This is a genomic window from Pedobacter paludis, from assembly GCF_003173575.1.
In the GTDB taxonomy this organism is placed as follows: Bacteria; Bacteroidota; Bacteroidia; order Sphingobacteriales; family Sphingobacteriaceae; genus Pedobacter; species Pedobacter paludis.
The window spans coordinates 922,365-1,037,707 of record NZ_QGNY01000001.1; the positions used below are offsets into that span (position 1 = coordinate 922,365).

The 115,343-nt window shown below is 36.8% G+C and carries 102 protein-coding genes and 1 tRNA gene (1 of these 103 only partly in view); 51 read left to right on the forward strand and 52 right to left on the reverse strand.

The genetic code is table 11. The features are described 5' to 3' along the window. Positions 1 to 89: 89 nt before the first annotated feature. Positions 90 to 176 (reverse strand) — tRNA-Ser (locus DF947_RS03960). A 77-nt stretch (positions 177 to 253) separates the two neighbouring features. Further along, positions 254 to 2,332 (reverse strand): HD family phosphohydrolase, encoded by a 2,079-nt coding sequence (locus tag DF947_RS03965; RefSeq protein ID WP_394341478.1) that lies wholly within the window; start codon positions 2,330 to 2,332, stop codon positions 254 to 256. A 118-nt stretch (positions 2,333 to 2,450) separates the two neighbouring features. On the opposite strand from DF947_RS03965, the gene DF947_RS03970 reads away from it, so the two are divergent. From DF947_RS03970 to DF947_RS04005, 8 genes are all read left to right on the forward strand, one after another. Further along, a complete protein-coding gene (locus DF947_RS03970) occupies positions 2,451 to 3,308 on the forward strand; it encodes an SPFH domain-containing protein (RefSeq protein ID WP_109928353.1) in 858 nt (285 codons plus the stop codon). A gap of 3 nt (positions 3,309 to 3,311) precedes the next feature. Continuing rightward, positions 3,312 to 3,833, forward strand: coding sequence for a hypothetical protein (locus DF947_RS03975; RefSeq protein ID WP_109928354.1), 522 nt, complete (start codon positions 3,312 to 3,314; stop codon positions 3,831 to 3,833). A 6-nt stretch (positions 3,834 to 3,839) separates the two neighbouring features. Then, on the forward strand, positions 3,840 to 4,007 hold the full coding sequence (locus tag DF947_RS03980) for an Arc family DNA binding domain-containing protein (protein ID WP_109928355.1): 168 nt from the start codon (positions 3,840 to 3,842) through the stop codon (positions 4,005 to 4,007). A gap of 119 nt (positions 4,008 to 4,126) precedes the next feature. Beyond that, positions 4,127 to 5,302 carry an acetyl-CoA C-acyltransferase gene (locus DF947_RS03985; protein WP_109928356.1) on the forward strand — a complete coding sequence of 392 codons (1,176 nt, stop codon included), beginning with the start codon at positions 4,127 to 4,129 and terminating at the stop codon, positions 5,300 to 5,302. 69 nt (positions 5,303 to 5,371) lie between these two features. Further along, on the forward strand, positions 5,372 to 6,271 hold the full coding sequence (locus DF947_RS03990; RefSeq protein WP_109928357.1) for a hypothetical protein: 900 nt from the start codon (positions 5,372 to 5,374) through the stop codon (positions 6,269 to 6,271). Between the two features lie 142 nt (positions 6,272 to 6,413). Continuing rightward, positions 6,414 to 8,183 carry a peptide MFS transporter gene (locus tag DF947_RS03995; RefSeq protein WP_109928358.1) on the forward strand — a complete coding sequence of 590 codons (1,770 nt, stop codon included), beginning with the start codon at positions 6,414 to 6,416 and terminating at the stop codon, positions 8,181 to 8,183. A 1-nt stretch (position 8,184) separates the two neighbouring features. Continuing rightward, positions 8,185 to 9,678: a peptide MFS transporter gene (locus DF947_RS04000; RefSeq protein ID WP_109928359.1), complete on the forward strand. Its 1,494-nt coding sequence runs from the start codon at positions 8,185 to 8,187 to the stop codon at positions 9,676 to 9,678. 188 nt (positions 9,679 to 9,866) lie between these two features. Continuing rightward, positions 9,867 to 10,601 (forward strand): polyprenol monophosphomannose synthase, encoded by a 735-nt coding sequence (locus DF947_RS04005; RefSeq protein WP_109928360.1) that lies wholly within the window; start codon positions 9,867 to 9,869, stop codon positions 10,599 to 10,601. A gap of 80 nt (positions 10,602 to 10,681) precedes the next feature. Here DF947_RS04005 and DF947_RS04010 read toward each other — a convergent pair whose 3' ends face one another. The 4 genes from DF947_RS04010 to dinB form a co-directional block, all read right to left on the reverse strand. Continuing rightward, positions 10,682 to 11,194 carry a YdeI/OmpD-associated family protein gene (locus DF947_RS04010; RefSeq protein WP_109928361.1) on the reverse strand — a complete coding sequence of 171 codons (513 nt, stop codon included), beginning with the start codon at positions 11,192 to 11,194 and terminating at the stop codon, positions 10,682 to 10,684. A gap of 95 nt (positions 11,195 to 11,289) precedes the next feature. Beyond that, the gene (locus DF947_RS04015; protein ID WP_109928362.1) at positions 11,290 to 11,868 is read right to left on the reverse strand and encodes a 2'-5' RNA ligase family protein; all 579 of its coding nucleotides are present in this window, start codon (positions 11,866 to 11,868) and stop codon (positions 11,290 to 11,292) included. Between the two features lie 24 nt (positions 11,869 to 11,892). Then, positions 11,893 to 14,910, reverse strand: a complete 3,018-nt coding sequence (gene dnaE / locus DF947_RS04020) for a DNA polymerase III subunit alpha (RefSeq protein ID WP_109928363.1) — start codon at positions 14,908 to 14,910, stop codon at positions 11,893 to 11,895. Between the two features lie 74 nt (positions 14,911 to 14,984). Next, positions 14,985 to 16,292 carry a DNA polymerase IV gene (gene dinB, locus DF947_RS04025; RefSeq protein ID WP_109928364.1) on the reverse strand — a complete coding sequence of 436 codons (1,308 nt, stop codon included), beginning with the start codon at positions 16,290 to 16,292 and terminating at the stop codon, positions 14,985 to 14,987. Positions 16,293 to 16,532: 240 nt separating this feature from the next. Here dinB and DF947_RS04030 point away from each other — a divergent pair, with 240 nt between their 5' ends. After that, positions 16,533 to 16,730: a hypothetical protein gene (locus DF947_RS04030; protein ID WP_109928365.1), complete on the forward strand. Its 198-nt coding sequence runs from the start codon at positions 16,533 to 16,535 to the stop codon at positions 16,728 to 16,730. A 55-nt stretch (positions 16,731 to 16,785) separates the two neighbouring features. On the opposite strand, the gene DF947_RS04035 is transcribed toward DF947_RS04030, so the two are convergent. From DF947_RS04035 to proS, 5 genes are all read right to left on the reverse strand, one after another. Further along, positions 16,786 to 17,433, reverse strand: coding sequence for a response regulator (locus tag DF947_RS04035; RefSeq protein WP_109928366.1), 648 nt, complete (start codon positions 17,431 to 17,433; stop codon positions 16,786 to 16,788). Between the two features lie 775 nt (positions 17,434 to 18,208). Beyond that, positions 18,209 to 18,823, reverse strand: a complete 615-nt coding sequence (locus DF947_RS04040; RefSeq protein WP_109928367.1) for a Crp/Fnr family transcriptional regulator — start codon at positions 18,821 to 18,823, stop codon at positions 18,209 to 18,211. A 118-nt stretch (positions 18,824 to 18,941) separates the two neighbouring features. After that, positions 18,942 to 19,793: a TIGR02757 family protein gene (locus DF947_RS04045; RefSeq protein ID WP_109928368.1), complete on the reverse strand. Its 852-nt coding sequence runs from the start codon at positions 19,791 to 19,793 to the stop codon at positions 18,942 to 18,944. 86 nt (positions 19,794 to 19,879) lie between these two features. Further along, positions 19,880 to 21,019: a cystathionine gamma-synthase gene (locus DF947_RS04050; RefSeq protein ID WP_109928369.1), complete on the reverse strand. Its 1,140-nt coding sequence runs from the start codon at positions 21,017 to 21,019 to the stop codon at positions 19,880 to 19,882. A 102-nt stretch (positions 21,020 to 21,121) separates the two neighbouring features. Then, positions 21,122 to 22,594, reverse strand: coding sequence for a proline--tRNA ligase (proS, locus tag DF947_RS04055; protein WP_109928370.1), 1,473 nt, complete (start codon positions 22,592 to 22,594; stop codon positions 21,122 to 21,124). 199 nt (positions 22,595 to 22,793) lie between these two features. On the opposite strand from proS, the gene DF947_RS04060 reads away from it, so the two are divergent. Beyond that, positions 22,794 to 23,711 carry a hypothetical protein gene (locus DF947_RS04060; protein WP_109928371.1) on the forward strand — a complete coding sequence of 306 codons (918 nt, stop codon included), beginning with the start codon at positions 22,794 to 22,796 and terminating at the stop codon, positions 23,709 to 23,711. A gap of 27 nt (positions 23,712 to 23,738) precedes the next feature. Continuing rightward, positions 23,739 to 25,244, forward strand: a complete 1,506-nt coding sequence (locus DF947_RS04065; protein ID WP_109928372.1) for an OmpP1/FadL family transporter — start codon at positions 23,739 to 23,741, stop codon at positions 25,242 to 25,244. A 66-nt stretch (positions 25,245 to 25,310) separates the two neighbouring features. Here the strand turns inward: DF947_RS04065 and DF947_RS04070 are convergent, their stop codons facing one another. Together DF947_RS04070 and DF947_RS04075 are read right to left on the reverse strand one after the other, a co-directional pair. After that, positions 25,311 to 27,146: a UbiD family decarboxylase gene (locus DF947_RS04070; protein WP_109928373.1), complete on the reverse strand. Its 1,836-nt coding sequence runs from the start codon at positions 27,144 to 27,146 to the stop codon at positions 25,311 to 25,313. A gap of 102 nt (positions 27,147 to 27,248) precedes the next feature. Continuing rightward, positions 27,249 to 27,728 (reverse strand): Dps family protein, encoded by a 480-nt coding sequence (locus tag DF947_RS04075; RefSeq protein ID WP_109928374.1) that lies wholly within the window; start codon positions 27,726 to 27,728, stop codon positions 27,249 to 27,251. A 282-nt stretch (positions 27,729 to 28,010) separates the two neighbouring features. On the opposite strand from DF947_RS04075, the gene DF947_RS04080 reads away from it, so the two are divergent. Next, positions 28,011 to 29,525, forward strand: coding sequence for a LysM peptidoglycan-binding domain-containing protein (locus tag DF947_RS04080; protein ID WP_109928375.1), 1,515 nt, complete (start codon positions 28,011 to 28,013; stop codon positions 29,523 to 29,525). 2 nt (positions 29,526 to 29,527) lie between these two features. Further along, positions 29,528 to 30,172: a uridine kinase family protein gene (locus DF947_RS04085; protein ID WP_109928524.1), complete on the forward strand. Its 645-nt coding sequence runs from the start codon at positions 29,528 to 29,530 to the stop codon at positions 30,170 to 30,172. Between the two features lie 393 nt (positions 30,173 to 30,565). On the opposite strand, the gene DF947_RS04090 is transcribed toward DF947_RS04085, so the two are convergent. The 6 genes from DF947_RS04090 to DF947_RS04120 form a co-directional block, all read right to left on the reverse strand. Beyond that, complete coding sequence (locus DF947_RS04090) at positions 30,566 to 31,228, reverse strand: CoA transferase subunit B (protein WP_109928376.1); 663 nt, start codon at positions 31,226 to 31,228, stop codon at positions 30,566 to 30,568. 78 nt (positions 31,229 to 31,306) lie between these two features. Then, positions 31,307 to 31,669 carry a four helix bundle protein gene (locus DF947_RS04095; protein WP_109928377.1) on the reverse strand — a complete coding sequence of 121 codons (363 nt, stop codon included), beginning with the start codon at positions 31,667 to 31,669 and terminating at the stop codon, positions 31,307 to 31,309. 45 nt (positions 31,670 to 31,714) lie between these two features. Further along, on the reverse strand, positions 31,715 to 32,419 hold the full coding sequence (locus DF947_RS04100; protein ID WP_109928378.1) for a CoA transferase subunit A: 705 nt from the start codon (positions 32,417 to 32,419) through the stop codon (positions 31,715 to 31,717). Between the two features lie 300 nt (positions 32,420 to 32,719). Then, on the reverse strand, positions 32,720 to 33,811 hold the full coding sequence (locus tag DF947_RS04110; RefSeq protein WP_109928380.1) for a PQQ-dependent sugar dehydrogenase: 1,092 nt from the start codon (positions 33,809 to 33,811) through the stop codon (positions 32,720 to 32,722). Between the two features lie 91 nt (positions 33,812 to 33,902). Continuing rightward, positions 33,903 to 36,281 (reverse strand): endonuclease MutS2, encoded by a 2,379-nt coding sequence (locus DF947_RS04115; protein WP_109928381.1) that lies wholly within the window; start codon positions 36,279 to 36,281, stop codon positions 33,903 to 33,905. Position 36,282: 1 nt separating this feature from the next. After that, positions 36,283 to 36,933 (reverse strand): DUF4296 domain-containing protein, encoded by a 651-nt coding sequence (locus DF947_RS04120; protein WP_109928382.1) that lies wholly within the window; start codon positions 36,931 to 36,933, stop codon positions 36,283 to 36,285. Between the two features lie 70 nt (positions 36,934 to 37,003). Here DF947_RS04120 and DF947_RS04125 point away from each other — a divergent pair, with 70 nt between their 5' ends. The 4 genes from DF947_RS04125 (at position 37,004) to DF947_RS04140 (ending at position 40,748) form a co-directional block, all read left to right on the forward strand. Continuing rightward, entirely contained in the window at positions 37,004 to 37,705 is a 702-nt protein-coding gene (locus DF947_RS04125; protein ID WP_109928383.1) for a YggS family pyridoxal phosphate-dependent enzyme, read from the forward strand. Between the two features lie 8 nt (positions 37,706 to 37,713). After that, positions 37,714 to 38,181, forward strand: coding sequence for a GNAT family N-acetyltransferase (locus DF947_RS04130; RefSeq protein WP_109928384.1), 468 nt, complete (start codon positions 37,714 to 37,716; stop codon positions 38,179 to 38,181). A gap of 2 nt (positions 38,182 to 38,183) precedes the next feature. Continuing rightward, positions 38,184 to 39,452, forward strand: coding sequence for an aspartate kinase (locus tag DF947_RS04135; RefSeq protein ID WP_109928385.1), 1,269 nt, complete (start codon positions 38,184 to 38,186; stop codon positions 39,450 to 39,452). Positions 39,453 to 39,563: 111 nt separating this feature from the next. Next, positions 39,564 to 40,748 (forward strand): class I SAM-dependent methyltransferase, encoded by a 1,185-nt coding sequence (locus DF947_RS04140; protein ID WP_109928386.1) that lies wholly within the window; start codon positions 39,564 to 39,566, stop codon positions 40,746 to 40,748. 66 nt (positions 40,749 to 40,814) lie between these two features. Here the strand turns inward: DF947_RS04140 and DF947_RS04145 are convergent, their stop codons facing one another. From DF947_RS04145 to DF947_RS04160, 4 genes are all read right to left on the reverse strand, one after another. Continuing rightward, positions 40,815 to 41,012, reverse strand: coding sequence for a cold-shock protein (locus DF947_RS04145; RefSeq protein ID WP_109928387.1), 198 nt, complete (start codon positions 41,010 to 41,012; stop codon positions 40,815 to 40,817). A gap of 208 nt (positions 41,013 to 41,220) precedes the next feature. Beyond that, positions 41,221 to 41,856 (reverse strand): peroxiredoxin, encoded by a 636-nt coding sequence (locus DF947_RS04150; RefSeq protein WP_109928388.1) that lies wholly within the window; start codon positions 41,854 to 41,856, stop codon positions 41,221 to 41,223. 157 nt (positions 41,857 to 42,013) lie between these two features. Next, positions 42,014 to 43,111: a S1 family peptidase gene (locus DF947_RS04155; RefSeq protein ID WP_109928525.1), complete on the reverse strand. Its 1,098-nt coding sequence runs from the start codon at positions 43,109 to 43,111 to the stop codon at positions 42,014 to 42,016. An 8-nt stretch (positions 43,112 to 43,119) separates the two neighbouring features. Next, positions 43,120 to 43,686 carry an RNA polymerase sigma factor gene (locus tag DF947_RS04160; RefSeq protein WP_109928389.1) on the reverse strand — a complete coding sequence of 189 codons (567 nt, stop codon included), beginning with the start codon at positions 43,684 to 43,686 and terminating at the stop codon, positions 43,120 to 43,122. Positions 43,687 to 43,893: 207 nt separating this feature from the next. On the opposite strand from DF947_RS04160, the gene DF947_RS04165 reads away from it, so the two are divergent. The 6 genes from DF947_RS04165 to DF947_RS04190 all read left to right on the forward strand — a co-directional run bounded on the left by DF947_RS04165 (position 43,894) and on the right by DF947_RS04190 (position 47,267). After that, positions 43,894 to 44,112 carry a hypothetical protein gene (locus DF947_RS04165; protein WP_109928390.1) on the forward strand — a complete coding sequence of 73 codons (219 nt, stop codon included), beginning with the start codon at positions 43,894 to 43,896 and terminating at the stop codon, positions 44,110 to 44,112. A gap of 134 nt (positions 44,113 to 44,246) precedes the next feature. Beyond that, positions 44,247 to 44,465, forward strand: a complete 219-nt coding sequence (locus DF947_RS04170; RefSeq protein ID WP_109928391.1) for a hypothetical protein — start codon at positions 44,247 to 44,249, stop codon at positions 44,463 to 44,465. A 120-nt stretch (positions 44,466 to 44,585) separates the two neighbouring features. Next, complete coding sequence (locus DF947_RS04175) at positions 44,586 to 44,807, forward strand: hypothetical protein (protein WP_109928392.1); 222 nt, start codon at positions 44,586 to 44,588, stop codon at positions 44,805 to 44,807. Between the two features lie 141 nt (positions 44,808 to 44,948). Next, a complete protein-coding gene (locus tag DF947_RS04180) occupies positions 44,949 to 45,149 on the forward strand; it encodes a hypothetical protein (protein WP_109928393.1) in 201 nt (66 codons plus the stop codon). A 133-nt stretch (positions 45,150 to 45,282) separates the two neighbouring features. Continuing rightward, positions 45,283 to 46,629 carry an adenylosuccinate lyase gene (purB, locus tag DF947_RS04185; protein ID WP_109928394.1) on the forward strand — a complete coding sequence of 449 codons (1,347 nt, stop codon included), beginning with the start codon at positions 45,283 to 45,285 and terminating at the stop codon, positions 46,627 to 46,629. 86 nt (positions 46,630 to 46,715) lie between these two features. After that, on the forward strand, positions 46,716 to 47,267 hold the full coding sequence (locus DF947_RS04190; RefSeq protein WP_109928395.1) for a NifU family protein: 552 nt from the start codon (positions 46,716 to 46,718) through the stop codon (positions 47,265 to 47,267). A gap of 73 nt (positions 47,268 to 47,340) precedes the next feature. Here the strand turns inward: DF947_RS04190 and DF947_RS04195 are convergent, their stop codons facing one another. From DF947_RS04195 to DF947_RS04210, 4 genes are all read right to left on the reverse strand, one after another. Then, complete coding sequence (locus tag DF947_RS04195; protein WP_109928396.1) at positions 47,341 to 48,132, reverse strand: inositol monophosphatase family protein; 792 nt, start codon at positions 48,130 to 48,132, stop codon at positions 47,341 to 47,343. Positions 48,133 to 48,191: 59 nt separating this feature from the next. Further along, positions 48,192 to 49,340 (reverse strand): prolipoprotein diacylglyceryl transferase, encoded by a 1,149-nt coding sequence (locus DF947_RS04200; RefSeq protein ID WP_109928397.1) that lies wholly within the window; start codon positions 49,338 to 49,340, stop codon positions 48,192 to 48,194. A 160-nt stretch (positions 49,341 to 49,500) separates the two neighbouring features. Next, a complete protein-coding gene (gene mtaB, locus DF947_RS04205; protein ID WP_109928398.1) occupies positions 49,501 to 50,823 on the reverse strand; it encodes a tRNA (N(6)-L-threonylcarbamoyladenosine(37)-C(2))-methylthiotransferase MtaB in 1,323 nt (440 codons plus the stop codon). Between the two features lie 131 nt (positions 50,824 to 50,954). Next, positions 50,955 to 51,527, reverse strand: a complete 573-nt coding sequence (locus DF947_RS04210; RefSeq protein WP_109928399.1) for a UbiX family flavin prenyltransferase — start codon at positions 51,525 to 51,527, stop codon at positions 50,955 to 50,957. 120 nt (positions 51,528 to 51,647) lie between these two features. Between DF947_RS04210 and DF947_RS04215 the strand changes: the two genes are divergently transcribed. Continuing rightward, positions 51,648 to 52,748 carry a hypothetical protein gene (locus tag DF947_RS04215; RefSeq protein WP_109928400.1) on the forward strand — a complete coding sequence of 367 codons (1,101 nt, stop codon included), beginning with the start codon at positions 51,648 to 51,650 and terminating at the stop codon, positions 52,746 to 52,748. 395 nt (positions 52,749 to 53,143) lie between these two features. Here the strand turns inward: DF947_RS04215 and DF947_RS04220 are convergent, their stop codons facing one another. Beyond that, complete coding sequence (locus DF947_RS04220; RefSeq protein ID WP_109928401.1) at positions 53,144 to 53,764, reverse strand: Crp/Fnr family transcriptional regulator; 621 nt, start codon at positions 53,762 to 53,764, stop codon at positions 53,144 to 53,146. Positions 53,765 to 53,908: 144 nt separating this feature from the next. Here DF947_RS04220 and DF947_RS04225 point away from each other — a divergent pair, with 144 nt between their 5' ends. Continuing rightward, complete coding sequence (locus tag DF947_RS04225) at positions 53,909 to 54,640, forward strand: DUF421 domain-containing protein (protein WP_158526227.1); 732 nt, start codon at positions 53,909 to 53,911, stop codon at positions 54,638 to 54,640. A gap of 99 nt (positions 54,641 to 54,739) precedes the next feature. Beyond that, positions 54,740 to 57,277 (forward strand): ATP-binding protein, encoded by a 2,538-nt coding sequence (locus tag DF947_RS04230; protein ID WP_109928403.1) that lies wholly within the window; start codon positions 54,740 to 54,742, stop codon positions 57,275 to 57,277. Positions 57,278 to 57,324: 47 nt separating this feature from the next. Here the strand turns inward: DF947_RS04230 and DF947_RS04235 are convergent, their stop codons facing one another. Continuing rightward, on the reverse strand, positions 57,325 to 57,522 hold the full coding sequence (locus DF947_RS04235) for a hypothetical protein (protein WP_109928404.1): 198 nt from the start codon (positions 57,520 to 57,522) through the stop codon (positions 57,325 to 57,327). Between the two features lie 215 nt (positions 57,523 to 57,737). Here DF947_RS04235 and DF947_RS04240 point away from each other — a divergent pair, with 215 nt between their 5' ends. Then, positions 57,738 to 58,103 (forward strand): response regulator, encoded by a 366-nt coding sequence (locus DF947_RS04240; RefSeq protein WP_109928405.1) that lies wholly within the window; start codon positions 57,738 to 57,740, stop codon positions 58,101 to 58,103. Positions 58,104 to 58,204: 101 nt separating this feature from the next. Then, a complete protein-coding gene (locus DF947_RS04245; RefSeq protein WP_109928406.1) occupies positions 58,205 to 59,476 on the forward strand; it encodes an Hsp70 family protein in 1,272 nt (423 codons plus the stop codon). A 50-nt stretch (positions 59,477 to 59,526) separates the two neighbouring features. On the opposite strand, the gene DF947_RS04250 is transcribed toward DF947_RS04245, so the two are convergent. Next, a complete protein-coding gene (locus tag DF947_RS04250) occupies positions 59,527 to 62,061 on the reverse strand; it encodes a beta-L-arabinofuranosidase domain-containing protein (RefSeq protein WP_109928407.1) in 2,535 nt (844 codons plus the stop codon). A gap of 236 nt (positions 62,062 to 62,297) precedes the next feature. On the opposite strand from DF947_RS04250, the gene DF947_RS04255 reads away from it, so the two are divergent. Together DF947_RS04255 and DF947_RS04260 are read left to right on the forward strand one after the other, a co-directional pair. Next, positions 62,298 to 63,146, forward strand: coding sequence for an alpha/beta fold hydrolase (locus DF947_RS04255; RefSeq protein ID WP_109928408.1), 849 nt, complete (start codon positions 62,298 to 62,300; stop codon positions 63,144 to 63,146). Positions 63,147 to 63,213: 67 nt separating this feature from the next. Beyond that, positions 63,214 to 63,801 (forward strand): M48 family metalloprotease, encoded by a 588-nt coding sequence (locus tag DF947_RS04260; RefSeq protein ID WP_109928409.1) that lies wholly within the window; start codon positions 63,214 to 63,216, stop codon positions 63,799 to 63,801. Positions 63,802 to 63,853: 52 nt separating this feature from the next. Here the strand turns inward: DF947_RS04260 and DF947_RS04265 are convergent, their stop codons facing one another. Then, on the reverse strand, positions 63,854 to 64,450 hold the full coding sequence (locus tag DF947_RS04265) for an FMN-dependent NADH-azoreductase (RefSeq protein WP_109928410.1): 597 nt from the start codon (positions 64,448 to 64,450) through the stop codon (positions 63,854 to 63,856). A gap of 116 nt (positions 64,451 to 64,566) precedes the next feature. Next, positions 64,567 to 64,875, reverse strand: coding sequence for a hypothetical protein (locus tag DF947_RS04270; protein WP_109928411.1), 309 nt, complete (start codon positions 64,873 to 64,875; stop codon positions 64,567 to 64,569). A gap of 176 nt (positions 64,876 to 65,051) precedes the next feature. On the opposite strand from DF947_RS04270, the gene DF947_RS04275 reads away from it, so the two are divergent. Further along, positions 65,052 to 65,669, forward strand: a complete 618-nt coding sequence (locus DF947_RS04275; RefSeq protein ID WP_109928412.1) for a Crp/Fnr family transcriptional regulator — start codon at positions 65,052 to 65,054, stop codon at positions 65,667 to 65,669. 78 nt (positions 65,670 to 65,747) lie between these two features. Beyond that, positions 65,748 to 66,062: a ferritin family protein gene (locus DF947_RS04280; RefSeq protein WP_109928413.1), complete on the forward strand. Its 315-nt coding sequence runs from the start codon at positions 65,748 to 65,750 to the stop codon at positions 66,060 to 66,062. Between the two features lie 124 nt (positions 66,063 to 66,186). Here DF947_RS04280 and DF947_RS04285 read toward each other — a convergent pair whose 3' ends face one another. The 7 genes from DF947_RS04285 to xth all read right to left on the reverse strand — a co-directional run bounded on the left by DF947_RS04285 (position 66,187) and on the right by xth (position 79,192). Continuing rightward, positions 66,187 to 68,067 (reverse strand): RagB/SusD family nutrient uptake outer membrane protein, encoded by a 1,881-nt coding sequence (locus DF947_RS04285; protein ID WP_109928414.1) that lies wholly within the window; start codon positions 68,065 to 68,067, stop codon positions 66,187 to 66,189. Positions 68,068 to 68,079: 12 nt separating this feature from the next. Then, the gene (locus DF947_RS04290) at positions 68,080 to 71,166 is read right to left on the reverse strand and encodes a SusC/RagA family TonB-linked outer membrane protein (protein ID WP_109928415.1); all 3,087 of its coding nucleotides are present in this window, start codon (positions 71,164 to 71,166) and stop codon (positions 68,080 to 68,082) included. A 245-nt stretch (positions 71,167 to 71,411) separates the two neighbouring features. After that, on the reverse strand, positions 71,412 to 73,352 hold the full coding sequence (locus DF947_RS04295; protein WP_205940730.1) for a 7TMR-DISM family protein: 1,941 nt from the start codon (positions 73,350 to 73,352) through the stop codon (positions 71,412 to 71,414). Positions 73,353 to 73,664: 312 nt separating this feature from the next. Beyond that, positions 73,665 to 76,139: a PAS domain S-box protein gene (locus DF947_RS04300; protein ID WP_109928417.1), complete on the reverse strand. Its 2,475-nt coding sequence runs from the start codon at positions 76,137 to 76,139 to the stop codon at positions 73,665 to 73,667. Positions 76,140 to 76,643: 504 nt separating this feature from the next. Further along, positions 76,644 to 77,249: a hypothetical protein gene (locus tag DF947_RS04305; RefSeq protein ID WP_109928418.1), complete on the reverse strand. Its 606-nt coding sequence runs from the start codon at positions 77,247 to 77,249 to the stop codon at positions 76,644 to 76,646. Positions 77,250 to 77,273: 24 nt separating this feature from the next. After that, on the reverse strand, positions 77,274 to 77,960 hold the full coding sequence (locus DF947_RS04310; RefSeq protein WP_109928419.1) for a DUF4142 domain-containing protein: 687 nt from the start codon (positions 77,958 to 77,960) through the stop codon (positions 77,274 to 77,276). Between the two features lie 464 nt (positions 77,961 to 78,424). After that, positions 78,425 to 79,192: an exodeoxyribonuclease III gene (xth, locus tag DF947_RS04315; RefSeq protein ID WP_109928420.1), complete on the reverse strand. Its 768-nt coding sequence runs from the start codon at positions 79,190 to 79,192 to the stop codon at positions 78,425 to 78,427. Positions 79,193 to 79,668: 476 nt separating this feature from the next. On the opposite strand from xth, the gene DF947_RS04325 reads away from it, so the two are divergent. The 8 genes from DF947_RS04325 (at position 79,669) to DF947_RS04360 (ending at position 87,130) form a co-directional block, all read left to right on the forward strand. Continuing rightward, positions 79,669 to 80,556 carry a helix-turn-helix transcriptional regulator gene (locus tag DF947_RS04325; RefSeq protein WP_109928422.1) on the forward strand — a complete coding sequence of 296 codons (888 nt, stop codon included), beginning with the start codon at positions 79,669 to 79,671 and terminating at the stop codon, positions 80,554 to 80,556. Between the two features lie 68 nt (positions 80,557 to 80,624). Then, the gene (locus DF947_RS04330) at positions 80,625 to 81,362 is read left to right on the forward strand and encodes an SDR family oxidoreductase (RefSeq protein ID WP_109928423.1); all 738 of its coding nucleotides are present in this window, start codon (positions 80,625 to 80,627) and stop codon (positions 81,360 to 81,362) included. Positions 81,363 to 81,481: 119 nt separating this feature from the next. Then, positions 81,482 to 83,011: a DEAD/DEAH box helicase gene (locus DF947_RS04335; protein WP_109928424.1), complete on the forward strand. Its 1,530-nt coding sequence runs from the start codon at positions 81,482 to 81,484 to the stop codon at positions 83,009 to 83,011. A 29-nt stretch (positions 83,012 to 83,040) separates the two neighbouring features. Next, a complete protein-coding gene (locus DF947_RS04340; RefSeq protein WP_109928425.1) occupies positions 83,041 to 83,754 on the forward strand; it encodes a DUF3891 family protein in 714 nt (237 codons plus the stop codon). Positions 83,755 to 84,041: 287 nt separating this feature from the next. After that, positions 84,042 to 84,332, forward strand: coding sequence for a hypothetical protein (locus DF947_RS04345; RefSeq protein ID WP_109928426.1), 291 nt, complete (start codon positions 84,042 to 84,044; stop codon positions 84,330 to 84,332). A gap of 135 nt (positions 84,333 to 84,467) precedes the next feature. Next, a complete protein-coding gene (locus DF947_RS04350) occupies positions 84,468 to 84,830 on the forward strand; it encodes a response regulator transcription factor (protein ID WP_109928427.1) in 363 nt (120 codons plus the stop codon). Between the two features lie 780 nt (positions 84,831 to 85,610). Beyond that, positions 85,611 to 86,414 (forward strand): S1/P1 nuclease, encoded by an 804-nt coding sequence (locus tag DF947_RS04355; protein ID WP_109928428.1) that lies wholly within the window; start codon positions 85,611 to 85,613, stop codon positions 86,412 to 86,414. 497 nt (positions 86,415 to 86,911) lie between these two features. Continuing rightward, entirely contained in the window at positions 86,912 to 87,130 is a 219-nt protein-coding gene (locus DF947_RS04360; RefSeq protein ID WP_109928429.1) for a DUF6965 family protein, read from the forward strand. Positions 87,131 to 87,149: 19 nt separating this feature from the next. Here DF947_RS04360 and DF947_RS04365 read toward each other — a convergent pair whose 3' ends face one another. Beyond that, a complete protein-coding gene (locus DF947_RS04365; protein WP_109928430.1) occupies positions 87,150 to 89,030 on the reverse strand; it encodes a gamma-glutamyltransferase family protein in 1,881 nt (626 codons plus the stop codon). Between the two features lie 139 nt (positions 89,031 to 89,169). Between DF947_RS04365 and DF947_RS04370 the strand changes: the two genes are divergently transcribed. Further along, positions 89,170 to 90,423 (forward strand): Na+/H+ antiporter, encoded by a 1,254-nt coding sequence (locus tag DF947_RS04370; protein ID WP_109928431.1) that lies wholly within the window; start codon positions 89,170 to 89,172, stop codon positions 90,421 to 90,423. A gap of 141 nt (positions 90,424 to 90,564) precedes the next feature. On the opposite strand, the gene DF947_RS04375 is transcribed toward DF947_RS04370, so the two are convergent. Further along, on the reverse strand, positions 90,565 to 92,136 hold the full coding sequence (locus DF947_RS04375; RefSeq protein ID WP_109928432.1) for a glycoside hydrolase: 1,572 nt from the start codon (positions 92,134 to 92,136) through the stop codon (positions 90,565 to 90,567). Positions 92,137 to 92,539: 403 nt separating this feature from the next. Here DF947_RS04375 and DF947_RS04380 point away from each other — a divergent pair, with 403 nt between their 5' ends. Both DF947_RS04380 and DF947_RS04385 read left to right on the forward strand, forming a co-directional pair. Beyond that, a complete protein-coding gene (locus DF947_RS04380) occupies positions 92,540 to 92,950 on the forward strand; it encodes a LytR/AlgR family response regulator transcription factor (protein WP_109928433.1) in 411 nt (136 codons plus the stop codon). 71 nt (positions 92,951 to 93,021) lie between these two features. Beyond that, complete coding sequence (locus tag DF947_RS04385) at positions 93,022 to 93,273, forward strand: hypothetical protein (protein ID WP_109928434.1); 252 nt, start codon at positions 93,022 to 93,024, stop codon at positions 93,271 to 93,273. On the opposite strand, the gene DF947_RS04390 is transcribed toward DF947_RS04385, so the two are convergent. Further along, positions 93,268 to 93,504, reverse strand: coding sequence for a hypothetical protein (locus tag DF947_RS04390; RefSeq protein ID WP_109928435.1), 237 nt, complete (start codon positions 93,502 to 93,504; stop codon positions 93,268 to 93,270). The genes DF947_RS04385 and DF947_RS04390 overlap by 6 nt on opposite strands. Positions 93,505 to 93,816: 312 nt before the next feature. Here DF947_RS04390 and DF947_RS04395 point away from each other — a divergent pair, with 312 nt between their 5' ends. After that, positions 93,817 to 94,008: a cold-shock protein gene (locus DF947_RS04395; RefSeq protein WP_109928436.1), complete on the forward strand. Its 192-nt coding sequence runs from the start codon at positions 93,817 to 93,819 to the stop codon at positions 94,006 to 94,008. 328 nt (positions 94,009 to 94,336) lie between these two features. Continuing rightward, positions 94,337 to 94,537 (forward strand): hypothetical protein, encoded by a 201-nt coding sequence (locus tag DF947_RS04400; protein WP_109928437.1) that lies wholly within the window; start codon positions 94,337 to 94,339, stop codon positions 94,535 to 94,537. 3 nt (positions 94,538 to 94,540) lie between these two features. Here DF947_RS04400 and DF947_RS04405 read toward each other — a convergent pair whose 3' ends face one another. Next, entirely contained in the window at positions 94,541 to 95,299 is a 759-nt protein-coding gene (locus DF947_RS04405; RefSeq protein ID WP_109928438.1) for a hypothetical protein, read from the reverse strand. Positions 95,300 to 96,180: 881 nt separating this feature from the next. On the opposite strand from DF947_RS04405, the gene DF947_RS04410 reads away from it, so the two are divergent. Next, positions 96,181 to 96,618, forward strand: coding sequence for an SRPBCC domain-containing protein (locus DF947_RS04410; RefSeq protein WP_109928439.1), 438 nt, complete (start codon positions 96,181 to 96,183; stop codon positions 96,616 to 96,618). A gap of 122 nt (positions 96,619 to 96,740) precedes the next feature. Here DF947_RS04410 and DF947_RS04415 read toward each other — a convergent pair whose 3' ends face one another. From DF947_RS04415 to DF947_RS04440, 6 genes are all read right to left on the reverse strand, one after another. Next, positions 96,741 to 97,475: a hypothetical protein gene (locus DF947_RS04415; protein ID WP_109928440.1), complete on the reverse strand. Its 735-nt coding sequence runs from the start codon at positions 97,473 to 97,475 to the stop codon at positions 96,741 to 96,743. Further along, the gene (locus DF947_RS04420; protein WP_109928441.1) at positions 97,465 to 101,712 is read right to left on the reverse strand and encodes a fibronectin type III domain-containing protein; all 4,248 of its coding nucleotides are present in this window, start codon (positions 101,710 to 101,712) and stop codon (positions 97,465 to 97,467) included. Before DF947_RS04420 ends, DF947_RS04415 begins: the two co-directional genes overlap by 11 nt. 329 nt (positions 101,713 to 102,041) lie before the next feature. Then, the gene (locus DF947_RS04425; protein WP_109928442.1) at positions 102,042 to 102,962 is read right to left on the reverse strand and encodes a helix-turn-helix domain-containing protein; all 921 of its coding nucleotides are present in this window, start codon (positions 102,960 to 102,962) and stop codon (positions 102,042 to 102,044) included. 67 nt (positions 102,963 to 103,029) lie between these two features. Then, the gene (locus tag DF947_RS04430) at positions 103,030 to 103,941 is read right to left on the reverse strand and encodes an NmrA family NAD(P)-binding protein (RefSeq protein ID WP_109928443.1); all 912 of its coding nucleotides are present in this window, start codon (positions 103,939 to 103,941) and stop codon (positions 103,030 to 103,032) included. Positions 103,942 to 104,312: 371 nt separating this feature from the next. Next, positions 104,313 to 104,507 (reverse strand): cold-shock protein, encoded by a 195-nt coding sequence (locus DF947_RS04435; RefSeq protein ID WP_109928444.1) that lies wholly within the window; start codon positions 104,505 to 104,507, stop codon positions 104,313 to 104,315. A gap of 207 nt (positions 104,508 to 104,714) precedes the next feature. Further along, complete coding sequence (locus DF947_RS04440; protein WP_109928526.1) at positions 104,715 to 105,902, reverse strand: winged helix-turn-helix domain-containing protein; 1,188 nt, start codon at positions 105,900 to 105,902, stop codon at positions 104,715 to 104,717. Positions 105,903 to 106,178: 276 nt separating this feature from the next. On the opposite strand from DF947_RS04440, the gene DF947_RS04445 reads away from it, so the two are divergent. Continuing rightward, a complete protein-coding gene (locus DF947_RS04445; RefSeq protein ID WP_109928445.1) occupies positions 106,179 to 107,165 on the forward strand; it encodes a hypothetical protein in 987 nt (328 codons plus the stop codon). An 85-nt stretch (positions 107,166 to 107,250) separates the two neighbouring features. On the opposite strand, the gene DF947_RS04450 is transcribed toward DF947_RS04445, so the two are convergent. Both DF947_RS04450 and DF947_RS04455 read right to left on the reverse strand, forming a co-directional pair. Next, positions 107,251 to 108,213, reverse strand: a complete 963-nt coding sequence (locus DF947_RS04450) for a hypothetical protein (protein ID WP_109928446.1) — start codon at positions 108,211 to 108,213, stop codon at positions 107,251 to 107,253. A gap of 540 nt (positions 108,214 to 108,753) precedes the next feature. After that, positions 108,754 to 109,041 carry an immunity protein Imm33 domain-containing protein gene (locus DF947_RS04455; RefSeq protein ID WP_109928447.1) on the reverse strand — a complete coding sequence of 96 codons (288 nt, stop codon included), beginning with the start codon at positions 109,039 to 109,041 and terminating at the stop codon, positions 108,754 to 108,756. A 241-nt stretch (positions 109,042 to 109,282) separates the two neighbouring features. Between DF947_RS04455 and DF947_RS04460 the strand changes: the two genes are divergently transcribed. The 4 genes from DF947_RS04460 to DF947_RS04475 all read left to right on the forward strand — a co-directional run bounded on the left by DF947_RS04460 (position 109,283) and on the right by DF947_RS04475 (position 114,638). After that, positions 109,283 to 109,633, forward strand: a complete 351-nt coding sequence (locus DF947_RS04460; RefSeq protein WP_109928448.1) for a hypothetical protein — start codon at positions 109,283 to 109,285, stop codon at positions 109,631 to 109,633. Positions 109,634 to 109,790: 157 nt separating this feature from the next. Beyond that, a complete protein-coding gene (locus tag DF947_RS04465; protein ID WP_109928449.1) occupies positions 109,791 to 110,024 on the forward strand; it encodes a hypothetical protein in 234 nt (77 codons plus the stop codon). Positions 110,025 to 110,490: 466 nt separating this feature from the next. Next, the gene (locus DF947_RS04470) at positions 110,491 to 112,353 is read left to right on the forward strand and encodes a PAS domain-containing protein (RefSeq protein ID WP_109928450.1); all 1,863 of its coding nucleotides are present in this window, start codon (positions 110,491 to 110,493) and stop codon (positions 112,351 to 112,353) included. A gap of 140 nt (positions 112,354 to 112,493) precedes the next feature. Further along, a complete protein-coding gene (locus DF947_RS04475; RefSeq protein WP_109928451.1) occupies positions 112,494 to 114,638 on the forward strand; it encodes a prolyl oligopeptidase family serine peptidase in 2,145 nt (714 codons plus the stop codon). Positions 114,639 to 114,843: 205 nt separating this feature from the next. Here DF947_RS04475 and DF947_RS04480 read toward each other — a convergent pair whose 3' ends face one another. After that, positions 114,844 to 115,343, reverse strand: the 3' portion of a protein-coding gene (locus DF947_RS04480; protein WP_109928452.1) for a hypothetical protein. 484 nt of this gene lie beyond the right edge of the window; only the last 500 of its 984 coding nucleotides appear in the window; its start codon lies beyond the right edge, outside the window; its stop codon occupies positions 114,844 to 114,846.

The window sequence follows — 115,343 nt, forward strand, 5'->3', positions numbered from 1 at the left end:
AACTTGGTATCTGTTTTCCCTCTTTCGAAGGGTTTGCAAAGTAACGGTTTTAAAATGATAAATCCGATTATTTTTGTTAATTTATTTTGCGGAGAGGGCGGGATTCGAACCCGCGGTACCGTTACCAGTACGACAGTTTAGCAAACTGTTCCTTTCGGCCACTCAGGCACCTCTCCTTTTTCTTCAAAACCTGTCATCCGACTTGTTTTTCGGTGTGCAAATATAGCAAAACAACCTATTCTGCAAAAAAAAATTAAGAAAGTTGTTGATAATCTATTCGCACATGATAGATGCTCATCAGCATCGTCTTGAAAATCAATTTGATAGTCTCAATATCTTTTAGTGTTAAATCGCAGTCATCCAACTGATTTTGTTCCAATTTATAGTTAATTATCCTTTCAACGATGTCATTTATGTTCTGAGCATCGGGATTTTTCAGACTTCTTGAGGCTGCTTCTACAGAATCTGCCAGCATTAAAACTCCTGTTTCCTTGCTAAAAGGGATTGGCCCAGGATAGCGGAAAATATTTTCATCGACAAATTTTTCTGGCGAGTTTTTTAAAAATGACTGGTAAAAATAATCAACCCTTGTATTGCCATGATGCGTTCTGATAAAATCTATAATTGCTTCGGGAATTTGATTTTTTCTTAAAATCTCTATTCCTTTATGTACATGCTGGATAATAATCTGCGCACTTTGTTCATAAGGCAGTTTATCATGCGGACTAACAGCCGTGTTTTGATTTTCGATAAAGTATTGAGGGTTGTCGACTTTCCCTATATCATGATATAGTGCTCCGGCCCTAACCAAAACAGAATTCCCGCCTATTTTAAAAATTGCTGCTTCAGCAAGATTGGCTACTTGTAAAGAGTGCTGAAAGGTTCCAGGCGCTTTAAAGGCCAGCTCTCTCAAAAGTTTGTTATTTGTATTGGTCAGTTCTATCAAAGCTACATCGGAAGTGATACCAAAAACCCTTTCGAACAAATAAATTAATGGATAAGCTAAAAGGGAAAGCAACACACTGAATACGAATGGCACAAAATTAATCCATTCAATTTCTCTAAAAGATCCTTCTCGAAGTAATGCAATCCCTACAAAAGAAACAAAATACGCCAGTAGAATAAACATTGCAGAAACCAAAAACCGTTCTCTTTTTACAAAATTCTTAATGCTAAAAATAGCAACCATACCAGCTGTGACCTGATAGAACACAAATTCGAAACTATTGGCAACAAAAAAGCCTGCAATTAAAATCACCAGCATGTGCAGGTAAAGGGCCAGTCGAGTATCAAAAAGAATTCTTATAATAATAGGTACGACACAGAAAGGAATGTAATACAGACTAGAAAGATTCATTTTTAGCGCCCACGTTAGCGAGAGCAACATTCCAGTGGTTACTATTAGGATTAAAGAGAGCTGACGATTATCGGCAAAAATATCCTTTCGGAACAGAAAAAGGAACGACATTAATATGGTGAGGATAAATCCTACCAAAACAACCTGCCCTAAATATACAAGGCTCTGGCTTCCGATTGTTTTTGTCTGGGCATCGTATGTAGCCTTATAGGATTCTAGCTTTTGATAGATTTCATCATCTATCCTATCATTTTTAGCTACGATAAGTTCTCCCTTTTGCACCATTCCTTTTGTGGTAGAAACACTATTAACCGTATTATCCTGAACGGTTTGTGTTAACCTTTCATCAAATACAATATTTGGAGTAATGTGATCTTCGGCTAAATTACCGATAAGGTCTGCCATAACCTGGTTGGGCGCTTTGAAATTATCTTTAAAAAACTGAAGCGCGGTTTCTGCGGTAAAAATGTCTTGAGTGTTTTTTTGCTTTGAAACATTATTTTCAACCAGTGAAAAATCATAATTCTTTCCACCAACCTGATGTTTCACATTGAGTCCGATTATTCCTTTGGAATAAATATCCTGCAATAACTTATAAGCTTCGGTTTTATAGGCAATTTTGTCTTTCTCATCTAGTTGTGTAGATCGCCATTTAATATCAAACTCGTTTGAAAATTCTTCGAGCGCATTGGCTACGATGCTTTTATCAAACTGATAAATTGGCAATATATCCTTTAAGGCATTCTTTTTATCATTGCTAACCTGCGGGTTAGTTTTAAGGATGGCAAAACTAAATGGCGAAATCAGATCCTTATTCATCCATACAGTACCTTTTTCAAACTCATACCTGAAACGTGGCTGTTTAGGCAGAAAAAGGGTTATTATGAACACCGTAAAAATCATCATTACATATTTCAGATTTGATGAATACTTACGATACAGGATTTTATGCGAATTTCTCTTGATTTTGGCCAAAACAATACATTTAAGATGCTGTCAAAAATAACATTTTTATCTAATATACATTTTACTGTTTTTGTTTGCAATTACCAGATTTTATATTTTACTTTATGATATCAAATTAATATCAAATATGTATCAGGAAAAAATTATCAGCCCACCATCTGGGTATTTAACATTTGCATTATTTATAGTGCTTTTAGCGGGAGCAATCTTTTGTTTTGTTACGGAAAACTTTATTTGGGGTGGCTGTATCCTGGCCTTCAATTTTTTCCTAGTGCTCCCAGGATTGATCATTAATAACCCCAACGAATCAAAAGTGCTAACCCTATTTGGTAAATATGTTGGCACAGTAAAAACCGATGGATTTTTTTGGGTTAACCCCTTAACCAACAAAAGAAAGGTTTCGCTTCGTGCAAACAACTTAAATGGGCAACAGCTTAAAGTAAACGACAAGCTGGGAAATCCGATAGAAATTGCCGCTGTAGTGGTTTGGAAAGTGAACGAAACGGCAAAAGCCATTTTCTCTGTAGAAAACTATCTTCAATATGTAAACATACAGAGTGAAGCGGCAGTAAGGCATTTGGCTAATATCTTCCCTTACGATCATGCAGAAGGCGAAGAAACCAGCATTACATTAAAAGATGGTGCAGAAAAAGTAAGCGAACTTTTAGAAAGCGAATTAAATGAACGTTTGTCGAGAGCCGGAATTGAAGTTTTAGAAGCCCGGATTTCTCACTTGGCCTATGCACCAGAAATTGCAAGCGCAATGCTTCAACGCCAACAGGCTACAGCGGTAATAGCAGCTCGCAAACTAATTGTAGAAGGCGCCGTTGGAATGGTAGAAATGGCATTAGAAAAGTTATCGCAAAAAGGAATTGTAGAATTAGATGAGGAACGAAAAGCCGCTATGGTAAGCAATTTATTGGTTGTTCTTTGTGGTGATAGACATGTACAACCGGTGGTAAATACTGGTACGCTATATAACTAACTAATGGAATTCGAAGAAAGACAAAATTTAAACCTTTGGTGGCTCTATATTTTATTGGGCATTGATGCTGTTATGGTTTTAAGCATTGTTCTTTTTGATAAGGGTGGAACGAGCTTACAGGATTTAAAAAGCAACTATTTCGCTCCATTTTGGGCTGTCCTCCTTCCCTTTTTGATTATTTTCATAATTCAGAGAAACAAGCTAACCTTAAAAATAAATGCCGAGGGTATCGCTTTTAAATATTTCCCGTTTAATGTAAAACCGCGAATTTTCCATTGGACAGATATTGAAAAAGCTTATATCAGAAAATATGATGCATTCTCTGAGTACGGTGGTTATGGCGTAAAAAACCGACTTTGGTTTAAACTTAATGACAAGGCATACATTTTAAATGACGGCAACAAAGGTCTTCAGCTCGAATTTAAAAATGGCAAAAAGTTGCTGTTCAGTACAAACAAAGTTGATGAGGTAGAGTTATTCCTCATCAACTTAAAAACAAAATACAATATTAAAGCAATAGAATAAGTAAGGATGGCCGAGAAAGATAAAAAAGCTTTTGTATTAAGAATAAGTCCTGCTTTATTAAAAGAAGTAGAAGTTTGGGCGGCTGATGAATTTAGAAGCACAAATGGACAGATAGAGTTTCTACTCAATCAGGCATTAAAATCAAGAAAAAAGGACAAGACTAAGGAATCTTAAATCTAATCTTCTTGTTATGTATATACCTGCCATGCTAAAATGCAGTCTTCAGCGTTTATGCAATATCAAAAAATGCATACCTTAGTGGGCTAACCAAAAATTCATAAAATTTATTTTAAATGAGAGAAGTTGTAATCGTATCGGCTGTAAGAACACCTATTGGCAGTTTTGGAGGTTCATTGGCCCAATTTTCGGCCAGTCAATTAGGCGGTTTCGCCATTAAATCTGCAGTGGAAAAGGCCGGACTAAAACCAGATCAGATTCAGGAAGTTTACATGGGAAATGTACTTTCAGCTAATTTAGGTCAAGCACCTGCAACACAAGCTGCAAAATTTGCAGGCCTTCCAGATTTGCCCGCAACAGGTATTAATAAAGTTTGCGCATCGGGTACAAAAGCAATTATGCTGGCAGCACAAAGCATTGCTATTGGAGATAGCGATATTATAATAGCCGGCGGAATGGAGAGTATGAGTAACGTTCCATATTATTTAGACAAAGCCAGAAACGGCTACAGATTAGGACATGGACAAATTACCGATGGCCTGGTAAAAGATGGCCTTTGGGATGTGTACAATGATTATCATATGGGATCGGCAGCAGAACTTTGTGCAAGCGAGTGCAACATAAGCCGTGAACAACAAGATAATTTCGCAATTGAATCCTATAAAAGGGCACAATCTGCCCAAACTGCAGGAAAATTTAAAAATGAAATTGTTGCAATAGAAGTTAAAGATAGGAAAGGAGAAATTTCTGTAATCGATACAGATGATGAGCCAACTGCTGTTAAATTTGATAAAATTCCGGGACTAAAACCTGTATTTAAAAAAGATGGAACAGTTACGGCGGCCAATGCATCTACCCTAAACGATGGCGCAGCCGCACTCGTTTTAATGAATGCCGAAAAAGCAAAAGCACTCGGAATAAAACCTTTGGCAAGAATTTTAAGTTTTGCTGATGCTCAACAGGCTCCAGAATGGTTTACTACTGCCCCGTCAAAGGCAATTCCCTTGGCGTTATCAAAAGCCAACGTTGATATCAAATCTGTTGACTTCTTTGAGATTAATGAAGCATTTTCGGTAGTTTCCATAGCAAACAATCAAATATTGGATTTAAATGAGAACCAGGTAAACGTTAATGGTGGTGCAGTTTCACTTGGTCATCCGCTTGGTGCATCAGGAGCAAGAATTGTTGTTACCTTACTATCTGTTTTAGAACAAAACAATGGCAAAATTGGCGTTGCCGGTATTTGTAATGGAGGCGGTGGGGCAAGTGCGCTTGTAGTAGAGAAATTGTAAAGAATTAATAAATAAAGTTGCTGGTATTTTACCTGCAACTTTATAATTATATTTATTGTAAATTATAAGATGAGAAACATCAAATTCTATTTATTTGTATTGATTGGCTTGGTAAGTTCTGTTGTAAAAGCACAGCAGGCCACCAGCAAACTCGATGTTTTTCAAGATAGCTTAATAAAAACAACAGCTTCAATTAAAGCAGAAGACAGCGATGAACAGCGCTTGTCCAAAAATGGAAAATTTGTTAAAATGCTTGTTGAAGCGCTAAAAACGCCTAATTCCTTTTCCTATTCTTTTGATTCATTAAAAAATGTATCCATTGTAAAATCTTCCGATCAGGCTTTTAGAATTTTAAGTTGGTATGTACAACTGGAAAATGGCACCTATCGTTATTATGGTGCAATACAAATGAATACGGGCAGCACCCCGCTTAAACTTTATCCACTTATTGATCAAACCGAAAACATTACCGATCCAAACGCGATTGGCAATAACCAAAAATGGTTTGGCGCCAGATATTACGAAATTATTCCAGTTACTTCTGGCGGAAGATTACCTTACTACGTACTTTTAGGATGGAAGGGAAATACCCAAACCACAACCAAAAAAGTTATTGAAATTTTATCCTTCGATAAAGAAAACGCAATATTTGGAGCTCCGGTTTTTGATGGAAAAGATCTTAAAGGGAAAAACAGAATCATTTTTGAGTATACAAAAGCTAATGCAATGATACTTAAAACCGAGCCAAAAGCTGGCTTGATTGTTTTTGATCACCTTGCTCCTTTCGACCCTGAAATGGTTGGAAAATATGAGTTTTATGGATCGGATGGCAATATTGATGGCTTTAAGGTTATAGGTGGTAAACTTAAACTTCAAGAAAATCTGGAGCTTAAAAATAATCCCAATGCCAGCGATGATCTGTATGCAGATCCTAAGAAAAATGTAAAACCTATCAGAAAGTTTGAATAGGCTACTATTTAACATCTTCATTACGTTCTTCGTGAGTTAAAAATTTGTGAGTTTGCCAATCGCTGACTATATTGCGCCCTGCTAAACTAACTTAAACAACACACAAATTCTGAATTCATAAACTAAAACCAACAAATGTTTTATGCAAACAACTATTGAAACCAAGGACGATTTCTTTAAAGAAAAAGTATTAGGTCATCCGGCTGGTCTATTTGTACTTTTCTTTACCGAAATGTGGGAAAGATTTTCGTATTATGGCATGCGGGCCTTATTAGTATTGTTTTTAACCTCATCTATTTTAGGTGAAAACAAAGGTTGGGGTTGGCCAAGGGAACACGCACTGGCCATTTATGGTTCTTATACTTCGCTTGCTTACTTAACACCAATTTTGGGTGGATACATTGCAGATAGATTAATTGGATACCGTTGGGCCGTAATTGTTGGAGCCTTTTTAATGACACTTGGCCATCTTTCGATGGCTTTTGAGGTTAATCCTATTTTCATGTATCTAGGTTTATGCCTTCTAGTAGTTGGAAATGGATTTTTCAAGCCTAATATGACTTCGATTTTATCTCATATGTATAAAAAACATCCAGAGAAGAAGGATGGGGCATATACCATATTTTACATGGGTGTTAATTCGGGTGCATTTTTAGGGATGTTGCTTTGTGGTTACATTGGAGAAAGTGCAAATTGGGGCTGGAGCTACGGTTTCGGACTTGCAGGTATCTTCATGTTTGTAGGAATGCTACAATTCTATTTTACCAAGAACATTTTTGGCTCAATCGGTTTAAAACCCGTAAATAATGTAGAAGTTGTTGATGAGGATGAAGACCCAGCAGAAGCAAAAAAGAATCCATTTTCTATATTCGATATCGTTTTAATTGTTTTAATTTCTGTAATTGGATTGGTTTGGATCATTAACGATCCTTATTCAAAAATCTCGGGGCATACCGTATTTAATTTCACCGTTGGAAAATTAACTGGCGATAACTTTGCAATAATTGTTGCTCTGGCCCTGTTCATTTTTATTCTGATTAAAAGAATTGCGCAGTACACACCTAAGCTTAGAGATAAGATGATTGTTGTAATCGTACTCGCATTTATTACCATATTCTTTTGGGCTGCCTTTGAACAGGCCGGCGGTTCAATGACGATTTTCGCAAAAGATTATACTGCGAGATTATTGCAGGGAAATGCCAAAATAGTCTTCAACGTTGCCAATACATTAATTACGGTTGTTCCATTGGTGATTATTACTTATGTGCTTTTCAGCCTGTTTAGAAAAACGTTTGGCAAGTTTGCCTTAGGAAATATTATTCTAGCCATTGGCTTTGCATTAATTTGGATTATTGTAATCTATATGCTTAAAAACCAATACAGCGATGTTAAAGCTGAAGTTCCGGCAACTTGGTTTGGTGTACTTAATTCATTATTTATTATTTCGTTTGCACCATTAGTATCTAAAATTTGGGAAAGCAAATACAACCCAACCGCAACGGTTAAAAATGGTTTGGGTATGATTTTACTTGGTATAGGATTTGCTGCTTTGGCTTACGGCTCAAGTTCAATTCCATCCGGGGCAAAAATAGCTTCGGTTAGCATGATCTGGCTTATTTTAGCTTACTTTTTCCATACCATGGGCGAACTATTTATTTCTCCAGTTGGCTTATCGTATGTTTCTAAACTTGTTCCCGGTCGTATGATTGGAATTATGTTCGGGATTTGGTATTTGGCTATTGCTATTGGAAATAAAATTGCGGGAACCATGGGCGGCATGATCGATAAAATTACAGCTCAATATTCAATGTCTACCTTTTTCTTGATTTTCACTTTAATTCCTGTAGGTCTCGGGGTTTTTATCATGCTCCTTACCCCTATCATTAAAAAATTAATGCACGGCGTAAAATAGTATGGAAATTACAGCTGAAAAAACGATTTCTCTAGAAGAAATTCAGAACTTTGAAGGTAAATATCCAAAGCAACTTTGGTATTTATCTTTGGTAGAAATGTGGGAACGTTTCTGTTTCTATGGCATGCGGGGTGTATTGGCCTTTTTTATGGTTGATCAATTGCATTTAACGGATCAAAAATCAAATCTTCAGTACGGAGCCATTCAGGCCTTTGTTTATGCCTTTACCTTTATAGGAGGTATATTTGCCGATAAGATTCTGGGCTTTAGGAAATCCTTATTTTGGGGCGGATCTTTAATGATTATTGGTAACTTAATCTTAGCCTTTTCTCCGCACGATCTGTTTTATGTGGGTATAACTTTATCCATTATAGGAACAGGATTTTTCAAACCGAACATCTCATCAATGGTTGGAGAATTGTATCACGAGAAAGATAATCGCAGAGATGCCGGTTATGGACTTTTCTATGCCGGAATTAACGTTGGCGGATTATTGGGCGGTGCATTATGTATCTATCTTGGAAAATATTACAACTGGCATTACTGCTTTCTTTCCGCAGCTTTGGTTATGGCATTTGGCTTAGGAACGTTTATTTTCACAAAAAAGCACTTGGGGCCAATTGGTATTTCTCCATTATTACATCTTGCAAAAACAAAGCAGAAAACTTATGAAATTGCGGTTTATGTAGGTTCACTTTTATGTATTCCTCTAATTTTTATAATGGTGAGAAACACCTCTTTCACCGACTATTTTATGTACACGCTTGGCGTAATTGCAATGGTTTATTTTATTTACGAAACCATTAAAATAAAGGATAGGAAAGCTCAATATAAATTATTGGCGGCGTTTGTTTTTATATTTTGCTATTTCATTTTTATGGCAATATCAGAGCAAAGCGGTGGTTCGTTATCTTTGTTTGCAAAGGATAATTTAGATCATAAAATCCTTTTCTTGAATATAGACCCTAACGTTGTAAACAATAGTGTTAACTCATTTTTCGTAATTGTTTTTAGTCCGATTATTGGAATTTTATGGCTAGGACTTTATAAACGCAAAATAGAACCTAATACAGTAGTAAAATTTGGTTTAGGTTTTATTCTTTTGGCGGCAAGCTTTTATGCCTTTTATGCCACACGTTTTTTTGCAAACGTACAAGGCATTAGCTCGCTTAATGTTTTTACATTCGCCTATTTGTTGCTAACACTTGGCGAGTTATGCATTGGTCCAATCGGGATGTCTATTATCACTAAATTATCGCCAAAAAGAATGTTTGGTATGATGATGGGACTTTGGTTTCTATTTAGTGCATTTGGACAACTTGCAGCAGGAAAGCTTGGGGCAGAGATGTCTAGCATAGATAATGCAACATTGCCAACTAAACTTATTGCTTATACAGAAGGTTACAAAGCGTTGGCATTATACTCGTTAATTGCTGGTTTGGCATTAATTGTATTTTCGCAGTTAATTAAAAAATTGATGCAAGAAGTTAGATAAATCAGCTTAAAAAATTTAACCCGTATCAGTTTTTATTGATGCGGGTTTTTTATTTATTTATCAACTATAGCGAAGCAGCCATGATTTGGTTAACGAGTTTGTAAATCATGAAAAAAACATGATGTTTCGTTTTTAATATTTACTTTCGCCATCAGAAAGCGAAAAGGATTTAATTTACATAAAATACAGTGTCAGATAGTTTAGTTATCATCCCAACCTACAATGAAAAGGAAAATATCGAAAAGATAATCCGAAAGGTATTTTCTTTGACTCAACCTTTTCATGTTTTAATTATTGATGATGGCTCACCAGATGGTACAGCGGATATTGTTAAATCTTTACAAGTCGAGTATCCAGGGCATTTATTTATTGAAGAACGTGCCGGGAAACAGGGTTTGGGAACTGCGTATATTTATGGTTTTAACTGGGCCTTACAAAGAGATTATCTATACGTTTTTGAGATGGATGCCGATTTTTCTCATAACCCTGATGATTTGTCGCGTTTGCGTGAAGCCTGTGTTAATGGAGCTGATGTTGCAATAGGATCTAGATATGTAAAAGGCGTAAATGTGGTAAACTGGCCAATGGGAAGGGTTTTAATGTCGTACTTTGCTTCTATGTACGTTCGCTTTATCACCCGAATAAATATCCAAGATGCTACTGCTGGTTTTAAATGTTACCGCAGAATAGTGCTCGAAACCATTCCACTAGATAAAATAAGATTTGTGGGTTATGCTTTTCAAATCGAAATGAAATTTACGGCCATTAAATTCGGATTTAATGTGGTAGAAGTTCCGATCATTTTTACCGACAGAACCGAAGGAACATCAAAAATGAGTACGCGTATTTTTAGGGAAGCATTTTTAGGCGTAATTCAAATGAAAGTAAATAGCTGGTTTAGGAATTATAAAAGGGTTCAATAGTTTATTGGTCATTAGCTATTCGTTCATTGGTCATTAGTTCATTGGTTTATCGGTAATTGAGCCAAATAAACACGATAAACTTACAACTTTTTTGATTTGCTTTCTCTCATCATTGTACCAAAATCCTGTTTCTTGTGCATCGCAGTCACCGTCATTGCCAATCTTTTAGTTCTCGTTGTCTCCGTTTTAGCCTGATTAATCCAGTTGATGTAATAGTTTTGATGTGACTTTGGCTGTTTCAAAAAATTAGACATTAAATGTTCCTCGTCTGAAAGGCACATTTCCAAATCTTCGGGCATTTCTATTTTAAAATCCTTATCTTCTTCAAGGCTGAGCTCTACCGATGCACCCGCTTCTTTCTTTAATTTTTTTCTAAGTTCACTTTTTAACGCGAGAATAAAATCGCCCTCTCCCATCGGCATTACCGCCATTCCCAAAACTTCAACCAGATCGATTTTTCCTTTAACTCGAAAGCTTACCTTACAATCAGGCTTAATCTGGTTGGCCAAATTTGCGGGGATAAAGACATAACTCCATCCGGTTTTTTCGCCCATGCTATCAAAACGTTCTATCTCAGCTTTAAAATGAATCATGAAATAAATATAGAAATTTGGGGTAATAAAAATTTATTCGGCTCATAAAACAGCTAATTTTTGAGCCGATTAGCGTTTATATTCGGCTCACTTTATTATTCAAATAAATCAAGTTGCCCTTCAATAGGTGGGTAACCTAAAAAATTAAATTGGTAAATTACTTCAAATTGTCCTTTCATCGAATTCAATTTTCTAATGGCAATGGTATCACACTCAAAATTCAAATCTATTTCATCAAAAATATTATCAACAGAATTCAATTGTTTATCATTCATATTTCTGGCAATAGATATATGAGCATTAGTGCCAAACTTCACATTGATTCCCTTAAAATTTTTTCTAAACATCTTTAGTACCTTGTTTAAGTTAGGTTTTGAACTTTCATCTGGTAGTGCAAACACACATGTATTTATATGTGAATTTACTATTTTATCAAATGAAACATGAAACTGTTTCTGAGCATAACAAAATAATTTCGTATATCTGATAGCCATCGCAAGTTCTGATTCAAATGCATCGAATTCTAAAATAGTTATATGAGCTTCAGAATTTCTACTGGAATACCAACCTACTCTTTTTGCTAAAATATTTTTTAAGCCCTTAATATAATACCTTATCAATGGTGATGGATAAACGATTATCGAATATCGATCTCTTTTTAAATTTGTGTTCATGGTTTTTAATTTTTATTTATTACTTTAATTAACTGCTACAGGATTCATATGAATATCCAGCTTGGCGAATTTCAAAACCTCAATACTTGGAAAGCTGAAATCTTCTACTACTTTACCTAAAATTAAATAACAGCCCTTTCCTCCAAAAGGATACACAGGTGTAGTATTAGGAAAATGCGTAGTATCAAAAAAATCGCCATTGGCATCTAAAAATGTTCCAAACCACATTTTGGTATTTTTAATGGTATGCACTGTTTTTTCGCAGACATAATTTCCGACCATTTTTACGGTCTTGCCAATGTGGTTATGTAAATCATTCGCCATAATATCGCCACGATAACCCGTTTTCAAAAAATCAAACATCTTAAAATTTAAGGGATAGCCCAAAAGTTCGAGCTCGAGATAAGCATCTTCGATATCAGAATTTTCTAAAACTGGTAAACTATATTCCTTATGTTCTAAATTAAACAATTCGATAGAATTCGGTCTTTTTTGCTTGTGGCCCAGATAATTATAAATATCCCATAGCAAAGTCTTTTTATCTTTCCCGGTAAATCTTAAAGCACCTAAACGAATCAATAAGATTGCTTGCTCCAATGTAATTTGAGTTCGTTTAATAAACTGTTCCAAATCCTTGAAAGGTCCATTTAAGTTCCGTTCGCACGGAATTCCGGTTATAAATTTATTTTCAAGCCCCTGAATACCGATAAAACCCAGATAAGCATCATCTCCATTAATATTAACCACTTCATCACTATGGTTTACACAAGGTAAATGAACCTTTGCACCCATTTTTTGTAGTTCGTGCACATACACCCATCTACTATAAAAACCTCCATAATTATTTAAAACGGCCACCATAAATTCTTGTGGATAATATGTTTTTAGATATAGACTCTGATAACTTTCTACTGCAAAAGATGCGGAATGGGCCTTTGAAAAACTGTAACCAGCGAAAGAAGAAATCTGCCTCCATACTTCGGTAATCAATTCTTCCGAGTGGCCCTGCTCACGTGCGGATACGAAAAATTTATTAACCAATTCCTCAAAAGCAAGTTTAGAGCGATACTTACCGCTCATTGCTTTGCGTAAGACATCGGCTTCTGCCAAATCCAATCCTGCAAAATAATGGCAAACCTTAATTACATCTTCTTGATAAACCATAACACCGTAAGTATCTTTAAGTTGCTCTTTCATTTCATCGCATAAATAAACAACTTTATCAGGCGCATGATAACGTTCGATAAACGATTTCATCATCCCTGAACTGGCTACACCAGGGCGAATAATAGAACTTGCGGCCACCAAGGTTAAATAATCTTCGCACTTTAATTTTTTAAGAAGCTGGCGCATGGCCGGAGATTCAATGTAAAAACAACCTATTGGTTGACCTTCTCTTAAAATTCCGTTTAATTTTTTGTCATCCTTAAAATTTTTAAAATCATGAATATCAATGTCCTTACCTTTATTCTGCTTAATTAGCTGAACGGCTTCCCGGATATGGCCAATACCCCTTTGGCTTAAAATATCGAATTTTTCATAGCCAATTGCCTCCGCCTCGTACATATCCCATTGCACGGTTGCAAAACCTTTTGGTGGCAAATCTAAGGCTGTATAATAAGTTATGGGTTCTTCGGAAATCAGAATCCCTCCCGCATGAATGGAACGTTGATTGGGCATGCTCTTCATATGCTGATGAACGGCTAGCAATTTTTTATACGTTGGATTTAACGAATTTTCGCGTTCTCTTGTTGGATCGGTAAAACCATCTATCTCTGCCTTGGGTAAACCCAGTACCTTTCCAATTTCGCGAATAATGGCCCGATCTTTAAATGTACTCATGGTACCCAAAAACGCAACATGCCATTTGGGGTATTTCTTGAATATATAATTCTGAATGGTTTCCCGTTCATCCCAGGCAAAATCAATATCGAAATCTGGAGGGCTTGTTCGTTTCTCGTGCAAAAACCGTTCGAAATATAAATCCAGATCAATTGGGTCTACATCAGTAATGCGTAAACAATAAGCAACAATACTATTTGCTCCAGAGCCACGCCCTACATGATAAAACTTGCACCTGCCCATTGCATAACGTACAATATCAAAAGTGATTAAAAAGTAAGCGCAATAATTTTTTAATTCAATAATGCGCAGTTCCTTTTCCATTCGCTTAATGGCAACCAAATTGTTTTCTCCGTAGCGATATCCCAAACCTTTAAAAGCAATTCTTCTAAGCAGAACTTTATCCGCCTCTACTCCTTCTTTGCAATAAGCAAGTCTATTTTTTGAGATCGGTTGCGAGCCAGGTTCAAAATATATACTCAAATCACAGGCATCAATCAATCTTTGCGTATTTTCAATGATGAAAGGGAATTGCTCAAATTTGCTGGTCAGTTCGGCTTCAGAAATCAGATATTCATCTTTATTGCATTTCAGTTCTTCGGGCACCATAGTTAAAAGTGTATTTAACTCAATAGCCCTTAAGTATTCGTGTAATCGATGGGTGATTTTATCACGTACGGTTACCGGATGCCAAATCAAAAGTTTTTCCTGTTGTTGTAGTATTGGGTGTTTGTAAAGATAATTTAACTGAGAACTTTTAATCCCCACATATTCATCTTTCCGTAAATCTCGGCTGAAGGTTTTAACAAAGGGATAAACGATAAAAACATGCTTAAAAATTGGTGCATCATCTGGAAGTGGGATGTTTTCGATATTATGCCGACTTAAAAACTCATTAAGTTCTCGCATCCCTTCCTTATTTTTGGCTATTCCAAAATAAAGCAATTGATTGTCCCGTCTAAATTCAATTCCGGCAATGGGTTTTATCTGATAAGGAATATTTCCTTTCTGAACTTCATCTGCCTCTTTAAATATAGCCTGTTTACCACATTCGCGAATAAATTCGACCGCACCTGTAGAGTTATTGATATCAGTCAATACCAATTGATGAATACCTAAAGCACGTGCCTGTGCAATAATGCTAGGAATATCCATTGTGCCGTATTTTAGACTATACGAAGAATGTGTGTTAAGAAACATTTCATTTAGCAGTTTTCAGTTCGCAGTTTTCAAATTCAGATTTAGCCTTTGTTAGCAGTTAACCAATTTTACAATTAACCATCAAGCTTAGTTGTAGAGCCAATATCCGAATTGATGAAGGTTCTAATTCTCGATTTTTTTCGTGCCCCATCTTCTTCATTTTCTCCTTCCGCTTTTACCTTTTTCTTTCGTGGGTTATACTTAATTACCTTATTATTTTCATCTTTTTGTGGAGGTTTTACAATGCAGGCTTTCACTACCGATTCTACACCGTAATGATTTCGAACCTTATCCATAGCTTGATACAAACTGTATTCTTCTTCTGATGTATGATACAAACCAATTTGTTCGAAACCACTAACGAGGTGTGAAAGTTTAACCCCGATTAAGCGCAACAACATCCGTTTGGTGTATAATTTATTAAATAGATCGTGCGCCTTATCAATCAAAAAAGAATCTAAAGCAGTGTATGGAATTCGAGTCTGTTGGGTAACCGTTTCGAAATTGGAATACCTTATGGTAACTGTGATACAAGCCGTTAATTTCTGTTGGCTTCGCAAATCAAAAGTTAAATTGGTAACCATTCCAGTTAATATTGCACGCATCTTATTGATATCCATACTATCGTTTTCGAATGTAGTCTGTGTGCCGATGGATTTCCGCTCCCGGTAAGGAACCACGGGCGATAAATCGATTCCATTTGCTTTCTGCAAAAGACTTAAGCCATGCTGACCTAAAATTTTGAACATTAATTCTTGAGGAATTTCGGCAAGCGTTTTAATTTTCCGAACGCCCATCTCACTCAGCTTTCGATAAGTAGAATCGCCAATGCCCGGTATTTTTTGTACCGACAAAGGGTTTAAAAATGGACGAACTTCAGGGTAGGGAATTTCTCGTTCGCCATTGGGCTTGCATTCATTTGTTACAATTTTTGAAACAGTTTTATTTATCGATAAGCCAAAAGAAATCGGCAAATGCATTTCTTTTAAAATGGTTTGTCTTAATTCTGAAGCAAACTTCATACAGCCGAAAAAACGATCCATTCCGGTCATATCAATAAAATGCTCGTCTATACTCGCCTTTTCGAACAGTGGAACACGCTGAGAAATAATTTCGGTAATTTCATGCGAAGCTTTTGAATAATCATCCATGTTGCCCCTTACAAAAATTGCTTGTGGACAAAGCTGTTTCGCCATTCTGCCTGGCATAGCCGCATGAACACCAAATTTCCGAGCTTCATAGCTACAAGATGTTACAACTCCTCGATCAGAACTCCCACCAACAATAATAGGTTTTCCAATTAGATTAGGGTTTTTTCTCAATTCCACAGACACAAAAAATGCATCTTGGTCCATATGGATAATTTGTCGCTCCTTGTCCATTATCTACCATTAATTATTGTTTACTAGGAAATCATTAGATCAAAATTACTAATATTTTTAGCTTTATAAATTTCTAAGCCGATTGATTTATCAACAAAATACTAACAATTTTAGTTTTTTAAATTGTTGGTAAAGTTTTTCAGGAAAGGTTGCTGGTAAAAATTTGAGAAAAATTCAGTTTCAATAAATCAAAACTTTTTAAAGTTTATACCTGTTTAATTTTTATTAAACGTTAAGATTATGAAAACTCAAAATAGTAAGGATACAGAAAAGAAAGAAGAAGCAAACACCAAAACATCGGGAACTTCTAAAGAGAAAGCCACGTTTGATCAAAACGGGAAAGGTGCTTCGGATAAGTATGGTAAAGCTGGCACCACGCCCAACGAATCTGGCGATGAGCATGGTGTAGGTACAACAAGCAAAAACAGTAATAAATAACTCTAGGGATAGATTTTTTTAGGCTGATTTGTAAAAATGCTTGTCAGCTTTGTTTTTATTTTTCGTAAATGCTCATTTTTTCTGCCAACTCGATAATGCTTTTTATCTTAAGTTTTTGGAAAAGTCTAAGCTTATAAGTACTTACAGTACCCATTTGTAAATTAAGTTGATTAGAGATTTCTAATACACCTATGCCTTTGGTTAAAAGTTCTGCAACTTCTAATTCTCTGCCAGATAGTTTAGTGAAAGGATTATCGGCATCGTTACCAAGAATGCTGTTAAACATGTTTTCTTTAACGTTTCTGCTCGAATAGCGGCTACCAGCTAAAATAGTTGTTATTGCGGTAACGATTTCGGATTCTTCGGCATTTTTGGTTAAGTAACCAGATGCGCCAGATTTAAGGTAAGGCACTGCGTAAATATTTTCGTTTAAAGATGAAAACACAAGAATTTTTGCATTTGATTGAACCAATTTAATTTGATCGATTACCTTTAAATTATTTCCGCCCGGTAGATTCACATCTATAATAATTAAGTTGGGAGATTTTTCAACCTCAACCAAAGCCTGCTCCAACGTTGATGCGTGTATGATTTCTACACCCACCCAAAAATCAGATATCAAACTTTTTAGTCCACGGCGGATGATTTCATGATCATCAGCAATAAGTACGGTAAATGTACTTCCGGCATTCTTTGCTTTCATTTTACTTGATATATTGTGCAATTTACTAAAAATATATTAATGTTATACGAAAATTCTATTTTTTATATTATTAATAATACAACCCAACACCTTGATTTATGCGTAATATATTACATAAGTAAATCTATATTTCAGGATTCAACATCTACAAACATTGATCTTCAATTTACTTGAATCCATTTAAAAAACTTTAAGAGTTGCCATTCTTATATTCGGTGTTGTAAATGAAAATGCTACAGAATTTCGATGGCCTACTAAAGATTTTTAGACAACGAAGAACATAAATTTATGTAATTACTTCAAACGGAATTATTTGTTGGTAAAGGACATTTTTTATACTTCAGGTACGGCCTGAAATGGATTGAAAACTAAAAAAAAAATAGTTATTTGGCTGACTTTAAAATACCTTTAATTGTTTGCCTAATACCCATCTATTTTCAAATATGGCAAACATATATTAATTTTTCTGGTTGCGCAACCTGCTCTATATATTGATTCTTGGGTTCTGAGGATTAGAAAATTACTCTAAAACCATCTTATCAATACTACAAACGAAACAATCAAAGAAAATAACTTTTTGTATGTGTAGTTATCAATTGCATTTGAAAATTTTCTTTTTTTGATAATAATCAACAACTTTCGAAAATTGAGTATTATAAATACTACATAATTGGGTTCGAATGATAAATTCTTTGAAAAATAAATCGGCGAACTTTTTTTAGAAGCTCGCCGATTTGTTTTTTAATTTAAATGCTTTTCTAAAGCGTAAAAGTCTTTAAATTTTAGCTCTTATCCTACTAAGGGTTTCTAATCGAACGGCAAGAAACGAAGCAATATATTTAAGTGAAACTCTATTGATTAAATCAGGGAAAGAGACTAAAAAACGTTTATATCTTTTTTCAGCAGATGAAATCCTGCAAAGAAATGCTCTTTCCTCTGCAGACCGGTAATAGAGCTCCATCATTTTCCTGCCTACAATATTTGCTTCTGGAAAGTTCTCGTATAAATAATCCGATAATACATGAGGAATTGCAATCAATTCTACATCTTCTAATGCTTGTAGATATTCTTCAGAATCTCCTTCTATCCACAAGTTGCGTATTGTACCTACAACTTCGTTTTCTTTGGCTATCCATGTTGTTATTTCTGTTTTACCATCTTTTATAAAACCTCTAACAACTCCTTTCACTATTAAAAAAAGGTATTTATTGCGATCGACAGGAGAAACAAGAAATTTATTTTTTTTATAACTTACAGGAAAGGTATGTTGATTTATTCTTAACTCTATTTCATCATTTAAGGGATGAAATTTCTTGAAAATTGAGATAAGTGGTGAAAAATTATTAAATCTCTTCCATCTATCTTCATCAGAGAGGTTAGCTGCAATCATTTTTAATACGATTATAAGGATGGACTTGTTTTATCTTTAAATAAAACTATACTGTAATAATAAGAAGATAGATTGAGATAACGAAGTTTTTTTTGACATTTCTCAATAAAATGTCGATTTATAATATTTTTTCTACCCCTAAGCCAAAAAGTGCAAAGTCGTATTTAACAGGATCTTGCGGATCAAACTGCCTTAAATTTCCAGTGAGTTCAACTGCTGTTTGCCAATCGGTTTGTTTTCTATTAATCAGCCCTAACAATCGCCCTACCCGATCAACATGTACATCGCATGGGCAGATCAAATCCTTTGGTTTGATTGTATTCCAAATTCCAAAATCGACACCCATTAAATCATCTCTAACCATCCAACGCAAAAACATATTTAAACGCTTGCAGGTAGATTTTTGCGCAGGTGATGAAATGTGCTTCTGTGTTCGATGCGGAAAATCTTCAAGGGCGAAAAAATATCTTCTAAAATGATTTAAAGCATCTTCAATGGTAAAGTTTAAATCGCCTGCCAGACAAATAGTAGAATCCAGCTGAATTGAAGAAGCGGAAGTGTTAATTTCAAGATATTCCGATTCATAGATGCCATGAAGCGGTATAAATGCGTCTTCTAAACTATTAAACTTCAGATAATGGGCTTTGAAAAAAGCAACAAAATATAGTAAATCGGTATCGTTAAAGGTTCTGTGTTTAAATCCCAAAAGTCCTTTTAAATCTTGATCGCTATGGTTAAGTACAAAATCGTAGGGCGCATTATCCATTCGCTCAAGCAATTCCTTACATTTATTAATAATTGTTTTTCTTTGCCCCCAAGCTAAAATCGCCGCAAAAAACCCCGAAATTTCTATATCCTGTTTTTTTTCGAACAAATGCGGAATACAAATTGGATCATTTGCAATAAAGTTGGGTTGGTTATATTGTTCAACCTTTTGATCGAGAAAATTTTGCAGTTCTAAAAAATCCATTTGTATTTAAACTAAAAAGTCATCCGTAGAATATCGGCTAATGCCTTTATCTATCGAATGACTTGATTTCAATTATTTGAAATAGCTTATTTCAAAGCGTTTTCTAAGTCTTCTAATAAATCATCAATATCCTCTACTCCAACACTTAAACGCAATAAATTATCGGTCACCCCAACTTTTTCACGCTCTTCTTTGGGTATTGAACCGTGCGTCATCGTTGCAGGATGGTTGATTAAGGATTCTACACCTCCTAAAGATTCGGCAAGCGTAAATACTTTAAAATTAGATGAAATTCTAAAGGTTTCCTGAAGATCAGCACCTTTTAAAGTAATGGAAATCATTCCACCAAAACCACGCATCTGTCTTTTTGCAACATCATGATTTGGATGATCTTCAAAACCTGGCCAATAAATTTTATCAACCTTTGGATGTGTTTTTAAGTAATGAGCAATACGCTCACCGTTTTCGCAATGTGCCTTCATTCTTAAATGCAAGGTTTTAATCCCTCTTAAAACCAAAAAAGAATCTTGAGGCCCGGGAGTTGCGCCACATGCATTATAAATAAACCAAAGATCCTTATAAAGCTGCTCATCGTTTGTAACCAAAGCGCCCATTACAACATCAGAGTGACCACCAATATATTTAGTAACAGAGTGCATTACAATATCAGCACCCAAATCAATTGGATTTTGCAAATAAGGAGATGCAAAAGTATTATCAACCGTTAAAATCAGATTTTTCTCTTTTGTAATTTTAGCTACCCCCTCTATATCGATAATTTGCATGGTTGGGTTGGTTGGTGTTTCAATCCAAACCAATTTGGTTTTATCATTAATATATGGCAACATATTTTCTGGTTTTGAAAGATCCAGAAAATGAAATTTGATTCCATATTTAGTGAATATTTTAGTGAAGATCCGATAAGAACCACCATACAAATCGTTCCCTGTAATCACTTCATCACCAGGTTGAAGCAATTTCAAAACGGCATCGGTAGCACCCATTCCACTCGAAAAGGCTAAGCCGTATTTAGCATTTTCTAAAGCGGCAAGACAATCTTCTAAGGCTTTGCGTGTTGGATTTGTACCTCTCGAATATTCATAGCCTTTATTATCACCAGGCGATTTTTGCCAATATGTCGAGGTTTGATAAATTGGTGTCATTACGGCACCGGTTGTTGGGTCAGGCTCCTGACCTGCATGTATAGCTTTTGTTGCGAATTTCATTTTTTTAGTATCAAATATTGAGTATCAAGTTACGAAATGGGAGATTTGAGCGGTTATGCATTATCCCAATCTAAAATCGCCAATTTAAATTCTAAAATTTATCTAATATGCTCTTGCAAATAATACTCTTTGTGTTGAAGGCTTTCCTGAATAAATACAAATGCCATCTTCTAGTTTATTATCTAAAGGTATACAACGAATTGTTGCTTTAGTTTCGTCTTTAATTTTTTGCTCGGTTTCTGAAGTTCCATCCCAATGAGCAGATATAAAACCTGCTTTATCATCGAGCAATGTTTTAAATTCTTCGTAACTATTGGCTTCGGTAATGTGTTCGTCTCGATATGCCAAGGCTTTATTAAACATTGCCGATTGAATATCTTCAAGCAATTTAACAATGTAAATATCCAATCCTTCTTGAGGGACTGTCTGTTTTAGTTTGGTATCTCTACGGGCAACTTCAACAGTTTTATTTTCTAGATCACGACCACCGATTGCTATACGGATCGGCACACCTTTTAATTCATAATCTGCAAATTTAAAACCAGGGCGTTGTGTATCGCGATCATCATATTTAACGGAAACATTAAGGCCTTTTAATCTCATGGTTAGTTCGTTAACATATGAGGTAATTTTGGCTAAGTCTTCATCACTTTTGTAAATCGGTACAATTACAACTTGAATTGGCGCCAATTTAGGTGGAATAATTAAACCAGAATCATCACTATGTGCCATAATTAAAGCACCCATTAGGCGGGTAGAAACTCCCCAAGAAGATGCCCAAACATAATCTAACTTACCATCTTTTCCAGTAAATTTAACATCAAAGGCTTTAGCAAAGTTTTGCCCTAAAAAGTGTGATGTTCCGGCCTGAAGCGCTTTTCCATCCTGCATTAAAGCTTCAATGCAATACGTGTCTAAAGCACCTGCAAATCTTTCGTTTGGAGATTTCCGACCTCTAATTACTGGAACTGCTAACCAATTTTCAGCAAAGTCTGCATAAATATGAAGCATACGCTCAGTTTCCTCGATGGCTTCTTGAGCTGTAGCATGAGCAGTATGCCCTTCTTGCCATAAAAATTCAGCAGTTCTTAGAAATAAACGCGTACGCATTTCCCAGCGCACAACATTAGCCCATTGGTTAATTAATATAGGTAAATCCCGATAAGATTGAATCCAGCCTTTATAAGTATTCCAAATGATGGTTTCTGAGGTTGGGCGAACGATTAATTCTTCTTCTAATTTAGCGGTTTCATCAACAACTATATTGCCATTTCCATCATTTTTCAGACGGTAATGTGTAACAACGGCACATTCTGTAGCAAAGCCTTCTACGTGAGATGCTTCTTTAGAAAAAAATGACTTAGGAATGAATAATGGAAAATATGCATTTTGATGTCCAGTATCCTTAAACATTTTATCCAAAACAGCCTGCATTTTTTCCCAGATAGCATAGCCATTTGGCTTGATAACCATACATCCACGTACAGCAGAATGTTCTGCTAAATCTGCTTTTAAAACGATATCGTTATACCACTGGGAATAATCTGCTTGTCTACTTGTAATTTCTTTGCTCATATTATGTATTTGGAACGTAATTTGTATGTTAAATAATGTGAAATTAAGCCACAAATTTATAAATTTATGCCTACAAAACGATTAAGAATTGACCGCATTGTTTTTTAAACAATAATGTGACTAAGTTTTTCGTTATTGGCGAATAAAATTTGAAAGCTTTTTATTAACTTGTTGACACACACAACTAAATATAAACACAATGAAACCAATTAAATTTTTACCCATTGTTATGATCGCAGCCGCTGGGTTGGTTGCATCATGCTCTACACCAAAATTGGCTCAAAAAACCGTAAACGATGATGTTTACAACAGCGTAGCAAAAGCCAAAGAGGTAGAATACATGGCCCCTGTTCAAACACAGCAGGCGCAAAGCCAAAATCAAGCCGAATACGACGAATATTACGGTACAAGTAATCCTTATTACGATATGGATTATTCTTCCCGAATTAATCGCTTTTATAATGGTTACTCTTGGAGAGGTTATTACGACCCTTATTTTGATAATTCCTATTACTATAACAATAACTATTTAGGATATGGCTTAGGCTGGAATAATGGTTATGGCTTAAGTTGGGGAGGTGGCTATTATGGCAGTATCTGGAACAATCCATTCTATTATGGAAACTACGGTTATGGATGGAACAGTCCTTTTTATGGCTGGAATTCTTGGGGGCCATACTCTTATTATGATCGCTACGGTTGGGGTGGTGGATATTATGGAGGCGGTGGCTATTATGGTGGTGGAAACTACTATGGCGGCGGCGTAGCTACAAATAGAACTTTTAGACCAAGACCTGGCAGCAACGATACCGGTGTACCTAGAGGAACAAATACAGTGAGTCCTAATTATGGTAGACCGGGAAGATCATCAACTATTGGTGGCAATAATGGGGCTATTAGTTCTACTAATCCAAACAATGGTCGTCCATCTAGAAATGTGCAACCTAGTAATCAACCAAATCAACCTCAGCCACAAATGAGCAGACCATCTCGTGAAGAGAGACCTGCCCCAAGTTACTCTCCACCTCCATCAAATAGTGGTTCGAGTGGTGGCGGAAGCAGTTCTGGTGGTGGTGGCGGCGGTGGCGCTAGACCAGGTAGAGCAGGAAGAGGTTAAGATTAGCAACACACAATTAAACATAAGATGAAAAGAATAATTTTAACCCTCATAGCGGTTACAGTAACTGCTACAGGGACATTATATGCGCAAAGTTATGCGCCAGATGCCTATCGTTTCTCGCAAAGTAGTTATGGAAGTACCGCTAGATTTAAAGCAATGGGCGGTGCACAAATTGGTGTTGGTGGAGATATGGGATCAATTGGGGCCAATCCTGCGGGTTTGGGTTTATTTACCAAATCAGAATTCAGCATTACTCCAGAATATAATGGGGTATCTACACAGAATGCTTTTTTAGGAAATACAACTAAAGATTCTAAGGGACAACTTAATTTAAACAATTTGGGCGTAGTTTTTTATAGCCCAACTTACAAAGCTAAAGGTTCTAATACAGAACAAGGTGTTGTGAGTGCTGTACTTGGAGTTGGTTATAACAGAAATAATGATTTTTTCAATCAATTTCAATATAGTGGAACAAATGCAAACAGTTCTTTCCGCGATGCTCTGGCTGAACAGGCAAATGCCTATGGTATTGATGGAACTTTAGCAGGAGATGCTTACGATAGTTATTTAATTAATCGAAATACGCCAAACTATCCAAATTCGTTTTCTGCTGAACCGTATACCGGTACAAGTTTTAAGCAAAACTGGAATGAATCTCGTTTGGGTTCTACTTCTGAATTTAATGTTGCCGGCGCTTTAAACTTTTCAAACAAGTTTTATCTGGGTGCGGCTGTAAGTTTTGTTAACGTTCGGTACATTAGCGATGCAAGTTATACAGAATCTGGAATTTTGAATTCTTATAACGAGACTACTCAGTTGTATGAAGGAAATGAAAACTACGTTTTAAATTACACTAGAAATCAAGAAACGAAAGGTTCTGGAGTAAATCTAAAAATCGGTATGATTTTTAAACCTGTAAATGAATTCCGTATTGGCGTAAATTTCCAATCTCCAACTTGGATGAATGTTCAGGATAATTCTAACGAAAGTGTAAATAGCCAATTAACAGGGTATAATTCTAATAACCCAAATCAGAATTACACTTTTACATATAATTTACGCACACCTTTAAAGGCATCTGCCGGCGCTAGTTATATCATAGGCAGTAGAGCTTTAATTTCAGCCGATATTGACTATGTAGATTATTCTACAATGAGATTCTCTGCAGATGAAGGCTCGGATTTAACAACCATCAATAGCAACAATGCTTTTATTAAAAACTCTTATAAAGAAGCAATCAATTATCGTTTTGGTGCGGAGATTAAAGTGAGTAACGAGTTGAGTTTAAGAGGAGGTTATGGAGTAAACGGCAGTGGCATAAAAGATGGTGTAAATAAATTTTACGAACAAAAATATTATTCTGGTGGTATTGGTTACCGTATAGATAACTATTATGTTGATGTTACTTACCAAAACTTACAAACCAATTTCAATTCTAGTCCTTACGAATTAAATGACTATACCGAACCATTGGCTGATATTAAAACAACAAGAAATAACGTATTTTTAACTTTTGGAGTAAGATTCTAAATTTTAAATAGATTAAAAAAAAGTCCTGAAATTAAATTTCAGGACTTTTTTTATGTGTGAGATTTTTTAAATTATTCCCTCAAGAACTCCACCCTTCTCTCCCATCTGATCAACACGCTTTTCAATATTCCCATCCTTAATCAATTCTGGTGCGTGGTGAGGTTTTTTTCTTGCATCTATTATCAATGATCCTTTACACCCCCAATGCTTGTTGATGATAAAATCATTAATTCCATATATATCCGCAGCAGGATTACTTCTGGTAAAAGTTACCCATACTAGGTTATCGATGTTTTTTGCGGTAAATTCAGAATCATCTGCTAATACAATTAGTGGAAATCCATTGAGATCTTTTCCAATTAATTCGATATTTAACAATGCTATTTCTGCAGCGGTTTTTTCGGCATTCTGATATTGATCCACTTTTAAAACCAAAATACCAGGCATTGCGATTTTTGGATGCGTAAATTCCTTTGGCAAATTTAATTCTTCCGGAACCCGATTCCATAATTCCCGCTTTTTATTTCCGGCAGCAGCAAGTACAACCTTCGATCCGCTATTCAATCCATCGCCACTATAATCTAAAGTATCAATCGTGGTATTGGTATAAAAATGTAAATCCTTTGTTAAATCGATTCGTTCTAAAACATGAGTCAAAAAAGATTCGATATTATGGGTACTTAAATTTTCGTTATCCTCCCTGGCAGCGATAAAAACATATTTTGCTAAACTAAGTTGATTCTTGCCTAAGATATGATTGGCAATAGTCAAAATCTCCTGAGGTTTTCTTTCCTTTAAATAAGGTGTATAACGCTCACTCCCAATTGCAAAAAGCAATGGATGGACGCCTGCTGCATCTACAGCATGAACTTCTTTTAATCCATGAATTTCTTGAGGTATTGCACTTCCGGTAATCTCGTGTATCAGTGCGCCGAAACTGGTATCTTCTTGTGGTGGGCGACCAACAACTGTAAATGACCAAATTGCATCCTTTTTATGATAAACATTATGGACTTTCATTAATGGAAACGGGTGCGTTAAACTATAATAGCCCAAATGATCGCCAAATGGTCCTTCAGGTTTATTTTCATTCGGATGAACTGTTCCGGTAATTACAAAGTCTGCATCAGCAGAAATGCAAAAACCTTCATCATCATAAAAATATCTAAATCTTCGATTTCCCAAAGCTCCCGCAAAAGTCATTTCCGATAAGCCTTCTGGCAATGGCATTACAGCGGCTAAAGGATGTGAAGGTGGGCCACCAACAAAAATGCTTACCTTGAGCGGTAAACCCATGGCATTTGCCTTAGATTGATGAACGCCAATTCCTCTATGAATTTGGTAATGAAGTCCGATTTCTTGATCTTGAATATAATCATTTCCACCCAGCTGAATTCGGTACATGCCTAAGTTTGCATTTAAAACTCCAGGCTTTTGTACATCTTCTGTATAAACCTGTGGCATGGTTACAAACGGACCACCATCCATAGGCCAGTTAACGATTTGTGGCAAAGCCCCAATCGTTGTTTTTAGAAATTTACTTTTAGCAGAAGGTGTTTTTAAGGGTAAGGCAGATAATGCCGACATTGCAGAACCGGCGTATTTAAAAGGTTTTTTTAATGCTTTAATCGGGTCGTTTCTTAACGAAACCAACTGTTGTACTTTAGGTAAAGTATCTCGAAATATAAACTTAGAGCGTTCCAATGTTCCAAAAAGATTGGATACAGCTGGAAATGGACTTCCTTTAATTTTCTCAAATAGAATGGCTGGACCATTATTTTCATAAATCCTTAAATGGATGGCAGCCATTTCTAGATACGGATCTACTTCTTTTTTAATTCTGATTAAATGACCATGTTTTTCGAGGTCGGTTACGCATTCAGCTAAACTTTTATATGCCATGAACCAAAGATAAATAATTAGGGTCTTTCTAAAACAAAAAAGCCACAGATCGAGAGATTATTATATTAATCTGTCAATCTGTGGCCAAATATTTATTGCTAACTATTTCTTGCCTGCGAATGAACGCAACATCCAGGTATTTTTTTCTTTAAACTGCATAAAACGGTTCACCATATCATTAGACCCATCATCGCCTGCCTGGGCAGTTGCATCTAAAATTTCTCTTTCAATTTCAATCAAAATAGACATATCATCCAAAACGGCATCAACCATATCCAAGTCAGCCATACCAATGGTGTTTATTTCTTTAATCCTGGATTCTTGGATATAATCGGCAAAACGGCTGTGTGGTGGTTTGCCCAAAGTTAAAACGCGTTCGGCAATTTCATCAATTGTTAATTGTGCATTCGTATATAACTCTTCAAATTTTACATGTAGCGTGAAAAAATTCTGTCCTTTAATATTCCAATGACAGCCTCTTAATTTTTGATAATGAATATGATAGTTAGCCAAATATTCGTTTAATAGGTCTACTACCGGTTTAACTTCTTTCTCGTTTAAGCTTATTTCTTTAGCGTCCATTTTTATTTTATTAATTGTTTTTAATGCCTACCTAACAAACTTATTAAATAAAAGTTTGAGCGTAAAATTGTATCTTAAACAATACCTTATTTATATGTTCGTTTATTAAGCATGATTATACGACGATACAATATTGCAAGTATTTGTTTATGAACCAAATATAGATTTTAGGCTGAAAATGTCATTTGATTTTTACTTAAAGGCCTACCTTAAACCGCTACTTGTTTAATATTATTATTCGTATAATTGCTCCCTTTGACTAGAAAATTTACATAAAAATAAATGCATAAAATATACATAACTGCTGTACTTCTGCTTGCTTTAAATGTAGCCAAGGCCAAGTCAACTGCAGTAATAGACTCCATCGGTGTCGAAAATAATAATGGCAAGAAACTAATCGTTCATCAGGCAGTAGCGAAAGACACTTATTATTCCATTGCTAGAAGATACAATGTTTCGCCTAAAGATATTATGGCTTATAACGATAACAAATATCTTAAAGTAGGTGTTATTATAAAGGTGCCAACAAATATTCCTTTTACCTCTACCGGAAGCAGTAATACACCTTCAAATGTTCAGTCAACGGATATTATTGAGCACACAGTTAAGCCTAAAGAAAATTTAAATATGCTTGCTGAAAAATATGGCACTACCATAAATGAAATAAAGGCCTTGAATAATTTAACCAGTAGCAGTTTAAGCATAGGTCAGGTATTAAAAATTCCAGCAAAGAATTCAGCTTCGGTTCAAACACCTGAACGTGTTGAAACACCAGCTAACAAAACACCAGAAACCGTTTCAGCCCCTGCAACAAATGGCGATCAAACTATGATTGAGCATGTTGTTCAGCCAAAAGAGTTTTTGGGAAAAATTGCCGAAAAATACGGAACAACGGTTGAAGAAATTAAAAAAGCAAATAACCTTTCTGGCAATAACCTGCGTATTGGTCAAAAATTAAAAATTCCCGCAACAAAAAATATTGAAGATGGTAAAGTTGTAAGTACAACAGAAGAACAACCCACTCAAACCAATAAACCTAAGGATGCGGTTGGTTCTCATACCGTTTTAAAGGACGAAAGTATTTTTACCATTGCCAAACAGTACGGAATTACAGCCTATCAAATCAGAAAACTGAACAATTTGGATAACAACACATTATCGACCGGGCAAGTTTTAAAAATTCCTTCTGATATTGTGGTTGAGGTCCCTAAGCAGACAGAGAAACCAGTTGAAACTGTTAAAGAAGCTCCAGTTGCGAAAGAAGAAAGTTTTATTTATACCGTTGTAGATGGCGACAACATTTTCAGTATTGCAAAAAAATATAGCTTAACTGCTTATCAAATTAGAACGGCAAATAAGTTAAAGGATAACATTCTTACAAATGGCCAAAAGCTGGTAATACCAAAACCTCCACAACCAAAATCGGTTAACGATGCTTCAAAGGAAGATCAGGAAGGTAATCCCGACAGTACAATGGTTAAAGACCCTAAACTTCGTCGCGATCCTAGCGTATATGGTTTAAGTCAAATTGAGGAAAAGGGTACTGCAGTTTGGATTCAGGATCAGGATTTAGATGCATCGAAAATGTTGGTTCTACACAGAACAGCACCAATTGGAAGAGTAATTAAGATTACAAACCCGATGACTAACCGCACAACATTTGCAAAAGTTGTTGGTAAATTTACAGAGAATGAATCTACAAAAGATGTTATAATTGTAATGACTAAAGCTGTTGCCGATTCATTAGGCGCCTTAGATAAAAGATTTTTTTGCAATTTAACGTATAGTGCCCAATGAGTTTGAATAAAAAGCCATTTATAATTGGTATTGCCGGAGGAAGCGGATCGGGTAAAACATTCTTTCTAAACTGCTTTCTTCATCATTTTAAACAAGATGAAGTAACATTGGTTTCTCAGGATGACTATTACATTCCTGCTGGAGAAATGACACAGGAAGAAAACAAGCTCTATAATTTCGATTTACCATCTACCATTGATAGTGATCAGTTTCTGCGAGACATTAAACAACTATTAAATGGCGAAGTGGTTTACAAAAAAGAATACAACTTCAACAATCCGTTGGCTGTTGTTAAAATTCTAGAGATTAAATCGGCCCCTATTATTATTGTTGAGGGTTTATTTATTCTACATTTCAAAGAAATTGCAGCTTTACTTGATCATCAAATTTTTGTAGATGCAGATGAACAGGTTGCGCTTGATAGGCGTATTAAACGCGATGGTTTGGAACGTGGTTATCCTGAAGATGATGTGCTTTACAAATGGCATAATCATGTTTTACCCGCATACAAAGAATATCTTTTGCCATACAAAGAAAATTGCGATAAAGTGGTAATGAACAATACCAACGAACCTGATGAGATTATCGCAATAACGGAAGAAATATCGGTTGATTTGAGGAATAGTATTCTTACCGGATTGGAATAGTTCATTTACAATATTAACCACAGATAAAAAGTATGCACACAGATATCAAAATCTGTGTGCATTTTTAGTTTTAATACAACCTGTGGTCGGTGTTGCCACACTGCCTGATAAAGAGGTTTATAAAGATTTTAGAGGCTTAACCTCACCCCATTAAAGATGATGGTTGTTTGGGCATTTCAACCCTCTCCATAAAGCGAGGGGAACAAAGAAATGTACTTTACTCCAATAGTTCTCCACCCTTGCTGCCAAATAAACTTCTCTCTTCAAGGCGAGGAGGAGCACAACATAAGCTAAGGCATAAAACTTTGATAGGGTAAAGTGAAAATTGGCATTAACTTGTTCTACCACTTAAAATCTGTGTTTAACTGTGTACATCTGTGGTTGAAATCTCGATCAATCCAATTTCATTTCTGGAATTTCCCCTTCTATAATCAGTTTCCCGGCCGTAGATTGTTGAATAAATTCTACACTTACACCTGGAGCACGTTCTAAAAGTTTAAATCCTCCTTCGGGCAAAACATCTAAAACAGCAAGTTCAGTTACAATTTTCTTAATACATTTTACGCCTGTTAACGGCAAAGTACATTTAGGCAAAAGCTTACTTTCACCTGCTTTATTGATGTGTTGCATGGCTACAATAATGTTCTTAGCTGATGCAACTAGATCCATTGCGCCACCCATTCCTTTAACCATTTTTCCGGGAATTTTCCAATTGGCGATGTCCCCATTTTCTGAAACTTCCATCGCTCCAAGTATCGTCAAATCTACCTTTTGTGCTCTAATCATCCCGAAACTCATGGCAGAATCGAAAATAGATGAGCCAGGCAAAGTTGTAATGGTTTGTTTTCCGGCATTAATTAAATCTGCATCTTCTTCCCCTTCGAAAGGAAATGGCCCCATGCCCAGCAAGCCATTTTCTGATTGGAGTACAACATCTATTCCCTTTGGAATGTAATTTGCAACCAACGTTGGAATTCCGATCCCCAGGTTAACGTAGTAACCATCTTTTATTTCTTTAGCGATTCGCTGTGCTATTTCTTCCTTTGTAAAGGCCATTATAATTAGTTAATTTGATAATTAGTTGATGAGCTAATACCTCTGTAAACGTTAAAAAATAAGTAAGTGAATAAATAATTAGCTAACTACCCTTTTAGAGGTAGCAATGATTTTGTTTAGCACCTTTTGTAAAATTTCTATTTTCTCAAGTAAATTATCATTATTAGGGTATTGACTCGAGTGTTTGCATAATAGAAGCCAATATTTAGTTTCCTCACATTCTTTAGCAGAAATTTTCATTTTATGAATAAAATTGGCTTTGCTTTCTGCATTTTGAGCTTCCCATATATTTGCTCCTATACTTGTACCCGATTTTAATAACTGATTTGCAATGACAAATTTCCTTTTTTGTTCCAAAATTTCAGCATATTCTATTATCATAAGAGAAAAATCAAAGCTTAGTTTCACAATTAAATTTTCATTGATTTTATTATTATCCATATTTTTAGGGCTTAGCGTAAATTAGCTAATGATCACATTTTCAAATTAATCATTCTTTTTCCTTAAGGTTCTTTGTTCAATTCGTTTTTCGTAATCTTTGCCCTGAAAAATTCTGTGTACATAAATTCCGGGTGTATGAATATAATCGGGATCGAGTTCGCCAGCTTCAACCAACTCTTCAACTTCGGCAATTGTTATTTTTCCGGCCATTGCCATAACAGGGTTAAAATTCCGGCTTGTGGAACGGAAAATTAAATTACCTGCTGTATCGCCTCTCCAAGCTTTAACAATGGCAAAATCTGCATCAAAGGCATATTCCATTAAATAATCTTTTCCATTAAAATTCCTGATTTCCTTGCCTTCGGCTACCTCGGTCCCAACACCAGCGGGTGTAAAAATTGCTGGCATTCCATAACCGGCGGCTAAACAACGCGTAGCTAATGTTCCCTGTGGAATTAAATCTACTTCTAGTTCGCCACTTAACAATTGTCTTTCAAATTCGGCATTTTCACCAACATAAGATGAAATCATTTTTTTCACCTGACGTTTTTTCAACATTAAGCCTATTCCAAAATCATCTACTCCGGCGTTATTAGAAATACAGGTTAAATCTTTTACATTTTTTTCAACCAAGGCGTTAATGCAATTTTCGGGAATCCCACAAAGCCCGAAACCGCCGAGCATGATTGTAGTACCGTCTGATATATCTTGGATGGCCTCTTCGGCTCCTGATACAACTTTATTTATCATTTTATGAAATTTTGGTTAGTTCGCTAAATTACAAAAGAGTGCTTATAAAATTGTGGCTTTGCAAAACTATTTAAACAGATGCGGAATATTATTTGATTGGAATTAATCTAAATAACACTTACCTTTGTGTAGCAATGATTTACGAGAGAGAAGATAACACATTTGTATTGCCCACCGATCCGGAGTTTCAAAAGGGAATGGGCTTTATTTTTAGCTGTACTGCAGAGCACAAAAAATGCTGTGAGAAATTTAAAAAAGGTAAGCGTTGTAAAAAGTGTCCTGGGAATAAGAAAAAATAACTTACTTAGAAAGTTCTACAATTTTATCATCACTTCCATTACTGGTACAAAAGTAAATTTTTCCTTCCGGCGATTGACAAATTGCCCTTAACCTGCCATAAGTATTTACATAAAAATCTTTGGTGCCTGTAATTTTGGTTTGGGCATCATCTAATTTAAGTTGCATCAATTTCGTTCCCTTTAATACAGCCAATAATAGCGAATTTTTAAATTGGGGAATATAATCTGAATTATAATAAGCTAAACCGCTAGGTGCAATTGTTGGCGTCCAATTTATAAGTGGTGGTACTACATTATTGGCTGAACAGAACGATTGTTCACCAGCCTCATCGCAGAACCCCTTAATATTTGGCCAACCGTAATTTCTGCCTTTTTCTATAATGTTAATTTCATCGTCTGAATCTGGGCCATGTTCTGATGAAAAAATCTTAGTACCAACTTGAACTAAGCCCTGCGCATTTCTATTCCCTAAAGACCAGAGTGGGTTGTTGGCAATTGGATTATCTGTAGGAATAGATCCATCTAAATTGATTCGTAAAATTTTACCAGAAACTGATGCTGTATTTTGAGGCTGATTTGTATCAGAAGCATCACCCGTGCTTATGAAAAGTTTTCCGCCACTAATTAATAGCCTCGACCCATTATGAATGGATGAAGCCGGGATTTGATCGATCAGAACTAATGGGCTGCTCAAACCTCCACTTGCATACGTGTAACGAACTACTTTTGCCTTGTACGGATTTCCATAATCGTAAACAACGTAAACGTAAGGATTTGTGCTAAACTCGGGATGAAGCGCCATACCAAGTAATCCGCCTTCACCATTTACCCTAACTTCTGCAATGGTTAACAGTGGGCTAACCTGTCCAGTTGCGGGATTCAAACGGTTGATTTTCCCTGATTTTTCGGTAAACCAAATAAAGTTATCTGGTCCATAAACCATTTCCCAAGGAAGATTCAAACCAGAGGTAACAACCCTAGATTTTAACTCAACATCAGGAAGTGGTTCAGTTTCTTCATTACTATCATCACTATTCTTTTTGCAACTTGTAGCGAAAACCACTACAAATAGGCAGAGTAAGATTGCTTTCATAACCGTAACGTTTTAAAAATAACACCGTTACGGTTATTTAGTTTTATTAGTTTGTAAGAAATTTATCCAACATAAACACCTAAAAGAACTATCAATTCAAATAAACGTAAGTAATTCCGTCTCCGCCTCTATCAGCATGTTCATCTTCCATCCTATTTACCTGGCTGTATTTCCTAAGGTATTCTCTGATCATTTTTCTTAAAATTCCGTCTCCCTTTCCATGCACCAATTTTATTGATGGAAAACCCAGCATAATCGCCTTATCTAAATATTTTTCAACTTCAAATAAAGCATCTTCAGTTCTCATTCCACGCAAATCCAGCTCTGCCCTGAAATTAGAAACGGCATCATTCATCCGTCCGGCAAAAGAGTTGGCGCTGCTTTGTATTACTTTTTTAGCCTCTTTGTTGCTTATTTTTTGAACACGATTCTTTTTAACATTCGATCTTAAATCGCCAATGGCCAATACAAGTTCATTCCGATTAATTTCCAATACCTGCCCGGTAGTTTCACTATCTGTAAATTTAACCCAATCGCCAATTTCTACTTCTCCACCAACTATAACCTGCACAGGTTTTGGTTTATCTTTAGGGACCGTGTTTTTTACCAATTCTCTTTGCAAATTCTGCCGAAGTTCTTTGGTTACAATTTTATCTGCCTGTTTCTCCTTTATCTCCGCAATGGTATTTTCAACAAGTTTATTGGCACTTTTAATAATATTTTGCGCCTCTTGTTTAGCTTCTTTTATCAGAATTTTCTTATTTTCCTCTAAAAATGTTTTAAGCTTTTCATTTTCGGCAACTAAGTTTTTAGCCTTATTTTGCTGATTGGCCAAACTTACCTTAGCATCGTAAACATTTTTCTTTTCTCGCTCCAAATCTACAAGCATGGTATCTACCCGATTTTGGTTAGATCCTGTTTTTTGTCTTGCCAATTGGATAACCTCCTTTGGTAAACCAATATTCTGGGCTATTTCAAAAGCATAAGAACTTCCGGGTTTACCCATTTCTAAAATATAAAGCGGTTTCATTTTTGCATTATCAAAAAGCATAGATGCATTTTCCAGCCCTTCTGTATTGCCTGCAAAAAGCTTTAAATTAGAATAGTGCGTTGTAATTACCCCACGAACTTTTTTATTGTTCATTACCTCCAAAACGGCTTCTGCCATCGGTCCACCAAATTGAGGATCAGTACCTGTTCCAAACTCATCAATTAAAACCATTGTTTTTGGCGAAGCATGCTCAACAAAATAGCGCATCTTTTTTAAGTGGGCGCTGTAGGTACTTAAATCGCTTTCTATAGACTGATCATCGCCAATATCTGCAAAAATATTTTCAAAAATCCCGACTTCACTATTGGCATCTACAGGAATTAACAAACCGGTTTGCAACATAATTTGCAGTAAACCAACGGTTTTCATACAGACCGATTTACCACCGGCATTTGGCCCAGAGACCAGAACAACCCGAGTTTGTGCATCAATATGAATATTTAATGGCGTAACCGATTTTTTCTCCAAAGCAAAAGAGAGCGTTAGCAACGGGTGCCTAGCATTAATTAATTTGGTTTTGGGTTCTTTTAGTAAGCCTGGCATTTCTGCCTCGATATCTAGAGCAAACAGCGCTTTCGCACGAACAAAATCAAGTTTGGTCAGGAAACCGTGATAAGATAACAGTAATGGCGAATAAGGGCGCAAATCATCTGTTAAGGCAATTAAAATCTTTATAATTTCCCTTCGCTTGTCAAATTCTAAATCTCTTAATTTGTTATTTAAGGTAAATACCTCTTCTGGCTCGATATAAACCGTTTGGCCAGTGGCAGATTCATCGTGAACAAATCCCTTTAGCTTTCTTTTATTTTCGGCCAAAACCGGAATACACATTCTCCCATCACGAATGGTCAAACTTCCATCAGCCACCCAATTGTTGGCGATAGCTTGCTTGTAAATCGAATCCATCCGTTTCCGAACATCTTGCTCTGCCTTAGAAATTGCGGAAGTAATTTCCTGCAATTCTTTCGAAGCATTAGGTTTAATCTTCCCTTTCGGATCGATAACGGTTTCAATTTTCCTGAGAATATTTTTTTCTATTGGCAAATGCTCAAATAGAGCCTCTAATGTTGGATAAACCTCTGCCCTTTCTTCAAAAAAGCGCAATACAGAAAAAACCGTTTGTAAGGAAGTGTAAACCTGAAACCACTCTTCTTCTAAAAGATATGTGCCTTCAACCCTAATTTTTTCAACAAGAGACTTAATATCAAAAAAGGTATTTATTTGTAAGGGTTCCTGATTTTGCAGGATACTTTTGAACTCGTTGGTTTGTTTTAAGAATTTATCAATTTGATCAAAACGATTCATCACCTGCATCTTTTGCACCATTGCCTGCCCCATCGGGCTCATACAATGTTTGCTAATCAACTGCCTTATCTCAACAAAACCTAAGCGTTCTAAACAATTTTCGGGATATAACATATTATTGTGCCACTACTGGAGCGGTTTGCATTTTTAATTTGTGTAAAGTTTGTTCTTTTAATAATCTTGCCTTTCTTCTCTCAATCCTGCGCAAAGAATCTGCCTTTTTAGCCTTTAGTTTAGATTTAGATAAAACCTTAGCTGGCTTAAGCTTTTCTACAATAGCTCTGGATGCTTCAGGTTTGGCAAGCTCAACTTTTTTAACTTCTAATTTTTTTAACGAATCTGCCTTTTTTAAAGAATCAGCTTTCATTTTTTTAGGGTCTTTAGCCAATTTAAGCGAATCTGCCTTTCTAATTTTAGCCATGGCCAAAGAATCTGCCTTCTCTAGCTTTGTTTTTTCCTTACCAATTTTCGAAGAAATATTTTTATAAATTTTTTCCAACGCTTCCGGATCTTTGTAGTAGTAGGCTAAGCTTCGAGTATACTGTGCAGAATCTGTATTAAATTTTTTATAAATACCGTTGTAATATTCAGAGCCTAATTTTCTGGAAGAATCTGGAATATAAACCGTAGAAAGATATCCATCAACAATATGGATATCGTATAAAATTTTTTCCATTTCTTCTGGCTCTAAAACATCTTTTGGTCGGCCTGGTCTACATCCAAAAACCAAAATTACTGGTATTAAAGCCCACAATAATCTTCTCATGCTGAATTAAAATATTATTTTTTGCCCAAATTGCGACAAGGTTATTAATTTTACCCAAAAATAGTTATAAATGAGCATAGCTGATAATCTTAAAAAATATAAAAGCGAAGTAGAGTCTGATGGCGTAAAGTTAATTGCCGTTTCCAAAACCCAAACAGTCGATGCAATTTTAGAAGCATATAATGCTGGGCAAAGAGTTTTTGGCGAGAACCACGTTCAAGAAATGGTTGATAAACAGGCCGAGCTTCCTACTGATATTGAGTGGCATTTAATTGGCCATTTACAAACCAACAAGGTAAAATACATCGCTCCATTTGTAAAGCTCATTCATGGTGTCGACAGCATAAAACTATTGCAGGAAATTAATAAGCAGGCCTTAAAAAATAAAAGAATAATCGATTGTTTATTACAGGTTTACATTGCTGACGAAGATACAAAGTTCGGACTTGGATTTGATGAAGTGATAGAGCTTTTACGTTCAGAGGAGTATGCAGAACTAAAAAATATTCGTATTGTAGGTTTAATGGGAATTGCAACCAACACCAAAAACGAAAAACAGATTACTGTAGAATTTAATGAGCTAAAAGTATTTTTTGATGGTGTTAAAGTAAGTTTTTTCAGAAAGGAAGATTCATTTAAAGAGATTTCTACAGGGATGAGTGCAGATTATAAAATCGCGATAGAAGAAGGCAGCACAATGGTTCGCATTGGAAGCGCAATTTTCGGAAAAAGAATTATTAAACATTTTAAAGCTGATATATCGGCAAATTAAAACAGCATATGAACTTAAGTATTAGAACGGCAGTTGCTGAAGATTGTCCTAGAATATTAGAATTGATAAATGAATTGGCCATTTACGAACGTGCACCGGAAGAAGTTACCGTAAACCTTGATCATTTTGTTGATGCCGGTTTTGGAGCAACTCCGGTTTGGAAGGCATATGTTGCAGAAAATGAAGGAATAATTATTGGTTTTGCGCTATTTTATACACGTTATTCTACCTGGAAAGGTTGCAGACTCTATCTTGAAGATTTTATCGTTACTGAAGATTTTAGAGGCAAAGGTGTAGGAAAATTGCTTTTTGAAAAGGTGATAGAAGAATCTAAGAATGGAAATTATAATGGCATGGTTTGGCAAGTTCTGGACTGGAACGAACCTGCGATTAATTTTTATAACAAATACAATGCGCATTTAGAAGCAGGATGGTTAAATGCATCATTTTCTGAAGCACAGGTTAAGGCATTTTAAACATGGATATTTTTAAGTTTGGTGGCGCTTCGGTTAAAGATGCTGATGGTGTAAAAAATTTGGCCAACATAGTTCGCGATTACAAAAAGGGAAAACTACTTATTGTAATCTCTGCAATGGGTAAAATTACCAATAAATTAGAGGAGCTTACGCAGGCCTTTTTAGCACAGAGTGATCAAACGCATTCAATTTTCGAAGAGATAAAACATTTTCATTTTAGCATTATCGAAGCGCTTTTTGAAGGCAATCCTAATCCTGTTTATGACGATGTTGCGAATACTTTTGTAGAGATAGAATGGTTAATTGAAGATGAAGCAGATAGTAACCCTGATTACATCTATGATCAAATTGTATCCATTGGAGAAGTTGTTTCAACTAAAATTGTGGCCGCCTGGTTAAATGAAAGCGGAAGTAAGGCACTTTGGGCCGATGCAAGAAATTTCATTCAAACGGATAATACCTACAGAGAAGGCAAGGTAGATTGGGATAAAACCAACCAGATTATTCAAAAAGATTTGATTCCGCTTTTAAACGAAAATATAATTGTAACACAAGGGTTTATTGGCGGAACTAGCGAAAATTACACAACAACACTAGGCAGAGAAGGATCAGATTATTCTGCGGCAATTTTTGCTTCTTGCGTTAATGCTGATGCTTTAACAATTTGGAAAGATGTGCCAGGGGTTTTAAATGCTGATCCTAAATGGTTCGATGAAACAGAAAAAATCCCACAACTTTCTTATCATGATGCCATTGAACTAACCTATTACGGAGCCACGGTAATTCATCCAAAAACAATAAAACCCCTTCAAAATAAAGGCATTCCATTATTTGTTCGCTCATTTATTCAGCCTGAAGGCGCCGGAACTGCTATAACAAAAGAAAATAATCCCTTACCTGTTCCATCCTTTATTTTTAAAGTCAATCAAGCATTGATTTCAATTTTCCCGAAAGATTATTCATTTATCATTGAAGAAAATCTGAGCAATATTTTCGAGCTTTTCCATAAGCATAAAATTAAAATCAATACCATGTTGAATTCTGCCATTAGTTTTTCGGTTAGTGTTGACGACAATACAGATAAAATAGAAAAACTGATTCAAGCCTTAGCTTCGGAGTTTACGGTTAAATACAATAAAGGATTGGAACTCGTAACGATAAGATATTACAATCAACAAACCATAGATCGGGTAACCATTGATAAAGAGATTTTATTGGAAGTTAAAAGCCGACATACCTGTCAAATGGTGATGAAAAATAAAAACAGCTAAAATTATTTGCTTCGCGGGGACAACCGAGGCATAAAACTTGTAAAATAAATAATTGCCCACTCCTTCCCACTCTCATGACCTGATACTTAATACCTATTACCTAACAAAATAATGAACATAAACATTTTAGAGAAGGTTGTACAAGACTACATCGATGCAAATTTAAATGCCGATGTAAATCAAATTGCCTTAGCTAAGAGTCCGTTCGAAAATGTTTCATCAGCAGAGCTTGCCGGACAAATCGCAGCTAAAAAAAAGTCTGAGAAGAAACTTCCTACCTGGTTTAAGCATAAAGAAATTTACTACCCAACAGCATTATCTATTGAACAAACCTCATCCGAAATTACAGCAGAATATAAATCCAAATTAGCTATTGGCAATCGACTAATCGATTTAACGGGCGGTTTTGGAGTAGATTCTTTTTATTTTTCCAAAAATGTTAATGCAGTAACGCATTGCGAAATCAATTCAGATCTCTCCAAAATTGCCAATCATAATGCGACAATTTTAACTGTAAAAAACATTGAATTCAAATCTGTTGATGGAATAGAATTTTTAAAACACACAGATTCAATTTTTGATACCATTTATGTCGATCCGGCAAGAAGGGCAGAAAAAGGAAAAGTTTTTATGTTAAAAGATTGTACACCTGATGTGGTAAGCAATCTGGATCTTTTACTATCCAAAGGAAGAAGAATCATTATAAAAACTGCCCCACTTCTGGATATAACTGCAGGTTTGAACGAATTACAAAACGTGAGCGAAATTCATATTGTAAGTGTAAAAAATGAATGCAAGGAAATTCTTTGGGTTATAGAACCCGATTCAAAATCGGATGTTAAAATTGTTGCTCTAACTTTAAATGATAAGCAAAAGCATTTTTCATTTTTAAAATCAGAAACCGAAGTTTATTCAGAATTCACCAATTCTATTGATGAAGATCATTATTTATACGAACCAGATGCCTCACTCCTAAAATCCGGAGCCTTTGATTTAATTGGTCTGCGATATAATTTAAAAAAGCTTCATCCACAAACCCAGCTATTTGTGTCATCACAATTAAACGAGGAGTTTCCTGGCCGCATTTTCAAAATTAGCAAGGTATATTCTACTGGCGATTTAAAGAAACTTAAGGATTTAGCAGGGAATGTTATTGTAAGAAATTATCCGGCAAAACCAGAAGAACTGGTTAAGAAGTATAAAATAAAGCCAAGCAAAGAAAATTTTCTCTTATTTAGCAAGATAGGAAACCATGAAAATATTGTAATTAAAGCCGAAATTATACAATACTACTAAAAACAAAAGAGCCATTCCGTAGAAAGGCTCTTGTTAGGGATGATGTTAATTAAGTATAGATATCGCTTAAACTTTTTTAACGTTTACTGCCTGTAAACCTTTTCTGCCTTCAGCTACTTCAAATTCAACTGCATCGTTTTCTTTTAAGCTATCGATTCCGCCTAAAACATCTTTAAAATGTACAAAAATATCTTTGTTGTCTTCTTGTACAATAAATCCAAAACCTTTCTGAGTGTTAAACCATTTAACTTTTCCGGTTGCCATAAAAAATAAAAAATGTATAAAATAAATAAACCCTTTTACGCTTTGATCAGCATTTTTTTAAACCAATTGGAATTTAATTTAATTAAACAATTAGAATAAGCGTTAATATTGAAACAAAACTATCAAATATAATAATTTGAACATAAATTACAATCGTATCATCACGATTTGTACGTTAAAGTTGAATCTTTAAGAGATTTATCAACAATTATTTGTTTGGTTGCGGGGTTGTACGTAAATAAGGCTTAATAACTTTGTGTCCTTTAGGAAATTTAGCCGGAATATCTTCTGTTTTAATGCTATTTACTACAATTACGTCTTCTCCGTCCTTCCAATCTGCCGGTGTTGCAACACTATAGTTCGCAGTAAGCTGTAAAGAATCTATTACTCTTAAAACTTCATTAAAATTTCTACCAGTAGATGCCGGGTAAGTAATGGTTAATTTCACCTTTTTATCCGGGCTAATTACAAACAAGGACCTAACGGTTAAGGTTTCTGATGCATTGGGATGAATCATATCGTAAAGATTAGCCACCGTTTTATCAGGATCCGCAATAATAGGAAACTCTACAGAGGTGTTTTGGGTTTCGTTAATATCACTGATCCAGCCTTTATGCGATTCTGCTGAATCAACACTCAAGGCTAAAACCTTAACATTGCGTTTTTCAAATTCATCTTTTAAAGCTGCAGTTCTTCCTAGTTCTGTTGTGCAAACTGGCGTGTAATCTGCTGGATGTGAAAATAAAACGCCCCAACTGTCTCCTAGGTAGTCATAAAAATCTATTTTTCCAATTGATGTGTTGGCCTGGAAATTCGGTGCGGTATCGCCTAGTCTTATACTCATAATATTAATAATTAAAGATTGATTAAAACAAATCTAGTCAATACTATACTAAATACATAGACTTAATATTAATTTAAGACATAGAGATTATATTTCATAAAAAAACCCTGCAGGTATAATCCAACAGGGTTCAAGCATATTAATTTGTTTGGGTTATTTAATAAACTTTAATCATAAATACGTAATCCTGAAGTTTCTCTATTTGCTTGGTACGTTTTAAGCCAGATAATAAACTCTTTTTGTTCGAAACTAATTTTTTACCTAATGAATCCTGAGGAATTGCCCTCATGGCTTCTAATATATATTTTGATTTAATCGCAAATGCTGCGCCTTCTGTTTGATCTGGTTTACCGCTGATTACACCAACAAGATTACCATTATTATCTAAAAGCGGACCACCACTATTCCCTGGATTAACAGAAATTGCAACCTGATATTGAGTGGTATCACCCACAAAGCCATTCTTCGAACTTACATAACCTTCACCTAAAACGGCGTCATCCTTCGGATAACCCAAAGTATAAACGTTTTCGCCAATGCTGCTGCTGTTTCTTTTGATAGTATATGGAAGTGAAGAAAGATTAGAGAAATTCTTATCGCTGATCTTCAAAATGGCCATATCGTATTGGCTATCAGTATAAACAGCCTTAACCTTGAAAGATTCTCCTTTATTGTTCTGTACATATAAAGAATCGGCCCCATTAATAACATGAAGATTGGTAAGGATATAACCATTTGTAGAAATGGCAAAACCTGTACCGCCATAACGAGCTTGATTAGCTACCTTGTTTGGAACAGAGGTATGTGCAGAGTTACGAATATCTAAAATTAAATTATTCTGGGTTTTAATTGCGTTATTAAACTGATGACTTAACTGAATCACCTTTTCATTTTGCTGGCTATTATTCTGTATAGAATAAATAGAAACCAAAGAAAGTACCACAAAAGAAGCCGCAACGGCAATTGCCGATTTATGCTTACGCCACAATTGCACCACTTTTGATGGATGAGGTTTTAATGTTGCAGCCATTGCATCCACATCTAATTCTGCATGGATTTTATCCATTTGCTCTATTAAATGTAATTGCTCAGCATACTGCTCCATTTTATGTAAAAATACCTTGTGCGAAACTACTTTATGATCAACACTTGCATCATTACTGCGTAATTGCTCAAAAGCCTCAGTTTCCTGTGGAGTAAGTTTACCTAAAAGATAATCTTCAATAATTGCATCTAAATCTAAATCGTTCCTCATTTCAATTATTATGGTTGAAAAAATATTTTCTTTAAACGTTGCAGGCATTTATATTTCTGCGTTTTTGCGTTATCCGTATTGGTGTAACCAAATTTTTCGCAAATATCCTGCATGGATAAATTGTGGATATAAAAATCCTGAATAATGGTTTTACAAGGTTCGCCAAGATGCTCGAGCGCATGCTGCATTTTAACAAACTGAAGATCTCTTTCTTCATGATGCTCTACATCTTCCTCAACCGCAAGAACATCTTCATAATCGGTAATGCTGCCAGCTTTTTTGCTATTCTGAGCTAATTTTTTAAGCCAGATGCGGCGACACACCGAATATATATATGTTTTTAACTTACTGCTGAGCTCAAAATTTCCTGCCTTAATCTTATTATATAAAATAATTATAGCTTCCTGATATACATCTTTTGCATCATCTTCATCGCCATTATTATTAAGGATAAATTGCAAAACCATTGCAAAATAAGCCTTATATAACTTGTTAAGGGTATCCTCTGAGTTATTTAGAATACCTAAAATAACCTCTCTATCTGTTGGAACTGAACTCTTTAAACTGTTATTCACTAGTTAATACGTTTTTCGATAAATAGTAACCCAATATTAGACAAAAATATTTACAGCTGCTATAACTGCTTAATACCATAGCGCCCAAAACGGTAACCCAAAAAGAAATTAAAATATTTTTTATTTTTTTTCTGATTATATGGGTTACCTTTTTACCTTTGCGGCATTAATGACAGAAATTAATTACTAAATAAAAAAATCAAAAAAATGAAAAATGCATTCAAATTAGGCTTTTTAGCTTTAGCTTTATCTTTATCAGTTGTTGCTTGTAACTCAGAAAAAAAAGCTGAAGGTGCTGATACATCTGTAACTGACTCTTCAACTATCGTTACTGATACAACTAAAAAAGACACTACAGTTTCTGATTCTACAGTTAAAGATACTGCTGTTAAAACTACTACAACTACAACTGAAGTTAAACACTAGTTTAAATTCATTTATAAGAAAAGGCCTTGAAGATATCTTCAAGGCCTTTTTATTTTTTTTTATTTTTTCTGGGTTACCTTTTTATATTTTCCGTATTAACATTGAAATTAATTAATTACTAAAAAAATTCAAACATGAAAAATGCATTCAAATTAGGCTTTTTAGCTTTAGCTCTATCTTTATCAGTTGTTGCTTGTAACTCAGAAAAAAAAGCTGATGGCGCTGATACTACTTTAACTGATTCTTCAGCTATCGTTACTGATACTAACAAAGTTGATACAGTTGTTAAAGATTCTACAGTAAAAGATACTTCTGTTAAAGTAACTACAGAAAAAACTGAAGTTAAACACTAGTTTAAACTTTAAATTATATAGAAAAGGCTTTGGGTTCGCTCGAAGCCTTTTTTTATTTCAAAAGGTTACCTTTTCAAATTTGGTGTATTAATGGTAATTGTAACCTAAAACAAAATCAATATGAAAAATGCATTCAAATTAGGCTTTTTGGCCTTAGCTTTATCATTAACTGTTGCAGCTTGTGGCGAATCAACCAAAAAAGGCGAGGGCGCTGATACAACTTTAACGGATTCATCAACAATTGTAACCGATACAACCGCTGTTGATACCACAGTTAAAGATTCTACAGTAAAAGACACTACAATTAAAGCTACAACAACTAAAGAAGAAACAAAACACTAATTTATTTTGGCTTTTTAGTAAAAAAGAGTTCTAAAATCTATTAGAACTCTTTTTTATTTTAAAAATATGGGTTACCTTTTTATATTTATGGTATAAATCAGTAATTAATTAATTTCAAAACCACAACAAAACAAAAACAAAATGAAAAATGCATTCAAATTAGGCTTTTTAGCTTTGGCTTTATCTTTATCGGTAGCTGCTTGTAAATCTGAGAAAAAAGATGGTGCAACAGATTCTACTACTGTTGATTCTACAGTTGTTGATACTACTGTTAAAGACACTACAGTTAAAGATACTATGGTTAAAGACACAATGATGAAAGACACAACTAAAAAAATGTAGTCTGATTTTTACGAATAGAAAAAGGCTTTGGATAAATTCAAAGCCTTTTTTGTTGTAATAAGAATTCTTTACATCTCAAAGTCCCGAAAATCCATCAATTGTAGTAAATTTGCGAAAAAATATATTTCGCATAATGAATTTAACCTCACTCCAAGCTATTTCTCCAGTTGATGGTCGATACAGAAAAACTACTGAGAATTTAGCTGCATACTTTTCTGAAGAAGCATTAATTAAATATCGTGTTTTTGTCGAAATTGAATATTTTATTGCACTTTGTGAAATTAACCTACCTGGATTAGAAAAGTTTGATAAGAGCACTTATGCTGAACTGCGAAAAATACACCAATCTTTTTCTGAAATAGATGCACTGGAAATTAAGGAAACAGAAAAAGTAACAAATCATGATGTTAAAGCAGTAGAATATTTTATCAAAAGTAAATTTGATGCCCTAAACCTTCAAGAATACAAGGAGTTTATCCATTTTGGATTAACTTCTCAGGATATAAACAATACAGCAATTCCTTATACGATTAAATTAGCTTTAAGCGAAAGTTACTACCCGGCGCTTACCGCTTTAATAGATAAGATAAATGCATTGGCCACAGAATGGAAAGAAATTCCGATGCTGGCTTTTACCCATGGGCAACCAGCCTCTCCTACCAAATTAGGTAAAGAATTTTTGGTTTTTGCCGAGCGGTTAAATATTCAACTTCAAAATTTAAAAGCCATTCCCAATAGTGCAAAATTTGGTGGTGCTACTGGAAATTTTAATGCTCACCACATTGCTTACCCACAAGTAAATTGGGTCGATTTCTCGAATAATTTTGTAAACACCATTTTGGGATTGAACAGGGCACAACATACAACACAGATAGAGCATTACGATCAGTTTGCGGCACAATGCGATGCCCTGAAGAGAATTAACAATATTATCATTGATTTGGATAGAGATATTTGGACATACATTTCCAAAAATTATTTTAAACAAAAAATCAAGGCTGGAGAAATTGGCTCATCGGCTATGCCACACAAGGTTAATCCTATTGATTTTGAAAATGCAGAAGGAAATGCCGGAATAGCAAACGCCCTATTTGAATTTTTCGCTGCCAAACTTCCCATTTCTAGATTACAGAGAGATTTAACAGATTCGACAGTATTAAGAAACGTAGGTGTTCCGCTGGCACATACCTTAATTGCCATAAATTCTACATTACGTGGCCTAAACAAAATTATACTAAACGAACAGGCATTACATGCAGATCTGGATGATAACTGGGCTGTAGTTGCTGAAGCTATTCAAACTGTTTTAAGAAGAGAAAACTTCCCCAATCCTTACGAGGCATTAAAGGAACTAACCAGAACAAACTCGAAAATTAATGCAACTAGCATTGCAGAATTTATTGAAGGTTTAGCGGTTTCCGAAGAAATAAAAGTTCAGTTAAGAGCCATTACGCCTTTTAATTACACTGGGGTTTTTTAGCAAATTAAATTGACGCTAAACAGACAGCTTAGAAAAGCTTTATTAATGAGTAATTGTTAATTTTGTTTATTCAAATTGATTAAGACATGACGATTAACGTATATACAGAACAAACTCCTAATCCAGCAACCATGAAATTCATGGTTAACAAGCTGTTAATTAATGGTAGTGAAGATTTTGCAACTAAAGAAAGTGCAGAACATTCGCCTTTTGCCAAAGAGTTATTCAAGTTTAACTTTGTTGCTGGTGTGTTTTTTGCCAGTAATTTTGTTACGGTTACTAAAACCGAAGATGCAGAATGGGCTGATATTGAGGCCATTTTAAAAGAGTTTGTTAAGGGTGCTGTAGAATCAGAGCTAAAAATCAAAGAGGCAACTTCAGAAGAAGCACCTAGTTTTGAAGGTACTGAAACCGAAATTAAAATTCAGCAAATTCTACACGATTACGTTCGCCCTGCGGTAGAACAAGATGGTGGCGCAATCAGTTATAAATCATTCGATGAAGGTGTTGTAACTGTAGAATTACGTGGCTCGTGCAGCGGTTGCCCTTCTTCTACCATGACTTTAAAATCTGGAATTCAGAATTTATTGCAAAGAATGGTTCCAGAAGTTACCGACGTTGTTTCGGAAGCACTATAATTAAAAAAAAATAAACGACAAAAAGGGCTTACTAAATTTTAGTAAGCCCTTTTTGTTGTTTTCAAGTTTGATGTTAACTGAAATATTTCTTTATTGCGTCGAGCATTTCATTAGTCAGTTTGCCATTGGTGGCCAGAATTTCCCTTTTAGTAAAGAAATCATTTCCGCCTGAGAAATCAAAAACTTCTCCACCAGCTTGCTGTACAATAAAACAACCCGCCGCAAAATCCCATTGCTGTAAGTTATACTCAAAGAAAGCATCGAAACGACCACAGGCTGTATAAACCAAATCAATTGCAGCTGCACCGATTCTTCTTACACCGTGGCTTTTCTGCATCATTTCTTCCAAAAGCTTTAAATACTGTGGCTGTTTTTCAAACTGATAGTAAGGAAATCCAGTGGCTAGTAAACTCGATTTTAAATCTGGGTTTACAGAAACCTGAATTTCTTTCTTATTCATAAAAGCACTTCCACCTTTATAGGAATAAAACATCTCTCCCCTATTTAATTCGTAAACTACGCCAATAACAGCCAGACCATCTTCGTAAAGCGCTACACTGATTCCGTATGCAGGGATGCCGTGGATAAAATTTGTCGTACCATCCAATGGATCGATTATCCATTTATAGGTTTTCCCTTCTCTGCTTATTGTTTTTTCTTCGGTTATAAAGCCAGCATCTGGAATGAGTTTTTCGAGATTTTGAACCAGTTTTTGTTCAGCTGTTTTATCAACGTAAGAAACCATGTCGTTCAAACCTTTATATTCTATTTTGTTTGAATCAAATTGCATGGCTTCTTTACGGATAAAATTTCCGGTAAGCTTTACAATCGAGATTACCTTGTTGCACAATAATTCGTAATTCATAATAGTTTAACAAAAACCCCAATAGGTTGTTGGATTTTAAATGAATTTAATAGGCATTTTTAAGCCAGTTTATTTTTATTGCGAAGTGCATAGGCAGAAAGAACAATTCCACCAACAACTAAAAGTGTAGAAATCATTTCTGCTTGGGTAAAAGATAAACCGAAAACATGATATTTGGAATTTACCCGAATCAGCTCGATACAGAAACGCTCAATACCATTCAGAATCATGTAAATACCGAACATTAATCCTGGAGCCTTAATTTTATCTCTGATTTTCCAAAGGAAGGCAAAAAGAATCAAGCAAATGATTACTTCATATATTGGGGTGGGATAAACGCCTTGTGCGAGTTCAGCACAAAACTTACCGCTACAACCTGGAATTGGAATACCTTCGCCTACAACATTGTTAGGATATTTGTAAGACCACAGCCAATCTGGAAGCCAAGAAAAAGGCTTTGGATTATTATTTACAATTCCCCAGTCTCCATCTCCTGCCAAATGGCACCCAATTCGGCCAACTGCATATGCGAGCATCATCCCTGGTCCGCCAACATCGAGCATGTGTAATGGCTTAATTCCGTTTCTCTTTGCAATGATTAATACGGCTGCACCACCACAAATTAGACCACCATAAAAGGTTAAGCCACTAAAAGATAAAAGTCTTTCTATCGGATGCTGAATAAAATCATCCCAGTATTCTAAATTATCAAAAAACTTAGCTCCTAAAAATCCCCAAACCGCAGCCCAAACAATAAGGTTGCTCATCAATTGGTATGGATGAACGGTTACTTCAACATTTTTTAGTTTAGAGAGCTTATTTTTTTCTTTTTCCTTATAATCCCAATAGGAGAATAAACCCGCAAAGAATAAACCACCAATAATGTTTCCCTTTAACGACATGAGGATAGATTGGGCATCGCTAACGAAAAGACTATAATTTACCATTGCGTAAACCAATTTATAGCCGATGATGAAACCGAAGAGACCGTTTAAGATAAGATCTGAAGTTGTTGCTGGCTGACCAACAATAACTGTTTTTTTAAATGGATGTAAAACGCCAAGCGCTTCCTTACGTTTAAGTTCTTTGGTAAAAGCCCAATAACCGGCTATAAACGCCAACGCGACAAAGACCCCGAAAGTATTAAATGGTAACGGAAGATTAATCCCAAATAAGTATTGTAAAAAATGCGAAACGGTAGGAAACATACAAAAAGTTTGATGCGAAGATAGTAAAGAAAGCGCTAGGAACAAAGATGAAAGAACAAGGAGCAAGGATGTGATTTTGATGCTTGTAAATTGTTAATAGACCATAGTTAATGGCTAACCTGCCTACCCTTTTTTAATTAACCATCAGCCAAAAATCAAACTAATGATGTGCGTATGCTGTTTCCAATTCGGCAACTTCTACTTCTCCATCTGCGGTAATTTCTAAAAGCTTAACTGCCTTAAGTTCATTAACCATAATGGGATCGTATTTTGCCCGAACTTTAACATAGTTTTTAGTAAAACCATGCATATAGCCAGATTTCTGATCAGCTTCGAAAAGCACTTCGGCGGAATGACCAATTTGAGATTGATAGAAAGCCCTACGTTTTTTATCAGAAAGAATATGCAGCATTTTGCTTCTTTCGTTGCGCTCACTTCCTGCCACTACCCCATTCATTTCTGCTGCTGCAGTTTGCTCACGTTCAGAATAAGTAAACACATGCAGGTAAGAGATATCGAGTTGATTTAAAAATTGATATGTATCTAAAAAATCTTCTTTTGTTTCGCCAGGAAAACCAACTATAACATCCACTCCAATACAGCAATCTGGCATTACTTCTTTAATTTTCGCTACGCGTTCTACATACAAATCCCTACGATAACGGCGTTTCATTAAGCCTAAAATTTTATCAGATCCAGATTGTAAGGGAATATGAAAGTGCGGAACAAATCTTTTTGAAGTAGACACGAATTCAATAATTTCATTGCTTAAAAGATTAGGTTCTATAGAAGAAATGCGGATTCTTTCTATTCCATCTACTTCATCCAAAGCTTTTACCAAATCAAAAAACCGATCTTCTCTTGATCCATTTCGGATTCCAAAATCGCCAAGATTTACACCTGTTAATACGATTTCCTTTACTCCACCTTCGGCAATTATTTTAGCACGGTTTACTACGTTTTCAATTGTATCGCTCCTACTTGCACCACGGGCCAATGGAATGGTACAATAAGTACATGGGTAGTCGCAACCATCTTGCACTTTTAGAAAAGTACGTGTTCTATCGCCAATTGAATAAGAAGCAATAAAATTATGATTTACTTTTTCTATATTTTGTTGGTGAACAACTGCCTTTTGGTTTTTAGTTAGATCTGAAATGTATTCAACTATTCTAAACTTTTCCGCAGCGCCTAAAACCATATCAACACCTTCAATTTCGGAAATTTCCTGTGGTTTAAGCTGTGCATAGCATCCAACAATGGTTACATAAGCATTTGGAGAATACTTTAAGGCTTCCTTAACTACTTTACGGCATTTTTTATCGGCATGCTCGGTAACTGAACAGGTATTAATCACATATACATCAGCCTGATCCTGAAATTCGACAACAGCATAACCTGCATCGGTAAATAAGCGACCGATGGTAGAGGTTTCTGAGAAATTTAACTTGCAACCTAATGTATAAAATGCGACCTTTTTCATTGAGCCTGCAAAGATAAGAAATTTGTTTGGAGTTAGGCTTTTGAAAGAATCGAGCTGTATAATTTACAGTGAGATAACAGAACAACCTCTAGCTTTATAATTTTGGCTGCGATTTTGAAATAAATCAAAAACTACAGACTATTTTCTTGCCAACGATAGCTTTCCTGCTCAAAGCCTGCTAAATCTAAAACTCTATTAACCACTGTTGCCGCCACTTCTTCTATCGTTTTTGGCAGACTGTAATATGAAGGATTAGCAGGACAGATTATTCCGCCCGCCTCGGTTACCACTTTCATATTATTGATGTGAATTAAGCTAAATGGTGTATCTCTTACCACAGCAATAAGTTTTCTACGCTCTTTTAATACGACATCGGCTGCCCTTGAAATTAGATCGTTAGATATGCCCTGAGCTATCCGTCCTAAAGTGCCCATAGAGCATGGGATAATAATCATGGTATCGTATTTCGCAGAACCTGATGCGAATGGTGCATTGAAATCATTTTTATTATAAAATTTAAAATTATAATCATTGAAGTTTTGATTGCCCAGTTCAAACTGCCAAACTTCTTTGGCATTATCGCTCATAACTATGCCAACGGATTCTATTTGATCTTTTAACTTTAAAAGTTGATCAAACAAAACTTTGGCATAAACAGATCCGCTTGCACCAGTAACCGCAACAATTACTTTCTTTTTAATCATAATATACAAAAATATGGTTTATTGTAGATATAAATATGGTTTGATATAAAAAGGTTGAAACAAAACCGGCCTAAATCACGAAAAATGATATTTAATGAATATTTTTACAAAATTTCCAACATGAACAGAAAAGTTATTAAACGCCTTACTAGTATAACATTTGCTGGATTAATTATACTTTCTCAGTTTAAGTGTACAAGTGCAAATGTTAAACAAGTAAGTAATAACCTAGAGGTAAAGTTTAAACATGATGGCATAGATACAATTAAATCGGTTATACGAGATTTAGCCCGAGATATTTATTTATCCTCAGATGCTGTTGTAGAAAATGGCCTTGTAGAATTTATACCAAACCAAAAAGGCAAAGAATCACTTCTTAGACAAGGTTCTGTGCCTCGTTTACATAGCGCTAAATACATTTTACCATTAAAAGCCGTTTTTTTAGATAACGAACCCGATGTTTATTTTGCTACAAACACGCTAGGAAAAAATTATTCTTTTCCATGTGAGTTTCATTATGTCGTTATGACCCCTTCATTTTTCGATTACGAAGCCCCTATAAATATTTACGGATTGTACCTTGGATTAATGGGCGGAAAAATTAGGCTTACCAATAGCGATGATGTTTTTCCTGAAACAAATCCCATCCCTCTTTACAAAAATACGGTAATCCGAGTTCGATATAATGCTGATCGATCAGGCGAGGTTTGGATAAATAACATTAAGTTAACTGGTATAAAAAAAACATTCTTTTTTGGTTCAAATACAACTCCTGATCATATAGGATTTGGCACCAATACTAACAATTCTTATATGAGCTATTTAGCGATGTTTGGATTTGATCAGGCATTAACAGATGAAGAAGCAGATGCTGTGTACAAAGCTGAAGTAGAAAAATTCGATATAGATAAAGATATTAACTATCCATTTTTGAAAGATTGTACAGCCGTACTAAAAGATGGCGTTGCATCTATTGTTGGTAAGTATACTGGAAAATATCCAGAAGCATCAAGATTAATTAAGTGGGTTATTGCTGGAAATGGCGCAAATCCTGATGTTACGGGTTCAAAATACGATACGAGGCTAGATGGATTAAGCAGCTTTGAAATGGAAGATTTTAATCTTGAGGGCTATTGGGTACGGCCAAGCGTATGTGTAACGGATATAAAAGGTCAATCTGCTGGCGTGTATACTTCAAAGGGATTTGTCAAACTATATTAACACTGTACATCAATATTACGACTATTTCAAAGCTCCACCATTCTGGATTGTTCCATAAAAAAGGGCCAGAACAAAGTTCTGACCCTACATCTACCTATGAAAAACATACCCTCGAAAGGGTAAGAACAAATATATATATTTTTTTAAAAAAAGTTAATTGTTAACTGTTAAATCGTATAATAATCAAATTATTTTCATTGACAAAAATCAATGAGCTGATTAACAGTGCATTAATTTTAAAAAAATCAAAACAAATTTAACGTTTGGTTAACATACAGGCCTTAATTTAAGCAATTTTATACCTTTTGAAACTTTTTTTAAGGAGCAAAACATTCTAAAAAGCTCTGTTTTGTCTAATTAATTCAGGTATAAATACCCAATTCAGTTTGATTTCACTAGCTAATTTTAGTTCGGATTCTACTTAAAGTTTCTAAGCGCATGCATAAAAAGGAAGCTATATGTTTTAGTGGAATTCGATTTACAAGGTGTGGGTAAGATTTCATAAATCGTTCGTATCGTTTCTCTGCAGATTTTAGGCGAGAAATGTAGGCTCGCTCACAAGCTTGAAGATAATGCAGTTGCGTCATTATTCTACCCACATAATTTGCAACGTCAAAATTATTGTACAACAATCTCGACATGGAGTGCGGTATGGCTATGGCGATAACATCTTCAATTGCCTGCACATATTCTTCTGTCGGAATATTTTCATCCCAAAGGTTTCTAATGTTTCCCACCAATTCATTTTCAACTGCAATCCAAGTTGTAATTTCTTTATCACCATCTTTCATAAAACCTCTTGCAGTTCCTTTTATTAATAAAAAAATGTATTTATTGCGGTGAATTGGCGACGAAATGTATTTGTTTTTACGAAAGGATACAGGGGATGTTTGTGTATTGATGATATTTTCTATGTCTGTATTTAATGGATGAAAGCTTTTAAAAGCCGTGATCAAAGGAGATAAACCATTAAAGGCGGCCCATTTGTCGTCAGTATGTATCTTCTCGGGATTCATGATCAAATCTATTAAGTCGTAAAAATAATTACAAATCTTAAAAGCAAAGGAAAATATTAGCAGAACTGATTAACTAACAAAGGAAGACTTTAAATGTTTGTTGAGTTTCTGATTCGAATCAGGCTAAACAAAAACAATCCCGCAATGTTATCTCCCTTAATGGAAGATATTAGAATATTTGATTTTCACCGCATTTTTATTGGCACAGAGCCAATTGGTTTTCTGCTTGAAATTGTTTTTAGAACGATAATTATGTATGCTTATACCATTGTATTGCTTCGGTTTTTGGGCAAAAGAAGCATGGGGCAATTATCAACACTGGAACTTGCCATCATTATCTGTTTTGGTTCGGCTGTTGGCGATCCGATGATGGGTGCCGAAGTACCAATTTTACATGGCATAGTCGTGATTACCACTGTAGCGCTTTTACAAACGGCGATGGAGTGGATCATCAATAGAAATAAAAAGGTAGAAAATTTTATGGAGGGAAAAGCAGATTGCTTAATTGATGATGGAATAATTATGTTTGATGCATTAAAGAAAAACAACCTATCGCATGCCGATTTATTTAGATCTCTAAGAAATAAGGATGTGGAACATTTAGGTCAGGTAAATAAGGCCTTTTTTGAAACTTCTGGATTGGTTTCGGTATTATTTCATCCCCCAAAGAAGTTAAAACCGGGATTAGGCATATTACCAGATGAGTTTATTAATGATTCTGCATATTTAAATGCGGGCGAAAAAACAACGCTTAATGCAGATTACAGTTGCACAAATTGTGGCTTTACCAAACACATTAAACCTCAGGAAATTATAGCAGCCTGTGCGGTTTGTAAGCAGAAGTTGTTTATCAAATCAGATTGTAATTTTGAATAATATTATCTAAATTATTATTCGTAGATTGGATTAATTATAATTGTTAACATCCTACAATTTAAACAGTTATTTTAATAGACCAAGCGCCTCTTCTAATCAATGGATTTATTATCTAATGCTTTCTTAAAAACTTTGCTTGATCATTCGGCAAATCCAACATTTATCTTAAGTGTTGATAAGGAGATGGAACTGATTGATCAAAATAAGGCCTACATAAATTTATTAGAACGATTATCATTAATAATTAAGGCAAATAAAATTCTTAAGCCTGCCGATTTTTTTAACGAGCAAAGTAAACAGTTATTCATCGAAGGTATTGCTCAGTGCAGTAAATTTAAGGAGCAAATTACTTTGCAGGTTATACCCAGTTATTCTACTTCAGAAGAAAATATCTGGCAGTTGGAGCTTATTCCGGTACTAAATAATGAATTCCCCATTTTACACATTATTGGGATTATTTATGAAAACAGCATTCAGTCTGATACCGAAAAAACCGAACGCTTAAGTAGGGAACAAAATTTAAACGAAGAGCTTGCAACCATGTTAGAAGAAATGGAGGCTACCAATGAAGAATTGAGCCAGGCACAGCAAGCGCTTCTCTCCATTAATCAGGAATTAGAAGAACGGGTAAAAGAAAGAACCAAAGAGCTTCAGACAAGTGAGGCACGGTTAAAATATATGATTACCGAAGCCCCTGTGGGCATTTCGGTTTTACATGGCAAAAATCATGTTTTGGAGCTGGCAAATAATAAAATGCTAGAACTTCTGCAGAAAACATCTAAAATTATTGGAATGCCCATTATCGAAGCAATACCAGAAATGGCCGAGCAGGTTTATCCAAAAATACTTGATGAGGTTTTTCAAACGGGAGAACCTTATTATGGCGAAGCTTCGAAAGTAATGCTCAATCACGGTGGGCTATTAAAAGAAGGTTATTACAGCTTTGTAAATTATCCTTTAAAAGATGCAAATGGCAATACAGAAAGTATTATGGTAGTTGCATCTGAGGTTACCGAACAGGTATTAAGTAGGGAAAAGGTAGAAAAGCTCAACGAATCCTTATCGAGTATAAATGAAAAGTTAGAAATAACAAACGCAGATCTCTTAGAAAGCAATAAAAGCCTAGCTACAACCCAAAGCAACTTAAAAAGCATTTTAGATGAGCTATACAAAAGTGAAAGCAGGTTTAGAGGTTTTTTTGAGAAGGCACCGTTGGGAATGTGCGTTTTAAAAGGAACGCAACTCATCACCGAATTTGCCAACGATAACATATTGGCACTTTGGGGTAAAACTAGAAACGAGGTAATCGGTTTGCCACAAGAAGTTGCAAGACCAGAAGTTAGCAAACAAAAAGAATTGCTTACACAGGTAAAAAGCATCTTCCAGACCGGAAAACCGCTTTACATCAGCGCTTTAAAGGTATCTACCTTGGTTAAAGAAGGCTATTTTAACACGATGTACCAACCGTTAAAAAACGATAATGATGAGGTTGTAAGCATTTTGGTAATTATTAGCGATGTTACGGATCAGGCCAATTATAGAAAGGAACTAGAAAAAGCCAAAGATATTTTGAAACTGGCCATGGATGCATCAAGTATGGGCTCCTGGAATATCGATCTTGTTTCTAAAAAACTTATACTCTCTGAACGGGCTCAAAGAATTTATGGACTGGAAACCAGTCGATTAGATCTCGATCTGGCAAAGTCCATGGTGTCAGACGAACATTTGGAATATTTAACAGGAAGCTTAAAAAAAGCACTGCACAATAAAACCGCATTTAATATTGAGTATAAAATTAAGCCAATTGAAAGCTCGAATTTTAAATGGCTACGATCTACAGGAAAGGCTTATTATGATAACGAAGGTAAAGCATTGTACATTGCTGGTGCAGTTTTAGACATTACCGAACAAAAAGAAGATGAACTTCGCAAAAACGACTTTATCGGAATGGTAAGCCACGAACTGAGAACACCACTTACATCGCTTAGTGCATACATCCAATTATTGCAATATAAGGTTAAGGATAATAAGGATTCTTTTACAGATGAAACACTAAATAAGGTGAGTATCCAGCTAAAAAGAATGTCTGGAATGATTGATGGATTCCTAAATGTATCTGTTTTGGAATCGGGTAGCATAACGCTTAACAAGAGCAATTTTGATTTGGTAGAATTAATTAAATCTGTTGCTGAAGAAAATCGAGTATTAATGCCTGGCCACTTTATTCAGGTTATTGATGAAGAAAAAATCAATGTTTTTGCCGATCAGCAAAAAATAGGAAATGTGGTTAACAACTTAATTAGCAATGCGGCAAAATACTCTAAAAAGGATTCGCTAATCGCTATTAGATGTGAAATTATTGGAAACTTTGTACAAGTTAGCATTGAAGACGAAGGAATAGGAATTCACAAAGAAGATCAGGCCAAGCTTTTTAATCGCTTCTTTAGGGTAGACAGTCCAAACACCAAAACGATTGCAGGTTTTGGGGTTGGTTTATACATCTGTGAAGAAATTATAAAAAAACATCAAGGTAAAATATGGATGGAAAGTGAGATGGGAAAAGGATCTACCTTTTATTTTATAATTCCTTTAATTGGAGCGCCGACTTCAAAAGAAAACCACACAGGCTTAGATTAACAAATCTTATGAGCTCTTTTTGAATGAGATTTTTGTGGAAGAAAAGCTTAATTGAGCTCTATTTCTACTGCACGCAGTCCTTTTTGGCCAAGTTCTATCTGAAAATTTACTTCTGCATTGATTCCAACTTCCGCCAATTTCTCGTTAAGCTCAAATGGAATATCCTGTCCATTTTCGTCAATTATTACGCCTAGGCCATTACTTAAATCTAAATCAACAATTTGGCCTTTTCTAACCTTATTCATTATTACACTTTTATAATAGGACAATAATAATAATTATTGTATAATTAATTAGTATAATTAAAATTACTTTTTATAACTTTTTTGCTTCATTTCATAAAACATTCATTTAATTAAGTTACAAACTAATAATTTTTAATCTGTACTCTAAAAAGGTGTAAAAAAGTTTTTGGCAGATATTTTGTTTAACTAGGAATTACATCCTAGAAAAACAGCATATGCAAGATACCATACTGATCATTGAAGATGATGAATCTATACTTGAGGCAATCCAAATGATACTAGAAGCAGAAGGCTATCATGTTATGAGTTCAAATAGTGGGGAAATATTGCAACAATTCGTAGATGAATTCCCCAATCTGCTGATTATTGATGAATATCTGCCATTTGAAAGGGGAAGTGAAATCTGCAAAAGGATTAAATTACAGGAAGAAACGGCCAATACTCCTGTCCTATTGTTATCTGGTCATGCCAAAATTGCAGAAATAGCACAAAAATGCGGAGCGGATGGTTATATAGAAAAACCTTTTAATCTGCTTAGTTTTATTGAGATAATAGATCAGCATTTAAAAGTATCACAATAATTTCTTTAGTAATTTTAATCAGCTTAAAGCACTTCCATTTCCGCTGTTTTTTTAATACTTTCGTCGCCCCAATTATTTAGACCCACTTAAACCCTTTTGCGATGAAAAACTTTTTGTATGGAATTGATTTTGGCACAACCAATTCTGCTTTGGCCATTTATGATGAGAATAAAAAAGAAATCGTTTCAACCATTATTATTCCTTCGCTGATTTATTTTCCTGAAAATGTGGATGTTCCAAACCAAAGAAAATATGTAATCGGCGAAATGGCAATTTCTGCATATTTAAATGACGGCATGAAGGGACGTTTTATAAAATCCATTAAACAGATTTTATCTAGAAGCAGTTTTACCGAAACCCGTATTCAAAATAAAAGGTACAACGCATCCGATTTAGTTTCACTTATTTTAATTGAGCTAAAGGAAAGGGCAGATCAAATTATAGGTCAGGATTGTAAAAAAGCTGTAATTGGGAGGCCGGTATTTTTTGATGATGATGATACCCAAAAAGATACCTTGGCACAAACGCGTTTAAATAAGGCCGCTCAAATGGCTGGTTTTACCGAAGTAAGATTTCAATTTGAACCTATTGGTGCAGCATTTGCTTATGAAAAAACGTTAACCAAAAAAGAAAACGTTCTTGTTGCCGATCTTGGTGGCGGTACTACAGATTTCACTTACCTAGTTTTGGATCCATCCAAAGTGGGGAGTCAGGATAGAAAAAACGACATGATGGCCACTGGTGGTATTTATATTGGTGGCGATAGTTTTGATTCTGCATTTATGTGGGAACGGGGAACGCCACATTTTGGCAAAAACACACTTTATGAAGCCACGCCTGGAAAAGTGCTTAATGTTCCTAAATCCTTATTCGCCAATATTTGCTCTTGGGATAAAATGAACTTTTTTAACGGCTTACGAATAAAAAAAGATATGGAAGATTATTATTATTATTCGAACAATGATAAAAAGTTTAAAAACTTAATCACACTGGTAGATAATAATTTAGGCTATTCCTTATTCCAATCTATAGAGAAAACCAAAATCAGTTTATCAAGCAAAGACATCGCTACTTTTCAATATTCCAATATGGATATAGAAATTGATGAAAATGTAAGCGCTTCAGAATATCAATACATAATTGATAAAGACATTAAAAGGATAGCAGATTATCTCGAAGATTTTATGCTGAGGAATAATATTGATAGCAACCGTATTGATAGCCTTTTCTTAACTGGTGGCACATCGATGGTAGCAGCTGTCCAAAATCTTTTTAAAACCAAATTCCCTCATTTAACCTTAAATGCTGGAGATAACTTTAAAAGTGTGGCTAAAGGTTTGGCCTACAGCGGTTATCTATTCGAGAATAACTAAATAAAAAGGGATGCGGTTATGCCCGCATCCCTCTGTATAAATCGAAAAAATTATAAACTTTTAACTTTAACAGAATCAAATGTGGCTTGAGCATTATAAGCTCTCAGCCCAATATTTCCCGAAGTATATTCGTTATCCGTGGCAGCAAGAATTGCTTTTTCAGCTCCATCGAGAAACACCTCAAACCGATTGCCTTTTGCAACAAGCTTTAGTTTATATGTGCTATTCATTTTTACGGGGTATTTAACAGCGCTAATCAAAATCCACTTTTGATTACTTGCCTTACCCAGTTCGATATTTCCCGTTGTTGGATTTAGGCCCACATAATATCCCTTGTAAGCATCAGCACCTATAGCTGGATCGCTCACCCTAAACATTAAGCCAGCATCACCGGCTGTATTTACTTTAACATCTGCCTGATAGGTAAAATCACTAAAATCTGTGCCGGTCGCAACTATTTTAGAACCATGAATTCCATATCCGCCAGAACTTCCATTAGATGAAGCATGTACAGCACCATCTTTCCAATACCAACCACCACCATAAAACACCCAGTTGGTGGGCATCGCTTTATTAAAGCCTTCATCTAAACTTTTAACAGTTTTTACAGGCTTACCAACAACTGGAAAACAACTTAAGCGTATGCTTTCTGCTCCATAGGGTATAAGCGTTATCTCCTCTTCTTTTTCCGTTGATACAACCGGGCTAAAGGGAACATCAAAAGCCGAAACCTTATTATATGCCATCCCCCATTCTGGAATCCGTTTCGCTATTAATTTTAATTTAACTGGGGTATTTAAACCATCAAACGGATTTTCTGGCATTACGGTCTTTTCTACCTTCGCAGCGTTTCCAATTTTTCCATGATCCAAAACCAATCCATAATTCCATGCAGATGTCGGTCTAATTTCATAATCAGAAAACCCGGATACAGAATGTTCCCTTAAAGTTTTCTTTGTGGCTTGCATTTGAAGTGCGTAAACCATTGGACCGCGTTCTATGCTTACGGAATTGTTAACCTCTTGCTGACTCTTGATCTCCATCGGAAAATTTAATTCAATTTGATCGCCATTACTCCAGCTTCGCTCAATTTTATAGATTTCGCCTGCTTTTACACCGTTTAAAATTACACCGTTCAGTTTCACCTGGGCCTTTGTGCTCCAAGATGGAATCCGTAAAGACAAAGGAAAATTAGTTCCATCTTCTACAGCAATTCCCAGCTTAATTTGTTCCTCAAATGGATAGTTTGTGTTTTCGGTTATTTTAATTTTTTTGTGATTTCCAACAACAGCTTCAACATCCATTGGGCCGTAGCTAACCACTGTCAAACCGCCATTTGGGGTTGCTACCCAACTGTTTTTAACGTAATAAGGCCAGCCCATGTGCATATTATATCGGCAACAGCCATACCCAGAGTATGGACTGGAAATAATGCCTGTACCATAATCTTGATTAAAACCTTGATCTCCGTTAACACTTTGTACCTGATTAGGTAAAGTATAATAAGAATGGTTTTTAAAATCGCGGCTAAACTGGGCAGGCAATGCATTAAACGCAATTTTCTCTAATTGATCGCCAATACTTGCATCAGAGATTATTCGTGCAGCCGTTTCCAAACTCTGCATCCACTCCACTACCGTACAGGTTTCTACCCCTTGCGTTGAGCTTCTTCCAGCTAAAAATTCGGTACCAGAGCCCAAGCCTTCTGGCTGACCATGATCATGCATAATATGCGCTATGCCCTTTGCCATTGCGGTGCGGTAAATTGGCAGAGCATTGGCCTGAGCATAAATTACAGGAAGTTTAAGTGCCTGCGCTACGTTAACCATGTGTTTTGGTTGATAATCGTCTCCATAAAAGAAGAATTGGTTCTCACTGTAAATATCTGTCCAGGGATAAGCTTGGTTTTTCAACTTTTCTACTAAAGATAAAAGATCCTTATCTCCAGTTTTGTTATAAAGCCAAATGGCAATTTCCATATTGTCGCCCGCCCTTGATTTTCCCCATTCTCTTAGTGGATCAGCATCAAGATTTGCCAGTTCATACTTAAAGTATTTGGTTAAAAAAGGAATTACCCTTTTATCGTTTGTGGCTTCGTAGTAGCTTTGTAACGCATACATCATTGGCATGCGTGGCCACCAATCTTTCATTTTTGGTGGACCGAATAAACCATTGGCCTGTTGGTTATCCAAAGTCCAGTCTATATATTTCTGAGCCTTGTTTTTTAATCCTTTATCATCCAAAGTATAAGCTAGTGCAATTAACCCTTTAACATAATAAGGAACCCGCTCCCAGCCAGAACCGTTTCCGCCAAGCCAATCAGAATTTTTTCCCAAATTATCATCTTCCGGATAAAGCTCCTCTGCCATGCCTGTTGCACCATCTTTCTGTAATTCCAATTGCTTGAGCAACCATCCTTTGGCCTTTATACTGCCTAAAGGCAATTGAACAGAAACATTTTGATCTAACGGAGCTCGGTTAAACACATAGTTTTCGCTTTGCGCACTTGCAGTTGTATAACCGATTATGCCGAGAAAGGATAATCCTAAAATTCGTTCAGTTAAACGATTATTAAAATTCTTCATAAAAATATTTGGTTTCGATTTGTGTATCAAGCATTAAAAATAATATTTAAAATTCAAATTAAATCGATTTACTTAACTCAAAAACAAACAATATTTAATCTGTTTGATTTTAAGCGTTATTATCGAGTATTGCTGTTCGCAAAAATTTTGTTACATAGAACATCTATTTTTTGAACAAAGTGAATAATATACTTATTAATTTGTTCCATAAATTAGTATAACCAAACGCTAACATCTTGAAGTCTATAATAAAAAGAAATCATGTAAACATTATTGGTGAAGGAACCAAGGTAATTATGTTTGCAAATGGTTTTGGTTGCGACCAAAGCAGTTGGAAATTTATAACAGATGCCTTTGTTAAAGATTATAAGTTGGTTTTGTTTGATTATGTCGGTTCCGGAAAATCTGACATTAGCCAATACGATTTTCACAAATATTCGACTTTAGAAGGCTACGCTTGCGATGTTGTGGATATTATCGAAGCCTTAAATTTAAAAGATATCATTTTTATCGGCCATTCGGTAAGCAGTATGATCGGCATGATAGCGGCCCTACAAATACCTCAGGTATTTGATAAGCTTATTTTTATTGGCCCATCGCCAAAATATTTAAACGATCAGGATTATTTCGGCGGTTTTGAAACCGAACAACTCGAATCTTTGCTCGATTTCATGGCGACGGATTTCATCAGCTGGACAGAATTTATTGCGCCATTGGCCATGGGAAATTTAGCAAGACCTGCCCTATCAGAGTTTCTTCAAGAATGTTTCGAAGCTATGGATCCGCAAATTGCATTAACTTTTGCCAATGCCACCTTTAGATCGGATTATAGAAACGAACTTAAAAATGTTACAGTGCCAAGCTTAACCGTTCAAAGCTCTGAAGATGCAATGGCGCCAATTTCTGCTGGAGAATACATTAAGAACAACATGCCTCAAAACACCTTGCATGTTTTAAATGCAACAGGCCATTATCCTCAAATTAGCGAACCGGCAGAAACGATTGAAGCCATTAAAGCTTATATAAATAATAAATCAAATGCCAAACAATCTAAAGAATCGGATTTGGAGATTAATAATGCTTAGCCTCGATAGAATCTTTGTTTTTTTATTGCACTGACATTTATTAATATTTGATTTATAATTACCTAAAATGAAATCATTCACCCTGTTAATTTTTATCATCTTGAGTTCAGTTATTGTTAAGGCTCAGGAAGAAATTATACCAGATTCGATTGCGGATAAAATTATCGATCATACAGAAATCTCGTTTCCAAAGTTTTACCAAACATTTCAGTTTATAAAAACAAACGATGCATTAATTAAACGTTTTATTTTTATTGATGTAAAGGGAATTGGCCCGGCATTCGCTTCGCCAAATGGAACAATAAAGATCAATCTCGACTATCTTAAAAACAAGAAGCCAAACTTTGATCAAGATCGATTAATTGTGGTGCTGTATCACGAAATCGGCCATCTTCACTATTATTCAACAACGGATCGGAATCAATGGAATCCAGAAAACAGTGAAAAAGCAGCTTTCGAATATTCCCTACTCAAAACAAAGGAAATGGCCGAAAAAGGCGATTGCTTACCGCTTAAGGCTGGCGTTAAGTTTATGAAAGTAAGAAGTTTGAGCAGTGATTTAAAAGACGCACATGTGCGGGCATTAAAAAGAATGGTTAATGAATCTCTATATGCGGACTATATAAGATATATAAATCTACACTGTAAAGAGTAATGGATTTAAAAACCCCTTGCAAATGAGAATTTGTTTTGCAAGGGGTAAAATCTTAAACAGCTATACTTTCGATGGCTTTATCAAGCGCTATTTCTTTAAGCTCAGGCATATTCAGGCCTTCGGCTCTAACAACGCTCACATCGGTCATCCCGATAAAACCTAAAACAGCTCTTAAATAGGGCTCGATAAAATCATAAGCCTTCATTGGTCCTTCAGAGTAAACACCACCTGTTGTAATGGCCAAATAAACTTTTTTACCTTTAATTAATCCTTCGGGGCCATTGGCAGAATAAGAAAATGTTTTACCTGCACGGGCAATATGGTCAATCCAGGCCTTTAATGTAGATGGGATACTAAAGTTGTACATCCCTACTCCGATTACAATTACATCAGCTTCTAAAATTTCGGCAATAGCCTGATCTGAATGTTTAATCGCCTCGGCCATTTCAGGACTGTGCTGTTCTTCAGGAGTATAAAAAGAATTTAAATGTGCTTCTTCCAGATGCGGAAACGGCGTATTGGTAAGATCATGTATTTTTAACGTTGATGATGGATTTGCTTCTTGCAATTTTTCGACTACAGCATTACCAAGTTTAATACTGAAAGAGTTGCCACCACGTGGGCTAGAGATGATGTGTAATATGTTCATATAAATAATTTTATTTTGAGCTGTAAAATTATCTATAGTAAAGATCAAAAAGATACTACTATACCAAAGGATAGCGCTATCGTTTAGGATAGTTAAAGGAACAATCAGAAATTAGATTAAGCTTTTTTGTTTAAACAATAGGCCACTAAAAAAATCCTATCTTTTGATGGGTTAGACTTTGTTAAGTCGCTTTCAGGTTGTTTATTTACCAACGATGAAACCATACTGGAAAAACCAGGAAGATCTTCAAAACCACACTGCACGGAGAGCACGGGATAAAATTCTTTTTCTATGGTTACTTTCTTTGCCTGGGTACATTCGGTAAGCGACCATTCATCATCGTTCGCAAAACTGTATTCGTGTCTGGCATTATTTAGTTCCGACAAAAATGATTTTGCCCGGGCATTAAGTTCTTTACTTAACATTTTAGAAACCTGTTACAAAAATGAAAGATTCCATTTTTTGAAGGTATTTATAAACCTACACAATTTTTATGGATATCTGCTTAAAATCACTTCCAAACATGTTCCCACAATATTTTTATCAAATTTAAAATCCATTCCCATAAGTTTTGTCGTATGTATACTCAAACCATACGATCATGCCATTTTCTCAAGCTTCAATCTCTCAAATCGAATTGATTCGCTATTTTAATTCGATACAGCCCATAACTCAAGGTTTTATCAACCAAATAATCGATAATACTTTTACCGTTAATGTTAAAAAGAATAAATTTTTATTGTCTCCATTAGAGCCGAATAGTTATCTTTTTTTTGTTAACAGCGGTTTGGTGCGTGGTTTTATCAAAGAGGATGGTAAGGACATTAGCACTTGGTTTAGCTTTGGCAAAGAAATTATTGGCGCCTTCCGCGATCCTGCCAATACTGTGAAACCATCAATAGAATATTTGCAGGCACTGGAAGATTGTGAATTACTGGCCATTCCTTACGATTTGATTGATAAGCTTTATCTGGAGTTTCCCGAAACGAATGTTATTGGTAGAAAGATTTTGGCCATGCAATATCATCAGGCATCAGAAAGCTCCATTCTTGCCAGGATTCCTTCGGCACAAAAACGATACGAAAGATTTATGGAAATTAGTCCGCTTGGCGTAACACAGATTCCTTTAAAATGCATTGCAAGTTATTTGGGTATGCGAATGGAAACCCTTAGTAGAATAAGAAATAAAATGGTCAAGCCTAAAAAGGACGCGGCATAATGATCTCTAAATTTTGGCTTAAAACATTTTTTGATCCATACTGTTTTTGTTGCAATACAAAACCTATAATCTAAAATTATGGCTACAGATCAATATCATGAACCGCCCCAAGAACTATCTGAAGAAACCAGAACGTTTGCTAGAATGATTACCTCCCTTACCGAAGAGGCAGAAGCCATCGGCTGGTACGAACAACGAATTGCTCTTGAGAAAGACCCAGAAGCTAAAGCCATTATGGAAAATGCCCAACAAGAAGAAATGAAGCATTTTGGAATGGATTTAGAATTTCTTCTTCGTAAAAAAGACAAATGGAAAATTACGCTTGAAGCGATATTGTTTAAAAAGGGCAATATTGTGGAACTGGGCAGCAAAGGCGAAGAGGCTGCAGAGTAATATAAATTCTTAAATGCTACTTGTGTTGTAGTAGAATGAAAAAGGAATTAAAAAGGCAGCTCGAAATCTCGAACTGCCTTTGGCCATAGGCCACAATTAAACCAAATTTTTTAAACACAAGGGGTTAAGGAATTTTATCCAGTGCAGGCACGTTGGTTTCATAACCTGTATAGCCTTTATTCTGATTAATGTGTCCCTCAGTATTGAATCTTTGTGCCGTTCCCGGAACTGGCCACAATACATGATATGGAGAGATTTTAAAGTTTACACCAGATACCGTTGGCACTTTGTTTCTGTAAAAATCGTTTTTCTCGATAATCCTATCGTAGAAAAAGTTGTTATCAGAGAAGTTGGTTAACGAGTATGTTTTTCCATTATAAGCAGCTTTTCCGGTTTGGGCAAAAATATAAGCTATTCGGGTAAGTTCCGTTTTACGCGGTTCTTCATAATAAAGTTCGCGTGCACGCTCATCCAAGATGGTACCAATGGTAATTGCAGATGCATCGGTAAGCAATGCTGCGTTTGCTCTTGATCTTACTTGGTTTAAATCGGCCATTGCCAACCCTAAATTTCCTTTCCAATAGTAAGCTTCTGCTCTTAACAAATAGGTTTCTGCCAGTCTGAAAATGTACCAATCTGTATCTGTTCCTCTTGGTGGCGACCAATATTTATCAATAGCCAAAGCATTGGTAGAGTTGATAAAGGTTTTATAGTGCGGCCATCCAAAAAAGTGACGGATTGTATCCAAGCCTTTGTTTAAGAACATGTTATTCACATTGGCGGGCGTCACATCTACAAGGGGCTTGCCGTATAAAGCTTTTTCTGTCGCATTTGATGAATTTTTCAACGCAGGGTTGTTGTATACCAAATCCGTCATATTCATCCACATTCCTGGCGCATGGCGATAATCGGTATTATCTGTCCAAATGTTTTTGGTGCTGTAAGCCGTGCCACGATAGCGGCCAATTCCCCGTCCGTACATTAGGGTTAACGGAATTTCTGCGGTTGTAGCATCAACAATTGCAGGGTTTAAGCCTGATGGTGTTCTTAAATTTGCAAAGTGCCAAGCGGGTACGCAATTACGCATGACCTGCGATCCAAAATCTGTAAAACCAGCCAGTGTTTCCCGATCAATGGTTAAGAAAAGTGCTTCTTTATTGGCAGGAATAGCTTTGTTATCCATTCTATGTAAATCCCAAACCACATTTTTGGTTGCATCGCCAGCTGTGCTTCCAAAGCGGGTTCTCATTAAGGAATATTTCCCACTATTAATTACATTGTTTGCCGAGGTAATCGCGGCGTCAAAATCGCCCAAAGCTAAATTTACCTTTGTTAATAAATGGCTACAGGCGCCTTTTGTTACTTCGCCTCTATCTACATTATCCTGAACCCACTGTTCTGCAAAAAGTAAATCTTCTTGCATTTTTTTCAAAATCACTTCACGCTTAGTAGAAAAATAATCCAGTTTTGGGGCGGTAATGTCTTTTAAAATCAAGGGCACATCTCCAAACTGATTGACCAAACGATAATAATAATACGCTCTGTAAAAGTAAGCTGAGCCTAAAATCGCATTTTTTTCTGCGGCATCTTTAAAGGTTACATTATCAATATAGGTGATAATGGTATTGGCATAACGGATGCCCTTATAGCCTTCTGTCCAATAGAACCCAATTCGGTTAAAATCCGGATTATCAAGGTTGGCATCTGGTGTTACGCGGGTATCCATATCCTGTGCCTGGGTACTTTTATCTGTTGTACCATCAACGGCAACTTCCGAAAATATAGATTCTGTTACAATCGGTGCCATATCGCCAGTAAATTCTCTACGGATGTTCGAACCTATTGCCGCAAGCGCAGCTTTCATAGAAGCCACATTGGTGAGCGTTGTTGCGGGCTCTAAAGACGATAACAGCTCCGCATCAAGATCTGATTTTTTACATCCATTGGCAGATAGCAAAACAGCCAGTGCAACAAATGGAATTATTTTTTTATATAAAACTTTCATAGTCATCAATTTTTAAAAAGAAACATTTAATCCAAAGGTGTAAACTCGAGGCGTTGGAACGGGGTTACCATTACCATCTGCCGTCTGTGGATCCCATTGATTCCAGTTTGGTGCGTAAACACCGGCGTTAGAAACGTTGCCATAAATTTTTGCACTCTGAATTCTCAGCTTCGCCATTAATTCTTTAGGGAAACTGTAAGAAAGTGCCACGGTATTTAACCTGATGTAAGAACTTTTGCGATACACATTAAAGCTAGTTCCACTTAAGCCAGAACTTAAACGGGCATAATCGTTAATGGGATTATCAGGAGTCCAGTAAGGAACGATGTAAGAACTCGAACGCCCAAAGCCTACACTGCCTGGCTGGTTTTTAGCATAATTATCTGTACGTTGCTGACCCCAGCTGGATACCAGTTGGAAAGAGAAATCGATGTTTTTTAAAATGTTGAAATCATTGCGTACCGACCAGTTAAACCGTGGACTGCGATAGCCGATAAATTGTTTATCCAGATCATTATAAACATAGTTTCCGTCAACATCTTCCAATTTAAAATCGCCTGGCTTGATACCTTTATTGTACTTGTTGGCTTCAGCAACTTCATTTTGTTGCCAAACGCCTAGAATTTTGTACTCCCAAATTATATCGATATCTTTTCCGATAAACCAACCATTTCCCAGATCATCATTTGGTGTAGCCAGAGCCACAATTTTGTTTCTGTTTAAAGAGAAGTTAACCGATGTATTCCAGGTTACAGGTCCGCTGGTTATATTTTTACTGTTGATACCCAGTTCAATGCCTCGGTTATTTACGCGGCCTAGATTAGCGATTACGTTTGCATAACCTGAAACATTGGGAAGCGTTTGGCCAATTAATAAATCGCTGGTTTTCTTATCGTAAACATCTATTGAACCTGATAATCGGTTATTTAACACCCCAAAATCCAATCCAAGGTTTAAGGATTTTGTTTTCTCCCACTCTAAATTTGGATTTCCTAATCGTGAGCTGTTTACAATTGTGTTTACTTCGCCAGGAGTACCGCCACTATTTACGCTTTGGTATTTTCCTCCGCTTAAGGTTTGGATGGCAACATAAGGATCAATCACGTTGTTGGCATCTCTAATTTCCCGGTTACCGTTAATACCGTACGATAAACGCAGTTTAGCAAAATCTAGCCATTTGATGTCTTTCATAAAGCTTTCTTCGCTAAATGTCCACGCAACCGCAGCTGCTGGAAAATTCGCTCTTTTTTTCTCGGCGCCAAAGGCAGAATAACCATCTCTACGAATAGAACCTGTTAAGGCGTATCTACCTTTGTAGGAATAATTAATACGGGCTAGTAAGGCATCTCCGGTGTAAACTTTATCATCACTGCTTACCGTTGGCTTATTTCCACTGGCCAGGTTATGATAACCCAAAACATCAGTTGGGGCAAAACCCTCGTTCGTTGCATTGGTATACCAGGTAGAATATTTCTCTGCATTGGCCAATAAAGTAACATCGATATTATGATCCTTGGCAAAAGTTTTGTTCCATTTTAATAGGTTATCGAGTTGCCAATTGTAACGGGTTTCTTGTGCACGTTGAGCTGAACCACCTGGTATGGTTACATTTGGATTCTTCGAAGACTGATGATTAAACGTACGGTATTGATCTAAACCCGGACTAAAGTTTAATTGATAAGTAATTCCGAATGGTAGAGTTACCTTGCCATACAAACTGCCAAACAGGGTACTCTGCTTTTGCAATCTGGAGTTATAAGTCGGGTTCAGAAATGGATTTCTTGCATTTAAACCGTTATCATCTGTCGGGATTCTTCTTAAAGATCCATTTGGCTCGTAAAAATCGCCATAAGGTGATAGATCTGGCAATTGATTGTAATCTGCCTCAATTGCACCTTCATCTCGATCGGCAAACTGCATGTTTATGCCAACGGTTAAAAATTTGGCAGCCTTTCCTTCTAAGTTAATCCGAGTACGAAATGTACTAAAACCGCCACCGGAAATGATACTTTCATTTTTGAGATAACCTAAGGACATGTAATAAGTAAGTTCCTCTTTTTTTCCGCTCATACTCAAGGTATGATCTTGGCGTTGCCCAGTAACGAACAGCATATCATACCAATCAACTGTTTTGCCGGCATAATAATTGTTTTTCTCATTGGTTAATAGTCCTAAACGTGTTAACCACAAATCAGTTGGATTGCTAGTGGTTTGCCCGTTAAGCCATTGAGTTAAGGTAACGCCCTCTGGTAAATTATTAGGATCGTTATAAATGTACGGAGGATTTACACCGCCACTTCTTTGCACATCTGCTCTCCAGTTTAAAAATCCTGGCCCATCGTATACAGGCTGATCCTTCGCCAAAGTAGACATTCCAAAGTTTGTATTTAAGGTAATGGTTGGCGAACCGCTTCTTCCTCTTTTGGTAGTAATGGCCACAACACCGGTAGCCGCTTTTGCACCATAAACAGCAAGCGAACTTGCATCTTTTAGCACATCAACCGATTCTATGTCGTTCGGGTTGATATCAGAAAGCTGTCCGATGTAAATTACGCCATCCAATACAATAAGTGGTGAGGTTGTTCCGGTTAAAGTGGTTTTTCCACGAACCAATAAATCGCCGCCGCCTTTTGCACTGTTGTTAAAACCAACATTTAATCCAGGTATATTTCCTCTCAAAATATCGGTAACACTATTGGGGTTTTCGTTTTCCAACTGTGTGGCTTTAATGCTAGATACTGCTCCGGTAACATCTTTTTTTTGAGCCGTACCATAACCAATTACCACAACATCGGTTAAATTATTGGCTTCTTCCAAGAGCTGAAGATTAATGCTGGTTCGGTTGTTAACCGCAAGCTCCTGTGTGGTAAATCCTATAGCAGAAAATACTAGGGTTGAATTTGCCGGAACGGTAATGGAATAATTTCCATCGGCATTTGTAGAGGCGCCAATCTTGGTGTTCTTTACAGTTACAGAAACACCTGGCATTGGATTGCCGTTTTTGTCTTTAATGGTTCCTTTTACGCTGATATCCTGTGCGAAACAGAACGAGCAGATAAAAACAACCAGACCAATTAGTAGGGTAATTTTTTTTCTCATTTTTTATTTGGTTAGATTGATTAGATGCTGTAAAGCTATTTCAATTAAATCGAAAATACAAGCCAAAATAATCGTAATTACCTATAAATAAGATAGTTGCAAAATAACTCGATACGTTTAAAGTGCAATCTATTAATCGCAAAAATGGGATAGGAATGCGTACAAAGCGATTTATAATTTTGCCCTGATACGCTTGATACGCAAGAAATATTTTAAAAAAAAATGCAAAATAAAAATGATCTACCTTATGCATTTTCCAGTACCGTCGGATTTTCGAGAACAAGCTTGGTCCAGCCCTCTTCGCCAGCACTTTTCAGCTCTTCTTTTCGCTCCTGAAGCAACTTCTGCATTTTCGAATTATAGGTCCAGCAGGTGCTTTGGCGGATCGTTAAAATTTGCGAAAGCTTATGCGAAGAAATGGTACCTTTGGTAGAATACACCAAAAACAGCATATATAAGGCTTTATTAATCGGGATCTTACTGTTCTGAAATAAGGTATTCGCAATAACAGATTCATCGTAACCACATTTGGTACATCGCCTACTGTGAAGCGTTTGCCCCGCCAGCCAATGGTCGTTATCGCATTTTCTACAATGGTAACCTTTAGCCCATTTTAATTCGGCAATGTATTTAAAACCACTTTCCTTATCGGGATAGACCTTGCTAAACTCTTCAAAATCGACCAGTTTACTCATAACCCTTGCTCGCGTAACCTTTTCAATATTTAAGTGCAATTCGATATTGTCTTTTTTGAGCATGGCATTCATGATAGAAATTTCTTCGTTCTGCTTTTCTATAATTTCTGCCTTTGCCTGTAGCTCTTTGGTTCGTTCATCAACCAAAACCGTTAATTCTGCATTTAAGGTTTGGTTTAGTTCCTGATTTATCCGCAACTGTTTAATAGTACGTTTTTGTGCACGGTCTTTTTTCTTTCTCAAGGTTCTGATACTGCTCCCAATGGCGAAAGAGACTAAAATCATTTCTACAATGAAACAAAAACTTAAACTGTAATAACTAAACGGACCGTAAGGGATCCACTTCAGCAACAATAATATCTTTACGATAAATCCACCGACTAAAAAACCATAGCCTGCAACTAAAAAAATGGCCGGCTGATAATTTTGCCTCATTACATAAACTCCAGCCGAAAAAACGGCTAATAACGGGATAAATTCTACAACCTTTAAATTAAACAAAGTGGTATAAAAAAGGCATACGATAAAAAACAGACTTCTAAGCGTGATAATTACGATTAAAAACCGATAAAATTTGGGTGCCTTATATTTTAGGTACAAAAAGTTGATGGTAAAAAGCAAACCAAACAAACTACTTGCATAGAGCGCAATCCCAAATCCATAGGTATTCATTATTGGGTAATTTGGCCATAAATATTGAAAGGCAATACCGTCACTGCACATTTCGTAAAGGCCGATACTTAAATTGTAAAGTACATAAAACAGATACTTTTTTTCCTTAATGGCAAAATACATCAACAGATTGTATAAGCTAAAAACGATGATCATTCCATAAAACAGGCCAAAAAGAAAATATTCATTCAATGCGTAACCTACAAACCACTTCAAATCTCGTAGTACAATAATGGCGCTGATGGAATGTGGAGATTTAAGCCGGATATAATAAGTAAGTACGTGATCGGTTTTATTAGATAAATCGTAAGTAAAGTTTTTATGCTGGTATTCCCGCTCGGCAAAAGCATAATTGGTTCCGAAATAATGGGCATGGTAACTTCCATAATCATCAGGTATAAAAAGACTAAGATCATTAATGGATTGATCAAAAAATTCGAGCATCCACTTTTTCCCCGATTCTTTATCGTGTTCGATTCTAATCCGATACCAATAAGCAGAAGCGGTATGGTAATTTTTCGGCACGTAATTTTTGTTCGATTTAAATTGATCTTGATAATCGGCACTCGCCACTTGGGCAACATTCAAATTGCCTAGTGGATCCTCTAAAATATCTACTTCTGCAAAAGAAAAAATATGATGTGGTTGTTGATCGTCTACTTTTACCGGAATCTGAGCATAAGCCGAAACCATATAAAAAACTAGAATTTGTATGGTTGATATTATGAGTTTAGAGGAGAAGGATAATCGGAAAGGAACATGGTCTAAAACATTCCGCACGAATAATAACCTCAAGATTTGTGTATAAGTCTTGCTCATGATGTTAAGATTTGGCTAGGTTAACCCAAAGCGCAGAAAGGACTGCATTTTAGAATTTCTGATTTAAACTAACTTACACAAAACCAAGGCAAAAAATAAGCTGGATTGAAAAAAATCGTTAAAATATGATGCAGAATGGGGTTTCTATCGTTTGAAATTTTAATCAAACCAAACCATCCATTTGTAATAGGTGAATGTAGAGCGATCTGATCTACACTTCTTTTCGATGCGAGGAAATTGAATTCGAAGCTTTTTAAGTCCATCAGAAGCCATAGCCGATCAGACTTCGGAATTTGATATACGATTAAGAACCTAGTTTAACGGTAAGGTAAAATAAAAAGTGGATCCCTTATCTGGCTCACTCTCTACCCAGATTTTGCCATTATGCCGGTTGATAATTTCAGCACTTAAATACAAGCCAATGCCAAAGCCCGAAATGGTGTGATTGCCCTGAACTCGATAATATCTTTCAAAAAGCATATTCGCATCTTCACTGTTAATGCCCATGCCTTCATCTTTTATCGCAACACAAACTTCATTATCCTTAATAGAACAACTCACATCGATATGGCTTCCATTTGGAGAGTATTTATGTGCGTTGCTTAAAAGATTGGATATTACATTTCCTATTTTATCCCGATCGGCGTAAACTTCAACTTCGCACCCATTTGCTAAGCTTACAATGTGGGTAGATTGCGATATGTAAGTTTCGTCAATGGCTTCTTGCAAAAGCTCATCTAATTTAAATGTACTTTTTTCGATTAACAGTTTGCCAGATTCCAGTCTAGATACATTTAAAAAACCATTGATCATGGTTGTCATTTTTCTAACCTGATTGTTGGCTTTATCAAGCGCATTTACGGCATAAGCATCATCTGCCAACTTCGCCTTACGTTGCAATACCTGTACAAATCCGTTTATGGCAGTTAAAGGTGTTTTCAGCTCGTGACTCACCATTCCGATGAAATCATTTTTCCTCAATTCATCTAATTTACGTTCGGTAATATCCATGAACAATCCTGAATATTCGGTTGCATTGCCATCCTTATCTAAAAAAACCCTTCCAGTAGCCCTAACCCACTTTTCTTCTCCAGTAATTAAGTTATTTATAGGATATTCATTATCGCTTGGGGCATGGTTTTCAAGTGCATTTTTCAAGGCTTTGCTAAGCATTTCATGATATTTCGGATTAACCGCTTCCATTATTTTCTCCATTTCGGCTGGTCCTTCTAAAGGCAAGCCCAACAGTTCCCTAACAAAGGTAGACACCGTAATTTCGACACTAATCGGATCAATACTCCAGGTACCCATTCTACCAGTATCAATGGCTTGTCTTAATTTTTCATCGCTTTCTGATAGTTTATTGATGTACTGGATTAAATCATCGTGGGTTTGTGCAAGTTCCTCATTTGTAGTGGCAAGCTCCTCGTTGGAAAGTGCTAAATCTTCGTTTATTCCCTGCAGTTCTTCCTGATATAACTTTCGTTCTGTAATATCTGGACTTACTGTCGCCAGCGCAATTACCTCATTACTTTGTGTATCTTTAATAAAAAACCCATTCCACTCAATCCAAAAAGGGATTTCGGTTTGCTCGTTCCAAAAACGTATCTCGTAACGGATGTTTCCATTACTTACAAGTTCCAAGAAAATCTTTTCTGCTTCCAGCTTATCCTCAGGATAAACGCAATCTATTAGCGTACGTTTATCAAAACCACTCCAACCTAGTTTTGATAAGGCTGCGGGATTTAAATATTCAATGTTGCCAGCCAAATCTGCCAGTCCTATAAATTCGGAGCTTGCTTCGATTAGCGTATTTAAATTTTGGCGTTCTAGCTCGTAATGTTTTCGATCTGTAATGTCTATACAAGAACAGATGTAGCCCAAAAATGTGCCGTCTGATCTAAAACGCGGAGATCCTTTAGCCAATAACCAATGATATTTTCCATTTTTTGCCAAAAGCCTAAACTCGCCACTGTAATCTTCTTTATGTTCTAATGCCGACAAATAAATGTTTAAATAGGTTCTTCGATCGTTTTCATGAATAAGGTCTGACCATCCGAAAGCCAGTAAATCATCCATAGATCTACCCGTAAGTTCCATCCATGTCGAATTAAAGTAAATGCCATCTCCGGTTTCATCGCCAACGGCTATAAAAATATCAGTAGCCTCGGCCATGTTTTTAAAGCGTTCTTCACTTTCAATCAATTCTTTTACACGTCTATCTACACGTGCTTCCAGTTCGCCATTTAAAACAGAAAGTGCTTCCTGGGTTTCCTGAAGTTCTTCATTTGTGGCAATAAGTTCTTCATTGGTTGCAGCAAGTTCTTCATTAAGTGCCTGCTCACGTTGCAATGCAAGTTCTTTTTCTTCGGCACGCTCTATGGCTTCTCGCTTTAAAAAACGTTCGGTAACATCAATGGCGGTGTGCAATACACAAATAACTTTGCCATCATCATTCTTTATGGCTCGATATTCGAAATCGAAGTAAAAGGTTTGCATTTTGCCTCCAACTTCTAAGTCCGCAGCAGTATCTTTCCCCGAAATTACGAGCCCTTCATTCCATACCCTTTTAAACATTTCTATAAAAGGCTGTCCCTTTAATTCGGGTAGGGCATCTTCTAGCGATTTGCCGATAACACTTTTATCTTTCCCCCATATGGCCAACATCGCATCATTAGCCGTTTGGATAATAGCAGTTTCGCCAACATGTATAGCAGTAGCTGTAGGTGTTAAGTTAAAAACTTCGATTAGTTGTTCGTTACTTAGCAGATAAGATGAGTTACTCATTGAAACAAAATGGGATTTTAAACGATAAAGTTAAAAAAATACTAATCCCACAACAAAAAAATCAACATTAGGTTTGGATTTTAACGGCTTGATTTAATAAATTAGAAAAGAATGATGATTAAGCTATAAGCATACCCCTATTTGCTCTGAGGGCACCTTTTTACAGAAGAAAAAGAAAGCTGGTCGAGATTTATAATCTCGTCCCAAAGAACTGTGGATTTGTAATCCACACAAAATAGTAACTCATAATTCCTTTCACCGGCAAATACGACACTGGTCGAGATTTGTAATCTCGTCCTAAAGAGCTGTGGATTTGTAATCCACACAAAATAGTAACTTATAATTCAGCAAATACAAAGTTGGTCGAGATTTGTAATCTCGTCCTAAAGAACTGTGGATTTGTAATCCACACAAAATAGTAACTTATAATTCAGCAAATACAAAGTTGGTCGAGATTTGTAATCTCGTCCTAAAGAACTGTGGATTTGTAATCCACACAAAATATCAACTCATTATTCCTTTCACAAGCAAATTCCATTGAACAAAAGAAAATCCCAAAAAACTCCCAGTTGCAACTGCTAAATTTCTAGCTTTATCAATTAAATGGGATGATTCGGTATTGGCTAGTTCATTTCGGCCATGAACTTCTCCTGATACCTGCAAGTTTTTTTTTCGAATTACGAAATTAGAAGTGGCCTCCGATTTAAAAAAATGCGTCGTTTCATCCTCAGCGGTTGATGGTGCCTTACATGGTCGGGCCCGCATAATAAAAATAGCCTCTTGTTGGTCTTCTTCTATATATTCTTCCAGATGCTCTATCCTAACCCAATCAAAACCCTGCCCCGCTTGATTTCCCAGACCCGGTACGTCAATTCTAATAAAATCATCGACCATTGGTAACCGATCAACGGGATTATTTTGTTGATCAATTAAACAAAATGCACTGGCTTCTATCTTGCTTATGCTATGCCAATTTGAAATATCTAATAACCTGCTTTTTGCAAGTTCATAGAAATCTTGGGCCTGCTGTTCAGTCTCAAAATCATGAGATTCTTCAATATCTGTTTGTTTCCCATTTATTTGCTTTGGGATTAAATCATCTAATTGCATGTCGTTTTGCTTTGTTAATTCACTCTACTTAATGTGAGTAAGCAGAGTCAGTTGTTGCCTTAAACTGGGTAGTGCTTTTTTTGCAAAAGCACGTACAGCTTTATCTTTCGTTTTAGAACCCGATTCGTAGAGATCAATCAAACGTTTATAATCTTCTATGGTCATATTTACATAAGCGAGATCAAATTCTTTTCCCGATAAGGCTTTAAGTTGCGCTACTGATTGTGTTAAATCATGGTCCTTAATGGTCTCATTTCCGATTGTATTATTTCTATTAACCGCTCCGGAATTACCAGCCTCACCTTGATTCTGATTTCTAGAAGTGTCTCTTAAATTATCGGGTGCAGAATCTACTCTGCCGTCTGGCCTTTGCCCCCCCTGTGGCTTGGTCATAGGCAAGGCAATGTTTCTTGTCTTGGCCAATTCCATTAATTCCTGATTGGCTTTACTATGTTGATCAATCATTTGCTGACCGATGGTTTTGAGTTTAGGATTATAAGCTTTCTCTGTGGCTAGCCCTCCCGTTTGAATCGCTTTCATACCATAAAGCATGGCCTGATTAAGGAAAGCATCCGTTGGAATGCTATCTTGATTGTTAAGGTTTTCTAATGGCTTAGAGATTATGGAGTTTTTAATTTCTTTAGCAGTTACACCTATCGAATTACAAAAAATAACGGCTAGAAATAAATTAAATGCGAAGTAATTTTTCATCGGATATTTCTCTTTGATTACTTATGGATAACCATATTGGATAAATAAAAGTTTCAAAAACTTACAAGGATCCTTGGAACATCTTTTGCAACGGGGATAACTTACCTTTATAAGAAAGGATTGCATGGAATAGAAAAATATTTGAAGTAAAAAGACATCACCATTGTGAAAGAACGCAAAAAGCAATCTCCCCTTTTCGGAGCGAGAATCATACATTCATGCTGAAATATCCAAAGTCCAACATCAGGGATGGTCGAGATTTGCAATCTCGTCCTGAGGAGCTGTGGATTTGTAATCCACCCTAAAAATTACCGTATTTACCTTTTCATCCCTTCTCTTTGGAAGGATGGCGAGGCGCAAGATTTTAACGGAGACATTAAAATACTCGTTTCTAAGAGGCACGACGAAACAACCCAACTTTTCAAGTTTGTGGTTTAAAAAGATTTCTTAAATTAAGGGTTGCCCTAAATCTCGATCCAGACCGGTGCATGGTCACTTGTTTTTTCCCAGCCACGCACATTCAAATCCACACCCGCAGCCTTTAAGCGCTGGTCCAAATGTGGACTTAATAGAAAATGATCTATTCTTAAACCCGCGTTTCTGCCATAGGCATTTCGGAAATAATCAAAAAATGTATAAATCACTTCTGTTGGATAAAGCTTGCGAATGGCATCTGTCCAGCCTTGGTCTACTAAAGTTTTAAAGGCCTGTCTAACCTCTGGTCTAAACAAGGCATCATCTACCCAACGCTCTGGTTTATAAACATCCAACTCTGTTGGCATTACATTATAGTCACCACAAATTACCGTTGGCAAATCATAGTTTAAAAGTTTCTCTGCGTGTTTTTGCAAACGCTCAAACCAGCGCAATTTATATTCTAGCTTTGGCCCTGGCGCCGGGTTTCCATTCGGAAGATATAAGCAACCTACAACAATACCCTCAATCATCGCTTCAATGTATCGACTGTGTTCATCATCAGGATCGCCAGGCAATCCCCGCCTAAGTTCTTTGATTTCCAGACCTCTGGTTAAAATTGCAACGCCGTTCCAGCTTTTTTGCCCATGCCATATTGCATTGTAGCCAGCATCTTTTATCGCCTGCTCTGGAAATTTCTCCTGCGGTGCTTTCAACTCCTGCAAACAAACTACATCGGGTTGGGTTTCTTCAAGCCAGCGCAAAAGTACAGGCAATCGTCCGTTTACACCATTTACATTATAAGTCGCTATTCTCATACTATTTTCTCTTACTCAAATATGGAAATAAAAATTTGGCTGTAGTAGGCCTGTTTAAAATTAGAGGTCACAATTTTGCTCAATAAGATATGCAATGCGCCAAACCGCTCTACTATCCCGTCATTGCGCCCAATAAAGTTTTGTTATTTTTAAACCTAAACTCTAAATAAGTTAACATGACAATTACTTTTTTAATTATTCTTGTACTACTATTGATGCTGTTAAATGTGTTTTTCCTGCAACACAAAACCTTAGTAGCCAAGATATAATATCCACAGTGGCTGTTATAGGTTTGATTATCGTTTGTTTGCTTGTGATAATTGTACTTTGGAATTCGGGGAATTCTCCAAGGGAAGAAGAACAACAATATAACAATCATCCAAAAGAAAGCCAAAATCATCGTTAATTAATAACCACCATACTCTGTTTGAATTAGCAATATCAATTTCACCATCAAAAACGCTTAGTTTTGGCAAATGCAGAATCCCAACTCCGTTAAACAATTTCCCATCTATCATTTAGAACCAGATGAAACCGGAAATAAATATTTTAGGGTATATAATTTTGAGGGTACCCTACCGCATCAATCGGAATTGCTGATTCCTCATCGCAAAGATCATTTTTTAATTGTATTGGTTCGGAAGGCAGGCACCAGACAATGGATCGATCTGCAACCTTACATCCTTAAAAACAACACAGTTTACTTTTCAGGACCGGAGAACATAATTGTTAAAGAAGAATTTCAGCAACTTTGGAGTACGGGTTTGGCCTTTACCAGTCAGTTTTTATCCCTACAGGGTGGCGAATTTTTGCTTACCCTACCCTTTCTTCAAAACGTACAGAACGCTCACGAACTATTGCTTACTGAACCTGATATTGCTTTTGTTGAAGATCTTCTGATGAAAATTAACACAGAATATCAACATCCCAATGAATGGCAACAGCGCATGCTAATGGCTTACCTTACCTTGTTGCTTACCTATCTAAGCCGTTTGTATACCGAACAGTATAAGGCTAATGATCCAGCAGGAGACAAAATTCTTCTTAAAAAATTTCAGTCAAAGATTGATGATTCATTTCAGCATTGCCATGAGGTTGGAGATTATGCTTCTATGCTTAACATTTCTGCAGGCCATTTAAGCGAATTGATTAAAACCCAAAGTGGGAAGCCGGCCATTAAACACATTCATGATCGATTGATACTAGAAGCCAGGCGTTTACTCTTTCACAGCTCAAAATCATCAAAAGAGATTGCCTTCGATCTCGGTTTTGCTGATGCTTCATATTTCAACCGATTTTTTAAACGGGAAACAGGCATTACCCCTGCGCAGTATCGCAATCAAATCCGTGAAATGTACCATTAAAACAGTCCGATGTGTTACGCCCAGAAAACATGGACACTGTAGATTTGTATTATTATAAATAAAAAAATATGAAAACAGTATTAATAACAGGCGCAAACAAAAGTATTGGTTACGAAACAGCCAGACAATTATTACAAAAAGGCTACTTTGTTTACTTAGGCTGCCGCGATATAAATAAAGGAAATGAAGCCATCTCCCAGCTCTACTCAGAAGGTTTAACCCAAGTTGAAGCCCTAGAAATCGACGTAGATCAAATCGAATCAATTGAAAAAGCTCGGGTAATGTTGGGCGAAAAAACAATAATTTTAGATGTGCTCATCAACAACGCTGGTATTGGTGGCGCTATGCCACAAACCGCCTTAGAAACAGATCTTTCTGTTGTTACAGCGGTATTCCAGACCAATTTTTTTGGTGTAATAGCGGTTACGCAGGCCTTTATAGATTTGCTCAAAGCATCTCCTGAACCTAGAATTGTAAATGTAACTTCGGGTTTGGGATCACTTACCCTACACAACGACCCTTCGTGGAAATATTTTGCAGTAAAGCCAACAGCTTACGTAGCTTCGAAGGCGGCCCTGAATGCCTACACCATTGTATTGGCAAACGATTTAAGGGATACGCCTTTTAAAGTGAATGCAGTAGATCCCGGTTATACCGATACGGATTTCAACAATCATTCGGGGCCAGGCACAGTTCCTGATGCAGCAGCAAGAGTAGTTAAGGCCGCAATCTTAACTGCTGACGGGCCAACAGGCCAGTTCTTTAGCGATGATAACGCACCAGATACGGGAATCAGTCCTTGGTAAATTCACAAAATAAATCCCAGAGAATTCATTTTTCTGGGATTTTTGATTGATGGGTTAGGTACATCATATAAAATGTTGCTCTAGCCAAACTTTCCTTACCTAGGTAGGGTTGTAATCTTATGGAAATTTTCAAGGAGCAAACAGACCGGAGACCGGCAAAGAAACTTTATCACTATCAACAACAGGATATCGATACCCTTTTTGATAGACTGGAAGCATCTAACATAAAAAATCGAATCCTCTATCAACTTGCAACCGGCGGTGGCAAAACCGTTATTTTTTCAGAAATCGCAAGCCGCTTTATCCAAAAGTACAATAAAAAAGTTGTTGTGCTTACACATCGAACCGAGCTTTGCAAACAGACATCTGCTGCATTAAAAACTGCTGGAGTAGAAAACCGCGTGGTGAACAGCACCCTTAAGAGAATTCCAAAATTCGACCGATTTAATTGCGATGTAGCCATGGTAGAAACATTGAAAAATCGGATTAAAGATGGTTTTATCAACACTAAAAATGTAGGATTGGTTATTGTAGATGAGGCACACCACAATTCTTTTCAAAAATTATTGGGCAAGTTCGAAAATGCATCCATTATTGGGGTAACTGCAACACCTTTTTCTTCAGATGTAAACTTGCCAATGCGTAAGTTTTATAAAGAATTGGTTGTTGGCGAACCCATAAGCCAATTGATAGAGCAGGGTTTTCTTGCTGAACCAAAAACCTTTGGTTATGATGTAGAGTTAAATACATTGAAAACTGGAATGCATGGCGACTTTACCGTAAGCACTTCTGATGCCCTGTATGCTTCACCAGTGATGCTCGATTTACTGGTGCATGCATATGAACAACATGCAAGAAACAAGAAAACACTAATTTTTAATAACGGAATTTTTACTTCAAGAAAAGTGCTCGAGGTATTTTCCAATCGGGGTTATCCCATTCGTCACCTCGATAACAAAACCGGTACCGAAGAGCGTGCAGAAATATTAAAATGGTTTAAGATAACCAAAGGCGCAATACTCACTTCGGTATCCATTTTAACAACCGGTTTTGATGAACCCACAATTCAGGCGGTAATTTTAAACCGGGCTACGACTTCTCTAACCCTTTATCATCAAATGATTGGTCGCGGAGCCAGACGCCTACCATCAAAAAAAGCCTTTACCATTGTAGATTTAGGCAATAATTCCGAAAGGTTTGGGGAGTGGAATGCGCCTATTGATTGGAACCATGTTTTTGAAAACCCAGAAGTTTATCACGAAAGCCTAAGTCGCTCTACTGCAGAAATCCATCAAATGCCTACAGAAATGCGAAGCAAGTTCCCAAACAGTTTTGAAATTGCCTTCGATGTGGTTCTTGCTCATCAACAGGCACAAGAGAAAGGATTAAAAGTTAAAACTGTAATCCGCGATTCTATAAGACAACATGCATTAATGTGTGTAGACAATAGCGAGTCCCTGTCACATGCAATCGAACTTTCTGAAGAACTGGGAAAGGAAATCGACTGGAGAATTAAGCAGTATGCCAAATGCCTGGGCAACGTAACCAAAAATTATATCCAATGGCTTAAGGAAGACTATCGTTCCAAGCTTAAACAGCTAATTACCAAAATAATGGGAAGGCGCAATTTGATGCTAAACGCCGGATAGTAGATGAAATCTTTTCAATTAAAACCATTATGATTGTTGCTTATTGTGAAGAAGGCTGGGAAATTATAACCCAGCGGGCTCATGGCTTACTTGCATGGCAGATTTGCGCCCGATGGAAAATTTCAGATCAGCCGGGCAGGTGGGTAGAAACCTTAATGGCAACAACCGAGCATGACGATGTTTTTAACGAATTTGATCAAGAGGAACTGATTACCCAGCAAGGTGGACCGATTAATTTCAAAATGACAAGCTTTGATGAGGCAGCTTCTGAAAAACTTTTAGATTTGGCGCTCACAAAAAGCCGTTTTATAGCACTTTTATTGTCCAGACATATTCAGTTTACGCATGGTAAAGATCCAAAGGCTAAAAAATTTATGAAACAGCTTAAACAAAAGGAAAGCACTTGGATTGAAGAAGCCAAAAGTTCTAAAAAGGAAGTTGATAGGGCTTATGAGCTGGTTGAATTTTGTGATGCCTTTTCCTTACTCATCTGTCAAAAACAAATTCCGCCTGAAGAAAGAAAGATGGAAATCAGCAAGGGCCCAAATGGGAAGTCCTATTCGTTTTTTGAGCAACATGGCCAGCTTATCGTAACGCCATGGCCATTTGAAACGGATCAATTTGAAATTACCTACGAAATTAGAACTGTTAAACAGCTAAAGTTTAGCAGTAATGAAACATTTCGGAGTTTGCTCCGCCAGGCTCCAGTTTCCTTAAAACAGCTTAAAATTGTCAGAGCGTAAGCCGTCTATATCAGATTAAGTCTTTTCAAAGCGCAACTTGAAGAGCGGAATGGTATTTGAATAATAAGGTGAGATAAAGATCTCGTAACAGTTTCTCAAATAAAGAATACCATTGCGATGATCTAAATCTTAAGGACTTATTTACAGATACTTAACAAAGGTGGTCTTCGCTTACGCTAGATCAACTAAATTAAATTTTGGCACAAAATTAATCTTGTAACAAAATTTAATGGTGTTTATTTAGTACAAATGCAAGAAGACTGACCAATAGAATACCAATAAACCAAATGAATTCATCAGAACCACACGATTTCTCCGCATTTATTACCATTGGCGAAAGATTGGAAGGTGCTTTATCTCAGGTAAACGTAATCGTAAAACTTGCCAAACCCAATTTTATTGCCTTTTATCTTCCGCCAGAAATGGACATCAATACACCAGAAGCCTTTTATGATTTCGCTGAAACCATGTTAATCATGTCTGGCATTACGGCACACACCGAGCTCGAATTTCATTACTTCCGCAACGATCAATTTTTAGGTGGCATAAAATTTCCGGCGAATATGATTGTAGATTAGTTTATTCTACCAGATTGTTTTCTGCTAAATCTTCATTTGATGGCTTAAGTTAATAACTCCACCTTTGTGAACAACTCATCTAAACTTCTGGCTGTCAATTAGGTTATACCATCAGAAACATCAAAGTAGAAGCTTATGAAAAAGTGCATCTATGTAGTGGAAGATAACCCGAACATTCGGGAAATTATTGAGTTCTTGCTTACAGAAGAACTTTACGACGTAAAAACCTGCATTGGGACCAAAGATTTTTGGCAACAAATGCAAGTACATAAACCCGACATGGTTATTTTAGACATCATGTTGGGCGATGGGAATGGCTTGGACATCTGTAATCAGCTTAAGCACAGTGCAAAAACCTATAACATCCCGGTAATGATGATGTCGGCAAATAACCATCTAAATGAGGTAAAATCTAAATGCGATGCTGAGGATTTTATCAATAAACCTTTCGATTTAAATGATTTTGCTAGCAGGGTAGAAAAATACACCTCGAACTAAAATTTTTTGGTATCGTAAATTTTGGCATGGCGAAATCTTTTTCAGGTATCATCTTGGCAGAAGTTTGAATTCACCATCTAAGATCTAGAAAATTAATTTTTCTTATTTGTTTTTACCACCTAAGCTTATCCAAGTATTGGTCTACGTTTAACTTACATGTTCTTATATTTCTTATATGGTAAACATTTTTCATCTTAAGTTCAATTTTAAGTATTTGACTTATATGTTCTTACATTTCTTATATGGTTAACGCCTTTTATATGTTAAAAGATTTCTTCACTTCTCCAAGGTAAGATTCACCACCTAAGAAACCTAAGTTCGATTTTAAGTATGTGACTTATATGTTCTTAAATTTCTTATATGGTGAACGTCTTTTATATGTTAAAAATTTCTTCACTTCTCCAAGGTAAGATTCATCACCTAAGAAACCTAAGGGCACCTAAGTTCGATTTTAAGTATGTGACTTATATGTTCTTAAATTTCTTATATGGTTAACGTTTTTTATATGTTAAAAATTTCTTCACTTCTCCATGGTAAGATTCACAACCTAAGAAACCTAAGTTCGATTTTAAGTATGTGACTTATATGTTCTTAAATTTCTTATATGGGTTAACGTCTTTTATATGTTAAAAGATTTCTTCACTTCTCCATGGTAAGATTCACCACCTAAGAAACCTAAGTTTAGTTTTTTGAATATGACTAAGTATTTTAAAACCCTTTTCACTTGTAACATTCTCACAACTTAACTTTAAAAAAACACCAGATGATTATCTTCGCAACATGAAGAAATACCTCACCATTTTTGCATTATTTTTAACATCAATTACTTTAATTTCCTGGGGATTTAAAGGCCATAAAACGGTTGCAAGCATAGCTGATCGACACCTTAAACCAGAAGCTAAAGCGGCAGTTAAAGATTTATTAGGCAACGAATCCATTCAGGATGTGAGTACCTGGGCAGATGAAGTTCGCAGTCAGGCAGAATATAAAAACACAGGAAATTGGCATTTTATAAATTTGCCTCTTGGGTTAAGCAGAGGTCAGCTGAAGGATTCGGTAGAAAATCTTAAAGAAGAAAACCTGTTTCAGGCATATAATGATATGATTGCTCAAATAAAAGACCCTAATCTATCAAAGGCGAAGAAAGCAGTGGCTTTAAAATTCATCATCCATTTAATTGGAGATGCACATCAACCCATGCACATCAGCAGAGCCGAAGATAAAGGCGGAAATACCATCCAGGTACAATTTATGGGAAAAGGTACTAATCTACATACACTCTGGGACAGCAAGTTAATCGACTATCAAAACTTAACGATTGAACAGATGGCAGAAAACGATTCGGTTTCGAAACGTCAGATTAGAAAATGGCAACGGGCTAAGCCACTACAATGGATTTACGAAAGTTATCAAATCAGTAGTCAGATTTATGCTAATACCCCATCAGGAAGTATTTTAGGAGAAGATTATTATAAAACCAATATTGGCATCGCAAATCAGCGCATGGAAATGGCAGGCATTCGCTTGGCTGGGGTTTTAAATAAACTATTTAAGCATGGCGTAAGTTATGCTAAAGAAAACTGATCGATAAATATTAATGCGATATTCTACAATTCAATCGAAAAGACGATTACCTTTCAAAAAAAATTTACCACCTGAGAAACCTAAGCTCACCTAAACATATTTTAATACTATTGCTATAGCCACCTCGCTATCCTTTCCCATTCAGGGGAAAGGTGTCCGCAGGACGGAGAGAGGTTTATGCATTTGTAGATCCAAAAATCCCTTTAATTTGGCCGAAATGGTGGATGCCTTTCAAATAAAATTTACCACCTGAGAAACCTTAGATCACCCAAGTTTATTTCTTTGTTCGCTCGGTAAGATTTATCGGATATAGGCGGTTGATTACCTACTTAAATTTATATGAATCTTAAACTTCTTATATTGTTATTTTTTATACTATTGCTATAGCCACCTCGCTATCCTTTCCCCTTCAGGGGAGAGGTGTCCGCAGGACGGAGAGAGGTGTATGCACTTGTAGATCCAAAAATTCCTCTAGTTTAAATTCTTATCTTTGCCACATGAGCATCCCCGACATCCAAAAGTTAGAAGAATTCTTTGCTACAGCAGAAAAACCAGAAATTCCCTTAATGTTAAATCCGGCTACACAGATTAACGATTACGAACATTTTTTGGAAAGTCACTTTACAGCTTTAAAGCAAAACCCAACCAGCAAGGTAAACCAGCCTTTGTTGTGGCGATTACAGGCTTTAAAACTACTGATCGAATCTAATGCTTAAAAGATAAACTTGGAGCAGATTACCAACCAATTCCGTAATCTTCACCATGATTACTGGATCCGCCCCATAAACTACCATGTTTCCAGTCAAAGTAAATCGCGTTAATGGGTCCGCTCGTTCTTTCAGAAAAGCTTAAAATATAGCCCATTTTCTGCAGCTCGGCTTTAACGGCTTCTTTCGTATTGGTATTTAATAATATTTGTCCGGGTTTTGGTTCACGATCGCTCGTTTTGGTACCACCCAAAGAAAGCCACAATTGGTTGGTATTAAAGTTGGCAGCTTCGGTCGCTTTCTGAACAGTCATGTTAAATTCGGCCATATTTAAAAAGAACTGCAATAGGTTTTGATCTTGCGTATCGCCACCTTGAACCGCAGCCGATACAAATGGTTTTCCATCTTTTAAGAACATGGATGGAGATAAAGTTACCCTCGGCCTTTTACCGGGTGCAACCACATTAAAGGGATTAAGTGTAGAATCAAGCACAAAGCTCTGCATCCTTTGGCTCATCCCCACACCGGTATTTCCAGCAATACAAGCTGGCAACCATCCCCCGCTTGGTGTTACAGAAACAACCCAACCTTCTTTATCAGCTGCTTCTATTGATGTGGTGCCTCGCCATAAACGGTCTTCATAAACTTCTTTTGGCGTATAATTTCCAAGATCGTGTTTAGGTGCAAAGTTCCGTTTGGTGGTATCAATTTCAAAACCTCTACTTTTCAGCAAATTAAGATAGGGATTTTTCTTGCCCTCAAAAGGATATGGATCACCCGGACCAATATGTACATCATTCTTTTCGCTCTGAATCAGAGACGCCCGTTGTTTTGCATAATCCTTGCTCAGCAACCCCTTTATTGGCTCATATGGTGTTTGATTGGGATCACCATAATAAAAATCGCGATCAGCAAAAGACAAATTCATGGCTTGATAAACGGTGTGAATATACTTTGAACTGTTATAGCCCATTCCTTTAAGATCAAAATTTTCTAAAATATTTAAAGCCTGCAACAGAACAGGTCCTTGCGTCCATTGTTGTAATTTATAAACATCAATACCTTTATAATTGATACTTAATGGTGCTTCTTCTATGGGTTTCCATTTTGCTAAATCCTCCATGGTAATTAAGCCACCCTGCTCTTTACTTCCCCTTACAAACTCCTGTGCAATATCGCCTTTATAAAAACGGTCGTATGCAGCCATTAAAGCATCCTCCCTACTTTTGCCCTTTTTCAAAGCTGCCTTTTCGGCCTCAACCATTTTGTTAAGTGTCGCCAATAAATCTTTTTGAACAAAAATTTCGCCTGCCTCTGGTGCTTCGCGTTTTTCGCCCAAGTGGGTCATAAAAACTTTTTTACTATATGGCCAGGTTTTGATCAGCTCTTTATCGCGTTCCATGCTATTTGCAGCCTGGGCTTCAATGGCATATCCACTGGCCATATGCATGGCCGGGGCAAGTACTTGCTCTAAACTCATCGTGCCGTATTTACTTAACATAAAAATTAATCCACCAGGTGTGCCTGGCGTAGTGGCAGCAAGTGGCCCATATTCTGGCGGAAAATTATAACCCTTACTTTTAAAAAATGCTACGGTAGCGCCACTTGGTGCAACACCCATGGCATTAATAGCAATTACTTTTTTGGTTTTCGGATTATAAATGAGTGCCTGTGTTTCGCCACCCCAACTCAGCGTATCCCACATGGTACAAGTTGCAGCCAACATGGCACAAGCCGCGTCTACCGCATTTCCACCTTGCTGAAAAATCATTGATCCAGCTGTTGCTGCCATAGGCTTACCCGTTATGGCCATCCAACTGTTGCCATACAGCATCGGTTTTTGTGTTTGTTGCGCCATTAACGGACGAAACAGAATAGAGAATACAAGAAACAGGGCTAACTTCTTCATAAAACTAAGTTAAGGAAAATAAGGATCAGAAAATGGACAGAACCATTTCCTCAATTCATTTAAACAAGCTTGTTACAGTTTTAAACGATTATTCTCCTTCATCCAACTCATTTATTTAAAAATCTATACTTTTACGAGCATGGAAAACTATAGTGTAATCATTTTCATTTTAGCCGTAATGATTGGGCTTTCTGCCATTGCCGATAAAATTAAAATTCCATATCCAATTTTACTCATCATTGTTGGTGTGGCAGTTGGTTTCATCCCGTCTTTACCAGCCATTGATATTAATCCAGAAATTATCTTTTTGATTTTTTTGCCACCACTTTTATATGATGCTGCTTTTAACATCTCTTTTAAGGAATTTAAAACCAATATCAGTACCATATCTACATTGGCCATTACATTGGTTTTTCTTACCGCCATTGGCATTGCTGTGGTTTCACATTACATGATTCCGGACATGACCTGGCCTTTGTCTTTTGTGCTTGGCGCAATTCTTTCGGCTACCGATGCTGTTGCCGCTATGAGCATCACCAAAGATTTAGGGCTTTCGCATAAAACCAATACCATTTTAGAGGGTGAAAGCTTAATTAACGACGCCTCTGCTTTGGTTGCTTATCGTTTCTCGGTGGCAGCCGTTACCGGAACAGCATTTGTGTTTTGGAAGGCCTCACTTGAGTTTGCCTTGTTAATGGCTGGCGGATTTGCAGTGGGCTTGGTAATAGGCCAAATTTTGTTCTTTATTATTAAAAGAATTCATTCCAACACACTGGCTACCATTAGTTTAATGTTATTAATGCCATTTGTAACTTACCTTGTTGCAGAAAACATCCATGTTTCTGGCGTTATTGCAGTGGTTACACTTGGCTTGGTCATTTCGCGTTTCAGCAATATGGTATTTCCGGCGAAATTAAAAAACCAATCTAAAAACATTTGGGATATTATTATCTTTCTGCTTAACGGATTAATTTTTATCCTAATCGGATTACAGTTTCCATCCGTTTATAAAAGTATAGCGCCAAATGATATTTTGCCTTACATTGCTTATTCGTTAATAATTACCATAGTTGCGCTGTTGCTTAGAACAATTAGGGTTTTTCTTCAAAAGAATAATTTACAAAGGGCTTTTTCACAGGGAAAACATAAAATTACAGAAGATGCATTACTCGATTTTAAAAACAGCCTCATCATCAGCTGGAGTGGAATGAGGGGAATTGTTTCTCTTGCCATTGCCATTGGTTTGCCCGTTACGCTCTCAAACGGAAATGCCTTTCCTCAACGCAGTGCCATTATTTTTATATCAATTGCCGTTGTTTTGTTTACCCTTGTAGGGCAAGGACTTACCCTGCCTTGGTTGGTTAAAAAATTAACCGCAAACGATCAACAATAAAAAGGGGAAGCAACCTTTGGCGCTTCCCCCTATCTAAACCACCGCTCTCAACAATGATTTTATATAAGGCGCTCACTCCTTATGGCTACAATAATAGTGGTTGATTATTAAGATTTGATGAAGAAATCTTCAACATACAAATTAATTCAAAACGAAAGTAGAAATAGACCTGGCGGGAAGTAAAATCTGATCTTTTAAATTTCCGATTTTCTCCGGAACCATATTCATCTGCTCAGCTGATGTGGTAAGATAACGTATGGCTTTTTTATACGAACGTGTTGCATTGATGTGGTCAATTTTAATCCATTTATCCTTAGTTCCATAATTAATGGCAACCAAAACCATTTCCCCCAATCGGTCCACGTAGGCAGAAGTTAAAAGCGCTTGATCGGATTGAACCTGGCCAAAAACTGTGTTGGCTGTGAATAGCCTTGTCATTCCTGGCCTAACAAATCTGCTAAAATGACCCAAGGCCCAAAGGTTTTTGGTTGGGCTAAAACTGCCATTCTTAAAATCGGCATCCGCCTCTAAGGCGATTAGATAATATCGAGTATTTATGAAGGCACTTCCAGGTTCGTAAGCATTCCAAAACTGCCATGCCCTAGCATTTCCGATAGTTAAGTCGGCATGAATTACTTTAGATAAAAATAGCGCACAGTCCATAGCGCTTCGATCTGTTTTCTGTCCTTCTTTAAATCCATCTGCCAGCATAGAATATTCAGATTGCCAATAGCGAACACCATATTTGGCTGCAGTATCGGCCAGATGTTTTCGGGTATTTATCAGCACCTCGTTATTGCTTTCCGTAAAATAACTATGGCCGGCAACCGCATTTGAAACATGTTTTAGATTACCCGTATAAAACGGACTGCTCCTGCCAAAGAAATTTTGTATTTGATTAGAAGCCTGGCCTATTCCACCATACATATAGGTTAACATTCCGGCTTCCGGTACAATGATTTTACTCGTTAGCTTTGCCTGATCAAATTCGGTATTTAACGTTTGGGTTAGTTTAAAAATCTCCTCGTTTGTCCAGGCACTTCCCTCCTGATCTGCCTCCATATACCGATGCGACCAATCCCATTGTGGTTCATTAACCGGACTTACATAATCAAAATGTAAACCGATTTGATCGAAGTGCTGTACAACAGTACTTAGAAATTTAGCGAAGTCTGCATACGCATTAGGCTTGAGGTTAGATTTATAATCCTTTTCCGTTTTATAACCAAGTCCATTTTTAGTGTATGGTACAGGTGGCGAATTTGAAAAGGCAATTAAGGTTTCCACCCCATAATCTTTCGCTTTCTGCAAAAAAAAGCGATAGCCTGCTTGTTTTGTCCAGTTGTAAGTACCATCCGCATTCAAAAAGGAGTCTGATCTTTTTCTAAAATCCTTGATTCCACTTTTATCGCCTTGCTCCAAAGTACCGGCGCCAATGTTAAACCGCCATGCTGAAAGGCCAATGCCCAATGGCTGTCCTTTAAGATCAAAGCTTTTGCTAAAAAGCAATTCGGCAATCCGCTCTTTTTTGTCGCTCGGCCAATATTTACCAATCCCCTCCGAAAACCAACAACCGGAGGAGCCGATGTTTTCGATGACCTGGGCTTTTTTATTAAAATCTACAACGATATGGATAACAGAATCTTGTTGTACAGCAAAAAGATCAATATTTAAAAACAAGATGAAAAACAGCAATCCGAATATTTTGCTCATCTATAATTTATGAAGGTATTTAATGAAGAAAATTATTTAAAAAAAATGCAGGGTGTGCTTACACACCCTGCAACATTCTTTGGGATTTGAAGTATCATCTAGACCGGACATCAAGTGTAAGTCTGTTTTGCTTATAAAATCATAGCTTTTTTAACGCTCTCACCGCAACTTTAAAATAGCAAACCAGACCCTAATCAGGAGATATATCGTCACCAGCCCTAAATATAATTCAAAAAATTCTTTTCAGGAATGTTTTCAGCCAAAAATTTTGCAATCGATTTCAGAACTATATGTATCCCGCCTAAATTTCTCCATTTAGGAACTATTTAAAAATGAACAAAATGATCATTTCCAAGGTTTAGTTTTAAACTATATTTACATCGAAAACCACAAACCAAATAATATGAACAGCTCAACCAGAGCACCTTACAGTTGCGTAATCCTTGATGATGACAAGGCCATGGTACACATTCTAGAACACTATGTTTCCTTAACGGATAAGTTAGAATTAAAAGGAAGCTTTACAGATCCGCTTGATGCCACAGCTGCATTCTGGAATTTTGAAAAAATAGATTTCCTATTTGTAGATATTGAAATGGACATTTCGGGAATTGATGTGGCCAGAATGTTAAGAGATAAAATTGCCTATGTAATATTTGTTACGGGGCACATTACTTACGCACTGGATGCGTTTGCAGAAGGCGATCGCTTTTTAGTTAAACCGGTTAGTTTTGAAAAGTTTTTAGAAACCATCAACAGCATCATTTCCCGCGATCGGAATAAAAAACTTTTAGGAAAACGATCAGAAGTATGAAATCCGAAAAAATTAACTTTATATAAACCTTCCGAGTTTGAGCTTGTTATAGATCTGTAACATTTAAAATTATGGCAAATACAGATAATACTGCAGCAGGACTTGAAAACGGCAATGAGCGAAAAGATCAAGAGCAATTAAATCAGAAGGCGCTTGGCAATAAAGATATTGAAGCGCATTCCGAAGACAATAATAATGAGTTGTTAAATATCCCGAAAACAACAGGAACCGGATCAAACCCAGCCGCGGCAACCCCCGATTCCCTCATCGTTCATGAGGATGAAAAAGGAGATAAGCGTTACGAAAAAGGGAACAGCTTATAAAACAATATCGCTTATATCAGCTTGGGCAGAACCGCTACCATATTGCGTGTGCTCATTGTAAGATGCTTTTAGATTGTCCAAATATTCTTTAAGATTATCGATTTTATCATTAACCATTTCAATTTCATTTGGATTATGGTCTGCAGCACCATCCATACTATTCATCACCTCTAACGAATAATCCATAAAATCCTTAAGATTTTCAGATAGCAGTTCCTTTTTTTCGATCATTGCTTTATATTTTGATTAAGAACAAAAAAGAAGACAAATAGTTGGGGAAAAAAATAAACCATCCCCACATTGTGAGGCCGGGCAAGAGCGAGACGAAGCAATCTCCCGTTTTGGGAGCGAAGATCCAAACGATCAAACCATCGCGTCATTGCGAGGCCGGGCAAGAGCGAGACGAAGCAATCTCCCCTTTTCGGAGCGAAGATCCAAACGATCAAACCAATCTCTCCGAATGATCTTATTTTTAAGTATTTACACTCACGGGATTATGAAACAGATTGAGTACTTTTATAAAAGAAAATTAAATCTATTAAAATGAAAACAGGTACCGTAAAATTTTTTAATGAAACAAAAGGCTTCGGCTTTATTATCGATGACAGTTCTAGTGAGCAGATTTTTGTTCATGTATCTGGTTTAAAAGACCAAATTAAAGAGGGCGATAAAGTAGAGTTCGACACTGAAAATGGCAAAAAAGGCATTAATGCAACAAACGTAAAAGTAGTTTAATGAACCAAATATAATTTTCAAAAAGAGGTGGCAACAAGGGAAACCGAGATTTAAGCTTCGACTAAACTAATCATTAGCTTATTTTGATGAAAAGATTGCCACTGGTGCAGGTTATTAATTTAACCTGCATTTTTTATTTAAAATTCATTATAAAAAATCGTTTTTAAATTGCTGATCACCCCATTCCATCGAGCCATGATTTAAGACTATCACCTGCTAACCCAATTGTATAGAAAGCGGTTTCCAATCGATGACATCTCCTTTATACGTATAAATACGTCAAAAATTAATTTTGAAACCCTTATTAAAAATATATTGTCTTATAGGTATGAGATGTGGATTTATTGTAGGTTATAATGTGGTCGAACGTACAGGTAAACTTGTAGATCAGAATAAACAGGAAATATCATTTACATATTATGAGCTAGGCGCACTGCTAAAAGGTGATAAAGTATATTTTAATATCGAGATGGGTAAAGATGGTTTACAGGCCACGCAGGTAACCAAATCATTAGATGAATACCAATAATCGTTATGGGTTTACAAGCTTCGCCTTTTGAGATATTAATTCTTGATTTCCCTTGTAAACTTTTAAGTAAGCCGGTGGCGAATTCTGCTCGCCCATTACAACAATATCACATTCGTAAATAAATGCACCTCTGGTAAACTTAAAACTATGGTTTCCACCACTTCCATCTGGGATGTATGTTCCATTTAAAATTACAATGTCGGGTTTGTCGCTCATTTTACTAAGCAGTTTCCACGAGGCATAACGGTAATGGCCATTTCCCATATCATCAATTCTAATTCGATATTGAGCGGTTTCTAAAAGTTGAACCGGTTTTTCAAACACTTGAATAGATTCGTGAAGTTGGGCTTTATCTTGTTTGATTAATTCTTGTTGCTTTTTTGCTTCACCTGCAGATTGATAATTAACCGAAAGCAATCTTCCATCATAGTTTAGCCAAACATCTCCATTATGCAGCATAATTCCACGCCACCCAACAGCACTCCAGTCTTTTACAGGTTCAGATTGGATAATCATTTTCCTTAATTGATCATCAAATACTTCATTATACCTTTTTAGAAACGCTTCTTTATTTTTAATTGAAGGAATTGGGTAGGCTCTACGAAAGGGATATGAAATCTTATTGCCTATTTTAGTCCTGTCATTTTTTTTCACACAATCAATAAAGTCAGAAACAATTTTCTTTTGCTGAGTAGTAAGATCTTGTCCAAAAACAACTGCCAGATTTACAGTTAAAAATATAGTTATGATAATTTTTTTCATGGTTTAGAGTTACTTTATATCAAAGATATTTTAATACCTAGCTTTTCTATTAATTTTTGAATCTAATCAAACTTATCAATTTCTATTTTCCAACATATTACACTTAACTTCTTCAATTCCTTATATGGTAAACATTTCAGCGATTTTCATCTTAGATGCATTTAGGTATCTAAGGTGGTAAGAATCCAGCTATCTTAAACTTAAATGTTCTTAAATTCCTTATATGGTAAACATTTCAGCGATTTTTATCTTAGATGCACTTAGGTGTCTAAGGTGGTAAGAATCCAGCTATCTTAAACTTAAGTGTTCTTAAATTCCTTATATGGCAAACATTTCAGCGATTTTCATCTTAGATGCACTTAGGTGTCTAAGGTGGTAAGAATCCAGCTATCTTAAACTTAAGTGTTCTTAAATTCCTTATATGGTAAACATTTTTCAGGCGATTTTTATCTTAGATGCATTTAGGTGTCTAAGGTGGTAAGAATCCAGCTATCTTAAACTTAAGTGTTCTTAAATTCCTTATATGGCAAACATTTCAGCGGTTTTCATCTTAGATGCACTTTGGTGTCTAAGGCGGTAAGAATCCAGCTATCTTAAACTTAAATGTTTTTAAATTCCTTATATGGCAAACATTTCAGCGATTTTCATCTTAGATGCACTTAGGTGTCTAAGGTGGTAGAATCCAGCTATCTTAAACTTAAGTGTTCTTAAATTCCTTATATGGTTAATTTTCTATTAGACACTTATCTTTGATGTTTCAATTTTTTTAGTTACAAAATAATTCGACTCAGCAAGTTGTCCTACATTGCCCCTACAATTGTCACCTCTACCCCCACAATATCCTCCCCGAAACCGCTAAATTTGATTCAAAGAAACCCATAATGGAAGCCATTACTGTAAGCATCAAAGTAGATGCACCAATTGAACAGATCTGGAAACTGTGGAATACACCAGAAGACATCAAGAAGTGGAACAACGTTTCTGAGCAATGGCATACCCCCTTTGCGGAGAACAATCTGCAACTGGGCGGCAAACTCTTGCTAACAATGGGCTTAAAAAATGGAAGCTTCAGCTTTGATTTTGAAGCCATTTATCAGGAAATCGACCCATACAAACGGATTCGGTATACACTTACCGACGGCAGATCTTCAACCATTGTTTTTGCCGGAATCGGACCGGTAACGATTACTGAAACATTTGAGCCGAACCAGAATGACTCAATTGAAATGCAACGCGACTTTTGCCAGTCCGTTTTGATGTCCTTTAAAAAATATGCCGAAGAGACAGAGCTTAATCAAGAAGAGAATTTACTTGGTTAAAGGTCATAAGCTCAAGTTATCGTGAACATCGGTTCCAATTTTGCTTATATAATCTACCTTGATATTTTTTGCCAAGCTAGATTACTCTGCTATTTGGATATGGCTTAAAAGTTAGTTCAAGATTACCTGTTAAGTTGATTCGTTTCTATCCAACCTTCAATTATTTTCTTACCATAGAATCTTATTTTTGTAAATGATCCACTTCTAGCCAAAATTTCTACAGAATTATCTTTAACTAGGTACATGTTTGTTTGTGCATTAAAGTTTGGTAATGCGTATATTTTAGATCTTATTACATTAACTTTTAATTCTTCAATGGACATGAATTTTTTATATTTTTCCCATTCCTTAACATTCTTTTTTAAGCCCAATATAACTTCTAATGGAATGTGTGTAATCTTTGTATAAACATCAGGTGTGCCTTTATAATAAAACCTTAAGATATTTGGAATTGTATCTTCCGAATCTTCATTAATTGATAATCCACATTGCCTTGTCGGACTTTGTAGATTTCCATTTGAATCATACGTGACACCTAAATCATCATAAAACCTAATAAATACACCACTTTTCTCAAGTTGCGAAAGATGCTTAGGTTCTTCATCACCATGTGTTTCGGGGTTCCAGAAACCAAAATAGCCAAACGTACTTTCATCTATCATTGCTTTATGCGAATCCGAAAAATAGCTTATCTCTATTTTTTTATTCTTCTTGAATAAAAGGTAGTCATAAAAATCACCATCAACAAAAACCCAATTACCTTGTAACTTTTGAATGTCTGGGATTATTTCCTTTTGAGAATAACAATTAAAATAACTAAATAATATAAGATTAAATAATATAAATCTACTTTTCATCGCTTAAAATTTTATATGCTTTTTTTGTATACGATATTCTTTGTGTAATTCCATGAAGAGCTCCATTAACAACTTTGCTAACATTTTTAATCGTTTCATCCTCAATATCCGTACTCTTTGCATTCGCACCAGCTCCTTTCCAAAATGCCATTGCCGCTAGCATTCCTGTTTCAGTATCTGTATTTAACAATTCTAAGTTAGAATCACATTCAGCAGTTCGGCAAATAAAGTTTTTTGGATTATCTTTAGCTAGCGCCAGGTTCCATTTACGTTGAAATTCCTTATAATTCACATAACCCGTTAACTGAATAAATCCACGGCCACGAAATCTAGAACCATCTCCTGAATCTATATTACCATTCAATAAGGTTGTATGACATGCATACACATAATTAAAAAAGTCTAAATTATTCGGACTATTAGTATAGTATTTAGATTTTGGGCTCAGAGAATTATTTGCAGTCATAAATGAGACTTTTGCATACCATATATTCCCCTCCTTGTATCTATCCTTTTCTGGTACTACAATTACATTATCACAATTGGGAAATGGGCAAGAGTTAGTAGATTCAGTATTATAACCATCAAATAGATCACAATATTTTAATACATATTGTCCATCCTTGAGTCTTAAGGTCCTTGTTTTATTGGAGGATAAAATTCCACTCTTGGTATAAGAATTTTCAAGAAGATCTGTCAATCCTGTTTCCGCACCTATCTGTCCTAAAAAATGTGCCATTCTTAAGGGTGTGTTAATTTCAAACTGATCGCTATATTTATTGATGTACTTTGTAACATCTGCTACTTTATCGGAAGGTGTATTAGGAAAAATTTCCTGCAAATCCTCTTCCTTCAACTCATATCCTTTTGGTTTAGGATCGTTAAACCTAAATGCTGAATAAGCTTTATCAAATTCCAGGTATTTTTCAAACACCTCTTTATCCTCATCCGGTACTTGAAATTCAAACACCAAATCCCCCTTAGTATATGAATTTGTTAATATGTTCGATACATTTGCTATTGAAAATTCATATATCGTTAAGCCCTCCCAGTTTTTCCTTTTGACTTTAGCACTGTAATAAGACGCAACATAGTTTGTAGAAAACATATCCGCTGTTTTTCTGGTGATAAAGCTTAATTCAACTTTTTTCTTGCCACCCAAATCAAAATAATCCGAAAATTCTAAATCGGCATGATCAAGCATTCCCATATTATTATTAAAAACATATCCTTTTTTTGAATTTGTTTCCTTGATTTTTTTAAGAATTTTCAAAATCAATTCCCTGTCTGGGAATCTACCCGATCCCTCATCATCCCCCTCAAAAGGCCTGAAGATCAGGTCGGGGTTGCGCATGTACCTCCACTGGCTGTACCAAAGCTCCGTACCGCTCGCATAGTCCATCAGGTTCTTTGTCGAGCCCTTTTCAAGACCAGGATCTGCCCAGGTGTGCTGGAGCATAAATGCCCCGTGGCCAAGCTCGTGCGCAATTGTCCGCATTATGGCTCCCTCTCCTTCGGAGAGGGCTGGGGTGAGGCTTACAAAACCAACCTGCCCGCCTCTTACCATATATCCCGCACTGCCGTCGCTCAGGCCCTTCACCAGAAAGATGTAATACGTACCGTTCTCCAGCTTATGGCCTTCTTTATAGGCCCTGACCAGTGCCTTCTGCCCGTCGGTATAAGCGCTCATCACATTGCTGTTCGCTGTCTCCAGATTATCAAAAGCCGTGTTCTTGCCGTCGAAATTATCGGCTACCTTCACCTCCCATTCTACAACGGCCTGTTGGTATATTTTATTCAAGGCCTGTTGAACAGATACAGCATCGATAGAAACCCCGTTACCGTTAACGGGCACCAGAACAACCTTTTTGCTTATTTTGTTAAAGGCGCTGATATTTAATTTGCCAATGTAAGCCCCCCCTGTGGCCGCATTTGGGTGGTAGGCATAAATCTCCCTGTCATTATCGGCCAGGGCACCGATTATATTGATGGTGTAGATACTGTCCCTGAAGTTAGAGGATAATTTTTCGCCGCTGCCGGTCTTAAACTCCACTTTGTCGGCCAGAAGCGTTCTGTCGGTAATCTTGATCCTGGCCTGTACCTCATCGGGCTGATGGCTCTCGATGGATTTCCGGGCTACATAATACTTTGGTTTCCCCTTGCCGTTATCGGTTAAGGCCTGATAGGCCGAGGCATAGGTTGCATTGGTGCCCAGGTTCTTCTGGTAGGCATCGAAACCGTATTTCTGGTTCGGCGCCAGGAACTCTACGCCCGCCTTCTCGGTATTTAATGCATAGCTCGTAGAGCTTCCCCCGGCCAGCAGTTCCGATGGCGGTATTTTGCCCAGATGGGTTACCGTACCGTTTTTGTCGACGCTAAAGGTTTCATTATTTTTATCCTGAAAAACAAACGGGGGCTGTCCTTCCTTTAATTTGATGGTAATTTCCTTTGGCGTCCCCCCGTCAACCGAAGCGGTAAATTTTACGGTCTTGGCTACAGCATCATATTTAGGCAGATCAATCGGCCAAATTATAGCGGCATCTACAATGGTAGGCAGACTGTTTTTTGAAATGGCCCCTACATTCCCATCGGCATCTGGTTTTACCGTTATGCCCGCAACAGCCTGTTCTAAAGACTCTTCCAGGCTCCTCCGCGAGAAGGTAACTTTTCCATTGGTCAGCTTTAACGCTGTACTGATGCGGATATCCTTAAATTCGACCTTAAAGCTTAGCGCGTTCAAAAACGGAACACCGACCGTTCCGGTTCCGCTAAAGGTACCGTTTGATCCCGTGGCTTCGGTAACCACTACCGGAAATTTGCCGGCGAAGAAAACCATCGATTTAACCAGTACGGGAAGCGGGTCGCCCTGTTCTACCGCTGGCAGGTCCTCGGTTTTGCCACAGACAAAATCGCCCTGTGTGAGTGCCTCATCGGGTACATTAAAAGTCTGGAGTTCGGAATAGTCTCCATAACCGTAAATGCACTGAGCTTTTATCTGGAATTCGTATGCGGTAGAAGACCGCAGTCCCTGAATCAGATAGCTTGGCGTAAAAACTTCCTGTTCGAACCACTGTGCGGTAGGATTATCGGATTCCCTGTAGCGGATGGTAAAGGCCTGCTGCAGGGGCAGTGCATTCCAGCTTACCTTAATCGAGCCTGGGCCGGAAAGCTCGGCCATAATATTGATCGGACTGGCGCATTTATCGCCGTAGGTAAACTTTACGACCCCGCTGTTTCCGTTGTTTACAAACAGGTCCTTCCCTTCGGCCTCAACCGCCTGGACCTGCACGGCATAACTGTTGCCCGGAATTAAACCGGGTTCTGTCAACCCATAAACCAGAACAGTCTGGTCGGTAAAGGTTTCGTAAAGCGGCCTCGAGGTGCGGATCGCATCGTTCGGGTCGCGGTCTGCCGGAACAATCTCCGCCAGCCTGAACTTATAGGCAATGCTGTAGGCCGAGTTGATAGAGCCCGTGCTTCTCGGAGTCCACTGGAAAACCACATTTTGGGGATCTAAAGGGCTTACCTTGCTTAAATTGAAGGGCTGGTTAATGATTGGCGGGTAAGCCAGAAAAATGGAAACCACGGACAGGGCCGAATTCGACACCAGGCTCTTTCGGTAATAATCGATCACCTCTACGGTAAACCTATAAATACCTTCCGGAAGTTTACCGCCGTTTCTGGCAAACTCGGTCTGGTTCAGTCCCTGAAAGACCAGGTTCTGCGGATTGAAATAGGGCTCCAGATCTGCGCCCGTAATTACACTTAATTCTCCACCGTTTAAAAACAGGGCGGGAACATTAAAATCGTTCTTGCTCTGTATGGTAATGCCGAAACCCTCAATCTTAATGCGCAACCTGCACGGATAATTGGTTTTGGTTAAATCCTTTAAAAATAAATTAACCTGCAGCTTAGTTGATCCCGGCGAAGCATAATCACTTAAATAAGAGCTGTACGGCGGATTAACCTGCGTATTGGCCAGGACCGGTGCAATCTGCTGGGCGCCCGCGGTTAGGCTGAAGGCCGAGAGAACAAAGACTAATGCAAGGAAAGGGTTTGAGACAGAAGGTTTAAGATTTTTTGAGCCTAGAGACAAAGCCTTACAGATCAAAGCCAAAGAACCAAAATTGTTTGAAAAATAATTCTTAAGCAAAAAGCCTTTGACGCCATAAGAAAATCCAGAATAGCATTTTATAGCCAATGGTTTAAATCTGGTTATAGCATCCACTTTTTGCATAAAGCCATTGAAAAAAGCACAGCGCAAAAAAAGAGTAAAAGAAAACCAGCAGAAAAAATGTTTGAGTAGCGTTTTTTTCAAATAGTAACTGTAGAGGATTTATAGCCTCTCCTTATCTTATTAAAAAACAATGCCAGAATGGAATGGAATACTTTAATGTATGAGTACCAATACATTAAGAAACTTTACAATACGCTATAAGAAACATTCGGGGAAGTTAATTACCCATCATGTTGATGAAATTCCCCAATATTTATTTTAAGTAACCAAAAATTAAACAACTTCCAGCTAACAAACATTTAATCATCCCATCTCTTTTTATGTAAAACTCAGCCATCAATAAATGATTGACGGAATTTTAATGGCGAAATATTGGTTTTGCTTTTAAAAAATTTGCTAAAAGACTGTGGATGTTCAAAGCCAAGGGCATATGCAATTTCCCCAATCGATAGCTGTGTTACCGATAGTTGCGCCTTCGCCTTTTCAATCAATCGATCGTGAATGTGCTGGACTCCGCTCTTCCCCGTTAAAACACGAAGCAGGCTACTGAGGTATTTGGGAGACATGTTCAGCCTTTCTCCAAGATAACCCACAGTGGGCAAACCCTTACCCATCAAATCGCCACTGTTAAAGTAATCATCCAGGATCGTTTCCATTTGTTCTAAAATCCGGTGATTTGTCTTTTTCCGAGTCAGAAACTGACGGTTGTAAAAACGCTCCGAGTAATTCAAAAGGGTTTCAATTTGAGAAATGATAATGTTTTGACTAAACCGATCTAAATTGGCATTACACTCCTGTACGATGTTTTCGATAATACCCATCATAATTGTTTCCTCTCGAAAGGATACAAAAAGGGCCTCATGAATGGTATAGCCGAAAAACTCGTAATGCCTGATCTGCTTGGACAATGGCGTATTCCAGATAAAATCAGGATGGATCAACAACATCCAGCCCGACCGCTCTTTAGAGGCTTCGGGATCACGCTCCACCTTGAAAACCTGACCGGGACCAATAAAGAACATCACACCTTCATCAAAATCGTAAGACTGTTGCCCATACTTAATTTTGGCGATAAAGTTTTTCTTAAGCGAGATAAAATAAAAATCAAAAACCCAGCTGCAGTCATGGAATTCTGGCAAGATATTCACTTCCGCATAATCCACCACACTAATCAGTGGGTGCTGTGGAGGGGGCAACTGCCTGGTTCGGTGAAATTCGCTTATTGTTTTTACTTTTTTAAGGACTGTCATTCTCTTTCGTTTCAAAGGGCAATTGCAGAAATTACTTTGAGCAGTTCTGCAATCGCCTCTAAATATATTAAAACTCCGCTACGTTATAAGCCTTGGCAAATTCCTGTGCAAAATCCTCTAGCTTAACCTTTCCCAATACTGGCTTGTTCCGATAATAATCTTCGTAAAGCTGGCCCGTTCCCTGGCTGGCTTGCATCTCTACAAAACCATTTGCCACTTGTGCGTTAAAGCCAATCCCCAGCCAATGCCTCAATAGGGTCTCGTCAGAAATCACTTCCCATTTCAGGTTTGGCAAGCCAATGGCCCGCCCTAAAGCATGAGCAATTTCATTTGGCGAAACCTCATCGCTGGCTACGTAACGTACAGTTCTGCCTTCAAACGGCAAATCTACTTCCTCTGCAATTACGCTGGCAATATCCAATGGAGAAACCCAAGGCTCCTTTTGGTCGCCACCATAATTTGAAGTAATTAGGCCTTTTGATTTGATGTTTCTGATAAAGGATAATAAATTGGTGTAAAATCCAACTGGTCTGATGAATTTAATGTTCACTTCCTCAGGCAAGGATCTAAGCGATTGCTCTACATTATAATGGAACAACAAGATCCCATTTCCTTTGTTGGTATGTGCACTGATGCTGCTCAAGTGGATTACGTTTTTCACGCCACTAGCTGCAACTGCTTGTTTATAATGCTCGCCAATCTGGCTAATCGCACCATTAAAATCAACTGCTGTATCAAACATATCGCCTACCGCCTCCATGGTTTCCATCAAATACACCACATCGGCACCCGTAAATGCCCAGGTTAAAAAAGCAACATCCTGCATTTTGCCAATCAAGGCCTGGGCACCCAATGCTTCAATTTCAGTTGCTCTTGATGCACGGCTGCTAATCACCGAAACCTCGTGGCCGTTTTCTACCAATTCTTTTACCAGTGGTTCACCTATATTCCCTAAGGAACCTGTTAATACAACTTTCATAATCTTTAAATTTTGTTTCTACAAAAATCGGTATGGGCTAAGCCGGAAAATTAGCCAGATGGCTGGTTCTTGTAGCTAAAGGTAAGATTGCAGCTTTTATCTAATCCATTTAGTGCACTCCGTACAAGCCTGGAAAAAAGCTGTAGTTATAGGAAAGCTTCGGCCAATTACTTATGCCCCTAACCCGTGGCTGGTGTGTCAAGAAAGAAGTTTGAACAGCTCAGCGTGTATTTTATACGATTGAATTTTAGCGTTTTTTTTACAGCCTCCATTAATGAATTTTGATTCCCTGAAACCTGGAGCATCAAAATCAAAGCATAAAAAAAATGCAGTTGGGTTTAGCAACTGCATTAATTTCATAAATGTTCTGGTTAAACCAGTGCAATTCTTACATCAACAGCGTTTACGCCTTTTTTGCCGTCTTGCAACTCAAAAGTAACCTCATCGCCCTCTTTAATGTTGTGAATCAATCCCGATGCATGTACAAATACCTCTTCGCCTGTACTGCTTTTTATAAAACCAAAACCTTTGGTTTCGTTGAAAAATTTTACTGTTCCCGTTTGCATTGTTTTTTGTTTATTCAAAGATATAAAATGTCCACAAGTCTAACCATTCATCAGGCAAGAAAGTTTTGTCAGGCACTTACATAATTACATAGCCTTGTCCCATAGTCTATGGCAGTCCTAGTGCATGTCTAAGGCATGTTGAAGGCATTTGATTGCATGTTGACGAACCATAAAAAAAAGAATCTCAATTTTTATGCACTAAAACCCTCAAAATAATGCTTGGATAGCAGCTAAGTAAGCCGTATTGTTCGATTTAGCAAAGCGGATATCATAACACTGATTAAAAGTTGCAAAGGCCTTTAATGCCGAACTAAACTTTTCAATAACCGAATCCTGTAGCTCAAGGGCTTCAAAATGGATATTATGTACCATCAAAATCTTCTTTTTACGATCAGCTTTGGCATCCATGCGGGCGATGAATGCATCACCGGCGAGAACTGGAAGAGAGAAATAACCATACAAACGTTTAGCTGCCGGAACAAAACATTCTACTTGGTAATTAAAATCAAAGAAATCGCGTAAACGGTGGCGAAACACGTTCAGGATGTCGAAGGGCGAAAGGATAAAAACTTGGTCCGAAATCTCCGCATCAACATTTTGTTCGGCAAGCATATAAAACGGTCCTTTCAAACCATCTACCTGCACCGTTAAAACTGCTCCTTCAGCCACCATTTTCAGCAGTTCGGTTCTAACCAGATGTCCCTTTACCCTTCTCGATCTCCAGGCCATTTCCTTTACCGAAGAAATCCCAAGCGCACCCAAAGTTCTTTTGATAATAAAACGGGCAAATTCTTCTGCTGTTGGCATAGATACATCCGTATCCAAAGGCACCAGATTCAACGGAACATCATAGCTTTTATGAAACTTACTGTCCCGAGTAATCATCAGCCGGCCATCAAAGTAAAGACGCTCCAGCGCAACCTTTGCCGGTCGCCAGTCCCACCAGCCCGTACTGGCTTCGATACGGTCGTTCTCAAAATCCCCCACCCGAACTGCACCATCCCTTTCCACCCGATCCATAATCTGCTCCATCAAAATATTTTCCGCTTTACTGATCGGCTTACGCTGGGTTTTAAAAGCCTCTTTTATCGGGAGTGAAAACCGAAAATCATCCATTGGCAGATAACCAGAATCCGAACTGAAATATTCAAAAACCCTGCCCTCCTCGCAAAGTTCGGCAAGCCATGCGGTTTCATAATCTGGAACCCGGGCAAAGAGCACATGATGATGCGCACGTTCGACCACATAATTGGTATCCAGCTGTACGAAACCCAAATGATCAATCAGCCGATACACCGCATCAATTCCATAACCAAATTGGGCAGGCTTGGCCAAACCCGCAGCATGTATAATAATCTTCCTAGCCTGAACCATGGTTAAGTTAATCGCTTGCATAAAGCTAAAATATAAAATGCCCACCAAACTCTGACCAGCTTCACCCGAAAATATTAAAGGAAGCAATTTTACAGGGAAATGATAGGTCGCAGACGCAAACTTACAAGAAATCTAGAAACCCTCCTCAGGAACAATGGCAGTGACTTGGCCTCCTCGTCATTCCCATCCTGACTGGGAATCGTAATGTTTTAAAAATGATTTCTCAGATTTAAAACATTTCACGACTTTCTAACATATTGTCCTATATTAGATATCTACAATTTTAAAACTATTGATTTGGCTGAAGTTGCATATCTTTTAGGAGCAGGAGCAAGTGCAGGAGCATTGCCCATTGTTAGTCAAATGGCTAATGAGATTATTGAGGATCAAACAGTAATATCAAACTATTTGAAAAGAAGCGATGCTGTAGACGCCAACCCTCTTTTAGTTTTTTTAGAGGATAGACTAGCTGAACTTGTTAAAGCATGTGATGAACATTCGAGCGTAGATACATATGCTAAAAAACTTTATCATACTGATCAACAAGAATTTCAAAAATTAAAGATTACGCTTAGTTTTTATTTTACCGCACGTCAGATAATAAAACAACTAGACAAGCGATATGATAATTTTTTTGCTTCAATACTTCAGGCAGGAAATAGGTTGCCAAAAAAAATAAAAGTCCTTTCTTGGAACTACGACTTTCAGCTTGAAGCAAGTTTCCAAAATTTCATTGGCGGTAATTTAGATAATAGCAAGGAAAGACTTAATATGTTTTCTTCATATGATTTTGAGCAAATGGAATATATTTATGATAAGTTCTCGGTGATAAAACTAAACGGTTCCGCAAGGATGAAATCTTCAACAGGTAAATACCTGTTTCTAATAGAAAATAGAAATCAAAATCAAGAGCAATTACTTATAGATCTTGTAAGAAATTATCATAGAATTTATGAAAAGTATTCATTTTACAGTTGTGAATTAAAATTTGCATGGGAAAACTCATCCCTAATTGATTTTATCAAGTATTGTCATCAAACACTAACCTGTATCGAAGTAATAGTTGTAATAGGTTATAGCTTTCCTTTCTTTAATAGAAAAGTAGATTTGGCTATATTTGAGAACCTAAAAAACCTTAAAAGAATTATCATCCAAGATAAAAATCCAGAAGCGATAAAAGAGGTGTTGTTAGAACTTTTAGAACAAGCTGGCATATCACCCGAGGTTATTCTTAAGAGTGGTACTGATCAATTCTTTTTCCCTAAAGAATTAGAAATTAATTAAATATATCCATAAAATAATTATAAATTATTTAGAAAATTTTGTAATGTATAAAAGTAGATGTAGTGAATTACAGCGTCTTATTAAATCACATTGAGATATTGTCGTCGAATATATTACTATAAAATCCAATAATCCTTCCAAGAATAGTCAGCTTCGGGTCACTAGTCAGCGATATTAGTCCAGACTCTTTGAATTTTAGCAATTCATTTTCTGAAAACGAGCCACCATTTTGCATGGCATTATATAATTTAAGAAAATGACTCCATTCATTGGAATCTCTTAACTCATGTACCTTATTTAATATTTCTAAAGGAAATTTGTCGGGTGAATTCCAACCATATCTTTTGTCTTGATCGAAAAAAATAGTCTTGAATTCATAAAGTTCTTTTTCTAATTCTCCCATATAGACAACCGATTTATTATATTCGTTCTCGATTCGGTCTACTTGAGTTTCCTTTTCATCATTTGCGTTTTGCAAACTTTCATTTTTCTGTTTCTCTCTATTTAATTCCGTTGTAACTTTTGCATTCGAAATATTTAATTCATTTACTTTGGCACCTTCTGTTAAAATTAGTTTATCTTTTTCTTGTATTTGCCTTGTTTGTTCATCAAGGTTTGCTGAAAAGTTTCTAACTCTTTGTCGTTGCTCTTCATATTGTTCGGAATATCTATCTCTTTCTTGCACAACTTCTCTATGCGTTTCGAGCAATACCACATTTTTGGATACTACCTTTTTCGTTAACCAAGTCATTAACTTATGGTCAAAACTTAGTGAAAGTGCTCTTGTACCAAACACAACTAAGTAGCCGGCTAATACAAATACTACTGTCAAGAATATATCTTCTAACAAATTCCGAACTGCAAAGTCTTTCGCAACCATTAATTTTAATATTGCAAGCTTTTCGACACGACTACAATCGGCGTCAAAATTAAATAGGGTATACCAAAATTCCCAATGGTGTAATATGAGAATAAAGCCTAGAGTACCGAAGAAAGGGTTAGTCAATTTATCCTTAACATTTTGAAAAAAGGAATTAAAGAAATCCATGCGCGTTATATAAGGTTACAAGTATGCTAAAAACATTTGTATTTTCAGAACATCATTCATGATACCACTTTTTTCATTGCCACCTTTTAAAGAAAAGATAGTTTTAATTTCCTTTAATAACTTGTACCACCTATAGTGAAATTAATGGTCTTTCCTTTTGTTTGGTATCATCACCAAACCTCAACTTATCTTATTTTTAATAAATAATACTAATGCAAGTGGAGGTTGTTTGTTGCCAGTAAAAATCAACCCCATTCCCTCTTTTATGGGAAGTTAGTATAACTGGATAATCATAATCGGTTTTCTTTCTCACAACTAAAGCACCACAAATATTCTCTATCACCATCTTTTAAAAGTGATTCGGAGTTTTGTCCGCATACTTTACACTCACGTACCAGCCTTTCATCTTCTGTTGCTAGATAACTACAGTTATAACAACCCCAACTGGTTTTAATATACGGTTCATCTTCAATCACCCATGTAAAGTTCTTAATGCCACATTTAGGGCAGATGTATAAAGACATATTTTACAATAGATAATCAGTTCAGATTAAAAGGTTCCCATTTACCAGATTGGTTATTCCGGGTTGCACCAATACCCAAGGGCATATCGTATAAGTCATTCACGGATGCATCAATAGTGATTACTTGCTCTAAAGAAATTACTTTGTAATCTTCATCGTTTGGATGGTCGTTTTGCCCACACAGGAACTGCCAAAAGCCATCTTCTGCTTCATGCGTCACATATGATATGGATCTTTGTTTGTTTAAAACATGATTGCACACAAAACAAGCTGTATTTGCAGGATCGGTAAACTTGTAAGTCATAATGATTGAGATCGTTAAGTTAAGGAATGAAGATATAAAATATAAAGAGTAGTTACAATAACCTAATTTTCCCACGCTAGCGCACGCCTGTCGCGTGTGTAACCAGAACACCTTAGCATAAAATTTCCGTTTTTGAGCTAAAGACAAAAAAATATCCTACCCACTCCTATAAGTTGTAAGCATAAATTTCTTAACTTGATTTTTAGTTAATCGAATTATAAATCCTTTTAAAAAAAACCTTATGTCAACAGCTTATGAAACCGGCCATGCGAAAAATGTGGCCAATTTTGAAAACCTCCTTACCTTTATCAGCGCCTATGGTGCTACCTACAACCCCAGTAACCCCGCCATTCAGCTTGTAGCCCTAAACACCAAAGCCCAAGAAGCCAGAACAACGGCAGAACAGGTAAACACCCATTTGGCCAATTACAACATTGCAACCGCTACCCGTGCCAAAGCCTTTGAGCCCATGCAAAAATTAAGCACTCGCCTTTTTAATGCCCTAAAGGCAACCGATGCATCTAAGCAGGAAATAGCAACTTTGAAACAAACCACCGAAAATTACAAGGACGCAGAGCATCGGCAAAGCTAAGCGAAGAAGAGAAACAGGTTCTAACAGCAACCGGGAAGGAAATCAATCAAATTTCGGCATTGCAAATGAGTTACGATAATCAGTTGGATACGCTCGATAAGCAGATTAAGCTATTAAGCACCATTAAGGCCTATGCCCAAACGAAACGGAATTACAGGTGAACGGCCTCACGGCACTATATAACGATTTGTTGGAAAAGAATAAAGCTGTAAATAATGAAGCCACGGCATTAAGTGTGGGGCGCCTGCAGCGAAACGAAGCCCTTTACAATCCTGAAATGGGAGTTGTTGCCCTCGCTACAGATGTTAAGAATTATGTAAAATCTGTTTTTGGGCTCAGCCACCCACAATACAAACAAATTTCTGGCATCTCATTTAGAGCAGAACAATAAAAACCCAAATCATCCCTATTTAACCGCCCTCCCCCAAGGTGCTGTTTCTTCGGCAAAAAACCTTCAACACTAACCATTGCTCAGCAAGCACCTAAATTTTAACGATCTGCAAATTTTAGTTCGGGTTCCGTAAACCTTTAACCTTTCCTCATAGAACTTCAACCATACCCCTTAAAACTTTAAATATGTGTTGTAAACCTTTCATCCAGTATGGTAAATCTTTAAACACCCGAAGTAAATCTTTGATCTCGTAACGTAATCCTTTAAACGCCTACCGTAAACTTTCAATCTTCAATCCTTAACCTTCAACTTAAGACCGTAAATCCTCAAACACCCGCAGTAAACCTTTTATCGATCACCGTAACCCTTTAATTACCCTCTACCTTACACCTTCCACCCTAAACCCTCCCCGCCCTATTTCCAATCAACATTTATTTTCTTAGTTTTGAAGTAAAACCAAACCCCTATGGAATTGAAGGATAATGCACAATTACAGCACTTAATTAATTGCGCACCTATTGGCATCTGTATTATCGATGCAAATACCTTTGTGGCAGAAATGCTGAACCAAAAATTCCTCGATATTGCCGGGCGGACAGAAACAGCCATTATAGGCAAGTACTATTGGGATGCCTTCCCCGAAGTAAAAGAAATATATCAGCCCCATTTAGAGCAGGTTGCCAAAACCCATAAACCCTACCATGCAGACCAGGTTGAGGTAAAGCTTAACAGATATGGCAAGGCCGAAGATATATTTGTAACCTTTGTTTATGCCCCTGTTTTAAATGAAGAGGGCAAGGCTACCAAAATTGCCATATGGGTACTCGAAAACACCAGACAGGTAAACGAAAGAAAAGAAGTCGATTTAAGCAACCAGCTCCTCGAAAAAGAGCGATATAAGTTATATGAATTTTTTATGCAGGCGCCCGCGGGCATCTGCCTGTGGACTGGCCCCGATCTTACCTACGAAATGATCAACCCTGCCTATCAGAAAATCCTTTCAGGCAGGAAGCTGATTGGTAGACCTATTTTGGAAGCGGTGCCCGAACTAAAAGGCGCACCCCTGATTGATTCCATGCTCGACACCTACTATAACGGAACGCCTTTCGAAGTGCACGAACTCCATGTACCCATTGCCGATTACGAAGGCGGGCCCACAACCGACCGTTATTTTACCTTTAACTATGTGCCAAGGCGAAACCTCGACAATAAAATAGATGGGGTATTTAACTTTGTGTTCGAAGTAACCGAGCAGGTAGTGGCCAGAAAAAAAATCGAAGAAAGCGAAGCACATTTCCGCCACCTTGCAGATTTGGTGCCTGCTAAAATTTCCAATGCCCTGCCCTCGGGCGAAGTTACCTTCTTTAATCAGCAATGGCTCGATTTCTCGGGATTAGACTTTGATGACCTCAAGAATTTTGGCTATCATCAAATGATCCATCCAGAGGATGTGCCACCCTTTAGCGAAGGACTGGCAAAAGCCGCAGCAAGCGGAACACCATTTGTATCCGAAATGCGGTTTAAAAATACAGAGGGCGATTACATCTGGCACCTCAATGTGGCCTCGCCCATATTAAACGAAAATGGAGAAATAACCATGTGGGTTGGCTCTACAACCGATATTCAAAAGCTTAAGGAAGAAGACCAGCGTAAGGCAGATTTTGTAAGCCTGCTTTCGCACGAACTTAAAACCCCGGTTACCTCCATTAAGGGCCACATCCAGTTGATGCAACGGGAAATCAAAAAAACCGAGTTCCAAAAGGAAAGAATTGCCAATGGCCTTGATCGCATCAACCGCCTGGTGCTTCAGCTCACCAGCCTGGTATCGGATATGCTCGATCTTACCCGAATTGAAACCGGACGACTAGATTTGCACAAAGAAAATGTGAATTTAAATGAATTGATCAACGAAGTGGCCGGAGATTTCAAGCTCACCAATCCCGACCGCGAATTTATCCTGAACCACAACGCTGAAGTAACCGCCGAGCTTGATCACGATAAGATTGCCCAGGTATTGATCAACCTCATTTCCAACGCCATAAAATATTCGCCAGCCAAAAGCCCCGTTCAGATTTCTATATCTAAAGAAAACGAACAGCTACAGGTAAGCATTACCGATAAGGGCATTGGGATTAGCGAAAAAGATCATCAGAAAATCTTCGAACGCTTTTACCGCGTAGAAGGGAAAGATGAAAAGCAGTTTTCTGGTTTCGGGATTGGCCTCTACCTCGCCTATTCCATCATCGAAAGACATGGGGGCAAGCTTAGCCTAAAAAGCGAACTGCAAAAAGGCGCAACCTTCACCTTCTCCATTCCGCTTGAAGCATAATAAAGATTTGTGCAAAATGCTGGCCAACCTGGAAATCTTAAAGCTTTAGAAAATTAAGCCTGATCATTTTGCAATTTTCTGAAAAAGCTTTAACTTGCTGTTTAATAGTCTTATATCTAAATACGTCAATCAAACCGCTCATGAAATGCTTTCTACAATGCCTCACCATTTCTGCTCTTGTTTTTCTTTCAAATCCTTCATTTTCACAGGAAACTTTACCCAAACCACGTAAACAACCGGTAACAGATACCTATTTTGGAACCAAGGTAGTTGATGATTATCGCTGGCTGGAAGATTTAAACAATCAGGAAGTTAAGGACTGGTATAAAGCGCAGGGTGCCTACACAGATCAATTGCTGGCACGCATTCCTGGCAGAGATAGCTTAATTGCAACATTGGTTCAATACGATAAATTGCAACCGGCACGCTACGGAATTGTAAAACGCAAGGCAGGCCGTTATTTCTTTCGCAAAACGATGCCCGGAGAAAACGTAGGTAAACTGTATTATAAAGATGGAGAGACGGGTCCTGAAGTACTTATTTTTGATCCGCTTACCTATACTGCCGATAAGAAATATGCCATTAGCGATTTCTTGCCCAGTGATGATGGTAAAAAGGTTATCATATCGATGGCCAGTGGAGGTGGCGAGATTTCTACCTTAAGAATTTACGACATCGCCAGCAAATCCTTTCTTCCCGACCAGATAAGCCCGGTACGTGAGGAAATGGCCTGGACTCCAGATGGTAAAGGCATCATCTATACACGCCTCAATTCCGATAACCCTTTCGATACCAATTTCCAGATGCATACCGTATCCCGCTACCACGAGTTGGGAACAGCACAGGAAAAGGATAAGGCTTTATTATCGAGTGCCAGCCAACCCGAACTTAACATTTCGAAAACAGAAATTCCGGGTGTTTATTTCACCAATGATGGCCAGTATCTAATCGGTAATTTAACCACTGTCGATTTGCGTATGCACATCGTAATCGCACCCGCTACCGATTTGCTTAAACCCAAAATTTCCTGGCGCAACCTGGTGGTTCGTGAAGACAGCGTGGCACAGATTGAGGTAATTCATGGTCAACTGTTGCTCTACAGCCTAAAAGGTACTTCGAACGGTCGAATTTTAATGACCAGCATCAAAAATCCAGACATCAAAAATGCTAAAGTAGTGGTACCCGAAGGAAAAAAGATTTACAGCATAGCGAGTTGTAAGGATTACCTATTGATCACAAAAGATGATGTGGTGAGGTCATATCTCGAAACTTTTGAAGTTGCAACCGAGAAAATTAATGTGGTACAATCGCCAGTAGTCGGGATTAATGGTTTTTTCTCTTACGACCCAGTTACAAATGATTGTTATGTTTTGTCGATATCCTGGTTGCAGCCACCCTCTGGTATAAACTATAATGCAGCTAAAAAGACCTTTACAAAAAGTCCTTTCGATGTGCCTGCCAACTATCCAGGACTGCAAGACCTCGTAGTAGAAGAAATAGAAATTCCTGGTCATGATGGTGTTCAGGTTCCACTGTCTATTATGTACCGAAAAGGATTTAAAAAAGACGGACAGTCCGTTTGTTTTATGACGGGTTACGGTGCCTACGGTTTTTCTGCCGTTCCGCATTTCGATACCAAATACCTTGCCTTGTTGAATAAGGGTGTGGTACTTGCGGTTACGCACCCACGGGGTGGAAGCGAAAAAGGCCTGGAGTGGTACAAGGCAGGATTTAAAACCACAAAACCAAATACCTGGAAAGACTTTATTTCGTCTGGCGAATACCTAATAAAAAATGGCTATACCAGTGCTTCACATTTAATAGGAGAAGGCACCAGTGCCGGTGGTATTTTAATTGGTCGTGCCATTACCGAACGCCCTGATTTATTTGCCGCTGCGATAAGCAACGTTGGTGTAAGCAATGTGCTGCGTTTTGAGCTTACCCCCAATGCGGATAACATTGCCGAATTCGGCACTTTCACCAATCCGGTAGAAGCTAAAGCCCTGATTGAGATGGATGCTTTAGGCCATGTAAAAGCTGGAACAAAATACCCGGCAGTAATTGCCGTAGGCGGCATGAATGATCCACGGGTAATTGTATGGCAGCCCGGCAAATTTGTAGCCGCCCTTCAAAATTCATCGAGCTCTGGCAAGCCGGTTGTAATGCAGGTAAACTACGATAATGGACATTATACAGAGGATAAGACGGTTACCTTCAGAAATTTTGCCAATATGTATACTTTCGCATTATGGCAGGCAGGGCATCCTGATTTTCAACTGAAGTAGCGCTTGTAGAAGAATTTTCGTATAAAAATTATCTTTGTTTTATAATTCTTAAAATTCTCCCTATTGCGATTCTATTCTGTAATTTTAAACGGCTGTAAAAAATTATTTTGAACTTATTATGGTTACTTATTTCCCGATACAGAAAGTAAATTGATACTGATTATCAGATAATTAGCAATATATTATAGTACAGATGGTGTACAAATTACCACCAAGATTTTGGTTTATTAATTTCTAAAGTATTTCTATTAACGTTATCTAAAAGTTCATCAAAAGCATTAATTGCTGGATTATACCAGTCAAGTTTTGATTTAATCCATTTTAACCTTTCCTGAACTTCTTTGTCTTCTGTCGATGAAACCTCTTTTAAATGGTTATAATACTCAACAAGTATCTCAAATTTCTTCCATCTTTCTGACTCATCAATTAACAACTTAAATTTAATCAATTCATCATCTTTCCTTTGTTTAATTTCTTCTTCTTTCTTTTTCTCTATTTCATAAAGCCTACTCCGTTCTTTACTTCGCTCGTGCTCAATTCTAAGAGTATTAAATTTTATTGCTATATAAATTAAAATTCTTTCAATTTGGTCTTCCAAAAAGATAGAATCTGTATCAGAGAATTCTTTATCGTAAATGTTTTTGAGTTTAACGCTTAATTTACCATTTGGAACCAATGATTGATAACTATACTGCCTATCTTCTT

Excerpts from the sequence above, each read along its gene's own strand:
- DF947_RS03970 (WP_109928353.1), top strand. The coding sequence starts at position 2,451 with ATGTATCAGGAAAAAATTATCAGCCCACCATCTGGGTATTTAACATTT.
- DF947_RS03975 (WP_109928354.1), top strand. The coding sequence starts at position 3,312 with ATGGAATTCGAAGAAAGACAAAATTTAAACCTTTGGTGGCTCTATATT.
- DF947_RS03980 (WP_109928355.1), top strand. The coding sequence starts at position 3,840 with ATGGCCGAGAAAGATAAAAAAGCTTTTGTATTAAGAATAAGTCCTGCT.
- DF947_RS03985 (WP_109928356.1), top strand. The coding sequence starts at position 4,127 with ATGAGAGAAGTTGTAATCGTATCGGCTGTAAGAACACCTATTGGCAGT.
- DF947_RS03990 (WP_109928357.1), top strand. The coding sequence starts at position 5,372 with ATGAGAAACATCAAATTCTATTTATTTGTATTGATTGGCTTGGTAAGT.
- DF947_RS03995 (WP_109928358.1), top strand. The coding sequence starts at position 6,414 with ATGCAAACAACTATTGAAACCAAGGACGATTTCTTTAAAGAAAAAGTA.
- DF947_RS04000 (WP_109928359.1), top strand. The coding sequence starts at position 8,185 with ATGGAAATTACAGCTGAAAAAACGATTTCTCTAGAAGAAATTCAGAAC.
- DF947_RS04010 (WP_109928361.1), bottom strand. The coding sequence starts at position 11,194 with ATGATTCATTTTAAAGCTGAGATAGAACGTTTTGATAGCATGGGCGAA.
- DF947_RS04015 (WP_109928362.1), bottom strand. The coding sequence starts at position 11,868 with ATGAACACAAATTTAAAAAGAGATCGATATTCGATAATCGTTTATCCA.
- dnaE (WP_109928363.1), bottom strand. The coding sequence starts at position 14,910 with ATGTTTCTTAACACACATTCTTCGTATAGTCTAAAATACGGCACAATG.
- dinB (WP_109928364.1), bottom strand. The coding sequence starts at position 16,292 with ATGGACAAGGAGCGACAAATTATCCATATGGACCAAGATGCATTTTTT.
- DF947_RS04030 (WP_109928365.1), top strand. The coding sequence starts at position 16,533 with ATGAAAACTCAAAATAGTAAGGATACAGAAAAGAAAGAAGAAGCAAAC.
- DF947_RS04035 (WP_109928366.1), bottom strand. The coding sequence starts at position 17,433 with ATGAAAGCAAAGAATGCCGGAAGTACATTTACCGTACTTATTGCTGAT.
- DF947_RS04040 (WP_109928367.1), bottom strand. The coding sequence starts at position 18,823 with ATGATTGCAGCTAACCTCTCTGATGAAGATAGATGGAAGAGATTTAAT.
- DF947_RS04045 (WP_109928368.1), bottom strand. The coding sequence starts at position 19,793 with ATGGATTTTTTAGAACTGCAAAATTTTCTCGATCAAAAGGTTGAACAA.
- DF947_RS04050 (WP_109928369.1), bottom strand. The coding sequence starts at position 21,019 with ATGAAATTCGCAACAAAAGCTATACATGCAGGTCAGGAGCCTGACCCA.
- proS (WP_109928370.1), bottom strand. The coding sequence starts at position 22,594 with ATGAGCAAAGAAATTACAAGTAGACAAGCAGATTATTCCCAGTGGTAT.
- DF947_RS04060 (WP_109928371.1), top strand. The coding sequence starts at position 22,794 with ATGAAACCAATTAAATTTTTACCCATTGTTATGATCGCAGCCGCTGGG.
- DF947_RS04065 (WP_109928372.1), top strand. The coding sequence starts at position 23,739 with ATGAAAAGAATAATTTTAACCCTCATAGCGGTTACAGTAACTGCTACA.
- DF947_RS04070 (WP_109928373.1), bottom strand. The coding sequence starts at position 27,146 with ATGGCATATAAAAGTTTAGCTGAATGCGTAACCGACCTCGAAAAACAT.
- DF947_RS04075 (WP_109928374.1), bottom strand. The coding sequence starts at position 27,728 with ATGGACGCTAAAGAAATAAGCTTAAACGAGAAAGAAGTTAAACCGGTA.
- DF947_RS04080 (WP_109928375.1), top strand. The coding sequence starts at position 28,011 with ATGCATAAAATATACATAACTGCTGTACTTCTGCTTGCTTTAAATGTA.
- DF947_RS04090 (WP_109928376.1), bottom strand. The coding sequence starts at position 31,228 with ATGGCCTTTACAAAGGAAGAAATAGCACAGCGAATCGCTAAAGAAATA.
- DF947_RS04095 (WP_109928377.1), bottom strand. The coding sequence starts at position 31,669 with ATGGATAATAATAAAATCAATGAAAATTTAATTGTGAAACTAAGCTTT.
- DF947_RS04100 (WP_109928378.1), bottom strand. The coding sequence starts at position 32,419 with ATGATAAATAAAGTTGTATCAGGAGCCGAAGAGGCCATCCAAGATATA.
- DF947_RS04110 (WP_109928380.1), bottom strand. The coding sequence starts at position 33,811 with ATGAAAGCAATCTTACTCTGCCTATTTGTAGTGGTTTTCGCTACAAGT.
- DF947_RS04115 (WP_109928381.1), bottom strand. The coding sequence starts at position 36,281 with ATGTTATATCCCGAAAATTGTTTAGAACGCTTAGGTTTTGTTGAGATA.
- DF947_RS04120 (WP_109928382.1), bottom strand. The coding sequence starts at position 36,933 with ATGAGAAGATTATTGTGGGCTTTAATACCAGTAATTTTGGTTTTTGGA.
- DF947_RS04125 (WP_109928383.1), top strand. The coding sequence starts at position 37,004 with ATGAGCATAGCTGATAATCTTAAAAAATATAAAAGCGAAGTAGAGTCT.
- DF947_RS04130 (WP_109928384.1), top strand. The coding sequence starts at position 37,714 with ATGAACTTAAGTATTAGAACGGCAGTTGCTGAAGATTGTCCTAGAATA.
- DF947_RS04135 (WP_109928385.1), top strand. The coding sequence starts at position 38,184 with ATGGATATTTTTAAGTTTGGTGGCGCTTCGGTTAAAGATGCTGATGGT.
- DF947_RS04140 (WP_109928386.1), top strand. The coding sequence starts at position 39,564 with ATGAACATAAACATTTTAGAGAAGGTTGTACAAGACTACATCGATGCA.
- DF947_RS04145 (WP_109928387.1), bottom strand. The coding sequence starts at position 41,012 with ATGGCAACCGGAAAAGTTAAATGGTTTAACACTCAGAAAGGTTTTGGA.
- DF947_RS04150 (WP_109928388.1), bottom strand. The coding sequence starts at position 41,856 with ATGAGTATAAGACTAGGCGATACCGCACCGAATTTCCAGGCCAACACA.
- DF947_RS04155 (WP_109928525.1), bottom strand. The coding sequence starts at position 43,111 with ATGAGGAACGATTTAGATTTAGATGCAATTATTGAAGATTATCTTTTA.
- DF947_RS04165 (WP_109928390.1), top strand. The coding sequence starts at position 43,894 with ATGAAAAATGCATTCAAATTAGGCTTTTTAGCTTTAGCTTTATCTTTA.
- DF947_RS04170 (WP_109928391.1), top strand. The coding sequence starts at position 44,247 with ATGAAAAATGCATTCAAATTAGGCTTTTTAGCTTTAGCTCTATCTTTA.
- DF947_RS04175 (WP_109928392.1), top strand. The coding sequence starts at position 44,586 with ATGAAAAATGCATTCAAATTAGGCTTTTTGGCCTTAGCTTTATCATTA.
- DF947_RS04180 (WP_109928393.1), top strand. The coding sequence starts at position 44,949 with ATGAAAAATGCATTCAAATTAGGCTTTTTAGCTTTGGCTTTATCTTTA.
- purB (WP_109928394.1), top strand. The coding sequence starts at position 45,283 with ATGAATTTAACCTCACTCCAAGCTATTTCTCCAGTTGATGGTCGATAC.
- DF947_RS04190 (WP_109928395.1), top strand. The coding sequence starts at position 46,716 with ATGACGATTAACGTATATACAGAACAAACTCCTAATCCAGCAACCATG.
- DF947_RS04195 (WP_109928396.1), bottom strand. The coding sequence starts at position 48,132 with ATGAATTACGAATTATTGTGCAACAAGGTAATCTCGATTGTAAAGCTT.
- DF947_RS04200 (WP_109928397.1), bottom strand. The coding sequence starts at position 49,340 with ATGTTTCCTACCGTTTCGCATTTTTTACAATACTTATTTGGGATTAAT.
- mtaB (WP_109928398.1), bottom strand. The coding sequence starts at position 50,823 with ATGAAAAAGGTCGCATTTTATACATTAGGTTGCAAGTTAAATTTCTCA.
- DF947_RS04210 (WP_109928399.1), bottom strand. The coding sequence starts at position 51,527 with ATGATTAAAAAGAAAGTAATTGTTGCGGTTACTGGTGCAAGCGGATCT.
- DF947_RS04215 (WP_109928400.1), top strand. The coding sequence starts at position 51,648 with ATGAACAGAAAAGTTATTAAACGCCTTACTAGTATAACATTTGCTGGA.
- DF947_RS04220 (WP_109928401.1), bottom strand. The coding sequence starts at position 53,764 with ATGAATCCCGAGAAGATACATACTGACGACAAATGGGCCGCCTTTAAT.
- DF947_RS04225 (WP_158526227.1), top strand. The coding sequence starts at position 53,909 with ATGTTATCTCCCTTAATGGAAGATATTAGAATATTTGATTTTCACCGC.
- DF947_RS04230 (WP_109928403.1), top strand. The coding sequence starts at position 54,740 with ATGGATTTATTATCTAATGCTTTCTTAAAAACTTTGCTTGATCATTCG.
- DF947_RS04235 (WP_109928404.1), bottom strand. The coding sequence starts at position 57,522 with ATGAATAAGGTTAGAAAAGGCCAAATTGTTGATTTAGATTTAAGTAAT.
- DF947_RS04240 (WP_109928405.1), top strand. The coding sequence starts at position 57,738 with ATGCAAGATACCATACTGATCATTGAAGATGATGAATCTATACTTGAG.
- DF947_RS04245 (WP_109928406.1), top strand. The coding sequence starts at position 58,205 with ATGAAAAACTTTTTGTATGGAATTGATTTTGGCACAACCAATTCTGCT.
- DF947_RS04250 (WP_109928407.1), bottom strand. The coding sequence starts at position 62,061 with ATGAAGAATTTTAATAATCGTTTAACTGAACGAATTTTAGGATTATCC.
- DF947_RS04260 (WP_109928409.1), top strand. The coding sequence starts at position 63,214 with ATGAAATCATTCACCCTGTTAATTTTTATCATCTTGAGTTCAGTTATT.
- DF947_RS04265 (WP_109928410.1), bottom strand. The coding sequence starts at position 64,450 with ATGAACATATTACACATCATCTCTAGCCCACGTGGTGGCAACTCTTTC.
- DF947_RS04270 (WP_109928411.1), bottom strand. The coding sequence starts at position 64,875 with ATGTTAAGTAAAGAACTTAATGCCCGGGCAAAATCATTTTTGTCGGAA.
- DF947_RS04275 (WP_109928412.1), top strand. The coding sequence starts at position 65,052 with ATGCCATTTTCTCAAGCTTCAATCTCTCAAATCGAATTGATTCGCTAT.
- DF947_RS04280 (WP_109928413.1), top strand. The coding sequence starts at position 65,748 with ATGGCTACAGATCAATATCATGAACCGCCCCAAGAACTATCTGAAGAA.
- DF947_RS04285 (WP_109928414.1), bottom strand. The coding sequence starts at position 68,067 with ATGAAAGTTTTATATAAAAAAATAATTCCATTTGTTGCACTGGCTGTT.
- DF947_RS04290 (WP_109928415.1), bottom strand. The coding sequence starts at position 71,166 with ATGAGAAAAAAAATTACCCTACTAATTGGTCTGGTTGTTTTTATCTGC.
- DF947_RS04295 (WP_205940730.1), bottom strand. The coding sequence starts at position 73,352 with ATGAGCAAGACTTATACACAAATCTTGAGGTTATTATTCGTGCGGAAT.
- DF947_RS04300 (WP_109928417.1), bottom strand. The coding sequence starts at position 76,139 with ATGAGTAACTCATCTTATCTGCTAAGTAACGAACAACTAATCGAAGTT.
- DF947_RS04305 (WP_109928418.1), bottom strand. The coding sequence starts at position 77,249 with ATGCAATTAGATGATTTAATCCCAAAGCAAATAAATGGGAAACAAACA.
- DF947_RS04310 (WP_109928419.1), bottom strand. The coding sequence starts at position 77,960 with ATGAAAAATTACTTCGCATTTAATTTATTTCTAGCCGTTATTTTTTGT.
- xth (WP_109928420.1), bottom strand. The coding sequence starts at position 79,192 with ATGAGAATAGCGACTTATAATGTAAATGGTGTAAACGGACGATTGCCT.
- DF947_RS04325 (WP_109928422.1), top strand. The coding sequence starts at position 79,669 with ATGCAGAATCCCAACTCCGTTAAACAATTTCCCATCTATCATTTAGAA.
- DF947_RS04330 (WP_109928423.1), top strand. The coding sequence starts at position 80,625 with ATGAAAACAGTATTAATAACAGGCGCAAACAAAAGTATTGGTTACGAA.
- DF947_RS04335 (WP_109928424.1), top strand. The coding sequence starts at position 81,482 with ATGGAAATTTTCAAGGAGCAAACAGACCGGAGACCGGCAAAGAAACTT.
- DF947_RS04340 (WP_109928425.1), top strand. The coding sequence starts at position 83,041 with ATGATTGTTGCTTATTGTGAAGAAGGCTGGGAAATTATAACCCAGCGG.
- DF947_RS04345 (WP_109928426.1), top strand. The coding sequence starts at position 84,042 with ATGAATTCATCAGAACCACACGATTTCTCCGCATTTATTACCATTGGC.
- DF947_RS04350 (WP_109928427.1), top strand. The coding sequence starts at position 84,468 with ATGAAAAAGTGCATCTATGTAGTGGAAGATAACCCGAACATTCGGGAA.
- DF947_RS04355 (WP_109928428.1), top strand. The coding sequence starts at position 85,611 with ATGAAGAAATACCTCACCATTTTTGCATTATTTTTAACATCAATTACT.
- DF947_RS04360 (WP_109928429.1), top strand. The coding sequence starts at position 86,912 with ATGAGCATCCCCGACATCCAAAAGTTAGAAGAATTCTTTGCTACAGCA.
- DF947_RS04365 (WP_109928430.1), bottom strand. The coding sequence starts at position 89,030 with ATGAAGAAGTTAGCCCTGTTTCTTGTATTCTCTATTCTGTTTCGTCCG.
- DF947_RS04370 (WP_109928431.1), top strand. The coding sequence starts at position 89,170 with ATGGAAAACTATAGTGTAATCATTTTCATTTTAGCCGTAATGATTGGG.
- DF947_RS04375 (WP_109928432.1), bottom strand. The coding sequence starts at position 92,136 with ATGAGCAAAATATTCGGATTGCTGTTTTTCATCTTGTTTTTAAATATT.
- DF947_RS04380 (WP_109928433.1), top strand. The coding sequence starts at position 92,540 with ATGAACAGCTCAACCAGAGCACCTTACAGTTGCGTAATCCTTGATGAT.
- DF947_RS04385 (WP_109928434.1), top strand. The coding sequence starts at position 93,022 with ATGGCAAATACAGATAATACTGCAGCAGGACTTGAAAACGGCAATGAG.
- DF947_RS04390 (WP_109928435.1), bottom strand. The coding sequence starts at position 93,504 with ATGATCGAAAAAAAGGAACTGCTATCTGAAAATCTTAAGGATTTTATG.
- DF947_RS04395 (WP_109928436.1), top strand. The coding sequence starts at position 93,817 with ATGAAAACAGGTACCGTAAAATTTTTTAATGAAACAAAAGGCTTCGGC.
- DF947_RS04400 (WP_109928437.1), top strand. The coding sequence starts at position 94,337 with ATGAGATGTGGATTTATTGTAGGTTATAATGTGGTCGAACGTACAGGT.
- DF947_RS04405 (WP_109928438.1), bottom strand. The coding sequence starts at position 95,299 with ATGAAAAAAATTATCATAACTATATTTTTAACTGTAAATCTGGCAGTT.
- DF947_RS04410 (WP_109928439.1), top strand. The coding sequence starts at position 96,181 with ATGGAAGCCATTACTGTAAGCATCAAAGTAGATGCACCAATTGAACAG.
- DF947_RS04415 (WP_109928440.1), bottom strand. The coding sequence starts at position 97,475 with ATGAAAAGTAGATTTATATTATTTAATCTTATATTATTTAGTTATTTT.
- DF947_RS04420 (WP_109928441.1), bottom strand. The coding sequence starts at position 101,712 with ATGCAAAAAGTGGATGCTATAACCAGATTTAAACCATTGGCTATAAAA.
- DF947_RS04425 (WP_109928442.1), bottom strand. The coding sequence starts at position 102,962 with ATGACAGTCCTTAAAAAAGTAAAAACAATAAGCGAATTTCACCGAACC.
- DF947_RS04430 (WP_109928443.1), bottom strand. The coding sequence starts at position 103,941 with ATGAAAGTTGTATTAACAGGTTCCTTAGGGAATATAGGTGAACCACTG.
- DF947_RS04435 (WP_109928444.1), bottom strand. The coding sequence starts at position 104,507 with ATGCAAACGGGAACAGTAAAATTTTTCAACGAAACCAAAGGTTTTGGT.
- DF947_RS04440 (WP_109928526.1), bottom strand. The coding sequence starts at position 105,902 with ATGCAAGCGATTAACTTAACCATGGTTCAGGCTAGGAAGATTATTATA.
- DF947_RS04450 (WP_109928446.1), bottom strand. The coding sequence starts at position 108,213 with ATGGATTTCTTTAATTCCTTTTTTCAAAATGTTAAGGATAAATTGACT.
- DF947_RS04455 (WP_109928447.1), bottom strand. The coding sequence starts at position 109,041 with ATGACTTACAAGTTTACCGATCCTGCAAATACAGCTTGTTTTGTGTGC.
- DF947_RS04460 (WP_109928448.1), top strand. The coding sequence starts at position 109,283 with ATGTCAACAGCTTATGAAACCGGCCATGCGAAAAATGTGGCCAATTTT.
- DF947_RS04470 (WP_109928450.1), top strand. The coding sequence starts at position 110,491 with ATGGAATTGAAGGATAATGCACAATTACAGCACTTAATTAATTGCGCA.
- DF947_RS04475 (WP_109928451.1), top strand. The coding sequence starts at position 112,494 with ATGAAATGCTTTCTACAATGCCTCACCATTTCTGCTCTTGTTTTTCTT.